A 111694-nucleotide genomic window follows, 5' to 3' on the forward strand; every position below is an offset into this window, starting at 1 on the left:
GTTTCGCGACGTCCTTGGCGAAGTCGACGGTGTCGGCTGTGCAGTTGTCCCCCACGTTGGCGATGACGGGGGCCTTGCCGCCGACCGCCTCGACGACGGCGCGGAAAAGCTCGATCTTCTGAGGGTAGAAGACCGTGGGGCTCTCGCCGGTGGTTCCATTGATGATAAGCGAGTCGTTACCGCCTTCGATAAGGCGCGTGGCAAGTGTCTGCGCGCGGTCGAGGTCGAGTTCGCGCTCATCGTTGAAGGGCGTGACCATAGCGGTGATCAGGCGACCGAAGCGGGGTTCAACGTTCGACATGGGCGTCTCCTTAATTCATGCGTGCGCCTCCCCGCCATAAAGGCAAGGAGGCGAACATATGCTCGATTTATCTATTATGCCAAAGTGCGCAGGGCGGATTACGCCTCATGCATGAAGTTCTCCAAACCTACAATCAGGCCCTCACGAGCACCGACGCTCCTGATACCCAGCAAAACGCCGGGCATATAGGACGCTCGGTCCCAGGAGTCGTGACGGATGGTGAGCGTCTGCCCCATCGATCCGAAGATAACCTCCTGGCTCGCAACGAAGCCCATCGAGCGCACGGAGTGCACCGGAACACCCGAGATGAGCGCACCGCGCGCACCTTCGGCCCCTGGAAGCTCCGTCTCGGCCCCAGGTGCCTCGCTCGCGCGGCCGCCTCGCGCATCCGAGATGATCTGCGCCGTGCGCATGGCGGTGCCCGAAGGCGCGTCCTTCTTGTTGCAGTGGTGCATCTCGATGACTTCCGCCTCGGGGAAGTAAGGGGCTGCCGCCTTGGCGAACTCCATCATGAGCACCGCGCCCGTCGTGAAGTTCGGGGCGTAGAACAAGCAGGTCCCGGAAGGAGCGAGCGCGGCGAGTTCGTTGAGCTTCTCATCGGAGAGTCCCGTCGTGCCGACGACGCAATCGATGCCCGCAGGCAGCGCACAGCGAAGATTTCCCTCGATGACGCTCGGCTGCGTGAAGTCGACGACGACGTCGAATCCGCCGGCAGTCACGGCCTCCTCCATCGAGGAGAAGACCGTGAAAGTTGCCCCCTCTTTGGGGAAGGGGTCGATGCCGCAGGCGACTTCCATGTCGTCTGCGGCGCTCACGGCGTCGATGACCGCCGAACCCATGCGGCCGAAGCATCCAGAAACAGCTACTTTAATCATGGTGTCCCCGTTTCTTTCGCAATCGGATAGTGCTAGTTTTTAAGCCTCGTGGCGACGGCGCGGCGTGCGGCCGTTGCTCGAACGCTGGCTGCGGCCGGGGCGCATGTCGCGCTCACCACGGTCGTTGTTGCGGTGAGAATGCTCGCGGCCGTTGTCGGCGGAGCCTTCCGGAGCATCGGGCTTGTCGAGGCGATCGAGCGAGATCTTGCCCGTCTTCGGGTCGACTTCGAGAACCTGCACCTTCACAATGTCGCCCAGGGAGAGGACGTCTTCGACCTTGCCCACGCGGCCGTTGGCGACGCGGGAGATGTGGAGCAGGCCGTCCTTGCCCGGCGTGAGCTTCACGAAGGCGCCGAAGTCCTTGATGCCGACAACTTCGCCCTCGTAGATCTCGCCGACTTCAGGCTCCTTCACGATGCCTAAGATCATGGCCTTGGCAGCCTCGCCGGCCTTGCCCTCGACTGCGGCGATGTGGATGGTGCCGTCTTCCTGGATGTCGATGTTGGCGCCCGTTTCCTCCTGGATGCCGCGGACGACCTTGCCGCCGGAACCGATGACGTCGCGGATCTTGTCGACGGGAATGTGGATGGTCTCGATGCGCGGCGCGGTGTCGCGGAGCTCGGCGCGGGGCTCGGGCAGCTTCTCGAGCATGGCGCTCAGGATGAATGCGCGGCCTTCGTGTGCCTGCTTGAGCGCGCGGGCGAGGATGTCGACGGACAGGCCCTTGGCCTTGTTGTCCATCTGAAGTGCGGTGATGCCCTTCGACGTGCCGCAGACCTTGAAGTCCATGTCGCCGAGGAAGTCCTCGAGGCCCTGGATGTCGGAGAGGATGACGACGTCATCGCCTTCCTTGATAAGGCCCATGGCGATGCCAGAGACGGGGGCCTTGATAGGCACGCCCGCATCCATGAGCGCAAGGGTGGAGCCGCAGGTGGAAGCCATCGAAGAGGAACCGTTGGACTCCATGATCTCGGAGACCACGCGGATTGCGTAGGGGAACTCGTCCTCGGAGGGGATCACGGGCAGAAGCGCGCGCTCGGCGAGGGCGCCATGGCCGATCTCGCGGCGCTTCGGCGAACCCATGCGGCCGACTTCGCCGGTGCAGTAGGGCGGGAAGTTGTACTGGTGCATGTAGCGCTTGCCCTCGACCGGCTCGATGGTGTCGAGGCGCTGCCACTCGTTGAGCATGCCGAGCGTGCAGATGGAAAGCGCCTGGGTCTGGCCGCGCTGGAAGAGGCCAGAGCCGTGGACGCGGGGCAGGTAACCGGGCACGATGTGCAGCGGGCGGATCTCGTCCGGACGGCGGCCGTCGGCGCGCTCACCGGTCTCAATGACCATCTTGCGCATGGCCTTCTTCTCGAGCTTCTTAAGCGCGGCAGCGATGTCGGAGCCCCAGCTTGCGCGCTCTTCGTCGGAGAACTCGTTGGTGGTGATCTCGGCCTTCAGATCCTCGACCTTGCCCATGCGCGAGAGTTTGTCGGCGTCTTTGAGTGCTGCGGACATGCGATCGAAGTACGGCTCGACGCGCTCGGCGATTTCAGGAGCGGGGGTATGGAGCTTGTACTCCATCGGCGTGGGGTTGACCTTAGCGATGAACTCGGCCTGCTTGTCGCAGAACGCCGCGATCGCTTCCTGGCCGAAGGTCATGGCAGCGAGCATGTCCTCTTCCGAGATTTCCTTAGCGCCTGCTTCGACCATCGAGATGTAGTCCTTGGTGCCGGCGATGGTGAGGTCGAGGTCGGAGTTGGCGTCCTCCTCGTAGGTGGGGTTGACGATGAACTCGCCGGTCTCGGCGTTGCGGCCGATCTTGACGCAGGCGGCAGGGCCGTCGAAGGGGGCACCGCCGACAAGCAGTGCCGCCGACGCGCCGCCGACGCAGATGACGTCAGGCTGATTCTCGCCGTCGCACACGAGCGTCGTTGCGACGATGTGGACCTCGTTTTTGTAACCGTCGGGGAAACCGGGGCGGATCGGACGGTCGATCATGCGGGCGTTTAAGGTACCCTTCTCGGAAGGACGTGCCTCGCGCTTCAGGTAGCCGCCGGGGATGCGGCCGACGGAGTACATCTTCTCGATGTAATCGACCGTGAGGGGGAAGAAGTCGTAGTCTTTCTCCTGCTTGGAGACGACGGCAGTCACGAGAATCGTGGTGTCGCCTTGGGTGACCAGCACGGCACCGGTTGCCTGCTTGGCCAGCTCGCCAGTCTCGAAGCGGTACTGCTTGCCGTACAGCTCGAAGGATTCGACGATCTTTTCCATGTATTCTTTCTTTCTCTTAGCCTCATGCGCCCTATTGCGCCTGAGCTTCTTCGGCTGCGGGGTACTCACATTCCCCCGCCTCCACGAGCGCGCCCGCCGGATGCGATGCGCGACCGCCTTGCATATAGCACGGGACCCGCAAGTTGCGGGCCCACGTTCCAAGCTTAGATGTTGTCGCGAATACCGAGCTTCTTGATGAGTGCGCGGTACTCTTCGATGTCGCGCTCCTTGATGTGCTTCAGGAGGCCGCGACGCTTACCGATGAGCTTCATCAGGCCACGACGGGTGTGATTGTCCTTCTTGTGGGACTTCAGATGCTCGGTAAGATTGCGAATGCGCTCGGAGAGGATTGCGACCTGGACCTCGGCGGAGCCGGAGTCGTTGTCGGACTTGCCGAATTCCTTGATGAGTTCGGCGGTCTTCTCCTTGGAGATGCTGAGCTTCGTTGCCATTGTTTTCCACCTTTCAAGTATCTAAGCTCTCGATCGTCCCGGGTAGGCAAGCGGGTGGCGCATGCGAACTAGGGGCGAACCAGCTGCCGTTATGACAGCCTGCTTATTGTAATGGGACGTCTTCGGTGCGGCAAGCGAGATAAGGGGCATTCCCACCTGTTCTGCACAATCTTGCCGTTATTCGGCAGCTTTCGCCTCGCGAAGTGCGTGGCAGAGCTGGTCTGCGCACGACGTAGAGCGGTTGCCGCAGGTGTTTCCGTCGAGGATCGAGCAGACATCGGCAATGTCTTTGCCCTCGACGAGCTTGGAGATGGCCTTCAGGTTGCCGTTGCATCCGCCGATGAAGTCGACGTGTTTGATTGTGTCGCCCTCGACCTCGACGTTGATGGCGCGCGAGCAAACTCCTTTGGTTCGGTAGGTGTACATTCTTCCTCTTTTCCGTCATTTCGATTCGTAAAGCCCGCTCGTGAACATAAACGAGAGCGAGCGAAGCCTGCAGCCGACATGCTCGACGCACCATCTCTGGCACAGATCGAGCACCGAGAACGCCTCGCGTACCCCCATGCGCGCGCCTGCGATGTCGGAAAACGTCGAGCGCAGAAGGAAGTTCGACCATTCGGCGGCTTGGGCGTCGATGTAGCCGGCTTCAGTATGCGCTCGACAGTGCGAGCATATCACACCGCCTTCGCGCGGGGAGAAGGCGAGCGAGCCGTCCGGCAGGGGCGTCACGGGATTTCCGCAAGCGGCGCATTCGGAGAGCACGGGGCGCACGCCGGTCATGGCGAAGGCTTTCAGAAGATGACCGGCAGCGATTGAGGGCGCACCTGCGGTATCAGTGTTGCACATCGCCCGAAGCGCGGTCTGCGTCATCGCGAAGAGGTTCGGGCATTCGAGGCCCGCCTGCGTGGTGCGCTCGACGAGCTCGGCTATAGGGGCGGCGGCGGAGGTGCGCTCGATGTCGCCGCGCAGGGCGGCGTTGCCTTCGACAAGGCGCGCCTCGGACACCACGTCGAGCGAGCGGCCCTTTGAGCAGAGGACGTCTGCCACCGAGAAGAGTTCGAGCCGCGAGGCGAAGCTGCTTTTCGGCTTGCGCGCCCCCTTGGCGACAGTACGAAGCTGCGAACCGTCCTCGGCAAGAAGGGTGAGGATAAGGTCGCTCTCCCCCAGCTTCGTCTTGCGCACGACGATGACGCGCGCGGTATAGGTGGGACGTGCCACAAGCGCTACTTCTTAAGCGATGGTTTGCTGGAGGCGATGCTGTTGTCTGAGTTCCACTTGATGGTGCCCGACTTCTGCTCCGCCGAGCCGTAAATCGTGCCGAAAAGCAGCGTGTTCTCGAACTTCTTGGCGGTGATTGTGTAGCTCACGACCCCGTCGCCCTCGTAGTTCACGCTGTCGCAGGAGACCACCTCGTAGTTAATGCCGTCCATGACAACGGTTGCGCCCTTGCTGAAGAAGGAATAGGTTTCGGAGACGAGCTCCTTCTCGCGCGACTTCGACACGGTGATCGTCACAGTGGAGCCCGATTTCAGCTTGGTCTCCGCGGCGGGATCGGTGGAGAGCACCGTGCCCTCGGAGCTGTCTTCGGAATACTTGGTTGCGACTTCGACGGCAAAGCCCGCCTCCTTGAGCGCGGCGGTGGCGTCGTCCTGCGATTTGCCAGTGACGTCAGGCACAACGTAGGACTCGGCAACCGTGACGGCCACGGCCGTCGCCGACTTCACCTTCGTTCCTGCTTGGGGCTCGACTTCGAGCACGGTGCCCTCGGCCTCGTCGGATTTCACTGTCTTGAACGTGACGTTGCCAAGGCCCTCTTTCTCGAAGGCGGCCTTCGCCTCATCTTGGGTGCTCCCCACGATGTCGGGGACGGCACGCGGGGTCGCAATGGAGACGTTCACCGTGGTGCCGCTGGGAACGCGCGAACCTGCAGCGGGGTCGGTGATGAGAACGATGCCCTCGACTTCGTCCGATTTTACCTGCGACGTGTCGACGGCGAATCCCTTGCTCTCGAGGAGCCAGATCGCGTCAGCCTGAGCCTCCCCCGTCACATCGGGCACGGTCTTTCCGCCCCATAGTTCCAGCGAATACGTAATGCCGATTGCCGCGGCGGCAATGATGGCAGCGACGACGACCGCGACAATCGCGTGGGTCCTACGGGCGGCCTTGCGTTTCTTCGCTTCCTTCTCGGCGTCGGGTGACTCGTATTTCTTCTGGGTGGGCGCGGGCTCGCCCTCGATTTTGGGAAGCTCCATCGTATCGCCGGAGCGCCACGAGCGCGCAGGCGGAACATAGCTCGAGTCGACGAGCCGTTCGAAGCCCGACAGGTCGACGGTATTCGCCGCGTTCAGGTCGATCTTGCGAGTCTGCTCGCTGGCGAGGGAGTCGGCGCAATCGGCTCGAGGGATGCCAATGCGCGGCAGGGCCTCATCGAGTGCCTCGCGTTCGGCATCATCGATCGCGTCATGTGAGGCCGCGTGCTCGTCGGAGCTTTCCCTGAGGTCCTTGTCTTCCGCTTCCTCGATGTCCGACAAAGCCGCATCGTCGATGGAATCGGAGTCGTCTTCGATGACGGGCTCGATGGAGCTCGTCTCATCGGCGCAGGACACCATCGGGTCCTCGGTATTCAGGGGCGCGGCAGCATCGATGACCTGCGTCTTGTCGGCGCTCGAGAGCAGAGGGCTCCCGCATTCATTGCAGAATTTGGCTCCTTCGCGATTTTCGCTTTGGCAATGAGGGCAGATCATCATGCGCGCATTCTCCCGTTCAAACGTCTCATCTGCGTTATTGTAGCTGAACGGCCGTCGGGATTTCGGCGTCGCAGCGCACTCCGGCCGATACGCGACAATACCTGCACAAAGCGAAGGCCGCGAGAATTAAGCGCCCTCGCCGTAGCCAAAGCGGCGAATCTGCGTGGCGTCGCGGCGCCAGTTCTTCTTCACCTTCACGTTCAAGTCGAGGAACACGCGGCAGCCGAGCAGCTGCTCGAGATCGGCTCGCGCCTCGCTGCCGATGCGCTTGATCGCAGCGCCCTTCTTCCCGATGATCATGCCTTTTTGGCTGTCGCGCTCAACGTAGATGGTGGCGAAGATGCGCTGGAGGTCCTTTTTCTTCTCGTACTGCATGTTGTCGACGGCGACGCCGATCGAGTGCGGCACCTCGTCGTGGAACGAGCGCAGGATCTTCTCGCGGATGAACTCGGCGATCACGACCTCCATCGGTTGGTCGGTCTGCATGTCGGGTGGGAACCACGCGGGGCCCTCGGGCAAGAAGAAGACAGCCTCTTCGACGAAGGCGTCGACGTTCGCTCCGCTTCGCGCGGAGAGCGCCACCATGGCGTCCCAGGTCATGAGGGCTTCTGCTGCTTCGCGTTGGGCAGCGATCTGCTCGGGTGTCGCGATGTCGGTCTTAGAGAGCACGCAGATGCGGCGCGCTTTGCAGGCGGCAACCTGCTTGGCGACCCATTCATCGCCGCGGCCGATTGGCTGGGAGGCGTCGATCACCATGGCAACGACGTCGATGTCTTGCAGGCCTTTGAGCGCGGACTCGTTGAGCTCCTCGCCGAGGGCGTCGTGGGGCTTGTGGATGCCCGGCGTGTCGACGAGGATGAGCTGGAAATCATCGCGCGTCAAGACAGCGCGGAAACGATGGCGGGTCGTCTGGGCGGTCGAGGAGGTGATGGCAATCTTCTTGCCCATGATAGCGTTCAAAAGCGTCGACTTGCCCGCGTTCGGACGTCCGACGAGGGTGGCGAAACCTGACTTGAAACCTTCTTTTTGCATTCCTAGCACAGCAGTTCTCCGATCTTGGGGATGAAAACGATGGCGGCGGCGACAACCGAGGCCACGGCGAGAATGAGAGCCGCTCCCGCCGCGCAGTCTTTGGCGTGCTTTGCGAGCACGTGGTATTCGGGCGACACCAAGTCGACGACTGCCTCGATGGCGGTGTTCGCGGTCTCGGCCGCCATGACAGCACCGATGCAGATGACGATAGCAAGCCATGAAGGGGCATCGATACGCAGGGCGAACCCAAGCACAACGGCGGCAACGGCGAAGCCGGCGTCTATGCGCATGTTGCGTTGCTTAAAGGCGAACGCAACGCCCTCGGCTGCGCATTTGAAAGCATGAGGGAGCGATTGGGTCATCTAATGCTCTCCCCTCACAAGCGCTCCCGGGCCGTTCATCTCGCCGAAGATGGAAAGCTCGAGCTCTCGCTTGCGCGCCCATCCGCGAAGAAGCTCTGCCTCGCGCGACTCCATGACCTCGGCCTCGTCATCTTCGATGTGGTCGTAGCCGCACAGGTGCAAAAGGCCATGGACGAGAAGGACACTCAGCTCGCCTTCGAAGGTGGTGCCGAACTGTTCGGTCTGCCGCTCGGCGACGTCGACCGCGATGATCACGTCTCCGAGCTCGAAGGGCATCCCAGGGATTTCGTCGCACTCTCTGCCCATCTCGTCGTCGAGCCCGTCGCATTCGAACGAGAGGACGTCGGTGGGGCCTTTCTTTCCGCGAAACTCTTCGTTGAGGCGGGCCATCTCATCGTCGTCGATGAAGCTTACCGAGACCTCGGCGTTTTGCGGGCAGTCCTCTTGGGAGAGTACGAAGGCGGCAAGCTCGGAGACGGGCACGCTCGCGATGAGGTCCTCTTTGTATTCGCAGTTCACTTCGATGTTCATGAAAATCTCCTTGCGCGCTTTTAAGAGTCGGCCCGATCGTAGGCGGCGACGATCGCGGCCACAAGCGAGTGGCGCACGACGTCTTTTCCCGAAAGGCGGCAAAACGACACGTCGTCGATGTCTTTGAGGACGCGCTCGGCGTCGGCAAGCCCCGAGCGCGACCCTGGAAGGTCTCGCTGCGTCAAGTCGCCGGTGATGATCATCTTCGAGTTGAAGCCGAGCCTGGTTAGGAACATCTTCATTTGCTCGGGCGTGGTGTTTTGCGCCTCGTCGAGGATGATGAAGCTGTCGTTGAGCGTGCGCCCGCGCATGAAGGCGAGCGGAGCGATCTCGATGACCCCGCTGTCGATAAGGTCGTTGGCGCGCTCCATGTCGGTCATGTCGAAAAGCGCGTCGTAGAGCGGGCGGATATAGGGGTCGACCTTCTCGTTGATCGTACCCGGCAAAAAGCCCAGGTTCTCCCCCGCCTCAACGATGGGCCTAGTCAAGATGATGCGCCCGACTTCCTTGCGCTTAAGCGCGGCGACGGCCATCGCCATGGCGAGATAGGTCTTGCCCGTTCCTGCGGGGCCGAGCCCGAACGTGATGGTGTGGGAGCGGATGGCGTCGACGTAGCGCTTCTGGCCTGCCGTTTTCGGCCTGATGGCTCGCCCGCGGAACGTGAGGAGAATATCCTCGCGCAGCGCCTGGGGCGAGAACTCCGCGCTGCGGAGAAGCTCGATCGAGCGCAAGGCGTACTCGGGGGTCACTTCCTCGCCCCGTTCCGCAACCTTGATGAAGTCGGAGAAAAGTGCCGTAAGCGACTGCACTTCGCTTTGATCGCCTGCGAGGATGATGGAGTCGCCCCTCACGGTGATGTTCGCCTCAAAGGCGGATTCGACGACCCGCAGCGTCGAGTCCGCGGGGCCGACGACAAGCGCTAAGTCAACGCTTGCCGGTGCAGTTAGTGTAATTTGCGTTTTGTCTGTCATGCTTGCCATTGTAACATGCGGGCAACACGTTACCCTGATGCCCGACATTCACCACATCACTGGATGCAAAAGGAACTATCATGACCACGGTAAAGCAACTGTTCGACGAGTCGCGAACCGCTTCGCGCCCAACGCTCTCGTTCGAGATCTTCCCGCCGAAGGGCGATCTGGACCACCGTACCGCGCGCGAGGTTGCAGGAGGCCTCGCCCCCCTTGGCCCCGACTTCATCTCTGTCACCTACTCGGCGGGCGGCGGCGGCAACAAGCATTCCACCAACGATGTGGCCGAGCTCATCCAGTCTGACTTCGGCACGGTCTGCGTCGCGCACCTGACCTGCGCGGGGGCGACCGCGTCTTCGATTGCGGCCTCCATCGAGGATTTGCGTGCGCACAACATCGAGAACGTCCTCGCACTGCGCGGCGATATCCCTGCGGGGGTCGAGCCCACCGAGTTCCGCTTTGCGAAGGACCTCATCCCCACGCTTGCCGACGCCGGCTTCTGCGTTGGCGCTGCGGCATATCCCGAGGGGCACATCGACTGCATCGACCCGAAGGTCAACATCGAGCATTTGAAGGAGAAGGTCGACGCAGGAGCGAGCTTCCTCGTGACGCAGCTGTTCTTCGACAACGATTATTTCTACCGCTTCCGTGAGCGTTGCACCTCCGCGCGGATTTATGCCCCGATTACCTGCGGCATCATGCCGTTTTTGAGTAAGCAGCAGATCCAGCGCATGGTGTTCATGTGCGGCGCCTCTCTTCCGAGCCCCATCATCAAACTGCTCGCCCGCTACGAGGACGACCCCGCAAGTCTTCGTGCGGCTGGCATCGAGTATGCTTGCAAGCAGCTCGTCGACCTTGAGGAACACGGCGCGGACGGCCTTCATGTCTACACGATGAACCACCCCGACATCGCCCGCGCCTGCACCGAGGCGATACGCTGTGCCGGCTAGAAGCGAAACCGATTCGCGCTTCGCCGGCTTTCTCAATGGGAAGCCGAAAAGCGCAACGTTTCCCTGCGCTCCAGCGGAAGGGTCTTTGCGACTCGATCGCGACGAGGCGCTCGGGTACCTTGGCTACGGCGACCAGGAACTCGATTGCGAGCTTGCTGCCCGCTTCGACGCAATAGCGAAAGAGTGCGAGGAGACGCTTTCGCCCGCCTACTCGTGGGCGGCGTTCGCCATCGATCGCAACGTGCCTGATGGAGAAGACGCAGGGGTGTATCTTTCCGGGACGTCCGCTCGCCTTGAGGGAATGAGCATGGCGGCGCACATGAAAGGTGCAGCTGGCGTGGCGCTGCTCTCGTGCACGGTGGGAATGGCATCCGAGCGCGCGATCGCGCGCTACCAAGCGACAAGCCCGACCGAGGCGCTCTTCTACAGCGCCTGCGCTTCCGCGCTTGTGGAAGCGTGCGCGAACCGCGTCGAAGCCGAGGTGGTCGCGGAAGCGAGCGAGGCGGGGCTTCGCACCAACTGGCGTTTCAGCCCGGGCTACGGCGATGCGCCGCTCTCGATGCAGCCCGCTCTGCTGCGAGCGCTCGGCGCACCAGGGCGATTGGCGGTGAGCTGCACCGACAGCTTCCTGCTCGTGCCGTCGAAGAGTATCACGGCGGCCATCGGGCTTTTCGAGCCTGGAACGCGTGCGGCAGGCGTAAGACGAAGCTGCGCCACGTGCTCGCTCGGGCAGGTGTGCATGATACGAAAGCAAGGGAGAACATGCCATGGCTAGCAACTTGAGTGGCCTTACCATCAAAGACGAGCACTTAAAGCGCGCACTCGAGGGGCGGGAGTACCTGCTCGTTGACGGTGCCATGGGAACGCAGATGCAGGAACGAGGCCTCGATGCGCTCGAAGCCGTCCCCGAGCTGCTCTGCAAGACGCACGCAGACGATATCACGGCGATTCACGCATCTTACATCGCGGCGGGCGCCGAGGTCATCACGACCAATACGTTCAGCGCGAACCGCCTGAAGCTCAGCGATAAGATGAGCGTTGAGGAGGCGTACCGGCGAGCGGCCGATTGCGCGCGAGCTGCCGGCGCGCCCTACATCGCGGGCGACATCGGCCCGACGGGCTCGCTGCTCGAGCCGATGGGAACGCTTTCCTTCGACGAGGCCTACGATATCTTCGCTGAACAGGTGCGCGCAGCAGTCGCCGCGGAATGCGACATCATCCTTATCGAGACAATGGCGGACCTGCGCGAGGCGAAGGCCGCCCTGCTCGCGGCGCGCGAAAACTCGACGCTGCCGGTGTTCGTCACGATGACTTTCGGGGAAGACGGCCGAACGTTCCTCGGTACCACTCCCGTGATCGCAGCGGAGGTCTTAAGCTCGCTCGGCGCGCAGGCGGTCGGCTTCAACTGCTCGCTCGGTCCTGCCGAGCTGACCGGCGCTGCGCACGCTATGGCGTCCCGTGTGCGCTGCCCGCTCATGGCGCAGCCCAATGCTGGCTTGCCCCATATGGAAAACGGCGAGACCGTCTTCGACGTCGGTCCTGAGGAGTTCGCGCGTGCAATGGGCCCTCTGCTCGATGCTGGCGCGAGCATCGTCGGAGGCTGCTGTGGGACGAGCCCGAGTTCGATCGAGCTGCTTTCAAAGGAGCTCGCCAGCCGCGGAAAGCCGACGCCGCGTGCCTTCAAGCCTGCCTGCGTTCTTACGAGCGCCCAGGAAGCGGTTGTGCTTGAAAAGGGAAAACACGCTGTTGCCGTCATCGGTGAGCGCATCAACCCCACGGGCAAGAAGAAGCTTAAAGCCGCGCTTCGCTCGGGCGATCTTGACTACGTCATCGGCGAAGCGGTCACGCAGAGAAACTCAGGCGCCGATGTGCTCGATGTGAACGTCGGCCTTCCCGAGCTCGACGAGCCCGCTATGCTCTCCGCTGTTGTCGAGAAGCTCTCGGCCACGGTGACCCTGCCGCTTGTCATCGACTCGAGCAATCCCGACGCCATCGAGCGCGTGGTCCGCAGCTACGCGGGAAAGCCGCTTATCAATTCCGTAAACGGCAAGCGCGAGAGCCTCGACGCCGTGTTGCCGCTCGCCAAGAAATACGGCTGTGCGGTCATCGGGCTCGCTCTTGACGAGTCGGGTATCCCGCCTACAGCCGAGGGCCGTTTTGCCGTTGCCGAGAAGATCGTCGCCGAAGCCGAGCGCATCGGCATCCCCCGCGAGGACATCGTAATCGACTGCCTCGTCATGGCAGTCGCCACAAATCAGAGCGAAGCGATGGAAATCGTGAAGGCAGTGTCGCTTGTCAAAGAGCGCCTCGGGGTGCGCACGGTGCTCGGCGTGTCCAACGTGAGCTTCGGCATCCCGCAGCGCGCGCTCCTGAACAGCACGTTTCTAGCGGCTGCTCTCGGCTGCGGGCTCGACTTCCCAATCCTTAACCCCTCTTCGGCGCGCTATATGGACACGGTGCACGCGTTCCGCGTCTTAAATATGCAGGACGAGGGCGCTGTGCGCTACATCGAGGACTACGCGAATGCGCCCGACCCCTACACGGCGCCCGTAGGCACGACGGCGGAGCAGGCGGGAACCCTTCCGCAGCCGCAGCCCGCGAAGCCAACCGACGCCGCTTGCCCGATCGCTATACCGGAGTCGCTCGCGCATGCATCGGGCGAAATCGAGCAGGTTATCAATCTCATCATGTCAGGCCGTAAGGGCCCTATGGGAGAAATGACCGAGAAGCTGCTTGCGTCCTGTGATGCGCTCGACGTCGTGAACGGGGCATTCATCCCCGCACTCGATGTTGTTGGCAAGAAATTCGATGCAGGCGAGTTCTTCTTGCCCCAGCTCATGGCGTCGGCCGAGGCCGTGAAGGCGGGCTTCGACGTCGTGCGCGAGCATATGGGCGTATCGGGCGCAGCCATCGACGACGGGCGCGCGATCGTCGTCGCGACCGTGAAGGGCGACATCCACGACATTGGCAAGAACATCGTGAAGATGCTGCTTGAGAATTACGGGTACCACGTCATCGACCTGGGGCGCGACGTTGATCCGAGCGAGATTTTGCGCGCCGTGCGCGAGCAGAACGTCCGCCTCGTCGGCCTATCTGCCCTCATGACGACGACCGTGAAGGCGATGGAGGAGACGATCGCGCTGCTGCATAGCGAAGTGCCGGGGTGCTCGGTGTTCGTCGGCGGTGCCGTGCTCACGCCGGAATACGCCGCGCAGATCCACGCCGACCACTACAGCAAGGACGCGGCCGATTCGGCGCGCTATGCGGAAGAATATTTCGCGAGCATCGGCCTGTAAGAGACGCTGCTGCGCCATACAACGCGAAGGAGCCTTCCCTTTCTCGTGCTCGGAAAAGGGAAGGCTCCTTTAGTTTTGAGGCAACATTACTTCGGCGAACGTTCGTCTCGCACAGCGGGAAACCCCAGCTAGAGCGTGACCTCGATCATCTCGCCCGCCTTCGCGTTCTTTGGCACAGGGACCTCGAAGTAGCTCTCCGTGAGGGCAACTCCCTCTTCCTCTACGATGGCGAGCTCGCGTGTGCCCTTGCGGGCCTCGCGTTCCTTGTCGCGCAGCAGGTCTCCCAAATCGCGCAGCCGCTGGGCGCGGTCAGCCTTCACGCCGGGAGGTACTTGGTCGATGCGCGCCGCAGCAGGCGTTCCCTCGCGCTTCGAGTACGGGAACACATGAATCTTCGAGAACCGGCAGGTACGGGCGACGCGGAGTGTGTCCTCGAACTCCCCTTCCGTCTCGCCGGGGAAGCCGCAGATGATATCGGTCGACAGAGACAGCTCGGGAACGCGATTGTACAGGTTAGAGACGATGGCCTCGAAATGCTCGGCGCTGTAGGGGCGGTGCATCTCACGCAGCACCTTCGAGTTGCCCGATTGCAGGGGAAGGTGAAGGTGCCGGCAGACGCGCCCGCCTGCTGTTGCGAGCACCTCGACCAGATCGTCGTGCACATCGCGCGGCTCGACGCTCGAAACGCGGAAGCGCACGGGGTATTCCTCTTCTTCGTGCAGGTCGGCCGTCTCTTCGAGGAGCATCCGCAGAAGGTCGGCGAGGCCCGTCGTCTCCCCCGTCTCCTCGTTGCGCCATCGGTAGGAGCCGAGGTTTATCCCGGTGAGGACGATTTCTTTCACGCCGGCACTCGCAAGCGCTCGGCATTGGCGCACGACCTCGCAAGGATCCACGCTGGTCGCCTTCCCACGTGCAACGTGCACGACGCAGTAGGTGCAGGCATTGTTGCAGCCGTCCTGGACCTTCACGCCAACGCGGGTGCGGTAGCCCTCTCCAACGGGAAGCGCGGGCCCGTGCGCCGCAGCGTCAAGTCCCCAAGCGCCGGCATCGATCGAGGATGCAAGCTCGGCTTTCCCCATGACGCGCACGCGAGGGTCCATTGCAAGGAAGGTGTCCTTGTCGATGGCGGCGGCGCACCCGGTGACGATGACGATCGCACGGTCGTTCGCGCGCAGCGCCCCTCGCACGGCCTTGCGCGTCTTCTTCTCGGCCTCGCCTGTAACCGTGCAGGTGTTCACCACGATGAGGTCGGCGTCGGCCGCGTCGCAGCTTTGTGCACCGTGGGCATCGAGGGAAGACGCGAAGGCGTCCGACTCGACGCGGTTAACCTTGCAGCCGAGGTTGACGACGGCATACTTCATCGAGTGCCTCCAAGTTTTCCCAGCTCATACAAGGTGAGAGCAGGTGCTACGACGCCCGCCGTCTCCGTGCGGAGAATAGACGCGCCCAAGCTGACGAGCGATGCGCGGGGGTTCGCGTCCAGGAAGAAGCCGACCTCGCGCTCGGTAAGCCCGCCCTCGGGCCCGACGACGACGGCGATGCGCGCATCGCCGCGGGCGCAGGTGCACTCCGAAAGCCCCCGCTCGATCGCGTGCGCAAGCGAAGCAGTCTGGGGAGCCTCCTCCCAGCAGATGAGCACGGCGGTTGCCTCTGCGAGCTCGGACGCCGCCTCCTTCGCGCTTCGGGGCTCGAGCACCTCGGGGATGCGCGGCTGACCCGACTGCATCGCGGCGCTCTTCGCGATGGAGCACCATCGGTCAAGCCGCGTCCTCGTTTTCTTCGCATCGAGCTTCACGATGGAGCGCTCGCAGGTCAGGGGCATGAATGCCGCCACGCCGAGCTCGGTCGCATGGCGGATAACCGAATCCATCTTCTCGCCCTTGGCAAGCCCTTGCACGAGCATCACGAGCGGACCGTCATCGGTCGCGTCGTCGTGGCGCGTGATGCGCACGAGGGGGAAATCGTCGTCGAAGGAAACGATCTCGCATTCGAAGTAATCCTGCACCGCGTCGACGACTGCGATATGCTCGCCTGGGGCCAAGCGCAAAACCTTGGCGTGCTTGGCGTCATCGCGCGCGAGCCGCAAGGGGAAAACCTCCTGCGGCTCGTTGGCGATTACCTGATTCTCAAGGAAGAAACGTGGCAGTGACATGGGTGTTTGCAACCTTACCCTTCAGGTGCGCTAATTGAAGGCGTCGCGCAGCTTTTGCAGCGGGCTTCGGGGAGCCGCCACCTCTTCGCCCATCTCGTCCGCGAGCTGCTCGAGAAGCTCGCGCTGCTTCTTCGTGATCTTCTCGGGAATGACGACGTTCACATGGACGTACATGTTCCCGCGGACGTCGCTCTTCAGGCGCGGCATGCCGAAGCCCTTCACGCGAACGACCTGCTCGTTTTGGCAACCCGCGGGGATACGGACCTGCACCTTCTCGTCGGGCATGATGCCGTCGATCTCGATTTCGGCACCGAGGATCGCCTGGATGAAGGACACGTTCGCACGCCCATGCAGGTCGTCGCCGTCACGTTCGAAGAACTCATGCGGCTGGACGCGGCAGGTGACGATGAGGTCGCCCGCCTGCGCACCCTGGATGCCCGCTTCGCCGAAGCCGCCCACGCGCAGCTGCTGGCCGTCGCGGATACCCGCAGGCACCTTCACCGTGACGCGCTGGCGATCGGGGACGCGGCCCTGACCTTCGCATTCGGGGCAGGGGTTCTCGATCGACGAACCGGTGCCGTTGCACTTCTTGCAGGTCGTTGCCGTCTGCATGTCGCCCAAAAACGTGCGTTGAACGCTGACGACGCGGCCCTTGCCGCCGCATTCGGGGCAGGTGACGACCTTGCCGTTCTCGCCGAGGCCCGTGCCTTTGCAGTCGGGGCAGGGAGCGAGGCGGTCGTAGACGATTTCCTTCTCGACGCCGCGTGCGACCTCTTCGAGCGTGATACGCAGGCCGACGCCCATGTCGCGGCCTTCCTTGCGCGCGGGCCGCCCGCCCTGGCCACCTTGTCCGCCGAAGAACGACGAGAAGATGTCGCCCATGCCGCCGAAGCCGCCGCCAAACAGGTCGTCGAAGTCGACGTAGCCCGATCCTCCGCCGTATCCGCCGCCCGCAGCGCCGGGAACGGTGCCGAAGCGGTCGTATTGCGCGCGCTTGTTGGGGTCGGAGAGGACATCGTATGCCTCGTTGAGTTCCTTGAACTGGTCCTCAGCGTCGGCAGCTTTGTTCACGTCGGGGTGCAGCTCGCGCGCACGACGACGAAACGCTTTCTTGATCTCGGCGTCGGACGCGTCCTTCGACACGCCGAGAATCTCATACAGGTCCTTGGCCATCTCTTGCCTTTCTCAACTACTCTCGTCAGCGGCTCGTCAAAGCCGCACAGTTCACTACGATTCACCAAGCGCCGCGCTTGCTGCGCGCACGGCTTGGATAACCTTCGAATAATCCATTCGCGTCGGTCCGATGACGGCGACGACTCCTTCCGCCTCTCCGCGCCCGTAGCGGCTCGCCACGACGGACACCCCCGAGAGGCCCTCTGTTTTGTTTTCCTTCCCGATTTGAACGGAGAGGTCCTCGTCGGTGCTCGTCAGGTCGTCGAGGATATGCAGAAGCACCGTGTCGTCCTCGAGCACCTGCACAAGTGGCAGCACCGCGTCGGTGTGCGAGAACTCGGGCTGCGCGAGAAGCGCGCTCATGCCGAGTTGGTGGGTTCGCCCCGTCTGCCCCTCCTGGATGCAGGAGAGCACCTCGTCGAGCACTGCGCGCACGAGCGGATCTGAGAAGGCGCGCTTCATGCCAAAAGACAGGCCGCGTTCCACGTCGGAGAGCGATTTCCCGCAAAGTGCCTTGCTGAGCAGGACCTGGATGCGCGAAAGTTCGTCGCTGCCCACGGGGATGGTGAAGTCCATTTGGCGGTTGAAGACGTTGCCGTCTTCGGTCACGACAACACAGATAGCGCGAAACGCCGTAAGGCTCACGAGCGTAATCTGCTTGATGCGCGTCTCAAGGACCGTCGGCGCGAGGACGATCGAGAGGCAATCGGTAAGCCTTGCAAGCGCGCTCGAGGTTTGCTCGAGGAGCGAATCGAGTTCTGAGGCGCTTTTGCGCAGGTCCTCAGCGACCGCGCGGTATCGCTCCTCGTCTGGAAGCGAATCATTTGCCAGCAAATCGTCCACGAAGGTGCGATACCCGAAATCGGTCGGGATGCGACCTGCGGAAGTATGGGGCTGCGCGATATAGCCTTCGTCTTCGAGGATCGAAAGCTCGTTTCGGACGGTGGCAGGGCTCACGCCGAGCTTGTAGCGCTCGGTGAGTGTTCGAGACCCGACGGGCAAAGCGCGCGCCACGTATTCCTCGATGAGCGCCGCGAGAACGCGCTGCCTTCTATCTGAGAGCATGACTTCACCCCTTTCATCTCGATGTCTGCCATGCCAAAGAGCCATTCTAGCAGCCGATGCTTTCGAGTGCTAAAGAATTTGGCAAGGTGCGCCATATCTTGATAGATGCATCACAGGAGTTGTGCTCATAAAGGCTTAAGCGAGGTCGAAAAGCGCGCCGTAGAGCTCGTTTCCGAGGAGCCATCCCCTCTCGGTCGGGCGCAAGCGGCCCTCGCTCCAGGCTGCGAGGCCCTCCTCGACAAGCTCGTCGATCGTCTCGTCGAGGCGCGGGAGCACGAGCCTGGCCTCGGCTATCTTCTCGCCAGAGACACCGCGCGTCATGCGCATGCCGAGCATGAGGTCCTCGGCGACCATCTGGGCGGCGTTCAAGTCGTCAGTCACCGAACCGTCGGTCATGCGCATCCGCCGCTCGCTGTTCTGCGTCATGGTCGCCGCCGAAGTGCCGATTCCCAAATACGGCACGCCCGTCCAGTAGGCGATGTTGTGGCGGCATGCGAAGCCCGGCTTCGCGTAGCTTGCAACCTCGTATCGCTCGAAGCCCGCGGCGGTAAGAAGCGATTGCGCGATTTCCATCTGCTCAGCCTCGACGTCGTCGTCGGGCTCGGGCAGCTCACCTGAGAGCACCATGCGGTCGAAAGGAGTATGCGGTTCGATGGTGAGCGGGTAGACGCTTATGTGCGAGACGCCGAGCTCGATAGCGCGAGAAACGCTTTGCTCAAAGGACTCCGCGCTCTGCCCAGGGATTCCGCACATAAGATCGCAGCTCACGTTGGTGAATCGTTCGTGAGCCGCCTCGATCGCACGACAGGCAGCCTGCGCGTCGTGGGCGCGCCCGATGGTTTCAAGCACCTTGTCGTCGAAGCTCTGCACGCCAATGGAGAGCCTGTTCACCCCAAGAGCCCAGATGTCGCGGACCATATTCGGCGTGAGGCTTTCGGGGTTCGCCTCCATCGAGCATTCCACGTCGGGCTCGAGGCGCATCGATGTCGAAAGCGCGTAGAGCAGCATGGACAGCCGAGACATGCCGACATGGCTCGGAGTGCCCCCGCCCAGATACACCGTCTCGATTGCTGAGAGCTCGCCTTCCTTCGATTTGCGGCGGATTGCAAGGCAGAGGTCTTCCACGTACGCGTCGATGCGCGGGTCGTCCGCGGCGACGGCAGACGTGGTGAAATCGCAGTACGAGCAGCGCTTCACGCAGAAAGGAAGGTGCAGATAGAGTGCGCGGTAGGGATCGTGCGGCATCAGTTGGCCTCCTTGTTTACGAATGCGCCCGACGCAGAGTCGTGCGCTGCTGCGAAGGCGAGCAGCTCGTCGAACACCTTGTCGAAATCTTCCGGCGTGACGCAGGCGTTGATCTTTCCGCGCGCGGTCGCAGCCCCGGGAAGGCCTGCCATGTACCACATCGCGTGCTTACGCATCCGCACGATGTTGCGCCCCTCCCGCTCGGCGAGCAGGTGGGCGTGGCGGCGCGCCATGGCGAGTCGTTCGGCGATGTTCGGCCGCGCAGGTTCTTCTTTACCCGTGAGCGCAGCTTTCACCTGGGCGAATACCCAAGGGTTACCCTCAGCCCCGCGCCCGATCATGATTGCGTCGCAGCCTGTCTTCTCACGCAAAGCGACCGCATCGGCGCCGCAGCGCACGTCCCCGTTCCCCACGACGGGGATGGCGACCCCGCGCTTGACCTTCGCGATGACGTCCCAGTCGGCGCTCCCGCGGTAGAGCTGCTCGGAGTAGCGCCCGTGCACGGTGACGGCGCACGCCCCCGCGTCTTCCATTCGGTGGGCGAACTCGGGGGCGGTCTCCTCCCCCATCTTGAACCCGCGGCGGAACTTCACCGTGACGGGATGTTTCACGGCGCCGCGCACCGCCGACACGATGGATGCGGCGAGCGCAGGGTCGCACATGAGCGCTGAGCCGTCGCCTTTCGTCACGATCTTGCGCGCAGGGCATCCCATGTTGATGTCGAGGTACGCGAGCGTGTCGCCCATCGTCTGCTCGATCCATGCGGCCTGCTCGGCCATGACGGCGGGCTCGTGCCCGAACAGCTGCACGGCCACGAGGTCCTCTCCCGGGGCGAGGCGCAGCAAGTGGCGCGTCTTCTCGTTCGCAAAGGAAAGTCCCTTAGCGGAGACCATTTCGGTATAGGCGAGCGAGGCCCCCTGCTCGCGACAGAGCGCGCGGAACGCCTCGTCGGTCACGCCTGCCATCGGCGCAAGGAGCAGCGGATGCTCGGCGAAGAAATCATGCATCATGTGAATCTTTCGATATGTCGGCTCTATCAAGCGCTCGCAAGCGTGCCGAGCGTAAGGGCGCCCATGACGAAGAGCGCCACGACGAGAATCAAGGCGACAACTCCCACGATGAGGCATCCGGCTACGGGGAAAGCCCCCTTCGCATTCATGCGCTCGCGCTCGGCAGCCGCTTTCTTCTCGTCGAAGGGGTCGTCTAACCAGTTGTAAGATTCTTTTTCTCTTCTCGACATGGTTAATCGTCAACCTTAAGGATCGCCATGAACGCCTCTTGCGGGACCTCCACGTTACCGATGGCCTTCATACGTTTCTTGCCCTGCTTCTGCTTCTCGAGCAGCTTGCGCTTGCGCGAGATGTCGCCGCCGTAGCATTTCGCGAGGACGTCCTTGCGCTTCGCCTTCACCGTCTCGCGAGCGAGCACGCGTCCGCCGATGGCGGCCTGGATAGGCACCTCGAACATCTGGCGCGGGATGATTTCCTTCAGCTTTTCGGTGAGCACGCGCCCGCGGTCGTAGGCCTTGTCCTTGTGGACGATGAATGACAGCGCGTCGATTGGCTTGCCGGAGAGCAGGATGTCGAGCTTCACGAGCTGCGAGGGCTTGTAGCCGGCGAAGTCGTAGTCGAGCGACGCGTAGCCCTTCGTGTTCGATTTCAGCTTGTCGAAGTAGTCCATGATGAGCTCGGAGAGGGGAATCTCCCAAAGCATCTCGACCGTGTTCTGCGAGAGATAGTTCATCGTGACGAACGTGCCGCGGCGGGCGACGGTGAGGTCCATGACGGCTCCGACGTAATCGGGCGGGATGAGGATCTTCGCCTTAAGGTAAGGTTCCTCAATGTGCTCGATCTCACCAGGGTCGGGCATTTCCTGAGGGGAATGCAGGCTCATCATCTCGCCGCCCTGCTTGAAGACGTGGTATTCCACTGAGGGAGCGGTCGCAAGCAAATCGAGGTTGAACTCGCGCTCGAGGCGTTCCTTCACGACCTCCATGTGCAAAAGCCCCAAAAAGCCGACGCGGAAGCCGAAGCCGAGCGCATGGGACTTTTCGGGCTCCCACAACAGCGCGGGATCGTTGAGCGAGAGCTTCTCGAGGGCTTCCTTCAAGGGCTCGTACTGGTCCGACTCTATGGGGAACAAGCCCGTGTAGACCATGGGTTTGGCCTCGCGATAGCCCGGCAGCGGGTTGTCAACGCCGCCTTCCGCGAGCGTGATCGTGTCGCCGACCTTCACGTGGACAAGGTCTTTCAGCCCCGTAACCAGGTAGCCGACCTCGCCAACGCTAAGCTCGGGCAGCGGCTCCTCAACGGGATGGCGCGCGCCAACTTCCTCGGCCAGGATGTCCTTGCCCGACGCCATGAGGCGCAGGCGCTGGCCTTTTCTCATGGAGCCGTCGACGATGCGGACGAGCGCCACGACGCCGCGGTAGGGGTCGAAGTAGCTGTCGAAGATGAGCGCGCGCAGCGGGGCGTTCGCGTCACCGGTTGGCGCGGGGATGTTGTAGACCACAGCCTCGAGCAGGTCGTGCACGCCGACGCCTGTCTTTCCCGAGGCGAGCACCGCGTCGTCCGCGGGAATCGCAAGCGCGTCCTCGATTTCGGCGCGAACGCGCTCGGGGTCGGCCGAGGGCAGGTCGATCTTGTTGATAAGCGGGATAATCTCGAGGTTTGCGTTCATCGCCATCATGGCGTTCGCGACTGTCTGCGCCTCGACGCCCTGGGTCGCGTCGACCACGAGCACCGCGCCCTCGCATGCAGCCAAAGAGCGGCTCACCTCGTAGGTGAAGTCGACGTGCCCCGGGGTGTCGATGAGGTTGAACTGGTATTCCTCGCCGTCGTCGGCCTGATAGCTCACGCGCACGGCCTGGCTTTTGATCGTGATGCCGCGCTCGCGCTCGATGTCCATCGTGTCGAGGAGCTGGGCTTGCATATCGCGCTCGGCGATGGTGCCCGTCATCTCGAGAATGCGGTCGGAAAGCGTCGATTTCCCGTGGTCGATATGGGCGATAATGGAGAAGTTCCTGATATGCGAGGGGTCGGTCATGACGATCGATAGGTCCTTATCTCTTGCAGTATTTGTGTTCAATGTATACGTTTGCACCTTAAAAGGGCGCAATTCACTAAAAACTACGTGCAATTGGCGCAAGCGTTTGCTATTCTATCGCATTGCGTATCCAGCAAGCGTTCGCATGATGATATTCATCGGCGAATCCGCAGACATGGCTGCAACAGGGAAAGCGCTTGTGCTGGATGGCCGATTGGCCTGCGAGACAGAGAAATCCTGACTGTTTCCTATGCGAGACGCGCATCTTTGCGGTTTCTTCGTCTCGCGTGTCAATCTTGCCTTCCAACACTCTTTTCTGCAACGTGTCGTGCTGCATGCGGGGACTATCAGTTGTTTTAGGAAAGGAACGAACATGGCAAACATCAAGAGCCAGAAGAAGCGCAACATCACCAACGAGAAGGCGCATCAGCGCAACAAGGCTTGCAAGTCCGAGCTAAAGACCGCAGTGCGTCGCGTGCGCGAGGCTGTCGCTGCCGGCAACGGTGCCGAGGCTTACGCCGCCGCTCTCGCCGCGAGCCGCCTGCTCGACAAGGCTGCTTCCAAGGGCATCATCCACAAGAACCAGGCTGCCAACCGCAAGTCCGGTGTCATGCAGCTCGCCAACACCATCGTGACCGACGCCGATCGCGCTGCTTACGTGAAGCCGGAGCCGAAGAAGCAGGAGGCCACGGGCAACAAGAAGGCTGCCAAGAAGGCCGAGCGCAAGGCCGCCCTCGCTGCTGCTTCCGCCGAGAAGGCAAAGCGTCGCGAGAAGCAGCTCAAGGAAGAGGCTGCTGCTAAGGCTCGCAAGGCCAAGGAAGCCGAAGAGGCCGCCAAGGCCGAGGCTGCCGAAGCTGAGGAAGCTGCTGAATAAGCAAATCGCTTAACGCGACTTTCGAAGGACCCTGAGTTCATCGCAAGAACACAGGGTCCTTTTTCTTTGGGACACCAATGCGGGATAGGGATCGAGTGGTTTGCCTCGATCGTGGATGGCGGGGCTATCTTCCCGTGCAGACGGAGGTGACCCAGTCCATGAATGCCGCTTCGGGATCAGCGCCGCTTTTCATGGCGCGCTCGGCATCGCGAGCGGTGATGATCGCGCGGCGAAGCTCCTCTCGCGAGAAGCGCCGCGCGAGGGTGCTATGCCCTTTCACCTGCCATGCCTGTTTGGGGCGGGCCTTGGGGTTCGCAATTTTCGCATACTCGGTCAGCGCTGATGCAAGCGCATTGGGGTTGCCCCGCTCTGCCAGGACCTTCGCGCACATGATCTCGCGCAGCCGGGTAGTGCACATCGCAATGAGCGCATGGGGCGAGGTCGACTCCATCTTCGCGCGATAGATGAGGCACTTCTTAAGGTCGCGCGCGGCAAAGGCATCGACGAATTCCCAAGGAGTTGCCTCGGTTGTGCGGCTTACAAGCGAGCGCACCTCATGCTCGGAAACAGGGTCGTTCCCCCGATGCGCGAGCGCAATCTTCGCGATTTCGCTGTCGAGATGCACCGTGTTCTCGCCCACGAGCTCGACGAGGGCATTTGCGGCCCCTTCGGTGAACGTCGTCCCGTGCGAGACGGCCATCGAACGAACGGTGTGGGGCAGCTCTTTCTTCTTCAGTGGGATGCACTCGATGACAGCGCTCTTCCCCACGGCGGCGACAGCCTTGTACAGACGCGTGTTCTTCGCGAGCTTCTCCGCCTCAAGCGCGAGCACCGTCTGATCGCTCGGGGAATCGAGGTAGGCGACGAGCTCCTCCGAATCGGCCTTCTTCAGTTTGTCGGCATCACGTACGTAGACCAGCCGCTTCTCGCTTGCGAAGGGCATGGTGTTGCAAGCCGATACGATATCGGCCCCCAGCGCCGTCTCACCGTCGAAGGTGTCGGAGTTGAAAGAGAGATCCCCGTATTGCGCGAGGCGCTCGCGGAGCCTCCTCAGCACGGTCGAGCGCTTGAGCGCGTCCTCCCCCACGATCAGGTAGGCGGGAATGAGTGGTTTTTGCTTAGCTGTGTGTGTCATGCAGCCATTCTATCCCAGGGCTGTAACGCGGATGCCATCGTTTGAGAATTCGCATGAAACGTCTCCCATCTCGTCAGTGCGAAAGACGTGCGACCCAACGTTGTCGAGAAGCGAAAGCGTCTGCGCAGCAGGGTGGCCGTATCGATTGCCTGACCCTACGCTAACGAGCGAAATCTCGGGGCGAATCGTCTCAACGACGCTCTCGGTGAGTGCCGCCTTCGAGCCATGATGGCCGACTTTGTAGATATCGATATCTCCTAGCGCCCCCTCATCGATCATCTCTTTCAGTTGATCGGATTCAGCGTCGCCGCAGAACAATGCCGTCCACGTGCCCCCACTCGTCGCAAGAGAGGCAAGCAGGCAAAGGCTATCGGCATTGCCGCCCTCGTCGGAAAACCCGTGTGGCCAGATCACCTTCAGGGAAAAATCCCCGCAGGCAATCGTATCCCCAACAGCAAGAGGTTCGACGTTGGTGGATCCCACGACCGACGACGCACTCTTGATGAGGCTTTCGCACGACTCGCAGTCGCACGTGACGGCATCGTGCGCCACGAGCACGCTATCGATTGCCACGACACCGTCAAGCGCCTGCAGCGACCCGCAGTGGTCGTCATCTGCGTGAGTGATAAGCACCGCGTCGAGGTGGAATGTGCCTTGCCTGGCAAGCGCCTCCTTGAGGAGCGTGTCGTGGTTTCCCGTATCGATGAGAACCGCCGACCCTTTACTCCTCACGAGGAACGCATCCCCTTGAGCGACATCGAGCATGACGATCTCGCTTGGCCTGAAAAACGGCACAATAACAGCGAGGGCAATGGCGCACGCGCAGGCCGCTGATCCCATCGCAAAGATCGTTTCGCCTGTGAGCTGGGGCCATAAGATCCAGAGCAGAAGCGGCCCCGCGATCGAGAGCGCAAGCCCCCACGACACGGAAAGCGATACCGGCACGCAAGCAAAGGGAATCTCCGCGAAGATCGTTATCGCTTGAGCAAGCAAGAAAGCGGCTCCGTTCGCGAAGGGTAGCGCGAGCGGCACAACGACGGGAGCTGCTAAGGAGGCAACGGAACCTGCAAGGCTCACGGTGAGCGCAAGCGTGAAGAGCGGTGCGACGACAAGGTTCGCAACAGGGGAAACGAGCGGCAACTGCGAGAAGAGCGCCGCGGAAAATGGTGTCGTTGCCACCATGGCGGCCAACGTGAGCGCTAAGGGCTCGGCTATCCGCCGCACGATGGGGACGGCTGACAGCCATGATGAGATGAGCGGCATGAGCGCGATGATCCCTAGCGTCGACATCGCTGAGAGGAAAAACGATATCGACACACTCGATTGCGGGGAGATGGCAATGATCACGACAATGCACGCGCCAAGCGCTGAGAGCGTCGCCCGACGTCGGCGTGCGAGGAACGACGTCATGCCGACGACAGCCATCGCCGCAGCTCGGAGTGCGGATATGGGCATCCCCGTCAGTACCAGATAAATCGAAAGCACAGCAAGCTGTATCGCAAGGGAGAACCTTCTCGGCGTTCGAACGACCTGAAGCACGGATGCGATCATCCCGCACGTGATGGAGAGGTGGGCCCCGGAAACTGCGACGAGATGGGCCACACCCACGGTCTTGCATGCTGCGTACAGATCGCTCTCTCGCAGCTGCTCCCGATATCCGCAGACGAGCGCCTGGCAGAGCGCACCAGGGTTCTCCTGTCCATCGAACAGCGCAATCGCCGATTTCCGCACGTTTGCGAGAATGCCCCCGACGGAGCGCGAATCGTCCAGCCGCTCGATCGTTCCAGGCGACGACACGGCATCAACACCTTGGAGATAAAACCGCTCGGCAGAGGCCTCCCTCGGCTGGGAAAGAGCACACGTCGCGCTGAACGAGTCGCCGTAGAAAATGCCACCTTCCCCTTTTGGCAGGGTGACGTTTACTGTATGCTCTTCCCCGCTCGATTGGGATATGGCCACTGCGCGCACCGTGACATTGAAATCGCCTTGCCTCGCGTCTTCTTCGGCGGTGAAGACCCATTTCTGAACTGGAGAAGCTATAGCCTGGTTAGCCTTTGCTTCATAGGAAAGCGTAGCGGAGAAGCCAAGCGCGCATCCGATAACGAGCCCCAGAACGAGAACAGCGAGCGTCGACGGTGCACCTCGCATAAACGCGAATATCGCAAGAGCAAAGAAGACGCATGCAACGACGATGACGGGAACTAAGAACTCCCACGCGCATCGAAAACCCAGGGTATAGCTTCCCGCACAGGCACCCCACAATGCGAGCGCAAGGATCGTAAGCGGTGACATCGAGGGACGCTTTGCGGAGCCTTGAGGGCATGACTCATCAAGGGTGTCGCTCGAATGCTGGCCGAGAACGCTCACCTTCATCGTGAGACGGTGTGTCGCTTCCTTAAAAGATTGCCACCTCTCGTTATCCAACGGTGATGCACCCCTCGAGCTGGGAAAATTTCTTATCACCAATTCCCGAGACGCGCTTTAGGTCCTCGATAGTTTTGAATGGGCCGTTCGCCTCGCGGTCAGCGACGATCTTTGCGGCGGTGGATGCTCCGATGCCAGGCAACGTGTCAAGTGTTGCCGCATCGGCAGTATTGATGTTAACCTTCCCCGTCGCCGTGCCAGGTGAAGCTGCGGTTGCAGGCGTAGTATCCGAGCCGCCATCGGTTTGCGTGGTGGGAGCGATGATCTGCTCGCCGTCGGTCAAGACGCGCGCAAGGTTCACCGCGTCATGCCTCGCGTCTTCAGTAAATCCCCCAGCCGCTTGGATAGCGTCGTACACCCGCGAACCCTCGGAAAGCTCGAACAACCCTGGGGCGGCAACCGCTCCTTCAACGTGTACGAATATCGTCTTCTCGACAATAGGCGTATCTAAGGACGTGTCTTCGATAGGCTCCGAAGTGCTCGTCTGCGCTTTTGAGATTGAAAACTCGGTTCCAGGCAGCAGGGCATGGGCAATCTGCAAGCCTGCGATGCAGAGTATCGCCACCGCGACCGAAACAATCCCGATGACGACTGCGAGTTTCGGCTTGCGCTTGTTCGATACGGAAAACGGTATTTTGTCGCGACGCTTCATCACTCCCCTTTCGATTAAGTAAGGGAGTATAACGACGAAGCCTGGCGATTAGCTGACCCAATGCTTCCCGAATCGCGTCGCCTTATCCGCGCATTTGAGGCAGGAATGCAACGGTAAAGACGCAAATACTCTGTCGTTTCTCGTTCAGAATACACAAAACCCTGTCAGATTCCTTGCAGAAACCTGGCAGGGTTCACAGTTAGTCTCCGTCGTTCTCCGCCATAAGGTCGTGCAAAGATTTCTTGCGCGGCTTATAGGCGGGACAGGCGTAATCGTGCGGCTCGGCAGCGAAGGCGAGCTCTTCCACCCACTGATCGATGGGAAAAGCGGCCTCAGCCTCGCGCACGGCCGTCAGGTTCGCGTGCGTCTCGGGGTTGCGCGGCATGAAGAGCGTGCAGCAATCCGGCGCGTCCTGTGACGAGATGGGGAACGTCCCCAACTGCTGCGATTGCGCGATGATTTCGAGCTTGTCGGAGCCGATGAGCGGGCGGAACACCGGAAGCGAGACAGCGTCGTTCGTCGCCCGGATGTTGTCGAGCGTCTGCGAAGCGACCTGCCCGAGACTCTCCCCCGTGACGATGGCCTTCGCGTGCTCGTAGTAAGCGATACGCTCAGCGACGCGAAACATAAGGCGGCGGTACAGGATAACGCGCAGCTCAGGGGGTGCCGAAAGGGCAATCTCGCGCTGGTAGTCGCCGAAGGGGACAACGTAGACGCGCGCGATACAGCCCGTCTTCTCGAGCACATGCGCGATGTCGTCGACCAAGAATTCGGAGGCATCGGACGTCTGCGGCCTGCCCGAGAAATGCACGCCGATGCAGACAGCACCACGGCGCGCAATGCGCCAGAGCGCCACCGGCGAGTCGATACCCGAGGAAAGCAGGCTTACCACCGTGCCCGAGCTTCCAACGGGAAGGCCCCCGATACCGGGGATGCTGCGCGCGTAGACATACGCCGCGTTTTGCACAACTTCGATCCCCATCGTAAGGTCGGGGTCCTTCATCTGGACTTTTACCTGGGGATACGCCTCACTCAAACGCCCGCCGACAATCTGGTTGATCTCCATCGAGTTCACGGGGAAATCGGTGTGGTTGCGGCGCGCGTGTACCTTGAAGCTCGCAAACGCCCCCGACTCGCCCATCGCGAGGATGCCCGCCTCGGTCATCTGGTCGAGGTCGCGCTCGCACTTGAACCCGCATGAGACACGCGCGGTGCCGGGAATCGAGCGGATAGCATCGGCACATTCGACCATGGTGTCGTGCGAGGTTCCTTCCTTCAAGAACACGCAAAGACGCCCCGAGATGCGGTGAATCGTCACAACAGGGTACGCGCAAAGATGCGCCTCCAGATTCTTCAGAAGGCGCATCTCGAATTTTGATCGATTGTGGCCCTTAAGGCCGATCTCGTGGTAGTGAACCAGACAGATTCGTTGATACTCAGCCATTAATGGTTCTTGATGTCGATGCTGTCAGGATCATAGGAAACGTCGCCAGCTGCGATTTCATTGAAGGCGATCGTGAGCGGCTTCTTGTCCGCAGCGCGAGCAATCTCGACGGCGGTTTGCAGCTGGATTGCGCGATCGCGCTGGCCGCGCATCATGTCGTTGATGTCGTGCGCGCGCTTGGACGCGAGGGCGCACAAAAGGAAGCGGTCCTGATCGGTTTCTTCCAGCAAATCGTTGATTCTCGGTTCGATGATACTCATCTTTGATGTTACCTCGTTATTCTTCAGCTTTTTCGTTCACGTAATCGACTAACTGCCTGGTAGCGGTCTCAAGGTTGTCGTTCACGATCCGAATGTCATACTCCATCTTGCGCGCAAGCTCTGCTTGTGCTGCTTCCATGCGGGAGGCTATCACCTCGTCGGTCTCCGTGCCTCGACCGCGTAAGCGTTCTTCAAGCACGGTAAGCGACGGCGGCTCGATGAAGACCAGGTGCGCTTCGGGAAGCTTGGCCTTCACTTGGAAAGCTCCTTGCACGTCGATTTCGAGAACGACCTGCTCACCTTGGGCGATATGCCCCAGTACGGCGCTCTTCGGCGTGCCGTAGCGATGGTCCGCGTACGTGGCCCATTCCAAAAGCCCGTCTTCCTTTACAAGAGCATCAAATTCCTCATCGCTCTTGAAGAAGTACTGGACAGCCTCCTGCTCGCCTTCGCGCGGAGAGCGCGTCGTTGCGGAAACCGAAACCCAGCAATCGGGAACTTCGCGCAACAAACGGGCCACCAGGGTGCCCTTGCCGGCACCTGATGGCCCTGAAATCACAAAGAGATTACCGCGGCGCATGGGCACGATTAGCCGAGACGCTCCAGCAGTGCGGCACGCTGACGGTCGCCAAGACCACGAAGGCGGCGGCTCTCAGCGATCTGGAGTTCCTTCATGATCTTCTCGGCCTTGGCCTTGCCGTAACCGGGGAGGGTCTCGATGAGGGTGGAAACCTTCATGCGGCCGATGATCGGGTCTTCCTTCATGTCGAGAACCTTCTCGAGCGTGAGCTTGCCGCTCTTGAGATCGTCGCGAACCTCAGCGCGCTTGATGCGGGCGGCCTTGGCCTTCTCGAGAGCTGCCTGACGCTCTTCGGGGCTGAGTTGAGGAATTGCCATCGTGAATCTCTCCTTTTGTTTCTCGGCACGACGCCTACCGTCGATTGCCGTTATCAACAATAATTGTAAATGCCCAGTTGACCATTCAAGGAAAACAATAGTGGACGGGCATTATTGTTCCGCGACCCTCCGCAAACTTAATCTTCAATCGGCTTGCCCACGGCGCGGTCAACGTTTGATTATCGTCGTGGATTTCCGCCGAATGGTCAAGTGTTTTTCAAAGAAATCACTGCTCATCAACGGAAAAATAAGCAGCAAGGCCAAATCTGGACGCATCACAGTGCATCTGAGCACAAAGCATTCACAAATGGCGAACCCCCGATGCTAACCTGCGCCAGGATGCGAGCTGTCCCATCAGACACCGAGGGGTGCACGGAATTCCGCGCACCCCTCGGATTGCGAGGGCAAGGCGACTTCGCTTGCCCCACGGCTTGTTAGCGTTAGGCCAGCTCTGCGGCGATTGCCTCGAATGCGGCGACCGGGTCTTCGGCCTGCGTGATGGGCCGCCCGACAACGATATGGGACGCGCCGTTCTCGAACGCCTGCGCGGGCGTGGCCACGCGGCTCTGGTCCCCCTTCGCGCTTCCTGCGGGACGAACGCCCGGGGTCACGATGAGCGCCTCGGGCCCAAGCAGCTCGCGCATGCCCTTGGCCTCTTGCGGCGAGCATACGATACCCGAAAGCCCCGCCTCGCGAGCTTGCACGGCGAGCGCGCTCACCTGCTCGGGAAGCGCCCTCGAAACGCCCGTGGCTGCAAGCGATTCCGTATCCATGCTGGTGAGAACCGTGATCGCGAGCGTCGCCGGCACCGGAACCTTGCGTTCAAACGCAGCGGCCTCGGCACCGCGATGCCCGGCAGCCATCATAGCGGCGCCTCCCACGGCGTGCATGGTGAGCATGTCGGCTCCCGAAAGCACAGCAGATGCCGCAGCGCCTTCCGCCTGATGCGGGATGTCGTGGAACTTCAGGTCGAGAAAGACATTGAAGCCGAGCTGCTTGAAGGTCTGCACAATCTTAGGTCCCTCGGCATAGTAGAGCGTCATGCCGACTTTGAGCCACTTTGCGTGGCCGCGCAGCTGCACCGCAAGGCAAAGCGCAGTCGCCGCATCGCAGTCGAGCGCGACGATGACGCGGTCGCGAGCGGGCTCGGTATGGAAATCCTCTAGCATTCAAGTGCTCCTATCAGGTCGTTCACATCGTTTACGCCTTGCTTCTCGCAGTAGTCGATGATGCCATCGATCACGTCGACGGTTGCTTGAGGGTTCATGAAGTTCGCCGTGCCGACGGCGACCGCGGTAGCGCCCGCAAGCATGAACTCAACCGCGTCGGTGCCGGTCGTGACGCCGCCCATGCCGAGGATGGGAACGGAAACCGCCTTCGAACACTGCCACACCATGCGCAACGCAACAGGCTTTACGGCGGGGCCCGAGAACCCGCCAACGACGCGCGCAAGCACTGGGCGGCGGCGCTTCGCGTCGATCGCCATGCCGAGCAGCGTGTTGATGAGCGAGATTGCATCGGCGCCCGAAGCCTCGGCCGCGCGGGCGATCTCGGTGATGTCGGTCACGTTGGGGGTGAGCTTCACGATAAGCGGGCGCGACGTCGCCTCGCGGCAAAGCGAGACCACCTTCTCGACGCTCGGGACGTGGGTGCCAAGCGTCATGCCGCCGGCGTCGACGTTCGGGCACGAGATGTTCACCTCGTAGGCATCGACGGGCGCATCTTCAAGCGCTTCGATGACCTGCACGTATTCGTCGAAGCTGTGGCCGGAGACATTCACGATGGTCGTGGCTCCCTGCTCGCGCAGCCAGGGAAGCTCCTCGCTCTTCAAGTGGGCGACGCCAGGGTTCTGCAAGCCAATCGAGTTCAGCATGCCCGAAGGGACCTCGGCAATGCGCGGACTCGCGTTGCCCTCCCAGCCATTGAGAGAGACGCCCTTCGTCGTGACGGCGCCCAGAGCGGACACGTCGACAAAGTCGGAGTACTCCATTCCTGCGGCGAAAGTACCCGACGCCGTGGTGACCGGGTTCTTCATCGCGAGGCCGCCGAGGTTGACCGACAGGTTCACGTTCGTCTCACGTGGGGTTCTCGCTACCATTACCACGCCACCTCCTGCGCATCGAATACGGGGCCGTCTACGCAGGAACGCTTCTTGCCGTTGACGGTTTCCACGACGCACGAAAGGCAGGCTCCGACGCCGCACGCCATGCGCTTCTCCATCGAGACCTGGCAAGGGATGTTCGCATCCGCCGCCTGGCCGGAAACGATCTTCATGAGCGGCTCAGGTCCGCAAACAGCCAGGTAATCGAAGGGTTTTCCACTCGCGTTCGCCTCGCTTACCGCATCATCGACAAGCGAGGTGCAAAAGCCCGCACGGCCAAAAGTGCCGTCATCGGTGGCGCACAGAGGCGCGTTCTCAGCGCAGCAGCCGGAAGTGGAAAGCACGCGCGCGTAACGCTCACGGCATACAAGCGCCGCCTCGGTCTGGGCGCCGAGCACCACGGTGACGTCAACGCCTGCAGCAACCAGCTGCTCGAAGAGCAGGTACAAGGGAGCCGCCCCGACTCCGCCGCCCACCAGAAGCGCGCGTTCGCACTTCTCGGGTGCGACCCAGCCGCGACCGACGGGCCCGATAAGCTTGGGCGCGACCTCGTCACCGGGCGCAAGCTTCGTCATGCGCTCGGAGCCGAAGCCCACCACCTGGTAGAGGATCTCAATCGTTCCCTCGCTCGCGTTCGCTGCATAGACCGAGAACGGACGGCGCAGGATATGGCCCTCCATTCCCGGAATCTGCATATGGACGAACTGACCGGGCTTGATGCTCGAAGCGATTTCGGACGCGCTCAGCGTCATCAGGTAAAGCCTGGGGCCCACCTGGTGGTTATCGAGCACGGGCGCTATGATGTCTACCATGTTTTAGCCTTCCCACTGCGGCAGGTCTTGCAGCGCGATGACGTCGAGCCCCGTCTCGCGAACCGCCTCCATACCCGCGATAAGCGCCTGCGCGCCCGCGAGCGTGGTGCAGTAGCTCACGCCGTGGCGCACGCATGCCGCGCGCATCTCGTAGCCGTCGGTGTTGGTGGAGCTGCCGAACGGCGTGTTGATCATGAGCACGATCTCACCCGATGCGATGCGGTCGAGAATCGTGTGCGAGCCAGCGTGGATCTTGCCAACCTCCTCGCATTCGATGCCCGAGGCGCGAAGAGCGCGAGCGGTGCCCGTCGTTGCGACGAGCGAGAACCCGAGGCGCGCGATGGAGCGGGCGATCGCCGTGATGTTGCGCTTGTCGCCATCGTTCACCGAGATGAACACTTCCCCACCCCGCGGCGGCTCGTAGTCGATCGCGAGCTGGGTCTTAGTGAATGCTGCGGGGAAGTTGCCCGCGATGCCCATGACCTCGCCGGTCGATTTCATCTCGGGGCCGAGCACGACGTCGGAGCCGGGGAAGCGGCCGAACGGCATGACGGCTTCCTTCACGCAGAAGTAGTCGAAATTGCGGTCGTCGGCAGGAAGATGCAGATCGGCGAGCTTCTCCCCCGCCATGATGCGGGCGGCGATCTTCGCTAAGGGGACACCTGTGGACTTAGAGACGAACGGCACGGTGCGGCTCGCGCGCGGGTTTGCCTCAATTACATAGATGACCTGGTCTTTAATGGCGAACTGGATATTGAGCAGACCCACGACGCCCAGACGCAGCGCAAGGCGGCGAGCGATGTCGCGCAGCTGCCCCTGAAGGCTGAGCGACAGGGAGAACGGCGGCGTGCAGCAGGCGGAGTCGCCCGAGTGGATGCCCGCCATCTCGATGTGCTCCAAGATGCCGCCCACGAACACGTCCTTGCCGTCGCAGAGCGCGTCGACGTCGACCTCGATGGCCGATTCGAGGAAGCGGTCGAGGTAGACCGGATGGTCGGGCGAGATCTTCGCGGCCTCGGCCATGTACTTGTCGAGCTGGTCGTTGTCGTAGACGATGGCCATGCCGCGGCCGCCGAGCACGTAGCTCGGACGGACGAGCAGCGGGAAGCTGATATGCTCGGCGACCTGGTGCGCCTCTTCGAGAGTCGACGCCTCGCCCGCTGCGGGGTAGATGATTTTGAGCTCGTCGAGCACCTGCGAGAAGCGGTCGCGGTCTTCGGCGAGGTCGATCGCCTCGGGGCTCGTGCCCATGATGGGGACGCCCGCTTCCTGCAGGGCGCGCGCGAGCTTGAGCGGCGTCTGGCCGCCGAGCGTCACGACAACGCCGTCAGGGTCTTCCACATCGACGATGTCCATCACATCTTCGAAGGTCAGCGGCTCGAAATAGAGCTTGTCTGAGGTATCGTAGTCGGTCGAGACCGTCTCAGGGTTGCAGTTGACCATGATGGTCTCGAAGCCGGCGTCGGCAAGCGCGTAGCTCGCATGCACGCAGCAGTAGTCGAACTCGATGCCCTGCCCGATGCGGTTCGGGCCTGCGCCGAGGATCATCGCGCGCTTCTTGGTCTTGGGAGCGACCTCGCTCTCGCAGGCGTCGTAGGTCTTGTAATGGTAGGCCGTCTTGCTCGGCGTTTCAGCCGCGCAGGTGTCGACCGTCTTGAACGCGGGGACGACGCCGAGCGCCTTGCGGTGGGCGCGCACGGAAAGCTCATCTGAGCCGGTCAGATGAGCAATCTGCACGTCGGAGAGGCCGAAGCGCTTAGCGCAGCGCATGTCCTCCTCGTCGAGTTCCTCAAGCGCGTGTCCCGAAAGCGCCTGCTCGACGGCGACCATGTCGGCCATGCGGGCCAAGAACCATGGGTCGATGCCTGTCTTTTCGTGAAGCTCTTCCACGCTCATGCCGCGGCGCATCGCCTCGCCGATGAAGAAGATGCGGTTCGCGGTCGGGCGGCACACCATGTCGTCGAATTCCGCGCCCTGCATGGTGCTCTCCGCACCCTTGCCGTCGGCGCCGAGGCCAGCGCGGCCGTTTTCAAGGGAGCGAAGCGCTTTCCCGAGCGATTCCTCGAAGGTGCGGCCGATGGACATGATCTCGCCGACCGCCTTCATGCGGGTCGTGAGCGTGTCATCGGTGCCCTGGAACTTCTCGAACGCGAAGCGCGGCACCTTGACAACGCAGTAGTCGATGGAAGGCTCGAAGCATGCGGGCGTCGCCTTCGTGATGTCGTTCACGATCTCGTCGAGCGTGTAGCCCACCGCAAGCTTCGCCGCGGCCTTAGCGATCGGGAAACCCGTCGCCTTGGAAGCGAGCGCGGAGGAGCGCGACACGCGAGGGTTCATCTCGATGACGATCATGCGGCCCGTCTTCGGGTTGACGGCGAACTGCACGTTCGAGCCGCCGGTTTCGACGCCGATCTTCTCGAGGATGGCAAGCGAGGCAGTGCGCATGCGCTGGTATTCAACGTCGGAGAGAGTTTGCGCAGGGGCGACGGTGATCGAGTCGCCGGTGTGAACGCCCATCGCGTCGAAGTTCTCGATGGAGCACACGATGATGCCGTTGCCGACGCGGTCGCGCATGACCTCCATCTCGTACTCTTTCCAGCCCTCGATGGATTCCTCGACGAGTACCTCGCCTGCGGGCGAGAGCTCAAGTCCCTGGCTCACGATGAGATGAAGCTCGTCCATGTCGTGCGCGATGCCGCCGCCGGCACCGCCGAGCGTGAACGACGGGCGGCACACCACGGGAAAGCCCAGCTTCGCGACGATCGATTCGGCGTCTTCCATGGAGTAGGCATAGCCGCTGCGCGCGACCTCGATGCCGAGCTCCTCCATGCACTCGTTGAAGAGCTTGCGGTCCTCGCCGCGCTCGATGGCGGAAAGGTCGCAGCCGACCATTTCGACACCGTACTTGTCAAGGACGCCGGATTTCGCGAGGGCAACGGCGGTGTTCAGGCCGGTCTGGCCGCCGAGCGTCGGGAGAAGCGCGTCGGGGCGTTCCTCCTCGATGACCTTCTCGACGAACTCGGGCGTGATCGGCTCGACGTAGGTGCGATCGGCCAGACCCGGGTCGGTCATGATGGTCGCCGGGTTGGAGTTGACAAGGATGACGCGGTAGCCGTCGGCCTTGAGGACCTTGCAGGCCTGGGCACCTGAGTAGTCGAACTCGCATGCCTGGCCGATGACGATCGGACCCGATCCGATGACCAGGATGGACTTGATGTCGGTACGCTTAGGCATTGACTTCTCCCCCAAACTTCCATCCGGCCAAACGGTCGGCGGCGATGTCGATATCGAGATAATCCTCGCGTCCATCCATGAGGCGCGAGAAGGCGGTGAACAGGTAGTGCGCGTCGGTCGGTCCGGGCGACGCCTCGGGGTGGTACTGCACCGAGAAGGCCGGAATGTCGAGGAATGCGATGCCCTCGGCCGTGCCGTCGTTCAAGTTCACATGCGTGAGCTGGATGCGGCCGAACTTCTCGTTGCGCACGACGGGTGCCACGCATTTTTCGACCCAGAAGCGCAAATCATCGTGATGTTCGGTCTCGCCCGCCGACTCCTCGGGGATAAGCTCGCCGAGCGTCGAGAACAGAAGGCCGAACCCGTGGTTTTGCGCGGTGATTTCGACGCGATGGGTGCGCAGGTTCATGACGGGATGGTTGCCGCCGCGATGGCCGAACTTGAGCTTCTCGATCTGAGCGCCCGCGGCCTTCGACATCATCTGGTGCCCAAGGCAAATGCCGAAGACGGGAACCTTGCCGAGCAGCTTCTCGACCTGGGAATACGTACCCGAAACCGCATCAGGATCGCCAGGGCCGTTGGAGAGGAACACGCCGTCGGGGTTCATCGCGAGGACGTCCTCGGCGGGAGTGTCCCACGGAACGGCGGTAAGCTCGCAGCCCACGCGCACGAGGTTCTGGAAGATGGAAAGCTTCGCGCCGCAATCGTAGGCGACGACCTTGTACTTCGCAGGCGCGGGCGCGGAGAGCGCGAACGCCTGGGTTTTCGGCAGATCGTCGAGGCCGAAGGTCGCCTTCTCGGAGCGAGAGACCGTCTCGGCGAGGTTCACGCCGACGATGGACTCGCTTGCGCGCACCTTCGCAAGGAGGCTCTCGGCGTCGGTGTCGAGAGTGGAGAGCACCGCGCGCTGGGCACCGTTGTCGCGCACGTGGCGAACGAGCGCGCGCGTGTCGACGCCCTCGATGGCGACGACATTGTTCTCACGCAGGAAGTCGGGCAGCGAAAGTTCGCTGCGCCAGTTCGAGGGTACCTGGCACATGTCGCGCACGACGAGCCCGCGCAACGCCGGCTTCTCGGACTGGCAGTCCTCGCGGTTCACGCCGTAGTTGCCGATCTGGGGATAGGTCATCGTGATGATCTGGCCCGCGTAGCTCGGGTCGGTGATCACCTCGAGGTAGCCCTCCAGAGAGGTGTTGAAGCAGATTTCGCCGAACACTTCGCCCTGCGCCGCGCAAGAGGTGCCGCTGAACACAGCGCCGTCTTCGAGCACGAGCAGCGCCGGTGCACCGAGCGGCTTCGAGGTGTTCTCGAGCAGCTTTTTCGTAATCTCGCTCACATCGTTCCTTTCCGTTCAAGCCCGCCATCGCGGGCGTCATCCGCTATCGTATCGAAATCGCCGTAAAGGCGCCTTATTTTTTAACCGTGGAGCAAACCACGCCGTCTTCCATCGTCGCGTAACCGCCGACGAACACGTCGGTCGCGCGCCCGCGAAGGTCCCACCCGACAAACGGCGTGTTCTGAGCCTTCGAGCAGAAGTCGTCTTTGGCAACCGTCCACTCCGCGTCGGGGTCGATGACCGTCAGATCGGCGATGGAGCCCGGCTCGATGGCCACGCGCTCGTCGCGCAGGATTGCCCGAGGGTTCACGGCCATGAGCTCGACGAGGCGGCTCAAGCTAATCACGCCCTCGCCTACCAGGTGGGTAAGCATAAGGCCGAGCGAGGTCTCGATGCCGGTCATGCCGAAGGGGGCAAGCTCGAACTCGCGGTCCTTCTCGTAGGTCGCATGCGGCGCGTGGTCGGTGACGATGGCGTCGACCGTGCCGTCGTCAAGCCCGGCGCGGAGCGCGGCGACGTCGGCCTTCGTGCGAAGCGGCGGGTTCACCTTGTAGTTCGTATCGTAATCCTCGCCGATCATCGAGTCGTCGAGAAGCAGATGGTGCGGCGTGACCTCGCAGGTGACGGGCAGCCCCTCGGCCTTGGCAGCGCGGATGAGCTCGAGCCCGCGCGCGGTCGTAACGTGCTGTGCGTGGAAATGGCAGCCCGTCAGGCGGCAAAGCGCGATGTCGCGCATGATTTCGAGCTCCTCGCCTTCCGCAGGCCAACCTAAAAGGCCAAGGCGCGTGGAGCATTCCCCTTCGTTCACCTGACCCGCGCCCACGAGGCCCTCGTCTTGGCAGTGGCACATGACGACGCGGTCGAACTGCTTGGCGTAGTCCATCGTGCGGCGCATCATGCCCGAGTCCTGCACGCCGCGCCCATCATCGGTGAACGCGACGGCGCCGTGGGCGACCATGTCCCCCATCTCGGAGAGCACCTCGCCTTTGAGCCCCTGCGTGAGTGCGCCCGACACAAGCACGCGGCAGAAGCCGACTTCGGAAGCCTTGCGCTGCACGTATTCCACGATGGTCGCGTTGTCGCAGACGGGGTTCGTGTTCGGCATCGCACACACCGCGGTGAAGCCGCCGTGCGCAGCCGCCTTCGTTTCCGACTCGATGTCGCCTTTGTACTCGAATCCGGGGTCGCGCAAATGGACGTGCATGTCGACCAGACCGGGGACGATGATCTTTCCCGTAAGGTCGCGTTCGACGCCCTTAGGCATTTCAAGGTCGTGGCCAATCTCGACGATGCGGCCATCGCGAATCAGGATGTCGGCGACCTCGTCGAGCCCAACCTGGGGGTCGAGAAGCCGCGCGTTCTTAAGCATCAACGCCATTGTCGGTTCCTCCTAACAGCAGATAGAGAACGGCCATGCGGACGAGCACGCCGGAATAGACCTGGTCCAAGATGACGGAGCGCTGCGGATTGTCGCACATGTAGTCATCGAGCTCGACGCCGCGGTTCACAGGACCTGGATGGCAAACGATAGCTTCGGGCCGCATGAGCTTCTCGCGCTCCTCGGTCAGGCCGAAGAGCAGGTTATACTCGCGAAGGCTCGGGTACGGCGCGCCCTCGAGGCGCTCGCGCTGGATGCGCAGCATGTAGACCACGTCGAGCTCGGGCAGCGCCGCGTCGAGGTCGCTCGTGATTTCGTCGGCCCCTAAGATTTCGGGAGCTGCCGGCATGAGCGTCGGCGGTGCGATGACGGTGACGTGGGCGCCCATGATCTTGAGCGCGGGGATGAGCGAGCCGCAGACGCGCGAATGGCCGATGTCGCCGACGATGCCGACGCGAAGGCCCTCGATGTGCCCGAAGCGCTCGCGAATGGTGTACAGGTCGAGCAGCGCCTGGGTTGGATGCTGATGCTTGCCGTCACCTGCGCAGATGACGGACACGCCGGAGACGTCGGCAACCTTGCGCGGAGCACCTGCGTGCTTGTCGCGCACAACGATAGCGTCGATTTTGTACGAGCAGAGCGTCTGCACGGTGTCGCGCAAGCTCTCGCCCTTCACCGTGGAGGTGGAGGACCCGCCGAAGTTGAGCGTATCGCACGACAGGCGCTTCTCGGCGAGCTCGAACGACGAGCGTGTGCGGGTGGAAGGCTCGTTGAACATGTTCACGACCGTGAAACCCTTGAGCGTTGGCACCTTCTTGATGCGCCGCTCGTTCACCGCGCGGAAGCTTGCGGCGGTGTCGAGGATCCGCGTGATGTCTTCCGCGGAGTATTCCGAGATGTTGATGAGGTGCTTGTGGTTGAAGGCCATGGCTGCTATGCCTCCTTTTCCTGGGGCTGGTCAAAGCCAAGCGGGGCGGATCCCGCACGGTCCCCCGGCGCCATTTCGAGGACCTCGACGGCGGAGACGCCATCGACCTCTTTCAGAAAGAGGCGAACGTTCTCGTGCGACGAGGAGGGGACGTTCTTGCCGACGAAATCGGCGCGGATGGGAAGCTCGCGGTGCCCGCGGTCGACGAGGACCGCAAGTTGCACGCAGGAAGGGCGGCCGAAATCGCTTAGCGCGTCGAGCGCCGCGCGGATGGTGCGGCCGGTGAACAGGACATCGTCGACGAGCACGACGGTCAACCCGTCGATGTCGAAGCGAATGTCGGTCGAGTGGACCTCGGGGGAAAGATGCGTCGCGAAATCGTCACGATAAAAGCTGATGTCGAGCGCGCCGAGCGGAACGTCGGTGCCTTCGATCTGCTTGATCTTGCTCGCAAGACGATGAGCGAGCAAATCGCCTCGGGTGAGGATTCCCACCAAGGCGATGTTCGAGGCGCCGTGGTTGGCCTCGAGAATCTGGTGCGCGATGCGCGTGAGCGATCGCTCAATTTCGTCTGCGTCCATACAGACGGATTTCACTGTTCTAGAATCTGTCATTCGCACCCTCTTCCAATCAGGGATGCAGGCAGACCGCTCGGTTCTGCGATAGTGCGATTTCACCTGGGTGAACCGCTCGCGCTCCTTGTCGGTCTCTCTGTACCGCTTTTAAAGGACTGCACGCAAGTATAGGCCAGCTTCGCGCCGCGCGAAACCCCGAAATGCTACATTGGCGGAAAACGCACGATTAGATAGATTGCTGACACGGCGACGGTCGCGAGCATCGTGGGAAAGCCGACTTTGAAGAAGTGCGCGAACGTGATGACATGGCCGTTCTTGCGCGAGATGTCGGACATGACGACGTTCGCCGACGCGCCGATCAAGGTGCCGTTGCCGCCGAGGCATGCGCCGAGCGACACCGCCCACCACAGGGGCGCGACGTCCATGCCGGTCGCCTCCATGGACAGAAGGATCGGGATCATCGTGGCGACGAACGGGATGTTGTCGAGGAAGCTCGAGACGACGGCCGAGGCGAAGAGCAGCACGAGCATGGCGATAAAGGTCGAACCGCCCGTGACGTCGATCAGAGCCTGCGCAAGCATGCCGATGACGCCGACCTCGGAGAGCGCGCCCACGATGATGAACAGACCGGCGAAGAAGACGAGCGTGGTCCACTCGACGTGCGCGAGCGCCTCCTCGATGCGCTCGCCCGAGATCAGCATGAGGACGCCCGCCGCCGTGAGCGCGACGACGCAGGACTCGACGCCGAGCGAGCCGTGGGCCATGAAGCCCACGACGACGAGGACGATCATGACGACGCTCTGGCGCAGGAGGATCGGGTTCTTGATCTGCTCCCGCTCGTCGAGGCCCGCGAGCGCGTCCTTGTGCGCATCGTCGACGTGGAGCTTTCGGCCGAAGAGCAGGTAGAACAGCGCGAGCATCACGGCGAGCGAGAGCAGCGCCGCCGGGGTATCGTAGAGGACGAAGTCGACGAAGGAGTAGCCCGCGGCCGAGCCGATCATGATGTTGGGCGGGTCGCCGATGAGGGTCGCCGTGCCGCCGATGTTGGAGGCCATGATCTCGGCGAGGAAGAATGGCACCGCGTCGATGTCGAGCAGGCGGCACACCGTGATGGTCATCGGGCCGATGAGCAGGACCGTCGTCACGTTGTCGAGCAGCGCCGAGAGCACCGCGGTCAGGCAGACGAAGAGCACCATGACGTGCCAGGGGTTGCCCTTCGCGAGCCGCGCGCACTTGATGGCGAGGTACTCGAAGATGCCCGATAGCTTAACCACGGCGACGAAGAGCATCATGCCCAGAAGGACGCCGAGCGTGTTGAAGTCGACGTGGCTCATGGCCTGGTCGAAGGTGACGACGTGGACGATGAGCAGGATCATCGCGCCGACGATGGCGACGAGCGCGCGGTGCACCTTCTCCGACATGATGGCGACCATCGCGACGACGAACACCACCACGGCCACAATCTGCATCAAGTCCATACCACTACCCCACTCATACCGTGAATTGCAAAAACGTTCAGAATTATAGGAGTTTATTGTTTCGAACGTGCTAACAGTTCCCAGCGGTATTCCGTAAGCGGGGGCACCACTTCCGAGAGGGGCGTTTTAAAGTCGCCTGCGCCGATGCAACTGCACCTTACTCTCCAAAGAAGGCGCGGGCTGTGCGCGCTGCGGGGAGATCCTTGCCATTATCGGCGGCGAAGCGCATGCAGCCTGCTGCCGCATCGCGGTTGCCCGCCGCAGCGTGAAGCTCGCCCTCCTTGGCGGCATACACGACGCGCAAGCGCGTGCACTGGTCGTGGTTGTCCCAGATGGAGCGGTACAGCCCGATGAGCTTCGACTCGTCGTGATCAAGTTCTGCCTGGGCGACCTCACGCGACCAGGAAAGATAGGCACAGCGCTGCCGCGTGATAACGTCATCCCCCAAGTTTGGCAGCGAGAGCGCCTCATCGATGAGCGCGATCACCCGGTTGTTGTCAAAGAGGCTCTTCACCAGGGGAACCAGATCGGCGTACAGCGCGATTTTCGCCTCATCGGTGGGCGCGTCCTTCACGCTGTCTTGAATCATGAGGCCGAACTTCGCGGCGTCGCTCTTGCGATCGACGTTGATGAGCGCGCACGCGTAGAAGGACAAAAACCACGCGGGAAGCTCCCCCAAGGGCGGCTCGGCGGATTCCGCGATTTTCGACGAACCTTCGAGGAAGGCCATAGCATCGCAGTCGTCGTTGTAGAGGGAGACGAGCTTTTCGAGCTTAGCCTGCGCTGCGCGAGCAAACACGCGCGTGAAGATGAACAGGCCGGCGAGCAAGAGCACGACAGATACGCCCGCGCCCGCTGCAGTGAAGCCCATCGCACGCCCCTCGATGTTCGACCAGATGAAGACCACGGCGAGGGGAATGACGACGGCAATAGCGCAAGCCGCTATCTCATAGCGTTTGAAATACGTAAGCACGAACCTCACCCTTCCCCGTTGACTGTTGAAAGGTAAGTGTAGCGTATGCACGCGGGTTTACGCGCGATTCTCACGAGTTCGATACGCGAACCAATACGCCGTGCCGACCGCCACGCCGCCGACGACGTTACCGAGCGTCGCGATGACGATGTTCGCGACGAGCCCCTCGAGCGCGATCGCCCCTGGGTTGCCGACGCCGAGCATGTTCATGAGAAGCCCGCTCGGAAGGAAGAACATGTTCGCCACGCAGTGCTCGAACCCGCAGGCCACAAACGCAGTGATAGGAAGAAAAATACCGAGCACCTTATCGACCACCGAGCGGGCGGAAAAGCCGATCCACACGGCCAGGCACACGAGCACGTTGCAGAGGATGCCCTTCGCGAAGATGGCGGCGGGTGCAAGCGAGGCCTTCGAGTAAGCAACGTTTACCATGGTCGTCCCGACCGCTCCCCCGTTCATCGCGCCCATCTGCGAGGCGTATACGAGGAACACGACGACGAGCGAGCCGGCAAGGTTTCCCAGCCACACGATCGCCCAGTTGCGCGCGAGCTGGCCTGCGCCGATCTTTTTCGAGAACAGCGAGCACACCATAAGCGAATTGCCGGTGAAAAGCTCCGCGCCGCAGCAGAGCACGAGCACGAGGCCTAAGCAGAAGCAAGCGCCGCCGCCAGCGCGTTGCACGGCGAAAGGAAGCGATGAATCGCTTGTGAACAGGCAAAAGAACATTGCGCCGAAGCCGATGAAGGCGCCTGCGAGCATCGCGGCGACAAACATGCGGCCAGCGGGCATCGAGCACTTCGAGATGCCGAGAGTCTCCGCCTTCGCCTCGGTTTGAGCCGGGCTTAACGCGTCGACGGAAATTGATTGATCTGCCATAATTCCCCCCCCATTTCCTGGAAAAGACAACAAGCACGCAAGCACCTTGCGGCGCCGATCGCGTCGTTTCATGGAAATATTGGCGGAGATGCGTGCGAATCGAACACACCCAAGACGTTCTGCGCGCCTCACAACGGCTTTGAAGGCCGCGGGGCCCACCAGGACCCATCCATCTCCAAGAAGAAAGCTTCCTAAAGCGCGACAATCATACCGCATGCCCGCGCGCAACCCCCGACCCGTTGAGCAAAGGGCGAAAAATCCCGCCAATGACACCACGGCGGGCGCAATTTCGGGGGCACCTTAGCTACACAAGATATGCTTCCGTAATGCCGAACGGCACGAACATCGGCAAGGTCCCTACGAAAGGCTCCGCAAGAAGCCGAAGCGGACAACACGAACATCAGCAGGCGAACGCAAAACGGGCAAAGCATTAGCGGCGTGCGGATGTCGTGGCTTATGCGCGAGAGGAACGCGGTTTTCGCACTGCTCGCGGCCTGCGCTTCCTGCTGCGCTTTGCGCGCACGAAGCAGCGACCACACAAGAATCGCCATGATGCCGACAAGCACCACGTCCACGCCGGCGACGAATGCCCCTTGATAAAGTCGGACGAACCGCACAAGGGTCGTTTCGGTTTCGCCGTAGGACTGCGCCGTGTAGGTGCCGGCGGTGATGTTGTCCTGGGAATTCGCGATGCTCTTGTTCACGATGACGGGGCCAGGGAGTCGCTTTGGGCATATCCTTCCTGCTCGGCGATCCAATAATCCTTGGCAAACGGGAGGGCTACATCAATTTCCCCGCGCCCGAGCGCCGCTTCCGAATCGCTGTTCGAGGAATAAGCGCGCTCGTTCACCGTGATGCCGAACCGCTCGCGCATATCGCTCACGACGGCCGAAAGCGCACCTTCCATCTGATTGTCCTTGCCGCGAAGCGAATAGGGCCGCAGATTGTCCAGATAGCCGACGGTCACGGTGTTGTCGCAGGACACAAGCCAGTCGCGCTCCCTGTCCGTAAGCGAGGAACTGCCGACGTTGATCACGGAATAGCGCGTCTTGATTTCATCGTTGTAGCGCGGATTCGGCGTTAGGATCTGCGTTATCGCGGCATCGAGCTCGGCCATGATGCCGGGACGGCTCTTCGACACCGTGAAATAATAGTCGCTCTCGCCCACATAGAACATCGGCATCGCATCGTCGGAAGAGAGCGTGTCGTTCATGATGATGTCGTCGACCGCGCGCCTTTGAGGGTAAGAAGCTGCGGCGAAGGGCGTCCCTTTAGCGCCCCTCGCCGCGCACACTGCCCTTACGCCTCGATACCGAGCGAGAGCGCCTGCTTGTTCTTATCGAGCATCGCAGCTTTACGCGCGGGAACGCACTTCTCGATCGCCGCCGTGAGCACTTCGGGATCGCAGAACGGATCCGCCGCAAAGAGGGCGCCCACAAGCACGATGTTACCCAATCCCTTAAGCCCCGCCTTCTCGGCGATATCGGCGGCGGGAACAGCCTTCACCGTCACGTCACTGCGCTCGGGAATGCTCTGCACGAGCGTGGAGTCGGCGATGATAAGACCACCGGGAACGACCGCATCGATAAACTTATCGAGCGAGGGTTGGTTCATCGCAATAAGGACATCGGGCGCCGTGATGAGCGGGCTGCCGATGGGGTCTGCCGCCAAGCTGACGCTGCAGTTCGCGGTGCCACCACGCATCTCAGGGCCGTAAGAAGGCAGCCACGAAACCTCGCGATCGCCGATAAGCCCGGTATAGGCGATAACCTTGCCGGCGAAGAGCACGCCCTGCCCGCCGAAGCCAGCGAGCACGATCTTGCGATCGGGATACGTCGTCTCAGCCATTAGTTGCCCCCTTCCGACATCTCGGGATGAGCAATGGGGCATACCGCCGAGCGAGCCGACGCCGCCTCGGCCGCGTTCGCATAACCATCAGCGACGACGTCGCGATAGACGCCGAGCGGATAGTACGGCAGCATGTTCTCGCGCATCCACTCGAAGGCTTCTTGCGGCGTCAATCCCCAGTTCGTGGGGCAGGTGGAAACGACCTCGATGAACGAATAGCCAACGCCGTCGATCTGGTACTGGAACGCCTTCTTGATGGCGTTTTTCGCCTTGCGGATGTTTTTCTTGCAATCGACGGTAACGCGTTCGATGTACGCTGGGCCGTCGAGCGTGCTCAAAAGCTCGCACACGCGCACGGGATAGCCCGCCTTCGAAACGTCGCGCCCATAGGGGCTCGTCTGCGTGACCTGGTTCGGAAGGCTCGTAGGAGCCATCTGACCGCCCGTCATGCCGTAGATCGCGTTGTTAATGAAGATGACGGTGATGTGCTCGCCGCGCGTCGCCGCATGGACGGTCTCAGCCATGCCGATCGAGGCGAGGTCGCCGTCGCCTTGGTACGCAAACACCACGTGATCGGGCAAAACGCGCTTCACACCGGTGGCCACCGCGGGAGCGCGGCCGTGGGCAGCTTCAATCATGTCGCAACCGAAGAAATCGTAGGACATGACCGAGCAGCCGACGGGCGCGACGCCTACGGACTGACCCTCGATATCGAGCTCGTCCATGGCCTCGCACACGAGGCGATGGACGATGCCGTGCGTGCACCCCGGGCAATAGTTGGTCACCACCGGCAACAGGGAATGCGGGCGGGAAAACACGAGTTTCTCGTCTTGCGCCATTAGAGAACCCCTCCCCTCTTCGCAGAATCCTTAATAGCGGAAAGCACCTCTTCGGGCGTTGGGATGACGCCGCCAGTGCGGCCATAGAAGTCAACAGCCGCACGCCCGTTCACCGTGAGGCGCACGTCGTCGACCATCTGTCCCATGTTCATCTCAACCGACAGGAACGCCTTCGCATGAGAGAGCGTCTCCTCAATCGCCTTCGTCGGGAACGGCCACAGCGTGATCGGACGAAGAAGACCGACTTTGATGCCCTCCTCGCGCGCAGCGACGACCGCACTTCTCGCCACACGGCTCGAAGCGCCGAACGCGACGACGACGATTTCCGCATCGTCGAGCATGAAAGCTTCCGAGCGCTGCTCGTTCTCGCGGATGACCTCGTAGCGCTTAAAGCGCTCGATGTTGAGCTTCTCGAGGGCGTCGGCGGTCAAGTAGAGCGAGTTCACGATATTGTGGGCGCGCTTGCCCTTATGCCCCGTCGTCGCCCAGGGCTTCTCGGGAAGGCTCTCTTTGGGCTCCGGCAAAACGACGGGCTCCATCATTTGCCCCAGCATGCCGTCGGCAAGCACCATGACGGGCGTGCGGTACTCGTCGGCCAAATCGAAGGCGCGGTAGACGCAGTCTGCCATCTCCTGCACTGTCGAGGGCGCAAGCACGGGCATGAAGAAGTCGCCATGCCCCGTCGCGCGTGTGGCCTGCCAATAGTCGGACTGGGAAGGCTGGATGCCGCCGAGGCCCGGGCCCCCTCGCTGAACGTTGATGATGACGCCCGGCAAATCCGAGCCGGCCATGTACGAGATGCCCTCGCCTTTAAGCGAGATTCCGGGGCTCGACGAGGACGTCATCGCACGAGCACCGGCGGATGCGGCGCCGTACACCATGTTGATTGCCGCGATTTCGCTTTCAGCCTGCAGATACGTCCCGCCGATCTTCGGCATGCGCTTGGACATGTAGGCCGCAAGCTCGGTCTGCGGCGTGATGGGATAACCGAAGAAGAAACGGCACCCGGCGCGCAGCGCGCTTTCCGCAAGCGCCTCGTTTCCCTTCATAAGAACCTTTTCAGCCATAACTCACCTCCAAACCGAGATGGCGACATCGGGGCACATGACCGCGCATGAGCAGCACCCAACACATTTTGACTGGTCGATGCAGTGCGCAGGATGATAGCCTTTGGCCGTTATCCTCTCCTGATCGAGTTCGATGATGTGGGTCGGGCATGCATCCACGCAAAGGCCGCAGCCCTTGCAGAAGCCCTCGTCCACGCTGATTCTTGCCATTTGACGTTAACCCCCGCCCTCTTGACTATCAGTTACTCCACGGCGTTTGCCGATAGGGATCTATTTGATAGAGCGCCACGTCGGCGCCCTCTTGGGAAAGCCGCTCCCTCGCCGCGTCCGCACAAGATGCGGGAACGCAGACAGTCGCAAGCGGCAGACCCGCCGCACACGCCGCCTCGCGGGCAAACGGCAGCGACTGGGAAATCGCATCCTCGTCGGTGTCGCCCATGAGATGGGAGTTCGCGACGATTGTCGTCGCGCGAAGGCGCGATGCGCGCTCGATTTCGTAGAGCACCTCGCACGCTTCGTGCGGATCGCGAGTAAGCGCTCGGTAGCGGTTCACGACATACCACATCTCGTAAGGTGCCGAAGCGATCGTGCGCGAGAAACGCCCAAGCGCCGCCGCACCCGCATCGTCGCCGCCGACATCGATGATGCACAGCTCGCCTGCATCGGAGCTCGCGCGTTCGATCGCAGGAGCGACCGCACCCGTGAGCGCCGGCATGTCGATGTTGCAGTCGGGGCCAGCATAGACCGGTGTTATCACCGAGATGCCCGCCGCCCGAAGCGATTGCGCCTGGTCACTCGACCTGAAGTAAGGATTCACCACATCGAGGTCGACGAGCGTGACGTGTTTTCCCGCACGGGAGGCATCCTTTACGAGCGAAAGCGAAAGCGCCGTCTTCCCCACACCGTAGTGGCCGCATACGATAAGCACGCCGGATAGCTGCGAAACGTCGAAGTCGCGAACCTGCGCCATGCTAGATAAGGCCCTCGGGAAGCTTCGGCGACTTCAAGTCAGCGCCGTCCTTCTGCCTGATGGCGACGCGGCGGATCTTGCCGTTCACCGTCTTCGGAAGCGCGTCGACGTACTCGACGATGCGCGGGTACTTGTAGGGCGCCGTACGGTGCTTCACCCATGCCTGCAGCTCGCGCGTCAGATCGTCGGAGCCCTTAAAGCCGTCGGCGAGCACGACTGTCGCCTTAACGGCGAAGCCGCGAACAGGGTCGGGCACGCCGGTGACAGCGCACTCGCGCACCGCCTCGTGCTCGAGCAGCTCGCTTTCGATCTCAAAGGGCCCGATACGGTAGCCGGATGACTTGATGACGTCGTCGTTTCGACCGACGTACCAGAAGTAGCCATCCTCATCGACCCATGCGGTGTCGCCCGTGTGGTACCAGCCGTCGTAAATCGCGTTCGCCGTCTTTTCGGGGTCGCGGTAGTATTCCATCATGATGCCCGCAGGACGCGGTTCCATACGGATGCAAATCTCGCCCGTCTCGCCGGTGTTGCAGCGCGAGCCGTCATCACGCTGGATCTCGACGTTGTAGAGCGGCACGGGCTTGCCCATCGAGCCGGAACGGGGCGTCGAATGCTTGAGGTTGGCGATGGTAAGCGGCGTCTCCGTCTGACCGAAGCCCTCGTAGATCGTAAGCCCCGTGTGCTCTTTCCAGAAGTTGAACAGGTCGGGGTTGAGCGCCTCGCCCGCAGTCGTCGAGTACTGAAGCGACGAGAGATCATAGGCGTCGAAGTTCTCAGACATCATGAGACGGTACATTGTCGGCGGGCAACACAAAGTCGTGACTTGGTACTTCGAGATAAGCGAGAGAATCTCGCCCGCATTGAAGCGATCGAAATCGTACGTGAGGACGCATGCTTCCATAAGCCACTGCCCGTAGTACTTGCCCCACACGGCCTTGCCCCAGCCCGTGTCAGCGATGGTGAAGTGAACGCCGTCGGGCTGCACGTTGTGCCAGTGCTTGGCGGTGATCAGGTGCGCGACGGCATAACCGGAGTTGTGAAGCACCATCTTTGGGTTACCGGACGTGCCGGAGGAGAAATACATGAGCATGGGATCTGCGGCTACGGTGTCACGCCGCTCGAAGACCTCGCTCGCCGCGCGGACGCCGCTGTTGAAGTCGACCCAACCCTCGCGCTCGATGGGCACTGCGCAGATGCCCTCCTCGCCGGAAAGCGCCGCACCGACCGTGCCCGCAACGGCGATGAGGTTTCCATCCTCGTCGCGTCGGGTCAGACCACCGCCCGCGCCGTTCACGAGAATGCGCGAGGTGACCGTGGGGCATTCATCGATAACGTTGTCCGCGATCTGGGAGATTTCCCCAACCGAGGTGCAGATGATGGAGGAGATGGAGGCACCGTTCAGACGATACTCCAAGTCGTGCTCCTTCAGCATGAAGGTAGCGGGGACCATGACCGCGCCGATTTTGGCCAACGCCGTCGCGACGAACCAGAACTGGTAGTGGCGGCGCAGGACGACAAGGACGTAATCACCGCGCCTGATACCCTGATCGACCAGGAAGTTTGCCGTCTTGTCGGACCAGCGCTTCATATCGGCGAACGTGAAAATGTGCTCCTCGCCCTCGGGGTTGCACCAAATCATCGCACGGCGGTCGGGGTCGTTCATCGCGATGTCATCGACGACGTCGTAGCCGAAGTTGAAATTGTCGGGATAGTGAACGCTGAACGTTTCGAGCTGTCCATCGGGAGCGTAGGTCTCGTCAACGTAGCGCAGATTGATATTCCTCATGGGATAAAAGAACCTCTTTCAGTGCAAGCAGGGCTAAACGCCCTTGAAGTCTCATAGGATCCGAAGGGGGGCGCAACCCGGGGCAAGCCCAGGCGCGCCTACATAATCTCGATATCCTGCGGCTTCAAAACGATCGCGTAGAACACGCACGGCTCGCCACCCGTGGCGATCATGCCATGCCCGCGACCCGAATCGTACATAAGCACGTCGCCGGGGCCCAGTTCCTCGACGTGGCCTTCGTAGGCGAAGCGCATATGCCCCGAAACGATGCAGTCGATTTCCTGACCGCGGTGATAGGACAGATGGATAGGTTTGTCCTGCTCTTCGGGAAGATAGGGCATCGTGACCAAGAACGGCTCGGCGAGCTTGTTCTTGAACTGCGGCGCCTTGTGCAAGTATTCGAAGCCGGCACGGCGCTTCACGGACAGCCCATCGCCCTCGCGGATAAGCGAATACCCAGTCAGGTGAGGGTTCTCGCCGGTAAGCAGCTCGACAACGTCGACGCCGAAGCGCTTCGCGCACTTCGAGAGAAAGGTGAAGCTCAAATCTTGCTCGCCCGATTCTTGCGCGGCGTATTCCGAAAGCGAGCGGCCCGTCGCCTGGGCCATTTCCTGCATCGAGATGTCGAGATCCTCACGCAGCGACCTAATTCGCGAAGCCACCTCTTCGATCTTCGGTTCCATATGCGACTCCCCCTTTCATAATGCTCGAACGATGCATCAATGACGATGCCTAACGCATGGATTGTATCGCAACGTTGCGAAATGGAAGTAGTTTGATATGCAAACGGCGGCTAACTGTCATGTGGATAGCCGCCGTGTCGGGCAGGCCCCCGCGATTGGGGGATTGTTTATTCCGCCGCCTTCACAAGCCGCACGGCGAAGTGAGCGTCGGGCGAGCCCGGCTTGAGCGCGGGGTTGAAGCACGGCGCTCCGCCAATCGGGGCCAAGGCAAACGAAGCCCCCTCGTCGCTTGCGAGGAACGCCTTCACGACATCGATGTTCTCGGCACGCGTGATGGTGCACGTGGAGAAGACGATGCTGCCGCCCGGGGCAACATGGCTCGAGGCGGCTTTCAGAAGCGCCAAGCCGGTCTTCGCGAACTCGTCAATCTTCTCGGGGTTTAAACGCCAACGGATCTCCGGGTGGCGGCGCAGCGTGCCCAGACCCGAGCACGGAGCGTCGATGAACACGACGTCGAAGGCACGCTCGCCTACCACGTCGTCGAGTACCGTCGCGTCGCCGGTGATCGACTCGGAGACATGGATGCCGTATTCTTCCGCGCGCTCGGCAGTGATGTTCGTCTTGAACTCCAGGTTGTCGACGGTCACGTACTCGTCGATCTGCGAGCCGTAGCGTCGCTGGGCGTCGCTTTGGATGAGGACGGTCTTCGTCCCGCGGCCAGCGCCGACCTCAAGAAGCGACGCGGGCTTTTCCTCGGGAAGCACAAGACGCGCGATCTGCTGGGACGACGCGTCGGAGACGAGAAGCTGGCCAGTCTGAATCATGTGGCGGACGCGCCCGTCGAAGAGCACGCGCCCCTCGGAGAGGCAATAGCAACCGGGGATGTCCTCGCCGTTGACCGACACGGCCACTGGGTCACCGTGAGCCGCCACGATCGTCTCGACGACCTCGGACTCGTCCGCCTTCGCCGCATTGATTGCGACGAACAGGGGTGCCGGCTCGTTCGACCCCGCGAGGTAATCGCGCGTGGCCTCAGGACCCAAGTCGAGAAGCGCCCGCTTGGCGAGCCACTCGGGGAAGGCGTGCAGACGCGCGAACGCTTCGATGTCGGTGCGAGGGTCGCCGAAGGGGAACTTGTGCGCCTTATCGGCGATGCGGCGCAGGACGGCGTTCGCCAGGCCGGACGCCTTCGGAGCGATGGTCTTCACCAGCTCGACGCCCTGGCTTACCGCGGCATGCGGCTCCTTCTTCAAGAAGATGATCTCGTAGGTCGAGATGCGCAGCGCGTCGCGCACGTCGTCGTTGATGTCGCTTACGCGGTCGAGACAGCGGTTAATGACGTCATCGAGCGTGCCATACGAGCTCACAACACCGAGCGTGAGGCGCGTCGCGAACGCGCGGTCCTCGCGAGACATGCGGGAGGAATCGATGTACTTGTGGATAAGCTCCTGGGCGAAGGCATCGCGCTCGCGGACGATCGACGTCACGCGCAAAGCCGCCTGACGGGCCGGGGAGGCACTGCGCTCGGAATCTTTGTGGACAACGCCGCTCGTGCGAGGCTTGTCACCGAAGGAGTGCTTCGCGCCGCGGCGCTCGCCGCCCCTGGGGCGGTTGCGGTACTTGAGCTCACCGTTCTCGTCGAGCTCAAGCTCGCCGCGATAGACGCCTTCCTGCGGCTCGCGACCCTCGGCGAGGACAGCGTTCTGCTCGTTGGGACGCCACGGCCCGCGGCGCTCGAAGCCGCGATGATCGCCTGCGTCTTTGCGCGAAAAGCCGCGATCGTCCGCACGATCTTTCTTAAAGGGGGCGTCGCCGCGAGGAGCGCGCTCGAAATCGCGTGCTACGCCTTCGCGCTTTTCGAAGGGCTTGCGGTCACCATCGTGCTTATTGAATGGCTTACGCTCGCCGTCGCGCCCGCGATTTTCGTCGCGCTTGCCATAGGGCTTTCGGTTATCATCGCGCTTGCCGTAAGGTTTGCGGTTGCCGTCCCCTTGCTTCGAGAAGGACTTCCCGCCCGAGCGACGATCATCGCCGCGCTTACCGTAGGATTTACGATTGTCAGAGCGCTCGTTGTCGAAGGGCTTGCGAGAGCGATGCTCGCCATCGCGAGAGGAACCGCCGCGCGAGTCGCGCTTGCCATAGCCGCCCTTACCGCCTTTGCCGCCGTCGCGCGACCCCTTATAGGAACCCCTGCGGTCGCCGCTTCCCTTCGAACCGTAAGAACCCGAGTTCGAGCGGCCGTGGCGATCTTGCGATCCCTGGCGCTTCGCGCCGCCGTTGCCGCGATGCTCTTCGTTATGCTGGTTGTTGCCATCAGGCATGTTGTGCCGTCCATTCTCCGTCGTGCCCATGAAGCGCCGCAGCTCCCGCCGCGAATGCCTGAGCATTCATTTCTTTCTTTCCGTCTGGTTTTAAGCGGAAGACCTCGAGCGCGCCATCTGCACACCCAAGCAGAAGCCGCTTCGAGGCGAAGCGCACCTGCCCCGCACCAAGGCCGCTTGCCGCAACCTTCCCCTGCTCATCGTAGTCGGCGCGACATGCATCAATGATTGTCGCGCCTTTGCCGAGCACCACGCATTTGCTCGGATGACCCGTACTCGATGCGCGGACGCGACGCGCAAGCAGGTCAACGCCGAGTGCCGGATTCAAATCGAGCTCGCCCTTCTCGATTTTGTGGGCATAGGTTGCGTCGGACTCCTTCTGCACGACCCAACGCTCCTGCCCGCGCAGAATCTGCATGATAGCCGTCAGAAGGGCATGTGATCCCAAATTCGCAAGTTCGTCGGCAAGCACGGGAAGAGTCTTCTCCCCCACGTCGAGCGTCCGGCATACGCAGAAAGGACCGGTGTCGAGGCCTTCCTCCATGCGCATGATGCACACGCCCGTCTCCTCGTCGTCGGCGAGAATCGCGTGCTCGATTGGAGCCGCACCCCTCCAGCGGGGCAGAAGCGAGGCGTGCACATTTAGGCAATGATACGTAGGGCACTCGAGAACATCGATAGGCAGGATCATACCGTATGCCGCAACGATGATGAAGTCGGGTCGATATTGCTCGAGCGTGGCGATAGCCTCGGGGTCTTTGAAGGTCGTCGGCTGCTCGACAGGAATACCGAGGCTCATCGCGGTTTCCTTCACGGGAGATGCGACGAGCTTTTTGCCCCGTCCGCGAACCGCATCGGGACGCGTGTACGCGGCGACGACGTTATAGTGCTGCGAGAGATCCTCAAGGATGGTTGCCGCGAAGTTCGGCGTGCCCATGAAGACGATGCGCATTCAATCCACCTCGATGGAGGTGTCGCCCGGCTTGGCGCCCTTCTTGCGCGCCTCATCGTAGGCTTCGAGCGCGCGGATGCGCGTCAGGGGGTCGCACGACTCGAAAAGCGTGCGTCCGTTCAAGTGATCGATCTCATGCTGAAGACAGCGCCCGAGAAGGCCATCGCCTTCGATTTCCCACATCTCTCCGTCGAGGTCGTAGTAACGAACGCGAGCCCAGGGCTTGCGGGAAACAGGAACGGTGATACCGGGACAGGACAGGCAGCCCTCGCCCTGCGTTTCGGGCTCGCCTTTGAGCTCCATGATCTCGGGGTTGACCAAAACGATGGGATTTTGCTCATTGGAGTCGTCAACATCGATGACGACCAGGCGTTTCGTCACGCCGACCTGGGGAGCTGCAATTCCGCAACCGTTGTTGTTGTACATAGCTCGCGCCATCTGCTTGGCGAGCTTTTTCAAGCTGTGGTCGCCCGGCGTGCACGGCTCGCACACCTGGCGAAGAAGCGGGTCGGGGGCAATAACGATACTGACCACTGGCAACACGTCCTTTATTCGATTGACATGCGGGCGCGCCGATAGAGCGCGCCCGACTATTTCGCTTGCGACATTGTGGCAAGCACGCCCGCGCCTGTCCACCCAAAGTGCCAGGTTGAGCGGGAAACGAACACAAATCTGCGGAATGCGGGCCCGCATGGGCCCAAAACGCGCCTAGGCGTTCGGTGTCTCGCTTTGCTTCGGGGCATTGGGGTCGTCGGTCACGATCTCCTTGATCGACGCCGCAAGGCCCGCGATTCCCTGAATATCGGAGGGGATGATGAGCTTGGTTGCGCGGCCATTCGCGACGCACTTCAGGGCCTCGTATGCCTGAAGCGTCAAAACGGCATTGTCGGCACCCGCCTCGCGCACCATCGCGATGCCCTCTGCGGTTGCGCGCTGGACGTTGCGAATCGCCTCGGCCTCACCTTCTGCCTCGCGGATCTGCTTTTCCTTCTCAGCTTCCGCAGCAAGGATGATCGCCTGCTTCTCTGCTTCGGCGGAGAGGATCTGCGCCTGCTTCTCGCCCTCGGCGACCGTGATGGCGCTCTGCTTCTGGCCCTCTGCCAAAAGAACCGCCTCGCGCTTCTCTCGCTCGGCCTTCATCTGCTTCTCCATCGCCTGCTGGATGGCGGCGGGCGGCGTGATGTTCTTCACCTCGACGCGGTTGACCTTGATGCCCCACGCGTCGGTCGCCTCGTCGAGGATGGAACGCATCTTCGCGTTGATGGTGTCGCGGGAAACGAGCGTCGTGTCAAGGTCGAGCTCGCCGATGATGTTGCGGATCGTGGTGGCGGAGAGGTTCTCGATCGCGACAATGGGGTTTTCCACGCCGTAGCAAAAGAGCTTCGGGTCGAGAATCTTGAAGAAGACGACCGTGTCAATCGAGATCGTGACGTTGTCCTTCGTGATGACCGGCTGCGGCGGGAAATCGAAGACCTGCTCCTTGAGCGAGATCCCCATGCGCACATGGTCGATAAAGGGAACCTTGATGTGGAGGCCGTTGTTCCAGGTGGTGAGATACGATCCCAGGCGCTCGACAATGGCGGCTTCAGCCTGCGGAACGATCTTCACGCAGGTGACGGCCAAGACCACCACGATGACAACGAGCACGATGAGGAAGGTGAGCAGTGGCATAGCGTTTCCTTTCGATAGCGGACGGTTTACGCTTCCGGTTCACACGGTTTGACGATGAGCTTGATGGACTCCTGGGCAACGACCTCGACGCGCATGCCCACAGGAAGGACCTCCCCCGTAGCCGACCGCGCCGACCAGGTCATATGGTCGGAAAGCTCGACCCTGCCCGTCAGCCCATCGTTGTCGATCGTCTCGCACACGACGCCGCGCTCGCCGACAAGCGTAGGCTCAGCCGAGTGACCGCGGTTGCGGTGCTTCACGACGACGGGACGAAGGAGAATGAGGCAGAGCACCGAGACCACGAGGAACAGCGCGACCTGCACGACAAAGTTCGCGCCGAGCAGATCGGCGACGAACGCAACGAGCGCGCCGACGACGAACCACATCGTGATGAGCCCGAACGAGAAGGCCTCGATAAGCGCCATGACGGCGGCCACGACGAGCCAGAGAACCATATGGGACATTGGTGCACCTCCTTATTCACAAGCATGCCTAATTATACCAGAGCGTATTTACGCATCGGTGTACCGCACGCAAGACTTTACGAGGTTTTGCAAACTACAGACGGCCCTCGTGCGCGACGGGCTTATGGGCGAGACGCTTCTCGAGCAGCTCCTTTTGAAGCGCCGTCGTGGCCTGGAAAAGGAAGTCGTATTCCTCGGTTCCTTTAAGCGACTCGTTGGCAAGCTGGCAGCGAAGCTCTTCGATGGCGTCCTCAGCATCACCAATGGCGAGCTCTTCGGCGAGAAAGCGCGCAACCTCTTCGGGAGACGCCGTTTCGGTGGAGCTGCCCCCTGCGGTGAGCACACGACCAGCGCGGCCATCGACGGCAGCCGCGTTCGACACGATCGCCGCAGCGCTCGCGGCAGGGTCGGACATGAGCGTATCGAGGATGCTCGACGCAATGGCGGAATGCAGCGGGTCGTGCCACTTTGTCTGCGCGAGGGAGTCCGCGTGGGCAAGTGCGATAAGCGGGTTTTGGGCGAGCACGCTGAGAAGCTCGCGCTCGAGACGCAGGCGGTTGAGCTCGGTCTTCGAAAGCGCCCGGCGCGCCGGACCTTGGGCGGGGACAGGGGCTTGAGCCGCCGCCTCCTCATCCGCCGCTTCGCCATAGCGCGCGGGAGGCGCAAGCTTTGAGAGCGCCTCGAGCACATCCTCCTCGCGGGCACGGGTACGCCCCGCGATTTGGATAGCGTAGTCCTTCGCAAGCAGGGAGTCCTTGATGGGAGCAAGCACCGAGAGAGCCGATGCGAGTGCGGCGGACCTGCCCTCCGCGCTCGAAAGATCGTGCGCAGCAAGACGACGATCGATGCCGTATTTCAAAAGCGGCTGCGCGTGCTCGATAAGTTCCTCAAGCTCGGCGGCGCTGTGCGAGGCCATATACTCAGCAGGGTCGAGGTTGTCGGGCAGGGTGACGGCGCACAGCTCGATCCTCGTTTTGCCCGCCTCGGGCGTCATCGAGGAGTCGATGAACTCCAGTGCTCGGTCGGCCGCCTTTTGACCTGCGGCGTCACCGTCGAAGAGATAGACGACCTTCTTTTGCGCATGACGTCCGAGGATGCGAATGTGACGCATGGTGAGCGCCGTGCCGAGCGTGGCCACCGCGTTGCGCACTCCCCCTTCGTGAAGCGCGATGACATCGGTGTATCCTTCGCACACGATGGCGACGCCGCTCGACGCCATGGCGACTTTCGCCTTGTCGAGACCGTAGAGCACTTGCGACTTGTGGAACAGCGGCGTCTCCTGGGAATTGAGGTATTTCGGCTCCCCCTTCCCGACGACGCGCCCGCCGAACGCGATGCAGTCTCCCGCCACGTCGTTTATGGGGAACATGATGCGGTTGTAGAAACGGTCGCGCAGCTTGCCCTGGGAATCACGGCTGCACACGTTCGCCTCGACCATCTCGTCGGCCTTGAAGCCTTTCGATGAAAGATGGCGCGTGAGCACACCGCGCCCGGGAGCGAACCCAAGGTTCCAGTCACGAGGAACCTTGCCGCCCAAGTCGCGCCCCGAAAGGTACTCGCGCGCGGCCGACGCCTCAGGTGACTTCAAACGCATGAGCTGGAGATGATAGAACTCCGCAGTCGCCTTGCATATATCTTTCAGGCGCGCTTTCTTGCTCGCGGGTGCGGCAGGCTTTCCGCCCACTTCGACGATATCGATATGCGCGCGCTCAGCAAGCCTATGGACCGCCTCGGGAAACGAGAGGTCCTCAGCCTTCATGATGAACGCGAACACATCCCCGCCCTCACCGCAACCGAAGCAGTGCCACAGCTGCAAAGCAGGGTCGATCTTGCACGAAGGCGATTTCTCGTTATGGAAGGGACAGCAGCACCAGAAGTCGCGGCCGCGCTGCTTCACGGGAACGCGCTCGCTGAACACGGCGACGATGTCGCTCGCGTCGCGAACCTTCTGGATATCCTCGTCGGTTATGCGCCCGCCGGGCATAGGGCACCCGCCTACTCTTCGTCGTTTCCCGAGGCAGGATCGGTAGCGGCCGCAGGGGCGAGCTTGCTGCGCTTCTCGAGGCGCTTCGCCTGTTCTCTCACGTGCTCGGGGACTTCCCATTCCTTGTCCTGCAGATCGAGCAGAAGCGCAGCCGCCGCCGTACGCTGAGAGAGCCGCACGCAACCGACGGTCTCGTCGGCGAACTCGCGGGCGAAGGTGACGCGCGCAGGAAGGATCGCAGCCCCCACCGAGGCGCCCACGGCCCCGAAGATGGCCGTGAAAGCATTCACCTCGGCGGTGGAGACCGACACGTAGGCGCGCGTGATCAGGATGAGGACGGTGCAGGCAATTCCGAGACCCACCACCGCATAGCAGAACGCGCGGCCGGCGTCGCTTTTCCCGCAGACAAGGGTCGCGATAACAAGCGATGCGAGAAGCGATACCACGGTAAGCACGTTGCCGTAGGAGACGACGGGCCCGAACATGGTGAGAACCGCGCAGACGGCAGCGATGACGATGCACGGAAGCAGCACCTTCTTCGCGATCTCGCCGCGTTCGTGTTCCTTTTCCGCAGAAAGAATGCGCGTGCGAACGACCTTGCCGTGCGGCCAGCGGAACGATCCCGCGGTATGCTCGCGGCCGATTCCAGAGAGCTCGTCGACCTTAGACGACAAAAACCCGAACAGGCCGATTGCGACGACGACGATCAGTATGATCAAAACCCAAGGCATTGGCACATCCCCTCACCTGGTATACGGTGCTTGCTAATCAATGGGATATGGTAGCACGACCGACGAACGCCCGCCCCGCGAGCGCGGCCAAATGCGCAGTGCGCCTACAACCTGAGCCGAACGCGCGCGTCACTGCTACAATGGCGGCAAACAAGGAAAGCGCGGCGAGCGCTCGTCTTCACGGCAGGGTCGCACCCGCCGCGAGAAGGAAGGCAACCATGTCGAAGGATTCCACACCCTACCTGACGATCGACCCGGCAATCGAGGCGGAGATTCTCGCCGATCGCGCGGCGGGGCGAATGAGCCCCTACCGCTTTCGCGACGAGGACGTGGCCAGGCGCGAGCCGAACCCGCACGACATAGCGACGATCGCCCGGCCCGCGTTCGCGCGCGACATCGAGAAGATCGTGAACATGCCCGCTTACAACCGGTACGCGGGCAAGACGCAGGTGTTCTCCTTCGTCGAGAATGATGACATCTGCCGCCGCGGCCTGCACGTACAGCTGGTGAGCCGCGTCGCACGGGGAATCGGACGGCTGCTCGGGCTGAACTGCGACCTCATCGAGGCCATCGCGCTCGGGCACGACCTGGGGCACACGCCGTTCGGGCATGCAGGCGAGCGGTTCTTGTCCCGCTGCTACCACGAGCGCACCGATCGCTACTTCAACCACAACGTCCATTCCGTGCGCGTGCTCGACCAGCTCTATCGCCGCAACGTGAGCCTGCAAACGCTCGACGGCGTGCTCTGCCACAACGGCGAGTTCGCCCAGCAGGAACTCAAGCGCGGGCACGTGGGAACGTTCGAGGCGCTCGACGCGCTTGTCGAGGAGTGCACGGCCGACGAGCAGGTCATTTCCACACTGCGCCCTTCCACGCTCGAGGGCTGCGTCGTGCGCGTGGCCGACATGATCGCATATGTTGGCAAGGACCGCCAAGACGCGATGGACATGGGCGCGCTCGCCTCGCTCGACGAGTTCGAGTCCACGGTGATGGGCAAAGCGAACGCGCAGATTATCAACAACCTCACCGCCGACATCGTCAACGAAAGCTACGGCAAGGACCGCATCGCCATGAGCGAGGCGATGTTTAACGACCTCAAGCGCGCAAAACGCCAGAACTACGAGATCATCTACAACAAGGAGGGCCTCGCCGCAAGCGACGGCATCACCGTCGGGGAAATGTTCGAGGAGGTCTACGAGAAGCTTCTGCGCGATTTGACCGAAGGGCGCGAGGAGTCAGCGATATTCAGGCACCATATCGATTATCTCGCGAGAAAGTCGCGTTCTATCACACGCGAGCGCTACGTGGGCTCAACGGAGCCGAACCAGATTGTGGTCGACTACATCGCTTCCATGACGGACAGCTACTTCATGGCGCTCTACGCGCACCTGTTTCCCGAGCGGGCAACCCGGGTTCAACTGCGCGGCTACTGCGCCGATCTGCGCTAACCGGTAAAGCCGGTATCTTCGAGAAGGTTGGCGCCGTCGGCTGCGGCGGTCGCAAGCGCATCGCAGCGCTCGTTTTCGGGGTGGCCGGCATGGCCTTTCACCCACACGAAGGTCACGTCATGCGGCTTTTTCGCCTCGAGCAGGCGCTTCCAGAGGTCGGAGTTTTTGACGGACTCCTTTTTCGCGTTCTTCCAACCGCGCTTGAGCCAGCCCTCGACCCAATGCTGGTTGAAGGCGTTCACCACGTACTGTGAGTCCGAATGGACCTCGACGGTGCACGGGCGCTTGAGCGCTTCGAGCGCGACAATCACCCCGAGCAGCTCCATGCGGTTGTTCGTCGTGGTGGCATACCCCTGCGAGAGCTCGCGCTCGTGCAGCTTGCCCGTCGAGTCGACGAACTGCAGCACGGCGCCATAGCCGCCGGGGCCGGGATTTCCACGGGAAGAGCCGTCGGTGTAGATCGTGACTTTCATGCCGTCCTTTCGTCGAGAGCAAAACGAGGGCGGGGCCCTTTGCGGGTTCCCGCCCTCGTCTACGATACCCGAGCCATCTCGCGATGGGAAGGGCACAAAGCCGAAGCTCTAGAGATTGTACGCACGCGAGCTGTGCATGCTGAGCGCGATCGTCGATGCGTTGTGCAGAAGCGACGAGGTCTGCGGCGTGATGATACCGCCGATGCCGAGCGCCAACAGCGCCGAGTTGAAGGCGATGGTCTGCGCAAACGAGGTGTCCATGCGGCCCATGAGGCCACGTGAGAGCATGCGCATCTGGACGAGCGAATGCAGTTCGCCCTCCGAGAGCGTGATGTCGGCGACTTCTTTGGCAATCGCGGTGCCCTGCCCCATGGCAACACCGACCGTGGCGGCGGAAAGCGCAGGGGAATCGTTCACCCCATCACCCACCATGACCACCTTACGGCCCTCGCCTTTCAGCTGCTCCACGAACCCGTGCTTGTCCTCGGGAAGCAGATCGGAGCGGAACTCGGTGATGCCCGCCGCTTTCGCGACGCGGGCAGCCGTCTTCTCGTTGTCGCCCGTCAGCATGATGATCCGCTCGAAGCCGAGGTCGCGCAGGCTCTCGATCGCCTCCGAGACGCCGGCCTTCAAGGGGTCGTCGATGCCGATGACGCCCACGAGCTCACCGTCGACGGCGAGGTAGAGCGTCGAGAGGTCGCTCGCCTCGGCGTCGATTTTACGCTGATCCTCGTCGGTGACGACGACTTTCTCATCCTCGACGACGAAGTGCCTCGACCCGATGACCGCCCGCTTGCCGTCGATCGAGCTCGCGATGCCGTGCGCCACAATGTACTCCACAGCGGCATGGCGCTCGCGATGTTTGAGGTTCTTCTCGGCTGCGGCGCGAACGACGGCGCGCGCAACGGGATGAGGGAAGTGCTCTTCCAGGCACGCCGCGAAGCGAAGTACCTGGGTCCGGTTCCACCCATCGAGTGCGATGACGCATTTCACCTGGGGCTGCGCCTCGGTGAGCGTGCCGGTCTTGTCGAAGACGATGGTGTCGGCCTGGGCGAATGCCTCGAAATGCTTCGACCCCTTCACCGTGAAGCCCGCCTTGGCAGCCTGGCTCATGGCGGACAGAACCGAAATCGACCCCGTGAGCTTGAGCGCGCACGAGTAGTCGACCATAAGCGCAGCTGAGGTTTTCACGAGGCTGCGCGTGGTGAGCGCGACAATGCCCGCGAGCAGGAAGTTCCACGGCACGATGCGGGCGGCCAGCCGCTCGCGCTTCGTCTGGGCGTCGGCTTTCATGCTCTGGGACATCTCGACCAACGAGACGATGGATCGAAGCTTCGTCTCGCCCGTCGCCGCCTTGACGCGGACGAAAATCTCGCCGTCCTCGCACGCGGTGCCCGCGAAGACGTCGTCTCCCACCGTACGCTCGACGGCAAGCGGCTCGCCGGTCAGGGTCGACTGGTTCACCATGGCAACACCGCGCTCGACCACGCCATCGACGCTTACCGGCATACCGGTGCGCACGGCGATCAGATCGCCCGCCTTCAGATTGGCGGTGGGGACGGTCGTCTCCTGGTCGCCGCAGACGAGCTGCGCGTTTTCCGGCGCACCGAGCAGGGAGTAAATCAGCTGGTTCTCCGAGCGTGCGCGCGTGTAGTCTTCCAGCGTCTCGCCCAAATCGAGGAGGAACATCGTCGACGACGCTGTCGCGAAGTCACCCGTCACGAACGAGATGCCGATGGCCGCCGCATCAAGGACGGGCACATCGAGCCGCGCATGCAGAAGCGAGTTCACGGCCGCTTTCAGGAAGAGGCGATAATGCCAGATCGTATGAATAGCGCGCAGGGGTGCGGGGAGGAACCATTTCCGCGCGAAGTGCGAGCCGACGAGCAGCGCGATGTCCATCAGCAGGGAATGAGTCCTGACTGAAAGCGCCGTCGGGCACGCGTGCTTCGCCTTCTCGATGGACTTCGCGTCGACGGCATCCATCGCGGCGAGCACGGAATCACGTGCCTCTTTCCCGCCTGCGAAAGTGATCGAGAGCGACCCGATGCGCGGATAGACGTTAACCGACGACACGCAGGGGCATGCCGTCATGAGCGACTCGAGCGCATCGACGTCCGCTTCGGGCACGCGACCGTAGAGCCGAACGCGGATCCGCCCAGGTATCTCATGCTCTATCGTGTATTTCATCGAGCGGCTTCTTTACTGCTCGTCCTTGGCGGCTTCGGCCTTCTCGGATTCGGCGAGGTTGATGTAGTTCGCCTCGGCGACGATGTCGTCGACCTGGGCCTTCGCCTCTTCGACGATGTTCTGATAGCCCTGCTTCACCTGCAGGCCCTTAGCGACGCCCTGCACGTAGCACTTCCTGGCGGTCTTGGAGGTGAGCGCCTTCACGCCGACCGTGCCGGCAAGAAAGCCAGCGCCAACGAGCAGGGAGTTGAACGTCTTCTTCTTCATAATGGAATCCTTTCTGGTTTTGGGTTGCTGCATAGTTCGCCCAAGATAACAAGCAAAAAGGATTGTAAACTGCGTGTAACAAAGAATGACAAGAATTCACAAAAAGTTAACTATGGCTTTCCGCAAAGTCGATAAGCTCTTGGCGGTTGTGGACCCCGCATTTCGCATAGATGCGGCGCAGATGCGTGTCGACCGTGCTTTTCGAGATGCAAAGCTCACTCGCGATGCGCTCGCCGGTGCGGCCTTTGAGGGCAAGGGGCAAGACCTCAGCCTCGCGGGGGGAAAGACCTGCTTGCTTGCTGATCTTGCGGCACGTGGCATCGAAGCGGTCGATGGTGATGGCGACTTGGGAGAGCGCCGAGAAGTCGCGCTCGGTGAACAGATAAAGATAAGCGATCAGGGCGCACAATCCGGCAAGGGCGCACATGAGATGAGAGGCCGCGCTTCCGAAAAACGCGACGTCGAAGAAGTTACCGACGACAAGCCCCATGAACTCGCCGAGAAAAAGCGCGGCAAAGCCCCGACCGAACGTGACTGCGGCGTCTCCCCCGTCGATTTTGCCCATGACGAGGAAGAGCGAAACCAAAACGACGATGAGCGAGAGAAAGCCCGACATGGCGACGGCCTCACCGGGCACGCCGATGTCGCCGAGGACCTCGACGAAAAGGAAGCCGCCCATGAGCAAAAGCACCGAGAGCCGATAGGTGCCGCCAAGCGGGCCTGCGTCGCTGCCCTGGACGAAGGCGACGCCGCGCGAGATAACGGCGAGCATTCCGCCTTCTGGGCGGGGCGCGTCCTTCAAGGCGGGCTTGGCCCCCTCGCCTCCGAAGAGCTGCAGAGCGGCAAGGCAGAACAGGATGAAGAGCACAAGCGTGACGGGAAGCGTCGGCGTCGCGTCCATTCCGGGGTCGGATCCGTACGTCTGCATGATGCCCGTGGCCAGGCCGAAGAGCAGCGTTCCCAGAAGAAGGCGCCTCGTGAAGCGGTTCTTCTTCGGCGCGTCAGGCTTAATGGCCGCATCTTTGGGTTTGGACGGAGAGGTGCCGATTCTCTGCATCGCGAGCAGAAACGCGAGGGACGAAAGTGGCAAGACGCCGATAAGGAGCTCAGCTTCGGGGGGAAGGGCCTTTGAGCCTAAGAGGAAGCAGACAGCAGCGCCGAGCGCAGACCCGATAAGGGCGCAGGGCACGGACTGCTCGATTTCAAAACCTCCGAGCACACGGCCCCAGGCGGCGAATACGATGCCGCACGGAGCGCCCACAAGCAGGCCTTCGAGGGCAAGAAGCGTTCCATCGTGGGTGCCGAGCAGCTGCTCGGCGAGCGAGCCCGCCACCATGAGCAGCGAGCTGACGATAACGACGGGGGCAGAAGTCAGGCACGCGCGAGCCGAATTCGGCGCGAAGGCGCAAGCGGCGAGCGTGCAGACCATGAACAGCAGCGGGAACAGAAGCTCTCCGCGCTCCAGTTCGAGATTCCCAAGGAAGAAAGAGCAGTTAGACCCCATGTAGAGAAGCGAGATTACGCAGGCCTGGAAGGACGCGAAACCTAAAATGGCGAAACGAGCGCGCGTCGCGTCGCTTAAACCTTGGATCACGCCAACTTCCCTTCGGTCGAACGGCCATCTTTTCGGACTCTATTGTAAAGCACGGAGCCTCGATAATACCCCGCCGTGAAACGAGAAAGGGCGCATAGCGGAAGTCCATGCGCCCAAGGGAAGGTTAGGTTCGTTGTGTGGTTCGCTATTCGGCAGCAGTGACCTTTTTCACCACACGCTTCTTCGTGGTCTTCGGTGCCTCCTGCTCTTCGGAGTCCGCCTCGGATTCCACGAGGTTCTCGGCGACCTCTGCCTCGTCGCTCGCCTCTTCGGCCTTCTTGCCCGACCCGAGGCCCTCGCGCAGGCCCTTCACCGACTTACCGATCGCGCTGCCAAGCTTCGGGAGGTTCTTCGGCCCGAAGATCAGCAGGACGACGACGAGGATGATAAGAAGTTCCGGGGTTCCCATACCGAGAATTTTCATTGCGATGCTCCTTTTGCATTGCCTTGCCAACGTGTTGACTCGACTATGCGATGAGAGGGGGATCTTGACCATCACGTAAACCCATGATTTTGACGCATGACAAGAAAATCCTCTTGTCATGTATTTGCATGACAAGAGGATTTGCCCAGCTCAGATAAGTAAGTGCAATAATATCGTCAGAGATGCGCACGAACCCATTCAATGTTCGACGTGATAGCGGCAATCAATTCATCGACATCGTCGAAGGCACGCATCGGACGCAGCCACGCGATGAACTCGAGCTCAATCTCTTGACCATAGATATCTCCGTCGAAGTCGAGAAGATGCGCCTCGCAATTTGCGGTCGCCCGATCGGCGAACGTCGCCGCAACACCCATGTTGACCGCAGCCTTATAGCGCTTTCCGTCGACGATGGCGTACGCCGCATAGACACCGTCGCCGATGGAGCGAAGGTTATCGGGGATGCGGAGATTGGCGGTGCGGATACCCATCTGCGCCCCCTCGCCGCGACCGAACACGACCGTGCCGCACACCTTCCAAGGCCGACCGAGGAGCCTTGCAGCTTCTTCAGCGGCGCCCTCGGAAAGAAGCTGCCTGATGCGCGTCGCGCTTACCGGAGCGCCTTCGAGGCAGAGAAGCTCATGCGCAGAAACGTCGCACGCATGGCGCGAGCCCCACGCAGCGAGCGTCTCCTCAGTGCCCTTCGCGCGAGCCCCGAAGCGGAACCCGCAGCCGACGTGGATGCTCGCAGGCGCATGCTCCCCGAAGGTCCACGCAAGGAACTCCTCGGGCGGCAAGGACGCGAACTCGCGCGTGAATGGCAAAACTGCGACGAAGTCGACGCCCGACGCGGCTAGCGCTTGAATGCGACCCTCGTTGGTCATGAGCTTTTTCAGCTCGTTTGGGCGAAACATCTCGTCGGGGTCAATGTCGAAAGTGAGTGCGAACGAGACGCTCCCCCGCTTCGCGGCATCCTCAATTGCGCATGAGAGAAGCGCTTGGTGTCCTTTATGGACACCATCGAACACACCGAATGCGCAGCACGCACCGTCGAATCGATTTCGATCGAACGACGCGTCAACGTTAAATATCTCCGCCACGTCTCACTCCTGTCTGGAAGATGCAACATGCATTGTAGCGCTGCCGTTGCTCCTCGTAAGCATATATGCCCACAAGCTTGTTGTCGACGATTACCGCAATCCGCTCGCCGTCTTCGGGTGCCGTGCAGCTTTGGCGCACGCCGGCCGTGCAGGCGCACAGCTCGCTCGCGGCACTTGCATGGCGGCGCTCGCAAAGCTCAACCGTCGATGCGGGCAGCTGATTACCATTCGCCACCAAACGCGCACCCGCCTCATCGAGAAAGGCGAAGCGAAATCCGAGCAGTTTCACTGGGTCGAGCGAAGCATCGACGCCTATGCGCTCAAGCACGTCGAGGCTCACGCAGTCATCGAGCGTCAGAAGGCCCGCGCTCGTCCGTCGGAGCGCGGCCACATGGGCGGGGCAACCTATCGAGACGCCAATATCGCGAGCGAGCGCGCGGATATAGGTACCCTTCGAGACATGGAAATCGACATCCCAAAATACAGGCACGTCCCCGTCACCAGGAATGATCGCAGCAAGCTTCGCCGAGTACACTTCTATATCGCGAGGCATCAACTCGATTATTCTGCCCTTTCGCGCGGCATCACAGGCCTTTACGCCGCCAACCTTGACAGCGGAGTACGCCGGGGGAAGCTGTTTTTGGGGTCCGACGAAGCGCGCAAGCGTCTCTAGCGCGAACGGCTCCTCGAAAGCACCGCTCGGCACCGAGCCGAACTTAACGGGCTCGCCGTCGACATCGTCGGTGTCGGTGCCGACCCCGAAGGCAATTCGAACACGATAGTGCTTGTCATGCCCGACCATGTAATTGTCAAGCCTCGTCGCCGGCCCCACGCAAACGCAGAGCACCCCCGACGCTAAAGGATCGAGCGTCCCTGTATGACCGACACGACGCTCTCCGAAGATACGGCGAACCCGATTAACCACGTCGTGCGAGCTCATACCCGAGGGTTTGTCCACCCCCACGATGAGCGAAAGGCCCGATTGTCCCCTCTTAGCAGCCACGAATATCCCTTCAATACAACAAGAAAGCGGGGTGATCCCGCTTTCCCACTTTTCACTTCATACCTCGAAAGCCCCTGATCGAAAGCACCCCGCAAGGAAGCACGTATCTAAACAAGGACTCAGCTCGATTAGTTCCCAAACTTCTCTCGAAGCGCACGCTCGACACAGGGCGGCACGAACTCTTTGATGTCGCCGCCCATGGAGGCGATTTCCCGCACCACCGACGAAGAGAGGTACATATGCTGCGGGGTCGACATGATGAAGAGCGTTTCCAGGTTGCGGTCGAGCTGGTAGTTTATCGCCGTCATCTGGAACTCGTACTCGAAGTCCGTGATTGCTCGCAAACCCTTGACGACCGCCGTTGCTCCGACCTCATGCGCGAAGTCGACGAGCAAACCGTCGAAGGGCACGACGCGAACATTGTCGAGTTCGCGGGTTGCCTCCTCCGCAAGCGCGACGCGTTCCTCAAGGGTGAACAGCGGTTTTTTCTTCACCGACTCGGCAACGGCAACAATGACTTCGTCGACAAGCTGCGACGCGCGGGTGATGACATCGAGATGCCCCACTGTAATCGGGTCGAACGTGCCCGGCGTCAATGCGCATTTCACCATAAAGCCTCATCCTCACTGTGTAACGACTTTACTTGAGAGCCAGCTCGACAGCCTTCTCGACTCTGACAAGGGCGCCCTCGATAGGACCCTCGATGGAAAAACCTGCTGCAGCCTTGTGACCGCCGCCGCCGAAACTGGCAGCGATGGCCGCAACGTCGGTGTCGTCCTTCGCGCGGAAGCTCCCGCGAATCGAGTCACCCTGCTCGCGCAGCATGCAAGCAACGCGTACGCCCGCGATGGAGCGAAGCGTGTCGATGAGCGCCTCGGCATCTGCCTTCACCGCATGGTATTTCTCGAAGTCGCGACGCGTGACGTAGCTTATCGCACCTTGCCCGCCGCAGAAGAGCTTCATATGCTTGATGGCGCAAGCCTCAAGGAGCACCGACGCCTCGCTGCGGTTCTGATAGACCTCGCGCGAAACGAAGGAGGCATCGACGCCGGCGGTGATCATCTCGGAAGCCGATGCGAATGCGCGCGAGTCGGCGTTTTGGTACTGGAAGCGCCCCGTATCGGTAACGAGACCGGTGTAGGCGCACAGTGCGATGTCACCCGAGTTGTCGACGCGCAAGCACTTCGAGAGCTCCCAGATGAGCATCGATGTTGCCGCCATCGATGGATTGCAATAGGTAAGGGTGCTCATAGTCTCGGGATACGCGTGATGATCGATAGTGATCGAATATTCCGCCTCGTCGAGCAGGCGCGATGCATCACCGATCCGCTCGCGGTTCGGGACATCGACGGCCACGAACGTCCCGACCTCCCCCATGAAGTCGCGTGCGTAGACCATATCGGCAAGCCCCGGAAGGAAGGAGAGATGAACATCGGGCTTCTCGGGTTTCGCCAAAACGCACGTCACCCGCTTTCCGAGGCGCTTCAAGATTCCCGCCAAGGCGAGCTGCGAGCCCAAACAATCGCCGTCAGGACTCACATGCCCGCAGATCACATAATCATCGCGCGATTTCAAAACCGCGGAAATCTCCGTAAGCGAAACATTCGTTTGCGGGGTGACCGGCATGCTACTCGCCCTCTTCTTCCTCTTTCACGATGACCGGCGGACGCTGCGACTCGCGCGCCAGGGCGCCGGCGATGCGCTCCGCCGTGTCGACGCTTCGATCGAGCATGAAGCGCAGCTCGGGGGCAACGCGCCAGGAGAGGCGACGCGCCATGAGCGAGCGAATGCGCCCGCTCGCGCGCGTGAACGCCTCGCCCACCTTGTCGTAGCGCTGCTTGTCCGTCGAGTAGTACACGTTGCACACGCTGCGGTCGAAGGACACCTCGCAGCCGGTGATCGTGACCATCAACAGCTCGGGGTCGGATATATCGAACAGGAGGATGCTCGCGATGACCTCGCGCGCCTGCTCGTTGACTTTGCGGCTGGAAGATCCTTGCTTCATGCCGACCTCCTATTCCGTGCGCTCGACCTCTTTGACGATGTAGCCCTCGATGGTGTCGCCCACCTTGAGGTCCTGGTATCCGCTGATGCCGATGCCGCACTCGTAGCCCTGCTTGACCGACTTGACGTCGTCCTTGAAGCGACGCAAGCTGGCGATTTCGCCCTCGAAGATGACGGTACCGTCGCGCACGATGCGGACCTTGTCGTCGCGATGGAGCTCGCCGTCGGTGATATAGCAGCCCGCAATCGTGCCAACCTTGGGCACCTTGAAGGTCTCGCGGATCTCGGCGACGCCGGTGTCCTCCTCGACGATGTCGGGCGAGAGCAGGCCGACGCGTGCGGCGTTAATGTCCTCGATCGCCTGGTAGATGACGCGATACAGGCGGATGTCGACCTTTTCCTTCTCAGCCTGCTGTTTCGACTTGCCGGTCGGGCGAACGTTGAAGCCGATGATGATGGCATCGGAGGCAGCTGCGAGCGTGACGTCGGTCTCGGTGATGCCGCCAACGGCGGAGTGCACGATGTTGATGCGCACCTCGGACTGATCCATCTTCTCGAAGGCGTCGCGCAGAGCCTCGATCGAGCCCTGGACGTCGGCCTTCACGATGAGGTTCAGGTCGGTCTGCTTGCCCTCTTCGATGCGGCTGAACAGGTCGTCGAGGCTCATGTGGGACTTCGTCTTCTGCTCGGCGAGACGTGCACGCAGCGCGCGTTCCTCGGCAAGCTTGCGGGCATCGCGCTCGTCTTCGAACACGCGGAACTCGTCGCCTGCGGTGGGAACGCTGTTCAGGCCGAGGATCTCGACCGGGTCTGCGGGGCCTGCGGAATCAACATGCTTGCCGCGCGGGTCGATGAGCGCACGGACGCGGCCGTAGGACGTGCCCGCGACGACGGTGTCGCCGGTGTGCAGCGTGCCGCGGTGGATGAGCACCGTCGCAACCGGGCCACGGCCCTTGTCAAGATTCGCCTCGATGACGTAGCCGGATGCCTCGGCATCGGGGTTCGCCTTGAGCTCGAGCACGTCGGCCTGGAGAAGGATGGTCTCAAGCAGGTCGTCGATGTGGAGCTTCTTCTTCGCGGAAACCTCGACGAACATGTTCTTGCCGCCCCACTCTTCGGGGATGACGCCATGCTCGACGAGCTCCTGACGAACACGGTCGGGATTCGCGCCGGGCTTGTCGATCTTGTTCACCGCGACGACGATGGGCACATCGGCAGCCTTGGCATGGTTGATTGCCTCAATTGTCTGCGGCATAACGCCGTCATCAGCGGCGACGACGAGCACGATAACGTCGGTCACCTGAGCACCGCGGGCACGCATGGCGGTAAACGCTTCGTGGCCGGGCGTGTCGATGAAGGTGATCTGGCGACCGTCGATGTTCACGATGGATGCACCGATGTGCTGGGTGATGCCACCCGCTTCACCTGCGGCAACGCCGGTATGGCGAATCGCGTCGAGCAGCGAGGTCTTGCCGTGGTCGACGTGACCCATGACGGTAACGACAGGCGGACGCGGCTTCAAGTCCTCCTCGGAGTCATGGTAGACGACGGCGTACTCCTCCTCGGGAGAAACCACGCGGACCTTGCGGCCCATGTCGTCGGCGATGAGCTCGATGAGGTCATCGGACATGGATTGAGTGAGCGTCAGCACCTGGCCGAGCATGAACAGGCGCTTGATGACGTCGTTGGGCTGCACGCCGAGCAGCTCGGCGAACTTGGCGACGTTGGCACCCTGGGGAATCTCCACGACGGAGTCGTCGAGCACGAGCGTGGGATCGAGACCCTTCTGGATGGCCTCCATCTCCATGCGCTCGCGAGCCTCTGCCTGGCGCTTCTCCTTGCGCTTCTTGCGGCGACCCTCGCCCTCATGCGAGTTCGCAGCGGCCACAGCGGCGCGCGCCTCGGCAAGCACCTTATCGCGCTGGAGCTTCTCCGCCTGTACGGCCATCTGGGCATAACGATCCTCGCCCTGGGTCTGGTTCTCGAGCTCGGGAACGACCTGCACGACGTTGCCGCGCTTGCCCTTCTTGCCGCCACGCTCGCCCTTCTTGCCGCCGCGCTCGGAGCGCTCGGGCTTGGGCTTGTTGGCCTGCTCGGCCTTCTGCGCCTCGATGCGCTGCTTCTCGGACTCGATCTGGGAAAGCAGCGAGCTGAAGTTGGAAGATTTCTTGGGCGTGAGCACGGGGGCCGGACCCTTGTGCTGCGTCGCCGGCTTGGAAGACTTCTTCCCGCGGGAGCGAAGCGCTTCCTCGACCGCCTGCTTCTTAGCGACCTCTGCCGCCATCTTTGCAGCACGGGCCTTGGCGCGGGCCTCGGCCTTCTCGCGCGCAACGCGCTCCTTCTCAGACTCAATCTGGCTTGCAAGGCCCTCGAAGCCGCTGCTCACGGGAGCCTTCTTAGGCGTACGCTTCGGCTGCTCGGAACGAACCTCGCCCTTGGGGGCACCGCCCTCGCGGCGAGCGCGCTCGGCTTCGCGAAGCGCACGCTCTTTCTCGACGGCAGCACGGCGGTTGGCCTCTTCCTCGGCCTTCTTGCGCTCTTCTTGCGCCTTCTCCTCGGCAAGCTGCTTCGCTTCCTCGGCATCGATCTTGCCAGCGCGCTGCTTGATTTCAGGAGACAGGTTCTTCCGAATCTTATCGACGTAGGCATCGGCAAGCATGCTCGCATGGCTTTTCGCCGGTATCTTCATCTCGTGCAACCGGTCGAGCAATTCCTTGCTCGTCATATCGAATTCTTTCGCCAATTCATGTACTCGCATGCTGGCCATGTACCACTCCTCTTATTCTCTTCCGACGCAACGGCTCGTGTCGCGAGACATCTCGCCGGCGATGCGCTCTAAATCCTGCTCACCGAGCTTCGTGCGAAGCGCTCGGTCAAGTTTACCCGCCTTGCGTGCAGCGGCAAAGCACTCCGCGGAGCATACATAGGCACCGCGTCCGGGAGCTCGACCCGAAGGATCGAAGGACACGACGCCCAAAGGCGAGCGAACGATGCGCAGAAGCGCGCGCTTCGTGTCGGTCGCACCGCAGGCAACGCAGGTACGCTGCTTTTTCTTTGCCGGTGTCGTCTGGTCCATTGTACGCTCCCGCAATCCCCGCGCGCTTAGAGCGCGTCTTCCATTTCGGCGTGGATACCGCAGAAACGGCTGTTGGGTCGTGCATGGTTGCGGCAGCGGTTGCCCTCTTCGTCCACAAAGGCACACAAGCCCTCTTCATCGTCTTCGATCTCGTCTTCGTCGATGAGGATGTTCTCATTGCGAAGCGGCGCTCCAGCGAAGCTCGCGCTCTTGATGTCGATGTGCCATCCGGTCAGGCGCGCCGCGAGGCGGGCGTTCTGGCCCTCCTTGCCGATGGCGAGCGAAAGCTGATCGTCGGGGACGACGACGGTCGCGTAGTTGTTCTCCTCGTCGATGATGACCTTCGTCACCTTCGCAGGCGAAAGCGCGTTGGCGACATAGACCGCCGGGTCCTCGTTCCACTGGATGACGTCGACGCGCTCGTTGCGCAGCTCCTCGACGACCATGCGCACACGGCTGCCCTTCGGGCCGACGCAGGCGCCGACCGGGTCGAGGTTGCGCTCGCGGGAGGCGACGGCGACCTTGGAGCGGGCGCCGGGCTCACGCGCGATCGACTTGATCTCGACCACGCCGTCATAGATTTCCGGGACCTCGATTTCGAAGAGGCGACGGATGAGGTCGGGGTGCGTGCGGGACACGATGATGGACGGGCGCGCCTGGTCGCCACGGGCCTTGGGAAGATCGCTCGCAGGGTCGCGCACGTCGATGATCAGCACCTTCAGGCGCTGGTTATGACGATAGTGCTCGTTGTTCGGACGCTCGTTGCGCTCGTTGGGGAAGCGCTTCAGGTCGTAGTGCGGAAGCTCGGCCTCGACGCCGTCGCGAATCTTGATGATGGTGAAGTCGGGGGTTCCCTGAAGCACGGTGCCCGTCACGAGATCGCCCACGCGGCGCGAGAACTCCTGGTAGATAGACTGACGACCCGCTTCGCGAACAATCGTGGAAATGACGCTCTTGGCGTTTTGCGCCGCGATACGGCTCACGTCGTCGGGAGTCACGTCGCGCTCGGTGAACTCGGCGTACTCGCCGGTCTCGGGATCGGGCTCGCCAACGGGAACAAGCTCGTAGACATAAATCTTGCCCGTCTGACGGTCGATGGTGACGCGCGCGTCCCATTCAAGGTCGAGAATATGCTGATAGCTTTTAGCGAGCGATGCCTCCAAGCGCTCGATCAGGTAGAACTCGTCAATCTTGCGTTCATGAGCGAGAGCCTGAAGCGCTTCGATCAGTTCAGAGTTAGCCACGTCCAGTCGCTTCCTTTCTTAGCTGAAGTCAACGGCGCCCACCACGTGAGCGCGCTTGATGAGCGAATAACCGATAGCGATGCGCGAGCCGTCGACCTCGACGATCACGTCATCGCCTTCCAAACCTTCGAGCGTGCCCGTAAACGAGCTGCGTCCATCGATAGGAGACGACGTCTTCACCACGACCTGCTCGCCGGCGAAACGGGCGAAGTGCTCCTTCGTGCGAAGGGGCCTGTCGATTCCGGGAGAGGAAACCTCGAGCATGTAGGCTCCCGGGAACGGGTCGATCTCGTCCATGATGCGGTTGATCCACACCTGAGCGCTTGCGAGCTCATCGAAGCTCACGCCCTCCTCGGTGTCGATGAAGACGCGGATCGTCGGAGCCTTCTTCGACCCCATGATCTCAAGCGTCACGATTTCGACTCCGCTGGCAGCGGCCGTCGGCTCGAGCGCATCGAGCAGTTTCTGTTCTTTGGCGGTGAGCATGTCGCCTCCTTCCTTCAACGCTTTCGTTGCACGCTTCGTTGCCCAGCGGCGTTTTTCGCCCTAACATACAAAGAAAGCGGGCAAGGCCCACTTTCTCAAAGAAGCGAAAGTATGATGCGCGCCGCTGCGCACAGTAGTTGTTTTATACCACAGAAACGGCGCCTCTGGCTAGCGTCATCCCCCGCATCGCGCAAGTTCGCCACAATCTGGGCGGCAAACGGTGCCGAGCGCTTAAGCCTCGCGACCCCACATGCGCACCTCGGGTTCGAGGGCGACCCCCGACGACTCATGCACGCGCCGCTGTACCTCGGCGATGAGCGCCTGCACGTCGGCCGACGTCGCGTCACCCGCGTTCACGACAAAGCCGGTGTGCTTGGTAGAAACCTGGGCGCCGCCGATCGCAAGCCCCTTAAGTCCCGCCTGATCGATAAGCGCCGCAGCGAAATGGCCCTCCGGGCGCTTGAAAGTGCTTCCCGCAGAAGGCATGTCGATCGGCTGCTTCGCCTCGCGCTTGGCGGTAAGCTCGTCCATGCGCGCCCTGATGTCGACGGGATCAGCCGGCGCAAGCTCGAGCGTCGCTGCGACCACGACGTAGCGCGCGGCATCGAACATGCTGTGGCGGTACGACCACTCGGCCTCCTCGCGGGACACCTCGACGATGCGCCCCTCGGGAGTCACGCACGTGACGCACGCACACACCTGCGAAAACTCGCCGTCGTAGGCGCCTGCGTTCATGATGGCCGCGCCCCCGACGGTGCCGGGGATGCCGCAGGCGAACTCGTAGCCCGAAAGCCCTGCGGTGCATGCCGCCTCGGCGACCGCGGCGTTTGTGGCACCCGCACCCGCAACGATGCGCGTGCCGTCCACACGAATCGCTGAGAGGTTGTCGCGAACCTCGATCACCACGCCCTCGACCCCTTCATCAGCAACGAGCAGGTCGCTTCCACAGCCGATGACGCGCCAGGGCACGCTCGCCTGCTCGCAGGCGCGCACAACCTGGGACACTTCCTCAACGCTGCGCGGAGACACAAACGCGTCGGCGGGTCCGCCGATCTTGAAGGTGGTGTGCGGCGCAAGAGGCTCTAAGGGGCGCACATTCTCCTCGCCAACGATTGCGGCAAGCGAGCCGAGCAGCGATTTGTCCATTCGCGCGTCCTTTCCGTTGTGACCGATGCGGCGCCGGTGCGCCCGCTAAAAGGGCGGCGTCCGACAAGAACGCCGCCCAACACTAGAGTAAATGATAAGAAACCGAAAGGCTACTTCTGCTGGTGCTCCCGCTTGTCGTTGAGCAGGCGGTTCAAGGCGTTCACGTACGCGCGGGCGGACGACACGACGATGTCGTTGTCGGCACCGCGGCCCGTGTACACTTCCCCATCAGGTGCGGTAACGCGGATGGTCACCTCGCCGAGCGCGTCGATACCGCGGGTCACGGACTGCACCGAGAACTCGGTCAGGTCGTTTTCAACCTGCACGATCTTGTTGACGGCCTTATACATCGCGTCAATCGGGCCAGTGCCGAAATCGCATGCGGTGACGACCTGGTCGGCCTGGTTGCGCAGCGTGACGGTCGCCGTCGGGATCATGTCGGTGCCGCACGAGATCTGCACGCCCTCGAGCTGGAAGATGGCGCTCACCTGACGGTCGCGCTCGTGAATGAGGCTCTCAAGGTCCTCGTCATAGACTTCCTTCTTCTTGTCGGCAAGGTTCAAGAAGTCCTCGTAGACCTTGTCGAGCGCGTCGCCCTCGAACTCGTAGCCGAGCTCCTCAAGGCGATGCTTAAGTGCCGCATGTCCGCTGCGTGCGGTAAGGACGATCTGGCTCTGGCCCGCTCCGACGTCTGCCGGGTCGATAATCTCGTAGGTATCGCGCTTCTTAAGCACGCCGTCTTGGTGGATACCCGAGGAATGCGCGAACGCGTTGGCGCCGACGATTGCCTTGTTCGCCTGCACATTCATGCCCGTGATCGAAGAGACAAGACGGCTTGCCTTGGCGAACTCCCGCGTGTTGATGTCGGTGTGGGCGTTGAGCTCCTCACCGTGCATGCGGATGCCCATGACGACTTCCTCGAGCGCCGTGTTGCCCGCACGCTCACCGAGGCCGTTGATCGTGCACTCGATCTGGGTCGCGCCGTTCTTCACGCCCTCAAGCGCAAGCGCGGTCGCCATGCCGAGGTCGTTGTGACAGTGGACCGACACGGTGACGTTCTCGATGCCGCGCACGTTCTCCATAAGATACGCAATGCGGCGACCGAACTCGGCGGGAAGCGAGTATCCCGTGGTGTCGGGGATGTTGACGACGGTCGCGCCCGCATCGACGACGCGTTGGATGACCTTCACGAGGAAATCGTAGTCGGAGCGGCCGGCGTCCTCGGCATAGAACTGCACGTCGTTCATGTATTTCTTGGCATAGCGCACGCAGTGCTCGGCGCGCTCGAGGCATTGGTCCTCGGTGATGCGCAGCTTGTCGTGCAGATGGCTCGGGCTCACGCCGATGCCGGTGTGGATGCGCGGGCGCTTGGCATACTTGAGCGCCTCGGCCGCACGGTCGATGTCCTTCTCGACGGCGCGCGTGAGGCCGACAACCGTCGCATCGTCGCCTGCAAGCTCGGCGATGCGGCGGACGCTCTCGAAATCACCGGGGCTTGAGATGGGGAAACCTGCCTCGATGACGTCGACCTTCATACGTAGTAGCTGACGCGCGACCACCAGTTTTTCTTCCGTGTTCATGGAGGCGCCGGGAGACTGCTCGCCGTCGCGCAATGTGGTGTCAAAGATGTCGATCTTGCGCGTCATTTCGTTGTTCCTTTCTAAAACGCTTGCGGCCTTATACCGCGGCGAACATTCTAGCGCAGGCGCTGCGCATCAAAGAAAAGAAGGGTCGCTGCCCTCGAGTTTCACCCGAAATCGGCAACGACCCTCCACATTTTCCCCGAAGTTGTGGCGCGCTATTCCCCTAATCGAACAGGCTCCTCATGTCCGTATCCTTCATGGGAGCACCTGCCGAGGGAAGGCTTTGGGCGCGGAACTTCTCAAGCGACGCTTCCCCACCCAAAAATTCCTCCGCCTTGCCGACCATGGCAACCGTGCGGCTCCCCTTGACGGTGAGCGCTTGGACGCCCTGCGTGCTGTTGGTGGTCTTCGTCCGCAGAAGCGAGGTGTTGAAGTTGACGAGGCGATGGTCGCTCGACACGAGCGCGAGGTCGCGGTCCTCTTTGAGCACCTGGGCGTAGAGCAACTTGGATCCGCCGTAAATCGCGTTCTTCAAGCGCTTGCGGTTCGTCTTGGTGGCGTACCCGGACAGCGCGACGCGCGCGACACGGCCGTTCTCGAAGACGAACAGCGCGTCTGCCTTGTAGTCTTCGGGGTCGATAACCCAGGTCACAACCTCGCCGTCGTCCATCTCCAGATCGGTGGGCAGATACGACCCCAACTGCGCGGACTTGGTGTCCTCGAACGCGGCGACCTTGCACTTGTAGACCTGGCAGTGGTTGGTGAACACGAGTAGGTCGTGGGTATTGGAGGAGTCGAACTCGATGAAGGGCTCGTCGCCGTCCTTGTACTTCAGCGTTGCGGCCTTGCGCAGCACGCGGTCGGTCATCTTCTTCAGATAGCCGTCGCGAGAGAGCATCATGGTGACGGGATATTCCTCAACCTCGGGCTCGAGGTTCACTTCGACGATCTCGGAGGGCTCGACGAGGCCGGTCTTGCGCGGCATGACGTACTTCTTGTTCACCGCGGCCAGCTCGTCGTGGATGACATCTTTGATCTTTTCCTCGCTGGCGAGGATATCGTTGAGCTCGGCGATGTCGCCCTCGAGCTTCACGATGTCCCGCGTGCGGTTCATGATGTATTCCTCGTTGATGTTGCGCAGCTTGATTTCGGCCACAAACTCGGCCTGGACCTGGTCGATTCCGAAGCCCTTCATAAGGTTGGGCACGACGTCGGCTTCGAGCTTCGTACCGCGGATGATCGCGATGGCCTTGTCGATGTCGAGCAGGATCGCCTCAAGACCGTGCAGCAGATGCAGGCGGTCGGTCTTTTTAGCCAGATCGAAGTTCATGCGGCGGCGAGTCGACTCGACGCGCCACGCGACCCACTCGCGCAGGATTTCGCGCACGCCCATGACGCGCGGGTAGCCGTCGACAAGCACATTGAAGTTGCATGCGAACGAATCCTGCAGCGTGGTGGAGCGGAACAGCTTTGCCATAAGCTGCTCAGGGTCGACTCCCCTTTTCAGGTCGATCGCAATGCGCAGGCCGGAAAGGTCGGTCTCGTCGCGGATGTCGGCAATCTCGCGCACCTTGCCCTCTTTGGAAAGCTTCACGATGCGCTCGATGATGACGTCGGTCTTGGTCGTGTACGGAATTTCGTACACCTCGATGATGCGCTCGTCGGGCAGGTAGCGCCAGCGCGAGCGAATCTGGAAGCTGCCGGTGCCCGTGTTGACGATGCGCTCCATCTCCTCGCGGCGGTAGATGATCTCGCCACCGGTGGAGAAGTCGGGCGCGGGCATGTATTCCAGCAGGTCGCAGTCGGGGTCGCGAAGGAAATGCATCGTTGCGGTGCACACCTCGTTCAGGTTGAACCCGCAAATATCGGACGCCATCGCGACGCCGATGCCCTTGTTCGCCGACACAAGGATGTTGGGGAACGTGGTGGGCAGAAGGCGCGGCTCCTTCATGGCGCCGTCGTAGCTGTCGACGAAGTCCACCGGGTCCTTGTCGATATCCTTGAAGATCTCGGCGCAGATCGGCGAGAGCTTGGCTTCGGTATAACGCGAGGCCGCATAGCTCAAGTCGCCGGAATAGTACTTGCCGAAGTTGCCCTTTGACTCGACGAACGGGGCGAGCAGCGCCTCGTTGCCTGTGGCGAGGCGGACCATGGTCTCATAGATGGCGGCGTCACCGTGCGGGTTGAGCTTCATCGTCTGGCCGACGATGTTCGCGCTCTTCTGGCGCGCGCCGTTCAAAAGGCCCATCTTGTACATGGTGTAGAGCAGCTTGCGGTGCGAGGGCTTGAAGCCGTCGATTTCCGGGAATGCGCGCGACACGTTGGTGCTCATGGCGTAGGGCATGTAGTTCTGCTCGAGCGTCTGCGTGATGGGCTGCTCTGTAACCTCGGAGTGCAGGCCTATCACGTTGGGATTGTCCACATGCTTTTTCTTCGGTGCGGTTTTGGTCTTCTTCTTTGCCACGGTCTCCCCTTGGTGCGTGTATCGGGCTCCTCTATCGAACCGCAAGGCGGTTCGAGTGGTTTTCAAACGGCGTTACTGCAGGTCGAGCTGGTCAAGATATTCCTTGCCATGCTCGGCAATGTGCCTTTTTCGGCCTTCGTCATCGTTTCCGAGTAGAAGGTTGAACATGCTCTCCATGATGGTGACGTCCTCAGGCTCCACCTTGATCAAGCGCCGCGTTTCGGGGTTCATGGTGGTGAGCCACATCATGTCGGGGTCGTTCTCGCCAAGACCTTTTGAGCGGTTGATCGAGCACTTCTGGTCGCCGATTTCCTTCAGAATGTTGTTCTTCTCGAGCTCGGTGTAGGCGAAGTAGGTCTTCTCCTTGCAGTTGATCTCGTAGAGCGGCGATTCAGCGATGTAGACGTAGCCCTCGTCGATAAGCGTCGGCACGAGCCGGTAGAGCATCGTGAGGATGAGCGTGCGAATGTGGTAGCCGTCGACGTCGGCGTCCGTGCAGATAATGACCTTGCTCCAGTTGAGGTTTTCCAAATCGAAGGTGCCGAGGTTCTTCATGCGCTTGTCTTTAACCTCGACGCCGCAGCCCAAGACGCGCAGCAAGTCCATGATGATGTCGGACTTGAAGATGCGCGGGTAGTCTTCCTTGAGGCAGTTGAGGATCTTGCCTCGAACAGGCATAACACCCTGGAACTCGGCATCGCGAGACGTGCGGATGGCACCTGCCGCCGAGTCGCCCTCCACGATGTAGATCTCGCGGCGGCCCTTGTCCTTCGAGCGGCAGTCGATGAACTTCTGCACGCGGTTGGCCATGTCGGTCTTCTGCTGCAGGTTGGTCTTGATGCTCTGGCGGGTTTTCTCCGCGTTCTCGCGCGAGCGCTTGTTGATGAGCACCTGGTCGACGATTTTGCCCGCATCGTCTTTGTTCTCGATGAGATAGGTCGTGAGGCGCTCCTTGAAAAAAGCCGTCATAGCCTGCTGGATAAAGCGGTTGTTGATGGCCTTCTTCGTCTGGTTCTCATAGGACGTCTGCGTCGAGAAGCAGTTCGTCACGAGCACGAGGCAGTCCTGCACGTCCTGCCATTTGATAGCGGACTCGTTTTTGGTGTACTTGTCCTGCGACTTGATATAGGCATCAAGTGCGCTGGTCAAAGCGCTGCGGGCGGCCTTTTCAGGCGAACCGCCGTTTTCGAGCCACGACGAGTTGTGGTAGTACTCCTGCATCTGGAAGGTACGGGAGAAGCACAGGCACGCGGTGATCTTGACGTTGTAGTCGGGCAGGTCGTCGCGATCGCGGCCCCGGCGATCGGCCTGGATGAAGAAGGGCTCGGTCAGATACTCGGAACCTACCTTTTCGAGAACGTAGTCCTCGATGCCCTTGGGATAGCAGAAGTCTTCCTCCGTGAAACCCTTAGGTCCCTCAAGGCGCAAACGGAAGGTGACATTGGCGTTGACGACCGCCTGGCGGCGCATGGTCTCGCGATACCACTCGGCAGGGATGTCGATAGACGTGAAAACCTCAAGGTCGGGACGCCATTTGATGGTGGTACCCGTCCGTTTCTCGGCAGAAGGCTCAACCTCGAGCGCCTTCTTCTTGGCGCCGACGACCTTGCCCTTCTTGAAATGCAGGGAGTACTTGTTGCCGTCGCGCCATACGGTGACGTCCATGTATTCAGAGGCGTACTGCGTGGCGCACGAGCCCAAGCCGTTGGTGCCGAGCGAGAAGTCGTAGTCGCCGCCCTGATTGTTGTTGTACTTGCCGCCTGCATACAGCTCGCAGAAGACGAGTTCCCAGTTGAAGCGCTTTTCCGTGGGGTTCCAGTCAAGCGGGCAGCCGCGGCCGTGGTCCTCGACCTGGATCGAGCCGTCGGCAAACGCGGTCAGAGTGATGAGATCGCCATAGCCCTGGCGGGCCTCGTCGACCGAGTTGGACAGGATCTCGAAGGCGGCATGAGCGCAGCCGTCAAGGCCATCGGAGCCGAAGATGACCGCAGGACGAAGGCGGACGCGCTCCTCGTCTTTCAGCTGGCGAATGCTGTCGTTGCCGTAATCGGCCGTGGTGTTTGCCATTCTCGCTCTTTCGATGATAGTGTTTCCTCTGGTGCAGCTTCCAAGCCCCTCGGGGCAAAGCTGCCTTCCCGCTCGATGCGCGGCGCAAAGGGCGCGACGTTGCTGGCGGGTCCTGTGGGCCAGACTCTGCTGGCGCGATGCACAATGACCGACTTTACCACATGCCGCGCCCGCAACGCGACGACGACACAGCAAATTCATCGGACATACGTTCGTGTATAGCGGTTTGGTCGCACAGGTTCGAGGCATCGAGCTTGCTCGCCCCAGCGTGGGTCAATAGCCGCCATCGCAGACGCGTTATCCCAGATAGGCGCCCTGCACAACAGGAGCGCCCGACCCTTTGGCGATATCGCCTCGGAATCGGGCGCCCATAGAAGCGCGCTTAGACGCAGGAAGCGAACGCTTACAGGCTGAACGACCACACGTTCTTGAAGTCAAGCGTGCTCGAGAGCTTCTCGAGCAGCTGGTCGTTCACGTTGCCCTCGACGTTCATGTACACGAGCGCCGTCTTCTCGGAGGGCTTCGTGCCGATCTGCATCGTCGTGATGTTCACACCCTCGTTGCCGAGCAACGTGCCGATCGCGCCGATGCGGCCGGGGGCGTCGACGTACTCGAACACGAGCGATTGCTTGGCGGGCGCGATGTCGATCTTGTAGTCGAGCAACGACATGATGCGCGGGCGCTGCATCGAGCCGAAGAGCGTCGCACCGACTTCGACCCCATCGGCGACGACCTTCACGGCCGACGCGTACTCGTCGGCGTCGGCAATCGAGGCGGTGTCCACCTTGATGCCGTGGCGCACGGCGACCGACTCCACATTCACCGGCGTGACCGACCCCGCGCGGCGATATGCCAAGATGCCGTCGAGCGCGCCTGCGACCAGGATGGACGCATCCGCGTTCGCGATCGTTCCCGCCGCCTCGACGCGCAGCGTCTTGGGGATGCAGCCTAAGATCTGCGCCAGGATGCGGCCCATCATCTGGCAGGCGGGAACATAGGGGCCCACCGCGTCCATCATCTCGGGCGGAACGAGCGTCATGTTGAGCGCCGTGGGGACGATGGAGCCCTCAAGGCCGCTCGAGACGTACTCCGCGATCTGCACGCCGGCGCGCACCTGCGCCTCGTGAGTGGAAGCGCCCAGGTGAGGCGTCAAGAGCACGTTGTCGAACTCGTGCAGGGGGCTGCCCGTGCACGGCTCTTCCTCGAACATGTCGATACCTGCGGCGAAGATCTTGCCCGCAGCGACGAAATCGGAGAGGGACTTCACGTTGTAGATGCCGCCGCGCGCCGCGTTGATCAGCACGACGCCGTCCTTCATGGCCGCGAATTCTTCGGGACCGAACATGCCGATGGTCTCGGGCGTCTTCGGCAGATGCACGGTAATGAAGTCGGCGCGCGCGAGCACGTCTTCCACACGCTCGAAAAGCTCAACACCCAGCTGGTCGGCGCGCTCGGGGCTGCAATACGGGTCGTGCCCGATGATCTTCATGCCGAAGGCACGCGCACGCTCGGCCACAAGCCCGCCGATGCGGCCCAAGCCGAAGATGGCGAGCGTCTTCTCGTAGAGCTCCTTGCCCAAAAACTTCGAGCGCTCCCACTTGCCCTCGTGCATGCTCGCGTTCGCCTGAGGAAGCTGGCGCGCGCAGGCGAGCATGAGCGCCATGGTGTGCTCCGCTGCGCTCATGATGTTCGAGGTCGGGGCGTTGCACACGATGACGCCGCGCTCGGTCGCCGCGTCAAGGTCGATCGTGTCGACGCCCACGCCAGCACGGCCGATGATCTTCAGGTTCTCCGCGGCCTCGATGACCCGACGCGTCACCGGCGTCGCCGAGCGCACAACGATCGCATCGTAGGGGGCGATCTGCGCCGCGAGCTCGTCTTCAGTCAGGTCGAGCTTCACGTCGACGTCGTAGCCCTTATCGCGCAGGACGTCGATACCCTCCTTCGCGATCCGATCGGCTACGAGAACCTTCTTGTGCGTCATGGCGAATTCCCTTCTCAGACAAGGCCGCTTATCGCGCGCTCGATTCGCAAATTCGACCGCGAGGGAACGCTCCCCCGCGGCCGAATTCGTTTCCGTCAGCACAACTATACGGCTTTATGCGTTGTTTTTCTCGAACTCTTCCATGAACGCGACCAAAGCTTCGACGCCCTCACGCGGCATCGCGTTGTAGATGCTCGCGCGCATGCCACCCACGCTGCGATGGCCCTTCAGGCTCTCGAGCCCGCGCGCCTTCGCCTCGGCGATGAACTTCGCGTCCAGATCGGCATCGCCCGTGACGAAGGGAACGTTCATGAGCGAGCGGAACTCCTTTTGCGCCGTGCCGCTGAAGAGCTTCGACTGGTCGAGGTAGTCGTAGAGCAGCGCCGCCTTCTCCTGGTTGCGCTTCTGCATAGCTTCAAGTCCGCCCTGCTCTTTGAGCCATTTGAAGACAAGCCCGCAGACGTAGATGCCGTAGGCGGGCGGCGTGTTCGACAGGCTGCCGGCGTCGGCCTGCGTCTTGTAGCGCATGATGGTGGGCGTGAAAGGCAAAACGTCCTCGCGGATAAGGTCGTCGCGCACGATGGCGATGACCACGCCAGCGGGACCGACGTTTTTCTGCACACCGCCGTAGATGAGGCCGTACTTGAAGACGTCGACGGGTTCGGAGAGGAACATCGAGGAGACGTCGGAGACGAGCGGGATATCGCCCGTCTCGGGAAGGTGGGTGTAGCGCGTGCCGTAGACCGTCTCGTTCTGGCAGATGTAGACGTAGTCGGCGTCGGGCGAGAAAGCGGCGCTGTCGAAATCGGGAACGCACGTGAAGTTCTCGTCCTCGGAGGAAGCGACAAGGTTCGCGGTGCCGTAGAGCTTCGCCTCCTTGAAGGCCTTCTTCGACCAGTTGCCCGACACGATGTAGTCGGCAACCTTGTTGCGCATAAGGTTCATAGGAATTGCCGCGAACTGCTGGGTGGCGCCGCCCTGCAAAAAGAGGACGCGGTAGTTGTCGGGGATGGACATGAGATCGCGGATGTCCTGCTCGGCGGTCTCGATGATTCCCTTGAACGTCGCAGAGCGATGGGACATCTCCATGACCGACATGCCAGACCCGTTGTAATCGAGCATCTCCGCCGCCGCGGTCTTCAAGACCTCCTCGGGAAGCATTGCGGGACCTGCAGAAAAGTTGAACACCCTACCCATAAGCGCACTCCTTTACTCGCGAGAGTCAGATATATACTTTATTCTACTAAAGCGCTCAAGCGAAGGGCCCGAAACGCCCGCTCATTCGGCCGCGCGGGCGCGCATCGTCGGCAGAAGGGTTTACGCGCCTTGGTGGGACACCTTGGCCCGAAGATGCACGCCGCATCCCTTTTCAGGGCCGTGTGGCGCAAAAGTGAATGTGAATTCCTTGTATAATTTCACGTTAAGGAAACCCAGCACGCCACGCCTTAGACGCGCCGACATTCGGCGGGAAGGCGCCACGAAAGGGGGACGCATGGAAAACGCGATCACAAGAAGGGACGCACTCAAGCTCGGAGCCGCCGCGACGACGGTCATTGCGTCGGGAGGCACGCTGGCCATGCTCGCAGGTTGCGAGGCGAAAAGCACGGCGGACTCCCCCCACCATGCCGCGCCCACCCCAAGCGAAACGAGCTTTCGCGTGGAAGACGGGAAGTGGTTTTCCGACCAGACGGAGGAAACCAAGCAGGGAATCGCGTTCACCGGCTCGAAACTCGGCATCGTCCCGAGCGGCGATGGCGAAACGCTCGCCATCGCCTACTGCGACGCCGACGGTGTGAAGCGGGTCATGCAGATCGGGCCCGCGAACGTGCCCGTGCGCGTGCACGGCGACATCGAGATGCTCGCCGCAGACGACATCGCGTCCCGCTACGTGGTTTTAGTCGACGAAGACGCGACGATCGACGCGCTTTTCTTGGGCGGAATCGACCGCGCGGAAGTCTCGGGCAGCATAGCATCGCTTATCGTCGCGGGAAAGGCCGATGCCGAGCTTCACCCCGAATCATCGGTGCAGTCGGTGATCATGGGTGATAGCCGCGCGGACGCGCGCGTGAACGCAGGCGCACTCGTGAGCGAGGTGTACGCGCCCTACGCAGAGCAGGTCGAGTTCGAATCCGTCCCCTGCGCCGTTCACACCGTCGACGCCGATTACGCGTCGCAGGCGAACAAGGCCTTCGTGCGGGTGTTGACAGGCCAGGGAACCGAAGACGAACGCACCTTCGTTTTGGGCCTGTGCGCAGACCTTGAGCTTCCCGCCGCCGTTGTCGAGGCGGCGGATGCTGCGAAGACGAGCACCGCCGCCTTCCCTGTTTCATTAGGTCCCGAAAAGGCATATGCGGACGAAGCCGGCGCGGCAATCGCGGATTCCGCCAAGGGCAGCCAGGCGGACACCGCCACCGACAGCGATGCCGATGCCACCTTCTCCGACAAGCCCGAGCTCACAAGCGACGACCCCGAATGGAACCGCCTTGAGGACTTCCAGCCCGACCCCGACGCTCCCATCGACGAGAACTGCATCGAGCTTCCCACCGACGAGGAGCTAGCGGCCGCAAACCAAGGCGCCGAAAACGACATCCCCTTCGTCCAGGGCGACATCGATACCATCTTGAAAGGCGTTGCCAACCTCACGCTCAACAAGACCGTCACCTACGCCACGAACACACTCCTATCTGCGATTTTCGGCTCGAACAACGGCGTCGAGCGCGCCCTTGGCGAGATCAGTGCGCGCCTCGACAACATCGAGCGGGAAATCCAAGCCGTGTACACGGCGATTCAGGAAGCTGAGCTCTGCTCGATAATCAACGAACTGATCAAAACGTATTTCCGCAATACGACCGATTTGGTGGATTTCATCGAGAAGTTCAACCGCGATTACATGAAGGATTTCCAGGAGGGAACCGACGACTACATCGCCGCGCGCAAACGGGTCGCCATGTACCTTGCGACGGCAAGCTCCGCCGATAACCCCAAGCTTACCGTCGACGGGAAGACCGTCGACGCCTACGCCATCGATTACTGCAGCGCGCTTTTGGCGGAGCAGGTCGGTGTCGCACTGAACCCGCTCGAGGCATACTTCAAGTTATCCCTGCTCAAAAGCCCTTGGGAGCAAAATACCATTGCGGGTCGAGTGGGCTTTCAGGATGAGGTTGTCAACAAGTTCGGGCTTTTGTGCGGATACGCAGCCTTCGCGCTGAGGGGATACATGGACTATCTTGCCGATGATGTCACGCTATCCGACGAGCAGAGAAAAGTTGAGCTCAGTCAATGTATCGCAAGTTGGGAACAGCTCTTCGGAACCGACTCAGCGAACGAGATCGCCAACGATTACGAGGTGACAAACGAGTTCAGCCGCATTCGCGCAACAAGGGACAACGCAAGCAACAGCGAGGAAGGCTACGCCGCGCGCGCGTCCCGCCTAATCGAGAGTTACAAGGTGGTTCCGCATGCGGATAAGTGGCGTCACTTCATGGTGCCCGGCAAGGAAGTCACGCTCATGACGCAAGCGGCCGTCCTCAAGGTGAACAAGAGCACGGGCGCAAACCAGCCGCAGCTCACCGTGAGCAGCGATGCCCATCTTGTGGCGGATATCGACAGTTTCCGAAAGATCTACGACTACTACGGCGGGAAAAAGACACTGCACCAGATACTCTTCGCGCAGGACGAGGCCAGCATCGCGCTCCCCGACGCTGGTAAGAAGGAAGACTACAGCTTCTCAGTCTCCGGCGTCGAGCCTAAGGCCGACCGCTACATCAAGTCGAAGGGCGCCATCGAGCACAGTCAGTACTACACGCCAGTTGTCTCGGGAAAGATGAAGCTCAGCCAGAGGAACTACTACAACTACGACAACAACCGCGGATCCAAGACCGAGAAATACTTCGACATCACGCTGCTCGGCGTCTACGAAAAACTATCCTTCGAGGATTAAATCGCTTTTACCCAAGCGCAAGCGGGGCCCGCTCACACCGAGCGGGCCCCGCTTAATTCAATCAGCTTGCGCCGAACTACTGCTCGTCAGACTTGATCCAGGAGAACATGCCGCGGATCTTGGCGCCAGTGGTCTCGATGAGGTGGTTGTTGATCGCCTCGCGATGCTCGATAAGCCACTTGTGGTCATTCTCGCAATCGGCGACGAATTCCTTCGCGAACTCGCCGTTCTGGATACGCTTCAGGATGAGCTTCATGGCCTCGCGAGATTCCTCGTTGATGACCTTCGGGCCCGCGTAGTACTCGCCGTACTCGGCGGTGTTGGAGATGGAGTAGTTCATGAAGTGGATGCCGGACTCGTACATGAGGTCGACGATCATCTTCATCTCGTGGTAGCACTCGAAGTAAGCGAGCTCGGGCGGATAGCCGGCGTCGACAAGCGTCTCGAAGCCTGCCTTGACGAGCTCGACGAGGCCGCCGCAAAGGACTGCCTGCTCACCGAAGAGGTCCTCTTCGGTTTCCTCGGCGAACGTGGCTTTGATGATGCCGGAGCGGGCACCGCCGACGCCCCAGCAGTAGGACATCGCGATATCCCATGCATCGCCGGTCGCGTCCTGCGCCACGCATGCGAGGTCGGGCACGCCCGAGCCCTCGGTGAACTGACGGCGGACGATGTGGCCCGGGCCCTTAGGAGCGCACATGATGACGTTCACATCCTCAGGAGCCTTGATGTAGCCGTAGTGGATGTTGAAGCCGTGGGCGAACGCAAGGGTATCGCCAGCCTTCAGATGATCTTTGATGTGCTCCTCGTAGACCTTCGGCTGCGTCTCGTCCGGCGTGAGGATCATGATGAGATCGGCTTCCTCGGCAGCGGTGTCCATGTCAACGACTTTAAGGCCGGCCTCGCGAGCCTTCTCGGCGGACTTGGAACCCTCGCGGAGACCGACGCGCACGTCGCAGCCGGAGTCCATGAGATTGAGCGCATGGGCATGACCCTGCGAGCCGTAGCCGATGATGGCGATCTTCTTGCCCTGGATGATCTTCGGGTTGACGTCCTCTTCGTAATAGATTGTCACAGCCATGGTAGTTTATCCTTTCTTTTTGGCTGGTTTCACCTTGCTCTATGGCAACCGCATTCGCGGAAATACCCTGGTGGAGTACGGGTTTTGCTCCCTACACTTCCTTGGAGTTGCGGCTCATGGCGATTTTACCCGTGCGCGTAATCTCCTTGATGCCGTAGGCGCGGAAGAGATCTTCCATGCCCTTGAGCTTGCTCTCGTCGCCCGTCGCCTCGATCGTGAGCGAGCTTTTGCCCACGTCGACGATCTTCGCGCGGAACACGTTCGTGATCTCGATGATCTCGTTTCGCCGCTCGGGCGACGCGTTCACCTTGAAGAGCACAAGCTCGCGCTCGATTGCAGACTCCTTTGTAAGGTCGCTAATCTTATAGACGCTGACCAGCTTGTGCAGCTGCTTGGTAATCTGCTCGTATGCCACGTCGTCGGCCTTCACGATGATGGTGATGCGCGACATCGTGGGGTCCTCGGTCGGACCCACCGACAGCGAGTCGATGTTGAACCCGCGGCGCGAGATGAGCCCGGTCACGCGGGAGAGCACGCCTGGCTTGTTCTCGACCAGAATAGACAGGATATGCTTCATCGAACATCCCCTTCCTCTTCAGCGGCGCCTTCCCCGTTCGAACCCTCGCCCTGGTGCGGGCCCTTGTCCTTAGGGTCGGCTTCCCAGCGGCCGCCGAACTGCGCGTCAATCTTCGCACAGGGCGACTTCTCGCGCACCACCGGCGCTGGCTCACCCGGCACATCGGTGCGCACGGCGCCGACCGCCACGTCGATCGCGCCCATGACGTCGCTCATCGCCTTGCCAGGCGCGACCATCGGGAACACGTTCTGCTGGTCGGAGATTGCAACGTCCAAAAGGAAAGGACCGTCGCAGGCGAGCATGCGATCATAGGCCTCGTCGAGCTTCGCGGGGTCGGTCACGCGCTCGGCCTGCCAGCTGTACGCATCGGCGAGCTTCACGAAATCCGGGTTCGCATCGAGCTCGGTGAACGAGTAGCGCTCGCTATAGAAAAGCTTCTGCCACTGGTGCACCATGCCGAGCGCGCGGTTGTCCATGATGACGACCTTCACCGGCACGTTGTGAATGGCGGCAGTCGCCATCTCCTGGCTATTCATCTGGAACGACCCGTCACCTGCGATGCAGACTACCTGCGCGCCCGGGCGCCCGAACGCGGCGCCGATGGATGCGGGGAAGCCGAATCCCATCGTGCCCAGGCCGCCCGAGGAAATGAAGCTGCGCGGCTCCTCGCGGTCGATGAACTGCGCGGCCCACATCTGGTGCTGGCCAACCTCGGTCACGACGACAGAATTGTGCGGGTCGAGCTTCGCGGAGAGCTTCTGCATGGCGATCTCGGGAACGATCTCGTCAGGGTTCTCGGTGATCTGCGCATCGTAGAACGGGTAGCGCTCGCGCCATTCCGCGATCTGTGCGTTCCACGCCTCGGTGCGCGGCGCGCAGGCTTCCTTCTCGATCGTGGCGACGATGCCCGCGACGACGCCCTTCAGATCGCCGACGATGGGCACCTGCGCCTCGCGGATCTTGCCGATCTCGGCCGGGTCGATGTCGATGTGGATGACCTTCGCATGGGGCGCGAACTCGGAGAGCTTGCCCGTCACGCGGTCGGAGAAACGCGCGCCCGCCGCGATGATCAGGTCGGACTCGGTCATAGCTAGGTTCGCGAACTTCGAGCCGTGCATGCCGACGGGACCCAAGTTCATCGGATGCGACGCCGGGAAGGCGCCTTTGCCCATGAGCGTCGTCACCACGGGAATCTGCATCATGGTCGAAAGCTTCACGAGCTCTTCGGTGGCACCAGATGCGATTGCGCCGCCGCCGACGTAGAGAATCGGCTTGCTTGCGCGCTCGATCACGCCGACCGCCTGCTTGATCTGCTTGGCATTGCCCTTGTACGTAGGACGATACGACGGCAGGTTCACCTCGTCGGGATAGTTGAAGACGATCTGCTCGCTTTGGATGTCGGAAGGCACGTCGATAAGCACGGGACCGGGACGACCGGTCGAGGCAATATGGAACGCCTCGCGGAAAGTTGTCGTAAGCTCGTCGGCAGACTGCAGAAGGAAGGAGTGCTTGACAATCGGCATCGTGATGCCGACGATGTCGGATTCCTGGAACGAGTCGGTGCCGATGACGCCGCGCGGCACCTGGCCGGTGATAACGACGAGCGGCACGGAGTCCATGTAGGCCGTGGCGATGCCCGTAACCGTATTCGTGGCTCCGGGGCCAGATGTGACAATGACAACGCCGGGGCGACCCGTCGCGCGCGCATAGCCGTCGGCCTCATGCACCGCACCCTGCTCGTGACGAGCGAGGATATGCGTGATCTGCTTGCTGTCGTAGAGCGCGTCGTAGATCTTGATCGCCTGCCCGCCGGGATAGCCGAACACCAAATCGACGCCCTCGGCCTCGAGCGAGGCGATAATCGCCTCAGCGCCGTTCATGCGAAGGCCCTGCTTCTCGGTCTTGCTGCCCAGGCCCAAAGGCCCGCCAATCTGAGGTTTCTTACTTTTCAAAGTGTTACTCACGAGACATACGCCCCCTTATCGGCCGATGAGACGAGCTTTGCATACTTGGCGAGAACGCCATGGTTGTGCTTCGGTGCGGGTGCGACGAACGCGGCGCGGCGGCGGGCAAGCTCCTCGTCGTCGACATGGAGATTGATTTCTCCCCCTTCAATGTCGACCGTGATCTCGTCGCCGTCCTCGATAAGAGCGATGGGGCCGCCCGCCGCAGCTTCGGGGCTCACGTGTCCCACGCATGGGCCCTTCGAGGCGCCGGAGAAGCGGCCGTCGGTGATGAGCGCCACGGACTTGGAAAGCCCCATGCCCACGATGGCGGACGTCGGCGTGAGCATCTCGCGCATGCCGGGGCCGCCGGCAGGGCCCTCGTAGCGGATGACGACGACGTCGCCCGCCTTGATCTCGCCCGCGAAGATGGCCTTGCAGGCTTCCTCTTCGGAATTGAAGCAGCGGGCGGGGCCAGTGTGCGTGAGCATCGAGGGGTCGACGGCCGACTTCTTCACGATGCCGCCGTCAGGGGCGACGTTGCCGTGGAGCACGCGCAGCGCACCGACCTTCGAGAACGGGTTGTCGTGCGTGCGGCACACCTCGCCATCGGCGGGTTTCGTGCAGTTCTTTATATACTCGGGAAGCGTACCCATGCAGGTAAGTGCGGACTCGTCGAGAAGCCCCAGCTCATTGAGCTCGTGCATGACGACAGGCACGCCGCCCACGGCATAGAGGTCGATAAGCGGGCGCGGGCCCGAGGGCTGCAGCTTCACGAGATGAGGCGTGCGCGCGCTCGCAGCGTCCCAATCGTCCATCGTGATGGGATGCCCCGCCGCCTGGGCGATGGCGGTCAGGTGGAGCACCGTATTGGTGGAGCCGCCGAAGGCCATGTCGCACTCCATCGCGTTGTGAATCGCCGCCTCGGACACGAGGTCGCGGAAGTTGATGCCGCGCTCGAGCAGTTCCATGACCTTCATGCCCGCATGCTTGGCAAGGCGAAGGCGCTCGGAGTACACGGCGGGAATGGTGCCGTTTCCGGGAAGCGCGATACCAAGCGCCTCGCACAGGCAGTTCATGGAGTTCGCGGTGAACATTCCCGAGCAGCTACCGCAGGTCGGGCACGCGGTGTCCTCGTAATACTTCAACTCATCCTCGCTCATCGTGCCGGCAGCAACCTTGCCCGCGCCGTCGAAGAGCGTGTTCAGGTCGGTCGTAGGGCCGCCCGTGCAGCCAGGCTCGTGGCCGGGAAGCATCGGGCCGCCGGAGACGAACACAGTGGGGATGTTCACGCGAAGGGCGCCCAAAATCATGCCAGGGACGATCTTGTCGCAGTTGGGGATGCACACGATGCCGTCGAACGCGTGACCCTCGACCGCGCACTCCAGGCTGTCGGCGATAACCTCGCGCGACACGAGCGAGTAGTGCATGCCCGCATGGTTCATGGCGATGCCGTCGCACACGCCGATGGTGGACACCTCGAACGGGACGCCGCCCGCGAGGTAGATGCCAGCCTTCACGGCCTCGCAGATCTTGTCGAGGTTGTTGTGGCCGGGGATGATGTCGTTGCGAGAATTGACGACGGCGATAAGCGGGCGGCCCATCTCCTCGTCGGTGATTCCGTCAGCCTTGAGCAGGCTGCGATGCGGGGCGCGCGCGGCACCCACCTTGATGGCATCGCTGCGAAGCTGCATGTTCCGAGTCCTCCCTCCGGGCGTCACCGCCCATAAAAAAATCCTGGCTGCAAGCACCTGCACCAGGACCTCTTGGGAACAACGGAATAAACCGCGGACCGATAACGGAGTCGCCGATTCAGGCTACTTGCCTCACGCGATTGCGAAGGTCATTCGCAAAGCACGCAAAACGTTCGCGCCGAACTGCTCGGAGGTGGCATTCGGGGCCGCCCACCACCGGCTCGCAGCATCCGCCGGCTCTCTGAGAGATGGGTTCGTCCTTACTTTCCTCGTCAACGCATTTCGTCGTATTTGGTTTTGAGCTGGCGTCAGTATACCCCCGCCGCATCGCAGCGCAAGGGGTAAATCCCCTAAACGCCGCGATGTGGCGATAAATGCACATTGCCGACAAATTCCCAGATGAGACGCCTTCGCGTAGGTCTCTTTCCTAGGCTTCCTTCACCTCTTTGGGAAGCTCACCTTCAAGCGGGAAGCGCATCTCGGGTTCGTCTGCGCGCTCGGGAGCGTCACCGCCGAATGAATATTCGTCCTTGCCGGGGAGCACCGCGTTCAGCACGATGCCCGCAAGCGAGCCTACGGCGAGACCCGAAAGCGAGATGGTGATGCCGCCGACGGCGAACACGATGGCGCCCGCCGTGGAGTAAGCGATGCCAATGGAGAGCACGAGGATGAGCGCCGCGACGAGCACATTGCGGCTCTTCATGAAGTCGACTTTGTTCTCGACGAGGTTGCGAACACCGACAGCCGAGATCATGCCGTACAAAACGAGCGACACGCCACCGATGACGCAAGCGGGCATGGCCTCGATCACCGCTGCGAACTTCGGGCAGAACGAGAAGCAGATCGCGAACACCGCGGCAATGCGGATAACGCGGGGGTCGAACACCTTGGTGAGCGCGAGCACGCCCGTGTTCTCGCCGTACGTAGTGTTGGCGGGCGCCCCGAAAAGCGAGGCGAGAATAGTGGCCAGGCCGTCGCCGAGAAGCGTGCGATGCAGGCCCGGCTCGGCGATGAAGTTGCGGTTGACCGTGGAGCTGATGGCCGAGATGTCGCCGATGTGCTCGATCATGGTCGCGAGCGCAAGCGGCATGATCGTAATGACAGCCGTGATGGCAAGCCCCGCATCGAAGTTACTCGAGAGCGCGAAGACCGTGTTCTCGAAGGCGACAGGCAGGCCGACCCAAGGAGCGGCGGCGACGCCCGAGAAGTCAACTTCGCCGAGCGCGACGGCGAGAAGGTAGGACACGAGCACGCCGAGCAGGATCGGGATAATCTTCACCATGCCGCGGCCCCAGATGTTCGCGACGATGATGACAGCGATCGCCACAACAGCGACAAGCCAGTTCGTCGAGGCGTTCGCGATAGCGGAGCTCGAGAGGATAAGGCCGATCGAGATGACGATCGGGCCTGTGACCACGGGCGGGAAGAACTTCATCACGCGAAGCGCGCCGAAGCCGCGGAAGAGCGCGGAGAGCACGAGGTACAGAAGACCCGCGCACGCCACGCCCAGGCAAGCATAGGGCAGAAGCTCGGCCTCGCCGTTCGGTGCGATAGCGGCATAGCCCGCGATGAAGGCGAACGACGAGCCAAGGAATGCCGGCACCTTCCCCTTCGAGAGGAAGTGGAACAAAAGCGTGCCCAAGCCCGCGAACAAAAGCGTGGCGGAAACGGAGAGGCCCGTGAGCACCGGAACTAAGATGGTTGCGCCGAACATGGCGAACATGTGCTGCAGGCCAAAGACGATCATCTTGGGCTTGCCGAGCGTGGTCGCATCATAGATGGCGTCGGGGCTGTCCTCGGCTCCCATTGTCGGTACCGGTTTGTCGTATTTCGCCACGAAGCTCTCCTTCTCTGGAAATTATCACTGGGTGGCATTGTACACGCGCGGGACGAAAGGTCAGGCGTGCAAAAGAGAAAAAGGCCGGAAGCTCGTGACTTCCGGCCTTTAGGTTTTATGGTGGTCGCTACAGGATTTGAACCTGTGACCCCCGCCGTGTGAAGGCGATGCTCTCCCGCTGAGCCAAGCGACCAAGTAATCTTGCATCAAAACTCGTTCCTGATGCGAGTGAATATAATAGCGCTCATCACGAGTGGACGCAAGGGGTAATTTCAACATTTTCAACGCGTCTATACTGCTATACTTTCGAAACATGCATTTCCGCACGTGACGTAATTAGGGAGAGAAGAACCCATGAGCAACGAAGATAGCTTCCTCGCATCGAAGAAGCGCAGTGACGAAATCCGCGCCGACCTGGCCGTGCATCCCGAGAAATACCTCATGCTCACCGGCGACCGACCCACGGGCCGCCTGCATCTGGGACACTACTTCGGCACGATCAGGGAACGCGTGGCGTTGCAGAACCTCGGCGTCCCCACCCGCGTCGTCATCGCCGACTATCAGGTGATCACCGACCGCGACACGACCGCCAACATCGCTGACAACGTGCACAACATGGTGATCGATTACCTGGCCTGCGGAATCGACCCCGAGAAGACCATCATCTTCACGCATTCGCACATTCCCGCATTGAACCAGCTCATGCTCCCCTTCCTCTCGCTTTGCACTGAAGCCGAGCTCGAGCGCAACCCCACGGTGAAAGCCGAGCAGGAGGCGTCGGGGCATGCGCTCACGGGCCTGCTTTTGACCTACCCCGTGCACCAGGCGTGCGACATCCTGTTCTGCAAGGGCAACATCGTGCCCGTCGGTAAAGACCAGCTGCCGCACATCGAGCAGACGCGCCAGATCGCGCGCCGCTTCAACGAGCGCTACGCGCAGGTGTTCCCCGAGCCCGACGGCCTTCTGACCGACGCCGTTTTGATCCCCGGACTTGACGGCCGCAAGATGTCGAAGAGCTACGGCAACGCCATCAGCCTCTCGGCGACGGCGGAGGAGACCGCGAAGCTCATCAAGAAGTCGCAGACCGACTCCGACCGCAACATCACCTTCGATCCCGACAATCGCCCCGGCGTGTCCGCCCTGCTCACCACTGCGGCGCTTTGCACCGGGCGCACGGAAGTTGAGATTGCGGAGGAAATCGGCGACGGCGGCTCGGGCACGCTCAAGAAGTACGTCACCCAGAGCGTGAACGACTACCTCGCGCCCATCCGCGCGCACCGCGAAGAGCTTATGCAGGACCCGGCGTATATCGCCGACATCCTGGCAGACGGCAACCGCCGCGCGAACGAGATCGCGAACGAAACGCTTGGCGAGGTTCGCGAGGCCATGGGTATGGTCTACACCGCCTAGACCGCGAGACGCAGAGCATGAAAAAGCGCCGTCGAGGTTTCTCGGCGGCGCTTTACATTTTGTGGTGGGCCCACCCGGATTCGAACCGAGAACCAAAGGATTATGAGTCCCCTGCTCCACCGTTGAGCTACAGGCCCGTTTTGCACGTGGACTATTGTACCCGAAAGCTGAGCAGTCAAGGAAACTTCATATATCCGCATTGCAGATAGACGCTACTCCCGCACCACCGCGTCGCCCTATAACCTTGAATTCAAGTCAGAATATAAAAAGAACCCGTCGAGAGCATCTTTGCCCTCGACGGGTTCGAACAGTTTCAAAATGGCTCCCCGGGTAGGATTCGAACCTACAACCCTCCGGTTAACAGCCGGATGCTCTGCCGTTGAGCTACCGAGGAATCTGCCAATCAGTTGCGCTCTTTCCGAACGCGCAAGATAGTATTATACCCATCTCATCAGTCGGCGCAAGACCCAATTTCAACTTTTTTTGACAAGCGCGGGCATTCGGAATCCCAAGCCTTCTCACCAGACGGCTCGCTCGCTCTTCAACCTCCTGTCAGGCGGCGCACTTGTTGCTGCGACGCGAGGACCAACCGCGCAACCACTTCTTCTCGATGATCGGCCCCCCTCATGGATAGATTTCGGCGATATGTGAGTCCAAGAGCGCCGCCTGGATGCTCTAATCTGGCCACGAAACAGGCCCCCTCGTCCCGCGGGGCGCCCGAGAAGCAACCCACTCGCCCCCACAGGGCATTCCGGAAGTAGCACGCTCGCCTCGGGGGAGCCCTTCAGGCCGCTTGCCAAGAGGACGCCCGCGCAAAATATCCCTACTTCTTAATTGCGGAATAGCTTTCCTTCAGCATATCAATCGCATGACCAACCATTTCCTCCGCCGAGCCGGGCATAAAGTTCGTCTTCGAGGCCTGCTTGCCGCTCTGGTCGAAGCCTTCCTGATCGGGAAGATAGCCCTGCACCGAATCGCCGTCGAAGCTCACCCAGTTCTGCATGATATTGTGCGCGTACGGCGAATCGGCCCTGATGTCTTTCAGGGACTGGATGTTCATCTCCGGCTTGACGCCCGTAATCGCGACATCGTCGATTGCGAACACCGAAACGTCGGTTGTGCACGTCGGCTTCGATTCGGACTGCACATACTGGAAGACCTTCGGATCAGGACCGGACTTCAGCTTGTCCTTGTCGAGCTGCTTGTACTCGAACTTCTCGTTAGAGTACGAAACGACGTGGACATCGCCGCACGAAATTGCGTTTGCGGTATCGACCACGGAAACGCCGAGGCGGCTCGATGCGACATCGAGCATAAGCCACGCCGCCTCGTTGTCGAAAAATCCCTTCTTGTATTCCAGGCCATTCTTCGAACCCGCAACATAATTGTATTCGGCGCGAACGCTGCCCCACTGATCGCCCGTGCAGCCAGCGAAGTAAATCGTCACCGTATCGCCGCCGTAGTATTCCTCGACGAATCGCTCGGAAAGACCAGCGATATCGCAGGTAATCTGGCGTCCCGTAGGATCGATCTCGGAGTTCATCTGGTTCTCGAGCGTGCCCGAGGCCATGTTGACGGTGTAGAGAATCGCGATCGGCTTGCCGTCGGTACCCTCGAAGCGCAGGACGGGCAGCACGTGATCGGTGTTGCCGTTGTCGTTGGACACCTGGTTCCAGCCGTCGGCAGTCTCGTAGCAGCGGTTGGTGTTGGCATAGGTCACGCCCTCGCCAAAGCCGAACTTCGCGTCCTTCATACCGGCTAACGCCGCCTTGCACGCTTCCTCAATCGCGTTGTTGATCGCATCTTGGTTGATATCGTGCGGCGCGCTCAAGACGTGCGGGTTGTGATACCACTGTTTGTCAGCGGAAACGCCCGTCAGCGACTCGATCAGCTTCTTGTCGTCGTCGATGTTGACCGGGTTTACATGTTCAATCGACGAGATCGCATACTTCTCACCGTTGAACTCGAGCAAAACGATCGAGAACCGCAGGTCATGCCCCTCGTGGACATTGGTGTAATACCCCTCGGAGTGAACGAAGTCGGAAGTCCCCTTTGCCTGTCCCGCTTGGGTGTTGCCCTCATCGATCGGGCAGTACTCATCGAGCTTGATCGCGGCATGCCCTGCGCCCACTCGAAGCGAACCCGCCTCGAGCTTCGCGAAGTCGATCGCCGTGGACTGCTCCGCTTTGCCAGAGCCGCCGCCCGACTCCGCCCCCGACGCGCAGCCACCGAGCGCAGCGGTTCCCGCCATGCCGATTCCGGCAAGCAGCGCGGCCTTGGCGAATCCCCTACGGGAAAGCGTGCGCTCGCTTGAGCGAACCTCTCCCCCGATCCCGTTTGCATCGACATCGAGCGCTTGAGACTTGCAATCCATTACCCTCTCCTCTCTCCCCGGGCAGCGATTCCGCCCCTTGCGAAATCCCGTCACACGAGGAACCTCCCTTTATGGTGAGGAAGGAATAGGATGAGCGCATCGGCTGAAAAGATGAAACTTAAGGGTCCAAATAGAACGCCAGTAAAGCCACCAGGCGGACCGCGTAGCAGAGCAGCCGAAATTCAGCGCAACCAGCCCTTCTTCGGCCGTCCCCACCAAAGAAGCGCTCGTGCGGGCATCCTTTCTCTACAGCGCCATTGAACCAGGTCACGACCTCATACCAATGGGCTGACCGCCTATTGGGTGTAATTCCAACCTACTGAAATCCATCTTCTCATCTTTTATCGGGGGTATGTCCTCATGCGCGCGGCGTAACTTCGCAGTCGTCGGAATCGCGCCGATCGTGAACGCAACCTGACGAGTGCGTGCGACGAGCGACAGACCGCCGAGGAGAGCGGCAGCATAGAAAGACGAAACCGATCACGTATTCCGATTATGAAGGAGGAAACCCAATGGCAGACTCTACCGAGTCCACGGTGCAAGAGCACTGGGGGGAAACCAACGGAAAGAAGTATCGCCGAGGCTCGCGTCTTCCCAAGAAGACCGACACCGTCCCGGCAGCGCCTGCGGCTGAAACGCCGAAGGTGCCCTGGAAGTGGGAAGAGGACGGCATGACCGTCATCCGCGGCACGGCACGTTCCGCACCGGGATGCCACAACGTCTGCGGCATTCTGTCCTACGTGAAGGACGGCAAGCTCGTGAAGGTCGAAGGCGACCCCGAGGATCCCTACAACCAGGGCCGTCTTTGCAGCCGTTGCCTTTGCATCCCCGACTACGTCTACCACAAAGACCGCCTTTTGCACCCGATGAAGCGTGCGAAGGAAGATCGCGGCAAGGACAAGTTCGTCGAAATCTCCTGGGATGAGGCCTACGACATCATCGTCGAGGAGTTCAAGAAGGTCGCCGACACCTACGGCCCCGACAAGATTGCTATGTGCCAGGGCACGGGCCGCGATATTCACCAGGTCACGCGCCTGAACGCGTGCATGGGCTCCCCGAACGAGGGCGTCCCCTATTTCGCCGGCAACTCCTGCTACCTGCCCCGCATCGCGTCCATGGCGTGCATGCTCGGCGGCTCGTGCGTTATGGACTGCTCGCAGTTCTTGCCCAAGCGCTACGACGACCCCCGCTACACGGTGCCCGAGTACTGCATCGTGTGGGGCCATCAGCCCTTCTACTCCAACGCTGACGGCTTCTACGGCCATTGGATCTTGGACCTTATGAAGCGCGGTATGAAGGTTGCCGTCGTCGACCCGCAGCTCACCTGGCTCGCGGCTCGCGCCGGCAAGGACTGGCTGCGCGTCCGCCCCGGCGGAGACGGAGCACTCGCCATGGCCATGTTGAAGGTCATCTGCGACGAGAAGCTCTATGACAAGGAATTCTGCGACAAGTGGGTCTACGGCCTCGAGGCAGTCTGCGAGCGTGTCGCCGACATGGACCTCGACGAGCTGTGCGAGCGCGCCTGGGTCGACAAGGAAGACGTCGTGCGCGTGGCCCGCACCTACGCGACGAGCCATCCTGCGGCCATCCAGTGGGGCGTCGCCCTCGACCAGCAAACCGGCGGCCAGCAGGCTGCTCACGCCATCACGGCAATGTGGTGCATCACCGGCAACCTCGACATCCCGGGCGGCAACGTCATGGCTGACGCTTGCTGGGGCATCGAGCAGCCGAACTGGGTTGGCACCTGGGGCTGGGATGAGCTCATGACTCCCGAGGAGCAGGCAAAGCGCATCGGCATCGAGCGCTACCCGATGTTCGCTGTGGGCTTCAAGAACCTCTCCTCCAACGCCACCATCGAAGCGTGGCAGCGCGGCGAGATTCCCATCCATGCGGCCTACATCGTGACGAACAACTTCCTCGCGACCATGGGCGCCCAGGCCGAGCAGCAGCTCGAGTGGTACAAGCAGATCGACTTCATCGTGGTCGAGGACCTGTTCATGACGCCGACCATGATGGCACTCGCCGACGTGGTGCTGCCCGCAGCAACCTACGAGGAGCGCGACGGCTTCGGCGGACTGAACGCCTACCGCATCAGCTGCATCAACAAGGCGATCGAGCCCGTCGGCGACTCCAAGCCCGACAACACGATCTTCCTCGAGCTCGGCAAGCGCCTCACCCATGCGATCAAGCCGGAAAACGACGACATCGCGTGGCCTTGGGACAACGTTCAGGAAATGTGGGACTACGCCCTCGAAGACGGCGGTTTCACCTGGGAAGAGCTTCGCGACGCCACCTGGAAGTACCCCGAGTTCAAGTACCGCAAGTACGAGACGGGCGACCTTCGCCCCGACGGCCAGGTGGGCTTCCGCACCGAGACCGGCCGCGCCGAAATCTACTCGATGGTGTTTCATCACACCTCGTGGTCTGGCCTCGATCCGCTGCCGAGCTACGTAGAGCCGGTTGAGAGCCCCTATTCGGCGCCTGAGGATGTCGAGGAGTACCCCTACATCGTGACCTCTGGCATGCGCGTACCTCACTTCTTCCACTCCGAGCAGCGCCAGATCGAGAAGCTGCGCGCCCTGCATCCCGACCCGCTGTGCCATATCCACCCGGAGACGGCGAAGAAGCACGGCATCGAAGAGGGCGACTGGATGTGGCTTGAGAACAAGCACGGCAAGTGCAAGTACAAGGCCACCTTCGACGACGGCTACGATCCGCGCGTCATGCAGTGCGAGCACGGCTGGTGGTTCCCCGAGCGCAAGGACGAGGCAGAGGAAAACACCGAGGACGAGAAGAAGGGTCTGTTCGGCGTTTTCGAGTCGCAGATTAACAACCTCGTTCCCTTCGACGCCGGCGTGTCGGGCTTCGGTTCGAACTACAAGGCCATGATGTGCAAGATCTACAAGGCCGAAGACTAACAGGCCGCGCGAGAGGAGTTTAACAATGGCAATTCAGGGAATCCTCGTCGACGTGGATTACTGCACCGGTTGCGAGGCGTGCGTTCTCGCCTGCCAGCAGGAGCACGGCTATAGCGAGAAGGAATTCGGCATCAAGATCACCAAGCTGGGTCCCTTGCATATCGACGAGGCCAACAAGGTGTTCCAATACGATTTCATCCCTCAGTTCACGCAGTGGTGCGACCTGTGCGAAGAGCGCTGCGGCAAGGGCAAGAAGCCCACGTGCGTTCAGCACTGCCAGGCACAATGCCTCGACTGGGGCCCGATTGAGGAGCTGGCCGCCAAGGTCGACTCGCCCAAGCAGATGATCGTCGCCATCAACGAGGCGTAGATCATATAAGGCTTCGTCCGGCGGGGGAAGGCGGCATTCACGCCTATCGCTTGCCCAAGCGGAGGAAAGACGAGAGGGGGAAGGAGGAGAACATGACTCAGCAATTTGCCGATGATTTCGGGGGACAGTGCGCAACGCATGTCATGAACATCGACGTGCGCGCTCCGCGCGAGTTCTCTCACGAAGTCACCGAGTACCAGCGTGAGCAGGGCCGCATCGACTGGCGAGTCCGTTGCAGCGCCAACATGAAGAAGATGGCGAAGCACGAGATCAACCAGATCTATCAGTAAGCCCGATGCGGAATCTTGTCGGGGAAGCGAATACCACACCCGCTTCCCCGCCCCGCATCACCCTTTAGACGATCCGCCGCCCAGGTGGTTATCCCTACTTCCATCCCCAGGGCTTCCCTCACCACCTGGGCGGATCTCCCCATACCTATCAATGGGCGCCGGCAAGGCAGATAAGGAGGGTTAAGCGTAGCTTGGCTCCCGTTCATACATTCAAACCTACTGACAACCGACAACAAAAAAGGAGAGAAAATGGCTGAAACTCGCGTTATCGACGATAACATGCACTTCCTGCCGACCAACCTGTTCACCAACGAAGAGGTGCTTCACGGCTTTCTGTACTCCGCGCCGGTCACCTTCGGCATGAAGGCTTATCTGGGCAAGACCCCGGACGGCACGAAGGACCAGGTCATCCTTGAGTACCCCGAAGGCAAGCAGATCCTGAACTACGTTGACGGCGACTATACGCTCGAGACCAAGATCAAGGCAATGGACGAGGCTGGCGTCGACATCGCGATGCTGCGCATGCCGGTGTGGCAGGAATGGCTGCCCCTCGACATGTGCAAGATCGTGAACGAGCAGGCCGCCGAGATGTGCAAGCGCTCCGAAGGCCGCCTCGTTGCCAACGCCGTTCTTCCGCCGTTCGGCCGCAAGGAAGACGTCGACGAGCTCAAGCACTGCATCGAGGACCTCGGCATGGTCGGCGTGCAGTTCGCTTGCTGCTATGGCGATCGCTTCCTCGACGACGAGCTATTCAAGCCCTACATGAAGGTCCTGAACGACATGAAGATTCCGGCTGTCGTGCACCACACCCCCGGCCAGAACGCCTTCCAGAACTTCGATGATTACACGATTCTGCGTCGTGAGCTCGGCCGCATCCATGCCCAGGCAGCAGCTGTCGGCCGCGAGATCTACTCCGGCATGTTCGACGAGTTCCCGAACCTTAAGTTCGTCCACACCATGTTCGGCGGCAACTGGTTCGGCCTGCAGGAAATCCTCGCACCGCACAAGTCGACCAAGAAAAAGGAGGCCATGAACCGTCTGGCCACCAACGTCGACCACGAGGCCTACACCCGTTACCTCGAGAACAACATCTTCTTCGACATGACCCACCCGATGTCTTGGGGCAAAGACCAGATCGAGTGCGCTGTGAAGGTTTGCGGCGCAGACCACCTGCTCATGGGCTCTTCCTTCCCCGTCTTCTACGAGTGGATGGCTCGCTCGGTCGAGTCCATCGACGCGCTTGACGTCACCGACGAGGAGAAGGCGCTCATGAAGGGCGGCAACGCTGCTCGCATCTTCAACCTGTAAGCACTCAAGGCACTATTTTTATTGATTAGAGGGGATCGGGTCTCGATTCGGCGTACCACCCTCCACTCGCCCGAGGCCCGACCGTTTGTTGCGCGACGAACGCCGCGCAACTGAAAGAGGGGAAAAATGAGCAATCCCAATGCCGCGGCAAGCGCACAAGAGAAAACCCCGAGCTACGCATGGATCACGCTCGTCGTCTCGTTGCTCGCCGCAATATCGATCGTTTACGCATGGATGTGGCTGCCCGCCATCACCTTCCCGGTGTTCAAGGGCTGGCTCGGAGCAAACTGCGCATCCGTGCAGGCCGACCCTTCGCAGTTCGGCCTCCTGTCCAACGTCATGGGCCTCGTGCCCATCGCAGCGCTCATCATGGCGTTCCCGGCATCGTTTGTAGTCCGAAAGTTCGGTCCGAAGGTCGGCACCCTCGTCGGTCTCGGCCTTGCGATCATAGGCTCCGCAGTGTGCGCCCTCACGATCACCTCGAGCTTCATGGCGTTCCTCGTGGGCCGCTTCATCTTGGGTCTCGGCCTTGCACAGACGATTGTCGCAGGCCCCACGTGCGTGTCCATCTGGTTCCCCAACACGACCCGCGGCCGCGCTATGGCCATCTGGTCGATCTGGGCACCGGTCGGCATCTTTACGGTGAACGTGTTCGGTGACGGCATCTACCACGCCGTCGGGCAGAACCTTGTTACCCTGTTGTGGGTGTGGACTATCGTCATCGTGGTCATCGGAATCCTGTTCGCCGTTGTGTTCCGCAAGCCCCGTGCCGATGAGGCCTCCGAGGTTTCCGCCGAGACGAAGTCGTTCCGCGAGGTGCTCCCGTTCTTCAAGAAGCGTCAGCTTTGGTGTCTCATCTTCATGTTCGCGATCTTCAACTACATGAACTATGCCTTCAGCCAGTACCTGAAGACCTGGCTGCAGCTCGATCCCACGGCTGGCGGTCTTGGCTGGGATCCCGCGATGGCAGGCCTTATCGGTGGCGCGCTGACCGCATGCGGCATCCTCGCCCCCATCGGCGGCTTCATTTTGGACAAACTGCCGCGCAACCTGAAGTACATCGCAGTCGTCTCCGGCATCACCGGCCTCACCGTGTGCTCCGCGCTTGCCTTCCAGAACAACATGGTCGTGTTCGTTTTCTACGCCATCTTCTTCTGCATCGGCAACATGTTCCTGAACGGCTGCTGCCGACCGATGATCCCGACCTACGTGTTCAAGGGGGGCGCAACTGCAGTTGCTCTGGGACTTTCGTTCCTCACGTTCGGCCAGTACCTCGGCCAGACGATCACCTCCTACGCGCTTGAGCCGTTCAACGCGTCCATGTCCGCAGGCGCTTGCGACCCGATGCTCGCCTTCTGGGCATTGGTGCCGATCGGCGTCGTGGGCATCATCGCCTCGCTGTTTATGAAGCCTTCCAAGCAAGACCTCGCAGGCGGCAAGCCGCAAGGGAAGCCGGCTGAAAACGCGCAAGCTAAATAAGCGCACATCAGGCTCGGTTTCCGTACTATTCGGCACCCGTGTCGCCCAAACGGCGCGCGGGTGCCTTTCGTTATCCAGGGACACACCATGAAAAACGGCATCGTTACGCTCACGTACGGCAAAATCGCCCACCTCGACGCCACAACCGGGCCGACGGATTGGGCGGGCCGCTCGATAGAGCTCGAAAGGAAGATGGGAATGGAAGGCCACGCCCCCGCACCGCCAAGCGAATCGAGACGCCCTGGACAGATTGAAGCGGGATACGAGATAGACGCGATGACGGGCGCAACCGTCCACGCCACTACAGGAGCTACCGTTGACGCGACGACGGGCGCAACCGTAGACGCGACATCAGGTGCGACTCACTCGAATAGCCATGACAACGTTCGCGAAAGCGCCGCAGAAGCCCATGGCGACACGCATAAGGGCGAGGAATGCGAAGCGGATACTGTCGACGCCACCACGGGCGCAACACCTGGCGTATCCGCCGCCTGCAAGGAGCTCGGGATGGCGAGCCTGTCCGACGTGATTGCCGATATGGGAATCAAACCACCGGGCCAGGTTTAGGGCAACGCGGCCCGACCAACCTTGATCGCGTTAGGCGCGAAGCTCATCTGAGCCGGTTTCAAAGGGATAAAACCGCATTTTGGAGGGGAAAAGCTTTATACTGAATGTTGGGGATTTTGGGGCGCACCGTGCGATATGCCGCTTCGCGTCGTGGTCAGTTTCTCTTGCATATCGGTATCTTATTCAAGGGGGAAAGATGGCGAAAGAGACGCAGCGCAGTGGCGCTGACGGCGCAATGGAATTGCTGGGGGTAGGCGGCTTCGCCCTCTTTTTCGGATGGATGCTCATCACGTTCTACTGGCTGTTCGCGATCTTCTTGCAAAGCCTTCCCACCGGCGAGCGCGACACGATCCAACTGTTCATCTTCATCGGCATCGCGCTCGGATATGCAATCTGTCACTTCCTCGGCAAACGAGCTTCCTATACGCCGTTTAACGCGCCCGTACTCGCAATCGAGACCGTTTTCGCCGCAATCGTGCCCTTGACGAGCCTCGGACTGCTTGCAGAAGCCCCGATACCGACCCCCATGCTCTGCGCGGCAAACCTTCTCGCCGGCATCGGCGGAGGCTTCTTCACCGTGAGCTGGCTCGACGTGTGCGGCAGGTCCAAATCGCGTGCCTATGCCCGATTCTGCTCTGAAGCGCTTTTGGGCGGGGGCGCCCTTTTCGCACTCGCAGCGCTTATGCCAACTGAGTTCCAGCCCGTCTTCTGTCTCGTTTATCTCGCATTGTCGGTGGGATTGCTGAAGTACACAAGTGAGAACTCAGACAATTCGCAGGCCGCGCCGCTCAGCGCCGTTGAACACAAACCGTGGAAATTCGCGCGCGAAGTAGAGCCGTCCTTTATTGCCTTCGGTATCGTTTTCGGGATGACCTTCGTCTTTTTGTTCAACTACGGCTCTCATTATGTCTTCATCGGCCTTCTCGCAACGATCCCCGGCGCTCTTGTCTTAGTTGCGCTCTCCCTGAAGAAAATTTTCCTGAACATCACTGTTCTGCAGCGAATCCTGCTGTTCATGACGGTGCTCGCTTGCATCTGCATCCCCTTCTCAACTGGGTACGTCCAGATTGTCTGCGCGTTTCTTGTCATCGCATCGTGGGCGCTGTTCTTGCCAACGACCTATGCGCATCTCGTGCGTAAGAGCGTCGAGCTCGGAGAAGCGGCGGTATTTCGTCAGGTTCCTCGTCGCCTTTTAGCAAGCGCGCTGGGATTTCTCATCGGATGGGCCGTCGCAAGCGCGACGACCGTCGTCTTCGGCGCCCACTCCAACGCTTTCACGGTCATTCGCCTGTGCACCGCATGTCTCGTCGTCCTCGCCGTCACCGTGTTCTTCCCGCAATCGGAGCATCATGATGAGAATGCCGACCGTGCGCCTGCCCCAAGCGAAGCTGTTGCAACCCCCGCACAGCCGGCGCCTGCGGGCATGAGCGAGCACGAGGTGTTCGAAGCACGCTGCAACGCCGTTGCCGAGATGTACCAACTCTCCCCTCGCGAGACCGACGTGTTGCGCTACCTCGCCAAGGGCCGTAACGCCGCCTATATCCAAAACAAGCTGACCATCTCTCCGCACACCGTCAAAAGCCATATCTACAGCATCTACCGCAAGACGGATATCCACTCCCAGCAATCGCTCATGGACTTCGTTGAGGATTACCCCGTTTCCGTTTCGCAACAATCTTCAAAAAAGAAGTAGGCTTCCCTTTTGATTGCGTGACGAGTCCCTATTGTCATGTCATTCAGCAAAGTCGCAGCTCACTGTCTCATACCACCATACTGAATTCCGCTATTGCATACCCGCTATACGATAGCGTCATCATCGGTTCGTGGTGAACTGTTCTCAACGTATAAGGGGAATGCCGGTGCAGGGGAATTGAAGGCACCGGCATCAGACGGAGCGTGTGAGAGCGCTCCGAAAGGAGAGGCAACCATGACGGTGCGTAGCGCAAAAGACGTGAAGCTGGTGGTCAAGCCGGTGTTCTTCGCAATGGAGCACAAGTACTACTACGAGGGACCCTGCCGCATGTCATCGGGTGACGCGCTCGAGCCTGGCTTCGACGCGATTATCAACGGCAAGATCTATGAGGGGATGCAGAAGGCGCTTGATTTCAACTTGCGCAACGACGCGCGGTTCGAAGTTTTGGAGCCGGCCGTCATTCGAACCACCGACGATTGGGACATCAAGGAAGAGTGGTTCGAAACGGCGCTCGCAGACGACCTCATCACGGACTTCTATCTCATTAACACCGCATTCGGCGCGAATACCGTCATTGAGGAGTTTGCGCTTCGGACCAAAAAGCCCATGGGCCCCAATCCCTTCAAGATGTACGGACAAGTGGCATTCGCTTCCAGCGTACGCCGAGGCGCCGACGTCATCTTCTCGCTAAGCTGGCCCGAGCTGAAGGACAAGCTGCTTTGCCTTCGCGCCGAGAAGGCGCTGCGCACTGCAAACATCTTGCTCGCCCCGCGCTTCGGAGGCGACAAGGCGATGGCAGGCGGTACCGATACCTTCGACAGCCTCTGCCTCGCGCGCGACACGTTCGGAACCAATTTCCGCTACGTGAACGTGCACGAGCTTATGGACTACCTCTCTCCCCTGCCTGAAGACGGCAACCACACCACCCCCGGCCGCAAGACCATGAACGTCACGCCGGAGGAAATCGCCTGGTGCGAAGAGCTTGCCGAAAGCCTTATGGCCGACGCATCCGAGTGTCAGATTGAGAAAAAGTACCTCGTCAACAGCCTTAAGGCGTACAAGGTTGTCGACAAGGTTATGGATTACTACGATTGCTCAGGATTCGCGGCGCCCTGTCCTGACGCCTGCTCGACGAGGCGACTCAACGAGGAACAGTTCACCTTCTGCCTCACCCATAGCCTCAACCTCGAGCGCGGCGTGGGCTCCGCGTGCGAGTACGACGTTACCTCGGTTTTGTGTATGATTCTCGAAATGGCGCTCACGGGGAAAGCGGCCTACATGGGCAACACCCTACCCGCGCCGCTCGGGCCCGACGGCGAGGTTAACTTCTCCGACCCGAAATATTCGGCACCTATCGATGGCGACAAGAACAACCTCTATCTCGTAAGCCACTCGACACCCTGCCGCTGCCTTCACGGCTTCGATGAGCTCGACGACTTCGCCTTGCGCCACTTCGCTTTGGACGCCGGGTTCGGAGCGATCCAGCGCCATGATTTCGATGCGGATAAGGGCCAGGTCATCACGATGATTCGCATCTCGTCCGACTGCAAGGAAATGTTCATCGGTCGCGGAGAAATTGTCGCAGGGTTCGGATACGATTCCGACAACTGCAACGGAGGCTTCATCTTCCGTGTTGCCGACGAGCATGACTTCTTCCAGAAGCACGTCTCGTTCGGACTGCATCTCCCCCTCGTATACGGCGATTACGTCGACCAGTTCGTGTTCATCGCGAAGCGCCTCGGCCTCACCCCGGTCGTGGCCTAAGGGGTCCACGCGATGCCCGATAAGGCCGTTATGGATAGGCTCCTCGCTGCGAAGCGGGGAGCCTCCCTCGTCTGCGAAGAGTTCGAGAGTGACCGCGCGGCAGGAAAGCTCGATGAACCGCGCGTCGAGAGCCTGGTCAAGCGCTTCATCTTGGCCAAGTTCCGCCTTGACGAAAAGGAAGCCGAACCAGCAGGGGACAATTTGGAGAAGCTGGCGCAGGCAAGCCTCGCCAAGATGCTGAAAATAGCACCCGACTTGGTCAAAAGCGAGGACAAGGCCGCAAACTGCGACGGTGCCGACTCCGCGACGGTCAAACAGGCTCTTATGATCATGGCGCTGCAGAAGGAATTTCACATGCAGCTCGATTGTTTTAGGGCCGGGCTCTGCCATAGTGTCGGCGAGCTTGCCGCGCTCGTATGGCAGGCGACTCGATAGCCGAAACAAACTGGCAATCGCCTGCCTCGACAGACGCGCTCGAAACGAATGGGGGGATTTCGATGGGCGCCCAATACGAAAGCGGCAATGGGGCCGCATCGATAGAGGCTCGGGAAGACGAGTTTCTCGGCAACTTTGAGCTGCTCGACGACACCCTGCTGCAATTCGAGTACATCCTAAGCTTCATCGGGGATCTAAACGCGATTCCAGAAGAAGACCGCACCGACGATTGCAAGGTAGAAGGCTGCGCAAGCAACGCCTGGCTGATGCTCGAAGCGCGCAACGGTCGCCTGAAGCTGAGCCTTGGATCGGATTCCCTCATCATCGAGGGGCTGCTTGGGGCACTCACATGGATGCTCGATACGCAGCCCCTCGAAGACGTCGCCGCATGGCAGCCGCGCTTTCTCAAACATCCGCAGATGAAACCGCATCTCAACAGCGACCGCAGCCACGGCATAACCTCGATCGTGAAAGCGATACAAGCGTTTTACGAAGTGGAATCGGGCGAGGCGGCACGTTCGGGATGCTCACCCGCGACGACGTAACGTCCCCAATCCGCTGCCGCAACGAGGGCGTGCAGCTGATAAGGGAAACCAGCGAAACAAAGGGGACATCGTGAAAACCAAGGGGCTCGGGTTCATGCAGCTCACTATTGTTGTGGGATTCTGCCTGTATTACGGCTACTACCTGATCGCCTTCTTCGGGGCCTTCGCAGAGCTCCCGCCAGGCATAGATTTTATCAAAGCCCATCTGGGGCAATTCGTGTTCTTCATCGGAAGCATCATCGGCACGGAGGGCTTGCTGCTCTGGTTTAGACACCGCGACAGCGTAGCGCTTTGCCACAAGAAGCTCTTCTTCCTCGCAAGCCTTCTGCCCGGTTCGCTCTCACCCCTGATTATGGCGCTCGACGCCCTAGGGGCAACGCCTCCGCTCCCCCTCACGTACACATGTCTTCTTCTCGCAGGGTTTTCAATCGCCATGGGATTCATGCTATGGGACGATTTCATGGTCCATGGCGGCCTGTGCCACAACCAATTCGCCCATGCAGCGGTCTTCTGCACCGGCGGGCTGCTCTTCCTCTTCTGCACCGCGCTTCTTCCCAAGCTCGCTCTCGGCGTCGTCTGCTGGCTCATGCTGCTCGCAAGTATGCTGCTCGTCATGTTCATAAACCCCCGCCGCCGCCCCCAGCCCGACAGGTCCGTCAAACCCGTGGCGACATTCTTCAAGAGAACCCGCCATCTCGACATCCTAAGCGCCACTCTCAACGTGGCCTTCGGCTATGCCTTCATTCTGCTTTTCCGCACCGGAACCGCAAACGTGCTGATCGCAGGCGCGGCGGCAATCCTTGTTGACGCCATCATCTCCTCGGCGATGGGAAACCGTCGCTCGATGCTCTACTCGGGCGCGCTTCGCCTCTTCTCCGCCATTGTATCGTGCGCGCTGCTTCTCTATCTCGCACCTGGCGGCGCGCTCGCCATCGTGGCCCTCGGCGTGATGGTGGTATGCTGGTTTCTCTTCCGCACCATTCACTGCGGCTGCCTGGCAGTTCTGGCCGCAGCGAAAGAATTCCCCGTCCTCTACACCTCCACCCGGGGAAAGCTTGCCGCCAACTGTGGATTCGCCGCAGGCCTGCTCATCGGCACGCTCACCGTGGCAAGCGAGGCGCAAGATGCGAGCCTTGTCATCACCTTGGCCATCGTCGCATGCTTCATCTTGGCATCCCTGTTCTTTTTGCCCTTCGACGAGGAATCCTCCGTCCCCGGCTACCGTACCATCACTTTTGTCGACATGCCGACAAAAGCCGAACAGGACAGCTCGCTTGAAAAGCGCTGCGCCCGCCTGGTAAAGCGCTGCAAGCTATCCCCGCGCGAAGCGGAAGTGCTCACGTGGGCCGCGCAAGGACGCAATGCGAAGGCCATCGCTGAGAAGCTCTTCATTTCCGAGAGCACCACCAAAACCCATATGTCGAACATCTACCGCAAGGCAGGCGTCCACTCGCAACAGGAACTTATCGCGCTTCTGGACCAAGAGCGATAACGGTGTCGGTCCAAACAAGCGCACCCTCTGGACCGCTATTTCAAGGAAAACGTATTTCTCCAGCTCAATACCTCATACGCAGCGTACCGCCCCTCATCAAGCGAGTTCCAATCTCACTTTTGGAACTCTTGCGGTCAAGCCATCCTCGATTTTGCGACCTAACGTGTGAGCCACCGAAAAGGTAGAAGCGGAGGGCGTTTAAGAAGGAGGACTTACCACTCTCGACTTCTATCACGGCGAGTGAGCCATTAGTGGAAAGCTCTAGGAGAGGG

Annotated in this window: 97 protein-coding genes and 4 tRNA genes (1 of these 101 running past the window's edge); 18 read left to right on the top strand and 83 right to left on the bottom strand. The window is 61.4% G+C overall.

All coding sequences use genetic code 11. The annotated features are described in order from the left end of the window. The 11 genes from dapA to ACMRQN_RS04770 all read right to left on the bottom strand — a co-directional run. Positions 1–301: the beginning of a 4-hydroxy-tetrahydrodipicolinate synthase gene (gene dapA / locus ACMRQN_RS04720; RefSeq protein WP_418734020.1), read on the bottom strand. It extends 596 nt beyond the left edge of the window; the window shows 301 of its 897 coding nt (coding positions 1–301); it begins with the start codon at positions 299–301; the stop codon falls past the left edge of the window. Positions 302–399: 98 nt separating this feature from the next. Further along, the gene (gene dapB, locus ACMRQN_RS04725; RefSeq protein WP_418734021.1) at positions 400–1176 is read right to left on the bottom strand and encodes a 4-hydroxy-tetrahydrodipicolinate reductase; all 777 of its coding nucleotides are present in this window, start codon (positions 1174–1176) and stop codon (positions 400–402) included. A gap of 39 nt (positions 1177–1215) precedes the next feature. After that, entirely contained in the window at positions 1216–3435 is a 2220-nt protein-coding gene (locus ACMRQN_RS04730; protein ID WP_418734022.1) for a polyribonucleotide nucleotidyltransferase, read from the bottom strand. A 164-nt stretch (positions 3436–3599) separates the two neighbouring features. Continuing rightward, on the bottom strand, positions 3600–3887 hold the full coding sequence (gene rpsO / locus ACMRQN_RS04735) for a 30S ribosomal protein S15 (protein ID WP_158048528.1): 288 nt from the start codon (positions 3885–3887) through the stop codon (positions 3600–3602). A 177-nt stretch (positions 3888–4064) separates the two neighbouring features. Continuing rightward, complete coding sequence (locus ACMRQN_RS04740; RefSeq protein WP_296058857.1) at positions 4065–4313, bottom strand: TIGR03905 family TSCPD domain-containing protein; 249 nt, start codon at positions 4311–4313, stop codon at positions 4065–4067. A 15-nt stretch (positions 4314–4328) separates the two neighbouring features. Next, positions 4329–5105 (bottom strand): DNA repair protein RecO, encoded by a 777-nt coding sequence (gene recO, locus ACMRQN_RS04745; protein ID WP_418734023.1) that lies wholly within the window; start codon positions 5103–5105, stop codon positions 4329–4331. A 5-nt stretch (positions 5106–5110) separates the two neighbouring features. Continuing rightward, complete coding sequence (locus ACMRQN_RS04750; RefSeq protein ID WP_418734024.1) at positions 5111–6634, bottom strand: PASTA domain-containing protein; 1524 nt, start codon at positions 6632–6634, stop codon at positions 5111–5113. 126 nt (positions 6635–6760) lie between these two features. After that, the gene (gene era / locus ACMRQN_RS04755) at positions 6761–7666 is read right to left on the bottom strand and encodes a GTPase Era (protein ID WP_276995963.1); all 906 of its coding nucleotides are present in this window, start codon (positions 7664–7666) and stop codon (positions 6761–6763) included. A gap of 2 nt (positions 7667–7668) precedes the next feature. Continuing rightward, on the bottom strand, positions 7669–8028 hold the full coding sequence (locus ACMRQN_RS04760) for a diacylglycerol kinase family protein (protein WP_418734025.1): 360 nt from the start codon (positions 8026–8028) through the stop codon (positions 7669–7671). Beyond that, positions 8029–8559, bottom strand: a complete 531-nt coding sequence (ybeY, locus tag ACMRQN_RS04765) for an rRNA maturation RNase YbeY (RefSeq protein WP_418734026.1) — start codon at positions 8557–8559, stop codon at positions 8029–8031. Positions 8560–8579: 20 nt separating this feature from the next. Further along, the gene (locus tag ACMRQN_RS04770) at positions 8580–9530 is read right to left on the bottom strand and encodes a PhoH family protein (protein WP_418734027.1); all 951 of its coding nucleotides are present in this window, start codon (positions 9528–9530) and stop codon (positions 8580–8582) included. An 80-nt stretch (positions 9531–9610) separates the two neighbouring features. On the opposite strand from ACMRQN_RS04770, the gene ACMRQN_RS04775 reads away from it, so the two are divergent. The 3 genes from ACMRQN_RS04775 to ACMRQN_RS04785 are packed head-to-tail and all read left to right on the top strand — an operon-like array spanning position 9611 to position 13776. Then, a complete protein-coding gene (locus ACMRQN_RS04775; protein WP_418734028.1) occupies positions 9611–10480 on the top strand; it encodes a methylenetetrahydrofolate reductase in 870 nt (289 codons plus the stop codon). Further along, positions 10470–11255, top strand: coding sequence for a vitamin B12 dependent methionine synthase (locus ACMRQN_RS04780; protein WP_418734029.1), 786 nt, complete (start codon positions 10470–10472; stop codon positions 11253–11255). Before ACMRQN_RS04775 ends, ACMRQN_RS04780 begins: the two co-directional genes overlap by 11 nt. Further along, positions 11248–13776, top strand: a complete 2529-nt coding sequence (locus tag ACMRQN_RS04785) for a homocysteine S-methyltransferase family protein (protein WP_418734030.1) — start codon at positions 11248–11250, stop codon at positions 13774–13776. Before ACMRQN_RS04780 ends, ACMRQN_RS04785 begins: the two co-directional genes overlap by 8 nt. A 128-nt stretch (positions 13777–13904) precedes the next feature. Here ACMRQN_RS04785 and ACMRQN_RS04790 read toward each other — a convergent pair whose 3' ends face one another. From ACMRQN_RS04790 to lepA, 8 genes are all read right to left on the bottom strand, one after another. Continuing rightward, positions 13905–15137: a MiaB/RimO family radical SAM methylthiotransferase gene (locus tag ACMRQN_RS04790; RefSeq protein ID WP_418734031.1), complete on the bottom strand. Its 1233-nt coding sequence runs from the start codon at positions 15135–15137 to the stop codon at positions 13905–13907. After that, complete coding sequence (locus tag ACMRQN_RS04795; RefSeq protein WP_418734032.1) at positions 15134–15928, bottom strand: RsmE family RNA methyltransferase; 795 nt, start codon at positions 15926–15928, stop codon at positions 15134–15136. The genes ACMRQN_RS04790 and ACMRQN_RS04795 overlap by 4 nt, the downstream gene beginning before the upstream one ends. 30 nt (positions 15929–15958) lie before the next feature. Next, positions 15959–17101: a molecular chaperone DnaJ gene (gene dnaJ / locus ACMRQN_RS04800; RefSeq protein ID WP_418734033.1), complete on the bottom strand. Its 1143-nt coding sequence runs from the start codon at positions 17099–17101 to the stop codon at positions 15959–15961. 54 nt (positions 17102–17155) lie between these two features. Next, positions 17156–18166: a heat-inducible transcriptional repressor HrcA gene (gene hrcA / locus ACMRQN_RS04805; protein WP_297148951.1), complete on the bottom strand. Its 1011-nt coding sequence runs from the start codon at positions 18164–18166 to the stop codon at positions 17156–17158. Positions 18167–18301: 135 nt separating this feature from the next. Beyond that, positions 18302–19411 carry a radical SAM family heme chaperone HemW gene (gene hemW / locus ACMRQN_RS04810; RefSeq protein ID WP_418734034.1) on the bottom strand — a complete coding sequence of 370 codons (1110 nt, stop codon included), beginning with the start codon at positions 19409–19411 and terminating at the stop codon, positions 18302–18304. Beyond that, a complete protein-coding gene (gene dusB, locus ACMRQN_RS04815; protein ID WP_418734092.1) occupies positions 19411–20418 on the bottom strand; it encodes a tRNA dihydrouridine synthase DusB in 1008 nt (335 codons plus the stop codon). The genes hemW and dusB overlap by 1 nt, the downstream gene beginning before the upstream one ends. 29 nt (positions 20419–20447) lie before the next feature. Continuing rightward, on the bottom strand, positions 20448–20651 hold the full coding sequence (locus ACMRQN_RS04820; protein ID WP_296058886.1) for a hypothetical protein: 204 nt from the start codon (positions 20649–20651) through the stop codon (positions 20448–20450). A gap of 2 nt (positions 20652–20653) precedes the next feature. Further along, on the bottom strand, positions 20654–22456 hold the full coding sequence (gene lepA, locus ACMRQN_RS04825) for a translation elongation factor 4 (RefSeq protein ID WP_418734035.1): 1803 nt from the start codon (positions 22454–22456) through the stop codon (positions 20654–20656). A 373-nt stretch (positions 22457–22829) separates the two neighbouring features. Between lepA and rpsT the strand changes: the two genes are divergently transcribed. Beyond that, on the top strand, positions 22830–23330 hold the full coding sequence (rpsT, locus tag ACMRQN_RS04830; RefSeq protein WP_158048512.1) for a 30S ribosomal protein S20: 501 nt from the start codon (positions 22830–22832) through the stop codon (positions 23328–23330). 124 nt (positions 23331–23454) lie between these two features. Here the strand turns inward: rpsT and holA are convergent, their stop codons facing one another. The 35 genes from holA to ACMRQN_RS05005 all read right to left on the bottom strand — a co-directional run bounded on the left by holA (position 23455) and on the right by ACMRQN_RS05005 (position 59152). Further along, positions 23455–24465 (bottom strand): DNA polymerase III subunit delta, encoded by a 1011-nt coding sequence (gene holA / locus ACMRQN_RS04835; protein WP_418734036.1) that lies wholly within the window; start codon positions 24463–24465, stop codon positions 23455–23457. A 9-nt stretch (positions 24466–24474) separates the two neighbouring features. Further along, entirely contained in the window at positions 24475–26757 is a 2283-nt protein-coding gene (locus tag ACMRQN_RS04840; protein ID WP_418734037.1) for a DNA internalization-related competence protein ComEC/Rec2, read from the bottom strand. 124 nt (positions 26758–26881) lie between these two features. Beyond that, positions 26882–27541, bottom strand: coding sequence for a helix-hairpin-helix domain-containing protein (locus tag ACMRQN_RS04845; RefSeq protein WP_418734038.1), 660 nt, complete (start codon positions 27539–27541; stop codon positions 26882–26884). A gap of 199 nt (positions 27542–27740) precedes the next feature. After that, positions 27741–28985, bottom strand: coding sequence for a tRNA uracil 4-sulfurtransferase ThiI (gene thiI, locus ACMRQN_RS04850; RefSeq protein ID WP_418734039.1), 1245 nt, complete (start codon positions 28983–28985; stop codon positions 27741–27743). After that, on the bottom strand, positions 28985–29245 hold the full coding sequence (locus tag ACMRQN_RS04855) for a DNA-directed RNA polymerase subunit omega (RefSeq protein ID WP_276996613.1): 261 nt from the start codon (positions 29243–29245) through the stop codon (positions 28985–28987). Before ACMRQN_RS04855 ends, thiI begins: the two co-directional genes overlap by 1 nt. 16 nt (positions 29246–29261) lie before the next feature. Then, the gene (gmk, locus tag ACMRQN_RS04860; protein ID WP_418734093.1) at positions 29262–29825 is read right to left on the bottom strand and encodes a guanylate kinase; all 564 of its coding nucleotides are present in this window, start codon (positions 29823–29825) and stop codon (positions 29262–29264) included. 8 nt (positions 29826–29833) lie between these two features. After that, positions 29834–30142 (bottom strand): integration host factor, actinobacterial type, encoded by a 309-nt coding sequence (gene mihF / locus ACMRQN_RS04865; protein WP_418734040.1) that lies wholly within the window; start codon positions 30140–30142, stop codon positions 29834–29836. A gap of 440 nt (positions 30143–30582) precedes the next feature. Further along, on the bottom strand, positions 30583–31311 hold the full coding sequence (gene pyrF, locus ACMRQN_RS04870) for an orotidine-5'-phosphate decarboxylase (protein WP_418734041.1): 729 nt from the start codon (positions 31309–31311) through the stop codon (positions 30583–30585). Then, positions 31305–32240, bottom strand: a complete 936-nt coding sequence (locus ACMRQN_RS04875) for a dihydroorotate dehydrogenase (RefSeq protein WP_418734042.1) — start codon at positions 32238–32240, stop codon at positions 31305–31307. The genes pyrF and ACMRQN_RS04875 overlap by 7 nt, the downstream gene beginning before the upstream one ends. Then, complete coding sequence (locus ACMRQN_RS04880) at positions 32240–33055, bottom strand: dihydroorotate dehydrogenase electron transfer subunit (protein ID WP_418734043.1); 816 nt, start codon at positions 33053–33055, stop codon at positions 32240–32242. Before ACMRQN_RS04880 ends, ACMRQN_RS04875 begins: the two co-directional genes overlap by 1 nt. Positions 33056–33058: 3 nt before the next feature. Continuing rightward, positions 33059–36289: a carbamoyl-phosphate synthase large subunit gene (carB, locus tag ACMRQN_RS04885; RefSeq protein WP_418734044.1), complete on the bottom strand. Its 3231-nt coding sequence runs from the start codon at positions 36287–36289 to the stop codon at positions 33059–33061. Further along, positions 36282–37625, bottom strand: coding sequence for a glutamine-hydrolyzing carbamoyl-phosphate synthase small subunit (carA, locus tag ACMRQN_RS04890; RefSeq protein ID WP_418734045.1), 1344 nt, complete (start codon positions 37623–37625; stop codon positions 36282–36284). The genes carB and carA overlap by 8 nt, the downstream gene beginning before the upstream one ends. Before the next feature lie 73 nt (positions 37626–37698). Further along, positions 37699–39003 (bottom strand): dihydroorotase, encoded by a 1305-nt coding sequence (locus ACMRQN_RS04895; RefSeq protein WP_418734046.1) that lies wholly within the window; start codon positions 39001–39003, stop codon positions 37699–37701. Beyond that, positions 38987–39931, bottom strand: a complete 945-nt coding sequence (locus ACMRQN_RS04900; protein ID WP_418734047.1) for an aspartate carbamoyltransferase catalytic subunit — start codon at positions 39929–39931, stop codon at positions 38987–38989. Before ACMRQN_RS04900 ends, ACMRQN_RS04895 begins: the two co-directional genes overlap by 17 nt. A 5-nt stretch (positions 39932–39936) precedes the next feature. Beyond that, the gene (gene pyrR / locus ACMRQN_RS04905) at positions 39937–40545 is read right to left on the bottom strand and encodes a bifunctional pyr operon transcriptional regulator/uracil phosphoribosyltransferase PyrR (RefSeq protein ID WP_418734048.1); all 609 of its coding nucleotides are present in this window, start codon (positions 40543–40545) and stop codon (positions 39937–39939) included. A 164-nt stretch (positions 40546–40709) separates the two neighbouring features. Further along, the gene (locus ACMRQN_RS04910) at positions 40710–41984 is read right to left on the bottom strand and encodes an ArsB/NhaD family transporter (RefSeq protein WP_418734049.1); all 1275 of its coding nucleotides are present in this window, start codon (positions 41982–41984) and stop codon (positions 40710–40712) included. A 157-nt stretch (positions 41985–42141) separates the two neighbouring features. Then, positions 42142–42957, bottom strand: a complete 816-nt coding sequence (locus ACMRQN_RS04915) for a hypothetical protein (protein ID WP_418734050.1) — start codon at positions 42955–42957, stop codon at positions 42142–42144. A gap of 57 nt (positions 42958–43014) precedes the next feature. Then, positions 43015–43833 carry a formate/nitrite transporter family protein gene (locus ACMRQN_RS04920; RefSeq protein ID WP_418734051.1) on the bottom strand — a complete coding sequence of 273 codons (819 nt, stop codon included), beginning with the start codon at positions 43831–43833 and terminating at the stop codon, positions 43015–43017. Between the two features lie 80 nt (positions 43834–43913). Next, positions 43914–44010 (bottom strand) — tRNA-Sec (locus ACMRQN_RS04925). A 14-nt stretch (positions 44011–44024) separates the two neighbouring features. Beyond that, entirely contained in the window at positions 44025–44537 is a 513-nt protein-coding gene (locus tag ACMRQN_RS04930) for a hypothetical protein (RefSeq protein WP_418734052.1), read from the bottom strand. Further along, positions 44534–45046 carry a hypothetical protein gene (locus ACMRQN_RS04935; protein WP_418734053.1) on the bottom strand — a complete coding sequence of 171 codons (513 nt, stop codon included), beginning with the start codon at positions 45044–45046 and terminating at the stop codon, positions 44534–44536. The genes ACMRQN_RS04930 and ACMRQN_RS04935 overlap by 4 nt, the downstream gene beginning before the upstream one ends. Before the next feature lie 86 nt (positions 45047–45132). Then, positions 45133–45681, bottom strand: coding sequence for a 2-oxoacid:acceptor oxidoreductase family protein (locus tag ACMRQN_RS04940; RefSeq protein WP_418734054.1), 549 nt, complete (start codon positions 45679–45681; stop codon positions 45133–45135). After that, complete coding sequence (locus ACMRQN_RS04945) at positions 45681–46520, bottom strand: thiamine pyrophosphate-dependent enzyme (RefSeq protein WP_418734055.1); 840 nt, start codon at positions 46518–46520, stop codon at positions 45681–45683. Before ACMRQN_RS04945 ends, ACMRQN_RS04940 begins: the two co-directional genes overlap by 1 nt. Further along, positions 46520–47587, bottom strand: coding sequence for a 3-methyl-2-oxobutanoate dehydrogenase subunit VorB (locus ACMRQN_RS04950; RefSeq protein WP_418734056.1), 1068 nt, complete (start codon positions 47585–47587; stop codon positions 46520–46522). The genes ACMRQN_RS04945 and ACMRQN_RS04950 overlap by 1 nt, the downstream gene beginning before the upstream one ends. A gap of 3 nt (positions 47588–47590) precedes the next feature. Continuing rightward, positions 47591–47797, bottom strand: a complete 207-nt coding sequence (locus tag ACMRQN_RS04955; protein ID WP_276996584.1) for a 4Fe-4S binding protein — start codon at positions 47795–47797, stop codon at positions 47591–47593. Positions 47798–47825: 28 nt separating this feature from the next. Then, a complete protein-coding gene (locus ACMRQN_RS04960) occupies positions 47826–48557 on the bottom strand; it encodes a ParA family protein (protein WP_418734057.1) in 732 nt (243 codons plus the stop codon). 1 nt (position 48558) lies between these two features. Beyond that, positions 48559–50346, bottom strand: coding sequence for an AMP-binding protein (locus tag ACMRQN_RS04965; RefSeq protein WP_418734058.1), 1788 nt, complete (start codon positions 50344–50346; stop codon positions 48559–48561). A gap of 98 nt (positions 50347–50444) precedes the next feature. Next, positions 50445–51029 (bottom strand): helix-turn-helix domain-containing protein, encoded by a 585-nt coding sequence (locus ACMRQN_RS04970; RefSeq protein WP_276996578.1) that lies wholly within the window; start codon positions 51027–51029, stop codon positions 50445–50447. A gap of 167 nt (positions 51030–51196) precedes the next feature. Beyond that, the gene (locus ACMRQN_RS04975; RefSeq protein ID WP_418734059.1) at positions 51197–53416 is read right to left on the bottom strand and encodes a transcription antitermination factor NusB; all 2220 of its coding nucleotides are present in this window, start codon (positions 53414–53416) and stop codon (positions 51197–51199) included. Next, positions 53343–54302: a methionyl-tRNA formyltransferase gene (fmt, locus tag ACMRQN_RS04980; RefSeq protein ID WP_418734060.1), complete on the bottom strand. Its 960-nt coding sequence runs from the start codon at positions 54300–54302 to the stop codon at positions 53343–53345. Before fmt ends, ACMRQN_RS04975 begins: the two co-directional genes overlap by 74 nt. Beyond that, positions 54303–54845 (bottom strand): peptide deformylase, encoded by a 543-nt coding sequence (gene def / locus ACMRQN_RS04985; protein WP_158048484.1) that lies wholly within the window; start codon positions 54843–54845, stop codon positions 54303–54305. Between the two features lie 165 nt (positions 54846–55010). Continuing rightward, positions 55011–55973 (bottom strand): SPFH domain-containing protein, encoded by a 963-nt coding sequence (locus ACMRQN_RS04990; RefSeq protein WP_158048483.1) that lies wholly within the window; start codon positions 55971–55973, stop codon positions 55011–55013. 26 nt (positions 55974–55999) lie between these two features. Then, positions 56000–56437: an NfeD family protein gene (locus ACMRQN_RS04995; RefSeq protein ID WP_418734061.1), complete on the bottom strand. Its 438-nt coding sequence runs from the start codon at positions 56435–56437 to the stop codon at positions 56000–56002. A 94-nt stretch (positions 56438–56531) separates the two neighbouring features. Further along, on the bottom strand, positions 56532–58421 hold the full coding sequence (gene dnaG / locus ACMRQN_RS05000) for a DNA primase (RefSeq protein ID WP_418734062.1): 1890 nt from the start codon (positions 58419–58421) through the stop codon (positions 56532–56534). A gap of 11 nt (positions 58422–58432) precedes the next feature. Then, positions 58433–59152 carry a hypothetical protein gene (locus ACMRQN_RS05005; protein WP_418734063.1) on the bottom strand — a complete coding sequence of 240 codons (720 nt, stop codon included), beginning with the start codon at positions 59150–59152 and terminating at the stop codon, positions 58433–58435. Between the two features lie 218 nt (positions 59153–59370). Between ACMRQN_RS05005 and ACMRQN_RS05010 the strand changes: the two genes are divergently transcribed. Continuing rightward, positions 59371–60600 carry a deoxyguanosinetriphosphate triphosphohydrolase family protein gene (locus ACMRQN_RS05010; RefSeq protein ID WP_418734064.1) on the top strand — a complete coding sequence of 410 codons (1230 nt, stop codon included), beginning with the start codon at positions 59371–59373 and terminating at the stop codon, positions 60598–60600. Here ACMRQN_RS05010 and rnhA read toward each other — a convergent pair. The 20 genes from rnhA to serC all read right to left on the bottom strand — a co-directional run bounded on the left by rnhA (position 60597) and on the right by serC (position 84902). Further along, positions 60597–61073 carry a ribonuclease HI gene (rnhA, locus tag ACMRQN_RS05015; RefSeq protein WP_418734065.1) on the bottom strand — a complete coding sequence of 159 codons (477 nt, stop codon included), beginning with the start codon at positions 61071–61073 and terminating at the stop codon, positions 60597–60599. The two genes, ACMRQN_RS05010 and rnhA, sit on opposite strands and share 4 nt — an antisense overlap. A gap of 108 nt (positions 61074–61181) precedes the next feature. Beyond that, a complete protein-coding gene (locus tag ACMRQN_RS05020) occupies positions 61182–63263 on the bottom strand; it encodes a heavy metal translocating P-type ATPase (protein WP_418734066.1) in 2082 nt (693 codons plus the stop codon). Between the two features lie 12 nt (positions 63264–63275). Then, positions 63276–63530, bottom strand: a complete 255-nt coding sequence (locus tag ACMRQN_RS05025; RefSeq protein WP_276996562.1) for a DUF6110 family protein — start codon at positions 63528–63530, stop codon at positions 63276–63278. 106 nt (positions 63531–63636) lie between these two features. Next, entirely contained in the window at positions 63637–65124 is a 1488-nt protein-coding gene (locus tag ACMRQN_RS05030) for a helix-turn-helix transcriptional regulator (protein WP_418734067.1), read from the bottom strand. Positions 65125–65269: 145 nt separating this feature from the next. Next, on the bottom strand, positions 65270–65548 hold the full coding sequence (locus tag ACMRQN_RS05035; RefSeq protein ID WP_418734068.1) for a twin-arginine translocase TatA/TatE family subunit: 279 nt from the start codon (positions 65546–65548) through the stop codon (positions 65270–65272). 176 nt (positions 65549–65724) lie between these two features. Beyond that, complete coding sequence (gene ribF, locus ACMRQN_RS05040; protein WP_418734069.1) at positions 65725–66648, bottom strand: riboflavin biosynthesis protein RibF; 924 nt, start codon at positions 66646–66648, stop codon at positions 65725–65727. Then, positions 66632–67651 (bottom strand): tRNA pseudouridine(55) synthase TruB, encoded by a 1020-nt coding sequence (gene truB, locus ACMRQN_RS05045; protein WP_418734070.1) that lies wholly within the window; start codon positions 67649–67651, stop codon positions 66632–66634. The genes ribF and truB overlap by 17 nt, the downstream gene beginning before the upstream one ends. A gap of 128 nt (positions 67652–67779) precedes the next feature. Further along, complete coding sequence (gene coaD, locus ACMRQN_RS05050; RefSeq protein ID WP_296059020.1) at positions 67780–68259, bottom strand: pantetheine-phosphate adenylyltransferase; 480 nt, start codon at positions 68257–68259, stop codon at positions 67780–67782. 31 nt (positions 68260–68290) lie between these two features. After that, entirely contained in the window at positions 68291–69277 is a 987-nt protein-coding gene (locus ACMRQN_RS05055; RefSeq protein WP_418734071.1) for a DHH family phosphoesterase, read from the bottom strand. A 1-nt stretch (position 69278) separates the two neighbouring features. Beyond that, positions 69279–69656 carry a 30S ribosome-binding factor RbfA gene (rbfA, locus tag ACMRQN_RS05060; RefSeq protein WP_418734072.1) on the bottom strand — a complete coding sequence of 126 codons (378 nt, stop codon included), beginning with the start codon at positions 69654–69656 and terminating at the stop codon, positions 69279–69281. Positions 69657–69665: 9 nt separating this feature from the next. Next, positions 69666–72422 (bottom strand): translation initiation factor IF-2, encoded by a 2757-nt coding sequence (infB, locus tag ACMRQN_RS05065; RefSeq protein WP_418734073.1) that lies wholly within the window; start codon positions 72420–72422, stop codon positions 69666–69668. 12 nt (positions 72423–72434) lie between these two features. Continuing rightward, positions 72435–72731 (bottom strand): RNase P modulator RnpM, encoded by a 297-nt coding sequence (gene rnpM, locus ACMRQN_RS05070; RefSeq protein WP_158048469.1) that lies wholly within the window; start codon positions 72729–72731, stop codon positions 72435–72437. A 26-nt stretch (positions 72732–72757) separates the two neighbouring features. Next, complete coding sequence (gene nusA / locus ACMRQN_RS05075) at positions 72758–73975, bottom strand: transcription termination factor NusA (RefSeq protein ID WP_296058971.1); 1218 nt, start codon at positions 73973–73975, stop codon at positions 72758–72760. 18 nt (positions 73976–73993) lie between these two features. Then, positions 73994–74461, bottom strand: a complete 468-nt coding sequence (gene rimP, locus ACMRQN_RS05080; RefSeq protein ID WP_296058973.1) for a ribosome maturation factor RimP — start codon at positions 74459–74461, stop codon at positions 73994–73996. A 231-nt stretch (positions 74462–74692) separates the two neighbouring features. Next, positions 74693–75607 (bottom strand): UDP-N-acetylmuramate dehydrogenase, encoded by a 915-nt coding sequence (gene murB / locus ACMRQN_RS05085; RefSeq protein WP_418734074.1) that lies wholly within the window; start codon positions 75605–75607, stop codon positions 74693–74695. Between the two features lie 110 nt (positions 75608–75717). Further along, positions 75718–77253, bottom strand: coding sequence for a 2-isopropylmalate synthase (locus ACMRQN_RS05090; RefSeq protein ID WP_418734075.1), 1536 nt, complete (start codon positions 77251–77253; stop codon positions 75718–75720). 160 nt (positions 77254–77413) lie between these two features. Further along, positions 77414–79654: a DNA gyrase subunit A gene (locus ACMRQN_RS05095; RefSeq protein WP_418734076.1), complete on the bottom strand. Its 2241-nt coding sequence runs from the start codon at positions 79652–79654 to the stop codon at positions 77414–77416. Positions 79655–79726: 72 nt separating this feature from the next. Beyond that, on the bottom strand, positions 79727–81721 hold the full coding sequence (locus ACMRQN_RS05100; RefSeq protein ID WP_418734077.1) for a DNA gyrase/topoisomerase IV subunit B: 1995 nt from the start codon (positions 81719–81721) through the stop codon (positions 79727–79729). Positions 81722–82124: 403 nt separating this feature from the next. Then, complete coding sequence (serA, locus tag ACMRQN_RS05105) at positions 82125–83705, bottom strand: phosphoglycerate dehydrogenase (protein WP_330033591.1); 1581 nt, start codon at positions 83703–83705, stop codon at positions 82125–82127. 114 nt (positions 83706–83819) lie between these two features. Further along, positions 83820–84902 (bottom strand): 3-phosphoserine/phosphohydroxythreonine transaminase, encoded by a 1083-nt coding sequence (gene serC / locus ACMRQN_RS05110; RefSeq protein WP_418734078.1) that lies wholly within the window; start codon positions 84900–84902, stop codon positions 83820–83822. 295 nt (positions 84903–85197) lie between these two features. On the opposite strand from serC, the gene ACMRQN_RS05115 reads away from it, so the two are divergent. After that, positions 85198–87645, top strand: coding sequence for a hypothetical protein (locus ACMRQN_RS05115; protein WP_418734079.1), 2448 nt, complete (start codon positions 85198–85200; stop codon positions 87643–87645). A gap of 76 nt (positions 87646–87721) precedes the next feature. On the opposite strand, the gene ilvC is transcribed toward ACMRQN_RS05115, so the two are convergent. From ilvC to ACMRQN_RS05145, 6 genes are all read right to left on the bottom strand, one after another. Next, positions 87722–88726 (bottom strand): ketol-acid reductoisomerase, encoded by a 1005-nt coding sequence (gene ilvC / locus ACMRQN_RS05120; RefSeq protein WP_417041422.1) that lies wholly within the window; start codon positions 88724–88726, stop codon positions 87722–87724. Between the two features lie 91 nt (positions 88727–88817). Next, the gene (gene ilvN / locus ACMRQN_RS05125; protein WP_158048458.1) at positions 88818–89303 is read right to left on the bottom strand and encodes an acetolactate synthase small subunit; all 486 of its coding nucleotides are present in this window, start codon (positions 89301–89303) and stop codon (positions 88818–88820) included. After that, entirely contained in the window at positions 89300–91183 is a 1884-nt protein-coding gene (ilvB, locus tag ACMRQN_RS05130) for a biosynthetic-type acetolactate synthase large subunit (protein ID WP_418734094.1), read from the bottom strand. Before ilvB ends, ilvN begins: the two co-directional genes overlap by 4 nt. 80 nt (positions 91184–91263) lie before the next feature. After that, positions 91264–92940: a dihydroxy-acid dehydratase gene (gene ilvD / locus ACMRQN_RS05135; protein ID WP_418734080.1), complete on the bottom strand. Its 1677-nt coding sequence runs from the start codon at positions 92938–92940 to the stop codon at positions 91264–91266. A 427-nt stretch (positions 92941–93367) separates the two neighbouring features. Beyond that, positions 93368–94747, bottom strand: coding sequence for a uracil-xanthine permease family protein (locus ACMRQN_RS05140; protein ID WP_418734095.1), 1380 nt, complete (start codon positions 94745–94747; stop codon positions 93368–93370). Between the two features lie 148 nt (positions 94748–94895). Further along, positions 94896–94970: transfer RNA gene (locus tag ACMRQN_RS05145), tRNA-Val, on the bottom strand. A 161-nt stretch (positions 94971–95131) separates the two neighbouring features. Here ACMRQN_RS05145 and trpS point away from each other — a divergent pair. Further along, positions 95132–96187, top strand: a complete 1056-nt coding sequence (gene trpS, locus ACMRQN_RS05150; protein WP_418734081.1) for a tryptophan--tRNA ligase — start codon at positions 95132–95134, stop codon at positions 96185–96187. A 62-nt stretch (positions 96188–96249) separates the two neighbouring features. On the opposite strand, the gene ACMRQN_RS05155 is transcribed toward trpS, so the two are convergent. From ACMRQN_RS05155 to ACMRQN_RS05165, 3 genes are all read right to left on the bottom strand, one after another. Beyond that, positions 96250–96324, bottom strand: a tRNA-Ile gene (locus tag ACMRQN_RS05155). 182 nt (positions 96325–96506) lie between these two features. Then, positions 96507–96581 (bottom strand) — tRNA-Asn (locus tag ACMRQN_RS05160). 429 nt (positions 96582–97010) lie between these two features. Next, on the bottom strand, positions 97011–98561 hold the full coding sequence (locus tag ACMRQN_RS05165; RefSeq protein ID WP_418734082.1) for a hypothetical protein: 1551 nt from the start codon (positions 98559–98561) through the stop codon (positions 97011–97013). 512 nt (positions 98562–99073) lie between these two features. Between ACMRQN_RS05165 and ACMRQN_RS05170 the strand changes: the two genes are divergently transcribed. The 11 genes from ACMRQN_RS05170 to ACMRQN_RS05220 all read left to right on the top strand — a co-directional run bounded on the left by ACMRQN_RS05170 (position 99074) and on the right by ACMRQN_RS05220 (position 111422). Next, complete coding sequence (locus ACMRQN_RS05170) at positions 99074–101479, top strand: molybdopterin-dependent oxidoreductase (protein ID WP_158048453.1); 2406 nt, start codon at positions 99074–99076, stop codon at positions 101477–101479. A gap of 25 nt (positions 101480–101504) precedes the next feature. Continuing rightward, a complete protein-coding gene (locus ACMRQN_RS05175; protein WP_158048452.1) occupies positions 101505–101849 on the top strand; it encodes an oxidoreductase in 345 nt (114 codons plus the stop codon). A gap of 92 nt (positions 101850–101941) precedes the next feature. Continuing rightward, positions 101942–102139, top strand: coding sequence for a hypothetical protein (locus ACMRQN_RS05180; RefSeq protein ID WP_296059006.1), 198 nt, complete (start codon positions 101942–101944; stop codon positions 102137–102139). A 249-nt stretch (positions 102140–102388) separates the two neighbouring features. Further along, positions 102389–103447: an amidohydrolase family protein gene (locus ACMRQN_RS05185; protein WP_329980094.1), complete on the top strand. Its 1059-nt coding sequence runs from the start codon at positions 102389–102391 to the stop codon at positions 103445–103447. A gap of 126 nt (positions 103448–103573) precedes the next feature. Further along, positions 103574–104926, top strand: coding sequence for an MFS transporter (locus ACMRQN_RS05190; RefSeq protein ID WP_418734083.1), 1353 nt, complete (start codon positions 103574–103576; stop codon positions 104924–104926). 87 nt (positions 104927–105013) lie between these two features. Beyond that, positions 105014–105493: a hypothetical protein gene (locus tag ACMRQN_RS05195; RefSeq protein ID WP_418734084.1), complete on the top strand. Its 480-nt coding sequence runs from the start codon at positions 105014–105016 to the stop codon at positions 105491–105493. A gap of 196 nt (positions 105494–105689) precedes the next feature. Next, positions 105690–107186, top strand: coding sequence for a helix-turn-helix transcriptional regulator (locus ACMRQN_RS05200; protein WP_418734085.1), 1497 nt, complete (start codon positions 105690–105692; stop codon positions 107184–107186). A 234-nt stretch (positions 107187–107420) separates the two neighbouring features. Beyond that, positions 107421–108950: a hypothetical protein gene (locus ACMRQN_RS05205; protein ID WP_418734086.1), complete on the top strand. Its 1530-nt coding sequence runs from the start codon at positions 107421–107423 to the stop codon at positions 108948–108950. 12 nt (positions 108951–108962) lie between these two features. Then, entirely contained in the window at positions 108963–109385 is a 423-nt protein-coding gene (locus ACMRQN_RS05210; RefSeq protein WP_418734087.1) for a hypothetical protein, read from the top strand. 62 nt (positions 109386–109447) lie between these two features. Next, positions 109448–109930, top strand: a complete 483-nt coding sequence (locus tag ACMRQN_RS05215) for a SufE family protein (RefSeq protein ID WP_418734088.1) — start codon at positions 109448–109450, stop codon at positions 109928–109930. A 70-nt stretch (positions 109931–110000) separates the two neighbouring features. Further along, complete coding sequence (locus ACMRQN_RS05220) at positions 110001–111422, top strand: helix-turn-helix domain-containing protein (RefSeq protein ID WP_418734089.1); 1422 nt, start codon at positions 110001–110003, stop codon at positions 111420–111422. The last annotated feature ends 272 nt before the right edge of the window (positions 111423–111694 follow it).

The organism is Ellagibacter sp. (assembly GCF_048412355.1).
Taxonomy (GTDB): Bacteria; Actinomycetota; Coriobacteriia; order Coriobacteriales; family Eggerthellaceae; genus Ellagibacter.

Coding starts and splice junctions, on each gene's coding strand:
- ACMRQN_RS05170 (WP_158048453.1), top strand. CDS start 99,074: ATGGCAGACTCTACCGAGTCCACGGTGCAAGAGCACTGGGGGGAAACC.
- carB (WP_418734044.1), bottom strand. CDS start 36,289: ATGCCTAAGCGTACCGACATCAAGTCCATCCTGGTCATCGGATCGGGT.
- ilvB (WP_418734094.1), bottom strand. CDS start 91,183: ATGAACGGCGCTGAGGCGATTATCGCCTCGCTCGAGGCCGAGGGCGTC.
- ACMRQN_RS04960 (WP_418734057.1), bottom strand. CDS start 48,557: ATGGCGCAGGTTCGCGACTTCGACGTTTCGCAGCTATCCGGCGTGCTT.
- pyrR (WP_418734048.1), bottom strand. CDS start 40,545: ATGACAGATTCTAGAACAGTGAAATCCGTCTGTATGGACGCAGACGAA.
- ACMRQN_RS04840 (WP_418734037.1), bottom strand. CDS start 26,757: ATGTCACCGCTTACGATCCTTGCGCTCGCATTGTGGGGTGCCTGTGCG.
- ACMRQN_RS04770 (WP_418734027.1), bottom strand. CDS start 9,530: ATGACAGACAAAACGCAAATTACACTAACTGCACCGGCAAGCGTTGAC.
- rbfA (WP_418734072.1), bottom strand. CDS start 69,656: ATGAAGCAAGGATCTTCCAGCCGCAAAGTCAACGAGCAGGCGCGCGAG.
- dnaG (WP_418734062.1), bottom strand. CDS start 58,421: ATGCCCGGCGGGCGCATAACCGACGAGGATATCCAGAAGGTTCGCGAC.
- ACMRQN_RS04945 (WP_418734055.1), bottom strand. CDS start 46,520: ATGGCGCAAGACGAGAAACTCGTGTTTTCCCGCCCGCATTCCCTGTTG.
- gmk (WP_418734093.1), bottom strand. CDS start 29,825: ATGCGCCGCGGTAATCTCTTTGTGATTTCAGGGCCATCAGGTGCCGGC.
- ACMRQN_RS05200 (WP_418734085.1), top strand. CDS start 105,690: ATGGCGAAAGAGACGCAGCGCAGTGGCGCTGACGGCGCAATGGAATTG.
- ACMRQN_RS04740 (WP_296058857.1), bottom strand. CDS start 4,313: ATGTACACCTACCGAACCAAAGGAGTTTGCTCGCGCGCCATCAACGTC.
- serA (WP_330033591.1), bottom strand. CDS start 83,705: ATGACGCACAAGAAGGTTCTCGTAGCCGATCGGATCGCGAAGGAGGGT.
- ACMRQN_RS05165 (WP_418734082.1), bottom strand. CDS start 98,561: ATGGATTGCAAGTCTCAAGCGCTCGATGTCGATGCAAACGGGATCGGG.
- ACMRQN_RS05090 (WP_418734075.1), bottom strand. CDS start 77,253: ATGACGCGCAAGATCGACATCTTTGACACCACATTGCGCGACGGCGAG.
- ACMRQN_RS05195 (WP_418734084.1), top strand. CDS start 105,014: ATGAAAAACGGCATCGTTACGCTCACGTACGGCAAAATCGCCCACCTC.
- ilvC (WP_417041422.1), bottom strand. CDS start 88,726: ATGGCTGTGACAATCTATTACGAAGAGGACGTCAACCCGAAGATCATC.
- ACMRQN_RS04990 (WP_158048483.1), bottom strand. CDS start 55,973: ATGCCACTGCTCACCTTCCTCATCGTGCTCGTTGTCATCGTGGTGGTC.
- ACMRQN_RS04920 (WP_418734051.1), bottom strand. CDS start 43,833: ATGGCAGATCAATCAATTTCCGTCGACGCGTTAAGCCCGGCTCAAACC.
- ACMRQN_RS04910 (WP_418734049.1), bottom strand. CDS start 41,984: ATGGACTTGATGCAGATTGTGGCCGTGGTGGTGTTCGTCGTCGCGATG.
- ybeY (WP_418734026.1), bottom strand. CDS start 8,559: ATGAACATCGAAGTGAACTGCGAATACAAAGAGGACCTCATCGCGAGC.
- lepA (WP_418734035.1), bottom strand. CDS start 22,456: ATGACCGACCCCTCGCATATCAGGAACTTCTCCATTATCGCCCATATC.
- rnhA (WP_418734065.1), bottom strand. CDS start 61,073: ATGAAAGTCACGATCTACACCGACGGCTCTTCCCGTGGAAATCCCGGC.
- dnaJ (WP_418734033.1), bottom strand. CDS start 17,101: ATGGCCAAGGACCTGTATGAGATTCTCGGCGTGTCGAAGGACGCGTCC.
- ACMRQN_RS05140 (WP_418734095.1), bottom strand. CDS start 94,747: ATGGGAGCCGAGGACAGCCCCGACGCCATCTATGATGCGACCACGCTC.
- serC (WP_418734078.1), bottom strand. CDS start 84,902: ATGGGTAGGGTGTTCAACTTTTCTGCAGGTCCCGCAATGCTTCCCGAG.
- ACMRQN_RS04845 (WP_418734038.1), bottom strand. CDS start 27,541: ATGAAGCGTCGCGACAAAATACCGTTTTCCGTATCGAACAAGCGCAAG.
- ACMRQN_RS04940 (WP_418734054.1), bottom strand. CDS start 45,681: ATGGCTGAGACGACGTATCCCGATCGCAAGATCGTGCTCGCTGGCTTC.
- ACMRQN_RS05210 (WP_418734087.1), top strand. CDS start 108,963: ATGCCCGATAAGGCCGTTATGGATAGGCTCCTCGCTGCGAAGCGGGGA.
- ACMRQN_RS05035 (WP_418734068.1), bottom strand. CDS start 65,548: ATGAAAATTCTCGGTATGGGAACCCCGGAACTTCTTATCATCCTCGTC.
- ACMRQN_RS05190 (WP_418734083.1), top strand. CDS start 103,574: ATGAGCAATCCCAATGCCGCGGCAAGCGCACAAGAGAAAACCCCGAGC.
- ilvD (WP_418734080.1), bottom strand. CDS start 92,940: ATGCAGCTTCGCAGCGATGCCATCAAGGTGGGTGCCGCGCGCGCCCCG.
- ACMRQN_RS05055 (WP_418734071.1), bottom strand. CDS start 69,277: ATGCCGGTCACCCCGCAAACGAATGTTTCGCTTACGGAGATTTCCGCG.
- hemW (WP_418734034.1), bottom strand. CDS start 19,411: ATGCCGCACGATCCCTACCGCGCACTCTATCTGCACCTTCCTTTCTGC.
- ACMRQN_RS05005 (WP_418734063.1), bottom strand. CDS start 59,152: ATGCCTTGGGTTTTGATCATACTGATCGTCGTCGTCGCAATCGGCCTG.
- ACMRQN_RS04955 (WP_276996584.1), bottom strand. CDS start 47,797: ATGGCAAGAATCAGCGTGGACGAGGGCTTCTGCAAGGGCTGCGGCCTT.
- thiI (WP_418734039.1), bottom strand. CDS start 28,985: ATGGCTGAGTATCAACGAATCTGTCTGGTTCACTACCACGAGATCGGC.
- ACMRQN_RS04760 (WP_418734025.1), bottom strand. CDS start 8,028: ATGACCCAATCGCTCCCTCATGCTTTCAAATGCGCAGCCGAGGGCGTT.
- rpsT (WP_158048512.1), top strand. CDS start 22,830: ATGGCAAACATCAAGAGCCAGAAGAAGCGCAACATCACCAACGAGAAG.
- ACMRQN_RS04750 (WP_418734024.1), bottom strand. CDS start 6,634: ATGATGATCTGCCCTCATTGCCAAAGCGAAAATCGCGAAGGAGCCAAA.
- rnpM (WP_158048469.1), bottom strand. CDS start 72,731: ATGGACCAGACGACACCGGCAAAGAAAAAGCAGCGTACCTGCGTTGCC.
- ACMRQN_RS04880 (WP_418734043.1), bottom strand. CDS start 33,055: ATGGTAGACATCATAGCGCCCGTGCTCGATAACCACCAGGTGGGCCCC.
- ACMRQN_RS05175 (WP_158048452.1), top strand. CDS start 101,505: ATGGCAATTCAGGGAATCCTCGTCGACGTGGATTACTGCACCGGTTGC.
- ACMRQN_RS05100 (WP_418734077.1), bottom strand. CDS start 81,721: ATGGCAAACACCACGGCCGATTACGGCAACGACAGCATTCGCCAGCTG.
- trpS (WP_418734081.1), top strand. CDS start 95,132: ATGAGCAACGAAGATAGCTTCCTCGCATCGAAGAAGCGCAGTGACGAA.
- ACMRQN_RS05020 (WP_418734066.1), bottom strand. CDS start 63,263: ATGAAATACACGATAGAGCATGAGATACCTGGGCGGATCCGCGTTCGG.
- ACMRQN_RS04895 (WP_418734046.1), bottom strand. CDS start 39,003: ATGGCGTTGATGCTTAAGAACGCGCGGCTTCTCGACCCCCAGGTTGGG.
- ACMRQN_RS04970 (WP_276996578.1), bottom strand. CDS start 51,029: ATGGAACCGAAGATCGAAGAGGTGGCTTCGCGAATTAGGTCGCTGCGT.
- ACMRQN_RS05115 (WP_418734079.1), top strand. CDS start 85,198: ATGGAAAACGCGATCACAAGAAGGGACGCACTCAAGCTCGGAGCCGCC.
- era (WP_276995963.1), bottom strand. CDS start 7,666: ATGCAAAAAGAAGGTTTCAAGTCAGGTTTCGCCACCCTCGTCGGACGT.
- ACMRQN_RS05205 (WP_418734086.1), top strand. CDS start 107,421: ATGACGGTGCGTAGCGCAAAAGACGTGAAGCTGGTGGTCAAGCCGGTG.
- mihF (WP_418734040.1), bottom strand. CDS start 30,142: ATGGCAATTCCTCAACTCAGCCCCGAAGAGCGTCAGGCAGCTCTCGAG.
- ACMRQN_RS04875 (WP_418734042.1), bottom strand. CDS start 32,240: ATGGTAGCGAGAACCCCACGTGAGACGAACGTGAACCTGTCGGTCAAC.
- ACMRQN_RS04790 (WP_418734031.1), bottom strand. CDS start 15,137: ATGAAGTATGCCGTCGTCAACCTCGGCTGCAAGGTTAACCGCGTCGAG.
- ACMRQN_RS04995 (WP_418734061.1), bottom strand. CDS start 56,437: ATGTCCCATATGGTTCTCTGGCTCGTCGTGGCCGCCGTCATGGCGCTT.
- ACMRQN_RS04775 (WP_418734028.1), top strand. CDS start 9,611: ATGACCACGGTAAAGCAACTGTTCGACGAGTCGCGAACCGCTTCGCGC.
- ACMRQN_RS05010 (WP_418734064.1), top strand. CDS start 59,371: ATGTCGAAGGATTCCACACCCTACCTGACGATCGACCCGGCAATCGAG.
- ACMRQN_RS05185 (WP_329980094.1), top strand. CDS start 102,389: ATGGCTGAAACTCGCGTTATCGACGATAACATGCACTTCCTGCCGACC.
- fmt (WP_418734060.1), bottom strand. CDS start 54,302: ATGCGCATCGTCTTCATGGGCACGCCGAACTTCGCGGCAACCATCCTT.
- ACMRQN_RS04820 (WP_296058886.1), bottom strand. CDS start 20,651: ATGTCGAGAAGAGAAAAAGAATCTTACAACTGGTTAGACGACCCCTTC.
- pyrF (WP_418734041.1), bottom strand. CDS start 31,311: ATGCTAGAGGATTTCCATACCGAGCCCGCTCGCGACCGCGTCATCGTC.
- ACMRQN_RS04785 (WP_418734030.1), top strand. CDS start 11,248: ATGGCTAGCAACTTGAGTGGCCTTACCATCAAAGACGAGCACTTAAAG.
- hrcA (WP_297148951.1), bottom strand. CDS start 18,166: ATGCTCTCAGATAGAAGGCAGCGCGTTCTCGCGGCGCTCATCGAGGAA.
- rimP (WP_296058973.1), bottom strand. CDS start 74,461: ATGCTCACCGCCAAAGAACAGAAACTGCTCGATGCGCTCGAGCCGACG.
- ilvN (WP_158048458.1), bottom strand. CDS start 89,303: ATGAAGCATATCCTGTCTATTCTGGTCGAGAACAAGCCAGGCGTGCTC.
- ACMRQN_RS05180 (WP_296059006.1), top strand. CDS start 101,942: ATGACTCAGCAATTTGCCGATGATTTCGGGGGACAGTGCGCAACGCAT.
- infB (WP_418734073.1), bottom strand. CDS start 72,422: ATGGCCAGCATGCGAGTACATGAATTGGCGAAAGAATTCGATATGACG.
- murB (WP_418734074.1), bottom strand. CDS start 75,607: ATGGACAAATCGCTGCTCGGCTCGCTTGCCGCAATCGTTGGCGAGGAG.
- ACMRQN_RS04935 (WP_418734053.1), bottom strand. CDS start 45,046: ATGAACGACACGCTCTCTTCCGACGATGCGATGCCGATGTTCTATGTG.
- rpsO (WP_158048528.1), bottom strand. CDS start 3,887: ATGGCAACGAAGCTCAGCATCTCCAAGGAGAAGACCGCCGAACTCATC.
- ACMRQN_RS04900 (WP_418734047.1), bottom strand. CDS start 39,931: ATGGCCTTCAACCACAAGCACCTCATCAACATCTCGGAATACTCCGCG.
- ACMRQN_RS04975 (WP_418734059.1), bottom strand. CDS start 53,416: ATGCTCAGGCATTCGCGGCGGGAGCTGCGGCGCTTCATGGGCACGACG.
- ACMRQN_RS05025 (WP_276996562.1), bottom strand. CDS start 63,530: ATGAAGAAGAAGACGTTCAACTCCCTGCTCGTTGGCGCTGGCTTTCTT.
- dusB (WP_418734092.1), bottom strand. CDS start 20,418: ATGCATGATTTCTTCGCCGAGCATCCGCTGCTCCTTGCGCCGATGGCA.
- ACMRQN_RS04795 (WP_418734032.1), bottom strand. CDS start 15,928: ATGTCACTGCCACGTTTCTTCCTTGAGAATCAGGTAATCGCCAACGAG.
- holA (WP_418734036.1), bottom strand. CDS start 24,465: ATGACACACACAGCTAAGCAAAAACCACTCATTCCCGCCTACCTGATC.
- ACMRQN_RS04855 (WP_276996613.1), bottom strand. CDS start 29,245: ATGAGTATCATCGAACCGAGAATCAACGATTTGCTGGAAGAAACCGAT.
- ACMRQN_RS04730 (WP_418734022.1), bottom strand. CDS start 3,435: ATGGAAAAGATCGTCGAATCCTTCGAGCTGTACGGCAAGCAGTACCGC.
- ACMRQN_RS04950 (WP_418734056.1), bottom strand. CDS start 47,587: ATGGCTGAAAAGGTTCTTATGAAGGGAAACGAGGCGCTTGCGGAAAGC.
- ACMRQN_RS05215 (WP_418734088.1), top strand. CDS start 109,448: ATGGGCGCCCAATACGAAAGCGGCAATGGGGCCGCATCGATAGAGGCT.
- dapB (WP_418734021.1), bottom strand. CDS start 1,176: ATGATTAAAGTAGCTGTTTCTGGATGCTTCGGCCGCATGGGTTCGGCG.
- ACMRQN_RS04965 (WP_418734058.1), bottom strand. CDS start 50,346: ATGAGGAATATCAATCTGCGCTACGTTGACGAGACCTACGCTCCCGAT.